Origin of the sequence: Streptomyces millisiae, from assembly GCF_031845425.1 — a bacterium.
GTDB classification, from domain to species: Bacteria; Actinomycetota; Actinomycetes; order Streptomycetales; family Streptomycetaceae; genus Streptomyces; species Streptomyces millisiae.
This window is the reverse complement of sequence record NZ_JAVREM010000019.1, coordinates 1-101918: the sequence shown is the minus strand read 5'-3', so window position 1 is coordinate 101918 and position 101918 is coordinate 1. Positions and strand designations below refer to the sequence as shown.

The 101918-nt window shown below is 73.1% G+C and carries 95 protein-coding genes and 5 pseudogenes; 51 read left to right on the top strand and 49 right to left on the bottom strand.

Annotation, left to right across the window (positions count from 1 at the left end; translation table 11 throughout):
- A pseudogene (locus RNC47_RS16855) lies at window positions 1–678 on the bottom strand (helix-turn-helix domain-containing protein); the annotation flags it as partial.
- 107 nt (window positions 679–785) lie between these two features.
- Window positions 786–1430 (bottom strand): TetR/AcrR family transcriptional regulator, encoded by a 645-nt coding sequence (locus RNC47_RS16850; protein WP_394814799.1) that lies wholly within the window; start codon window positions 1428–1430, stop codon window positions 786–788.
- A gap of 120 nt (window positions 1431–1550) precedes the next feature.
- Between RNC47_RS16850 and RNC47_RS16845 the strand changes: the two genes are divergently transcribed.
- The 3 genes from RNC47_RS16845 to RNC47_RS16835 all read left to right on the top strand — a co-directional run bounded on the left by RNC47_RS16845 (window position 1551) and on the right by RNC47_RS16835 (window position 4187).
- Window positions 1551–2570 carry an aldo/keto reductase gene (locus RNC47_RS16845; RefSeq protein WP_311599634.1) on the top strand — a complete coding sequence of 340 codons (1020 nt, stop codon included), beginning with the start codon at window positions 1551–1553 and terminating at the stop codon, window positions 2568–2570.
- A 44-nt stretch (window positions 2571–2614) separates the two neighbouring features.
- Complete coding sequence (locus RNC47_RS16840; protein ID WP_311599632.1) at window positions 2615–3391, top strand: hypothetical protein; 777 nt, start codon at window positions 2615–2617, stop codon at window positions 3389–3391.
- 364 nt (window positions 3392–3755) lie between these two features.
- Window positions 3756–4187 (top strand): FG-GAP-like repeat-containing protein, encoded by a 432-nt coding sequence (locus tag RNC47_RS16835; protein ID WP_311599630.1) that lies wholly within the window; start codon window positions 3756–3758, stop codon window positions 4185–4187.
- Window positions 4188–4456: 269 nt separating this feature from the next.
- Here the strand turns inward: RNC47_RS16835 and RNC47_RS16830 are convergent, their stop codons facing one another.
- The 3 genes from RNC47_RS16830 to RNC47_RS16820 all read right to left on the bottom strand — a co-directional run bounded on the left by RNC47_RS16830 (window position 4457) and on the right by RNC47_RS16820 (window position 6213).
- Window positions 4457–4861, bottom strand: a complete 405-nt coding sequence (locus RNC47_RS16830; RefSeq protein WP_311599628.1) for a PIN domain-containing protein — start codon at window positions 4859–4861, stop codon at window positions 4457–4459.
- On the bottom strand, window positions 4846–5100 hold the full coding sequence (locus RNC47_RS16825; protein ID WP_311599627.1) for a type II toxin-antitoxin system Phd/YefM family antitoxin: 255 nt from the start codon (window positions 5098–5100) through the stop codon (window positions 4846–4848). The genes RNC47_RS16830 and RNC47_RS16825 overlap by 16 nt, the downstream gene beginning before the upstream one ends.
- Window positions 5101–5781: 681 nt before the next feature.
- On the bottom strand, window positions 5782–6213 hold the full coding sequence (locus RNC47_RS16820; protein WP_311599626.1) for an Lrp/AsnC family transcriptional regulator: 432 nt from the start codon (window positions 6211–6213) through the stop codon (window positions 5782–5784).
- A 125-nt stretch (window positions 6214–6338) separates the two neighbouring features.
- Here RNC47_RS16820 and RNC47_RS16815 point away from each other — a divergent pair, with 125 nt between their 5' ends.
- Both RNC47_RS16815 and RNC47_RS16810 read left to right on the top strand, forming a co-directional pair.
- Window positions 6339–7253 carry an EamA family transporter gene (locus RNC47_RS16815; RefSeq protein WP_311599624.1) on the top strand — a complete coding sequence of 305 codons (915 nt, stop codon included), beginning with the start codon at window positions 6339–6341 and terminating at the stop codon, window positions 7251–7253.
- Window positions 7250–8248 (top strand): aldo/keto reductase, encoded by a 999-nt coding sequence (locus tag RNC47_RS16810; protein ID WP_311599623.1) that lies wholly within the window; start codon window positions 7250–7252, stop codon window positions 8246–8248. The genes RNC47_RS16815 and RNC47_RS16810 overlap by 4 nt, the downstream gene beginning before the upstream one ends.
- A 246-nt stretch (window positions 8249–8494) precedes the next feature.
- Here RNC47_RS16810 and RNC47_RS16805 read toward each other — a convergent pair.
- Window positions 8495–8623: pseudogene (locus RNC47_RS16805) on the bottom strand (IS5/IS1182 family transposase); the annotation flags it as partial.
- A 160-nt stretch (window positions 8624–8783) separates the two neighbouring features.
- On the opposite strand from RNC47_RS16805, the pseudogene RNC47_RS16800 reads away from it, so the two are divergent.
- From RNC47_RS16800 to RNC47_RS16790, 3 genes and pseudogenes are all read left to right on the top strand, one after another.
- A pseudogene (locus RNC47_RS16800) lies at window positions 8784–9142 on the top strand (dihydroxy-acid dehydratase); the annotation flags it as partial.
- 370 nt (window positions 9143–9512) lie between these two features.
- Window positions 9513–9974 carry an allene oxide cyclase barrel-like domain-containing protein gene (locus tag RNC47_RS16795; RefSeq protein WP_311599621.1) on the top strand — a complete coding sequence of 154 codons (462 nt, stop codon included), beginning with the start codon at window positions 9513–9515 and terminating at the stop codon, window positions 9972–9974.
- Between the two features lie 139 nt (window positions 9975–10113).
- On the top strand, window positions 10114–11112 hold the full coding sequence (locus RNC47_RS16790; RefSeq protein WP_311599619.1) for a LysR substrate-binding domain-containing protein: 999 nt from the start codon (window positions 10114–10116) through the stop codon (window positions 11110–11112).
- 176 nt (window positions 11113–11288) lie between these two features.
- Here the strand turns inward: RNC47_RS16790 and RNC47_RS16785 are convergent, their stop codons facing one another.
- From RNC47_RS16785 to RNC47_RS16775, 3 genes and pseudogenes are all read right to left on the bottom strand, one after another.
- Complete coding sequence (locus RNC47_RS16785; protein WP_311599617.1) at window positions 11289–11810, bottom strand: hypothetical protein; 522 nt, start codon at window positions 11808–11810, stop codon at window positions 11289–11291.
- 242 nt (window positions 11811–12052) lie between these two features.
- A pseudogene (locus RNC47_RS16780) lies at window positions 12053–13435 on the bottom strand (putative bifunctional diguanylate cyclase/phosphodiesterase); the annotation flags it as partial.
- Between the two features lie 296 nt (window positions 13436–13731).
- The gene (locus RNC47_RS16775; protein ID WP_311599616.1) at window positions 13732–14328 is read right to left on the bottom strand and encodes an SDR family NAD(P)-dependent oxidoreductase; all 597 of its coding nucleotides are present in this window, start codon (window positions 14326–14328) and stop codon (window positions 13732–13734) included.
- Between the two features lie 439 nt (window positions 14329–14767).
- On the opposite strand from RNC47_RS16775, the gene RNC47_RS16770 reads away from it, so the two are divergent.
- Window positions 14768–15790 carry an alcohol dehydrogenase catalytic domain-containing protein gene (locus RNC47_RS16770; protein ID WP_311599614.1) on the top strand — a complete coding sequence of 341 codons (1023 nt, stop codon included), beginning with the start codon at window positions 14768–14770 and terminating at the stop codon, window positions 15788–15790.
- 48 nt (window positions 15791–15838) lie between these two features.
- Here the strand turns inward: RNC47_RS16770 and RNC47_RS16765 are convergent.
- Window positions 15839–16787: pseudogene (locus tag RNC47_RS16765) on the bottom strand (helix-turn-helix domain-containing protein).
- A 124-nt stretch (window positions 16788–16911) separates the two neighbouring features.
- Between RNC47_RS16765 and RNC47_RS16760 the strand changes: the two are divergent.
- The 5 genes from RNC47_RS16760 to RNC47_RS16740 all read left to right on the top strand — a co-directional run bounded on the left by RNC47_RS16760 (window position 16912) and on the right by RNC47_RS16740 (window position 21364).
- Complete coding sequence (locus RNC47_RS16760) at window positions 16912–17307, top strand: MmcQ/YjbR family DNA-binding protein (RefSeq protein WP_311599612.1); 396 nt, start codon at window positions 16912–16914, stop codon at window positions 17305–17307.
- On the top strand, window positions 17304–17669 hold the full coding sequence (locus RNC47_RS16755) for an MmcQ/YjbR family DNA-binding protein (protein WP_311599611.1): 366 nt from the start codon (window positions 17304–17306) through the stop codon (window positions 17667–17669). The genes RNC47_RS16760 and RNC47_RS16755 overlap by 4 nt, the downstream gene beginning before the upstream one ends.
- A gap of 90 nt (window positions 17670–17759) precedes the next feature.
- Window positions 17760–19073, top strand: coding sequence for a replication-associated recombination protein A (locus RNC47_RS16750; RefSeq protein WP_311599610.1), 1314 nt, complete (start codon window positions 17760–17762; stop codon window positions 19071–19073).
- 426 nt (window positions 19074–19499) lie between these two features.
- Window positions 19500–20552, top strand: a complete 1053-nt coding sequence (locus RNC47_RS16745; RefSeq protein WP_311599609.1) for an alpha/beta hydrolase family protein — start codon at window positions 19500–19502, stop codon at window positions 20550–20552.
- 59 nt (window positions 20553–20611) lie between these two features.
- Entirely contained in the window at window positions 20612–21364 is a 753-nt protein-coding gene (locus tag RNC47_RS16740) for a sortase domain-containing protein (protein ID WP_311599608.1), read from the top strand.
- Window positions 21365–21447: 83 nt separating this feature from the next.
- Here RNC47_RS16740 and RNC47_RS16735 read toward each other — a convergent pair whose 3' ends face one another.
- Both RNC47_RS16735 and RNC47_RS16730 read right to left on the bottom strand, forming a co-directional pair.
- On the bottom strand, window positions 21448–22674 hold the full coding sequence (locus tag RNC47_RS16735) for a sensor histidine kinase (RefSeq protein ID WP_311599606.1): 1227 nt from the start codon (window positions 22672–22674) through the stop codon (window positions 21448–21450).
- Window positions 22665–23327, bottom strand: a complete 663-nt coding sequence (locus RNC47_RS16730; protein WP_311599604.1) for a response regulator transcription factor — start codon at window positions 23325–23327, stop codon at window positions 22665–22667. Before RNC47_RS16730 ends, RNC47_RS16735 begins: the two co-directional genes overlap by 10 nt.
- Before the next feature lie 120 nt (window positions 23328–23447).
- Between RNC47_RS16730 and RNC47_RS16725 the strand changes: the two genes are divergently transcribed.
- From RNC47_RS16725 to RNC47_RS16715, 3 genes are all read left to right on the top strand, one after another.
- Entirely contained in the window at window positions 23448–24683 is a 1236-nt protein-coding gene (locus tag RNC47_RS16725) for an ABC transporter permease (protein ID WP_311599602.1), read from the top strand.
- 105 nt (window positions 24684–24788) lie between these two features.
- The gene (locus RNC47_RS16720) at window positions 24789–26168 is read left to right on the top strand and encodes an ABC transporter permease (RefSeq protein WP_311599600.1); all 1380 of its coding nucleotides are present in this window, start codon (window positions 24789–24791) and stop codon (window positions 26166–26168) included.
- A 2-nt stretch (window positions 26169–26170) separates the two neighbouring features.
- Entirely contained in the window at window positions 26171–26911 is a 741-nt protein-coding gene (locus RNC47_RS16715) for an ABC transporter ATP-binding protein (RefSeq protein WP_311599598.1), read from the top strand.
- Window positions 26912–27082: 171 nt separating this feature from the next.
- Here RNC47_RS16715 and RNC47_RS16710 read toward each other — a convergent pair whose 3' ends face one another.
- The 3 genes from RNC47_RS16710 to RNC47_RS16700 form a co-directional block, all read right to left on the bottom strand.
- On the bottom strand, window positions 27083–27541 hold the full coding sequence (locus tag RNC47_RS16710; protein WP_311599596.1) for a type II toxin-antitoxin system VapC family toxin: 459 nt from the start codon (window positions 27539–27541) through the stop codon (window positions 27083–27085).
- Window positions 27531–27800 (bottom strand): type II toxin-antitoxin system Phd/YefM family antitoxin, encoded by a 270-nt coding sequence (locus RNC47_RS16705; protein ID WP_311599594.1) that lies wholly within the window; start codon window positions 27798–27800, stop codon window positions 27531–27533. The genes RNC47_RS16710 and RNC47_RS16705 overlap by 11 nt, the downstream gene beginning before the upstream one ends.
- 210 nt (window positions 27801–28010) lie before the next feature.
- Window positions 28011–28691, bottom strand: a complete 681-nt coding sequence (locus tag RNC47_RS16700; RefSeq protein WP_311599592.1) for a lytic polysaccharide monooxygenase auxiliary activity family 9 protein — start codon at window positions 28689–28691, stop codon at window positions 28011–28013.
- Window positions 28692–28805: 114 nt separating this feature from the next.
- On the opposite strand from RNC47_RS16700, the gene RNC47_RS16695 reads away from it, so the two are divergent.
- Window positions 28806–30587: an NAD(P)/FAD-dependent oxidoreductase gene (locus RNC47_RS16695; protein ID WP_311599590.1), complete on the top strand. Its 1782-nt coding sequence runs from the start codon at window positions 28806–28808 to the stop codon at window positions 30585–30587.
- Window positions 30588–30644: 57 nt separating this feature from the next.
- Here RNC47_RS16695 and RNC47_RS16690 read toward each other — a convergent pair whose 3' ends face one another.
- From RNC47_RS16690 to RNC47_RS16665, 6 genes are all read right to left on the bottom strand, one after another.
- Complete coding sequence (locus RNC47_RS16690; protein WP_311599588.1) at window positions 30645–31988, bottom strand: bifunctional folylpolyglutamate synthase/dihydrofolate synthase; 1344 nt, start codon at window positions 31986–31988, stop codon at window positions 30645–30647.
- A 100-nt stretch (window positions 31989–32088) separates the two neighbouring features.
- A complete protein-coding gene (locus RNC47_RS16685; protein ID WP_311599586.1) occupies window positions 32089–32532 on the bottom strand; it encodes a PIN domain-containing protein in 444 nt (147 codons plus the stop codon).
- Window positions 32529–32789, bottom strand: coding sequence for a ribbon-helix-helix domain-containing protein (locus RNC47_RS16680; RefSeq protein ID WP_311599585.1), 261 nt, complete (start codon window positions 32787–32789; stop codon window positions 32529–32531). The genes RNC47_RS16685 and RNC47_RS16680 overlap by 4 nt, the downstream gene beginning before the upstream one ends.
- 111 nt (window positions 32790–32900) lie before the next feature.
- Window positions 32901–34193: an MFS transporter gene (locus RNC47_RS16675; RefSeq protein WP_311599584.1), complete on the bottom strand. Its 1293-nt coding sequence runs from the start codon at window positions 34191–34193 to the stop codon at window positions 32901–32903.
- Window positions 34194–34423: 230 nt separating this feature from the next.
- On the bottom strand, window positions 34424–35236 hold the full coding sequence (locus RNC47_RS16670; protein WP_311599583.1) for a hypothetical protein: 813 nt from the start codon (window positions 35234–35236) through the stop codon (window positions 34424–34426).
- 105 nt (window positions 35237–35341) lie between these two features.
- Window positions 35342–36352 (bottom strand): zinc-dependent alcohol dehydrogenase, encoded by a 1011-nt coding sequence (locus tag RNC47_RS16665; protein WP_311599582.1) that lies wholly within the window; start codon window positions 36350–36352, stop codon window positions 35342–35344.
- Between the two features lie 204 nt (window positions 36353–36556).
- On the opposite strand from RNC47_RS16665, the gene RNC47_RS16660 reads away from it, so the two are divergent.
- Entirely contained in the window at window positions 36557–37141 is a 585-nt protein-coding gene (locus RNC47_RS16660) for a TetR/AcrR family transcriptional regulator (RefSeq protein WP_311599581.1), read from the top strand.
- Window positions 37142–37255: 114 nt separating this feature from the next.
- Here the strand turns inward: RNC47_RS16660 and RNC47_RS16655 are convergent, their stop codons facing one another.
- Window positions 37256–38233 (bottom strand): glycoside hydrolase family 6 protein, encoded by a 978-nt coding sequence (locus tag RNC47_RS16655; RefSeq protein ID WP_311599580.1) that lies wholly within the window; start codon window positions 38231–38233, stop codon window positions 37256–37258.
- Between the two features lie 321 nt (window positions 38234–38554).
- On the opposite strand from RNC47_RS16655, the gene RNC47_RS16650 reads away from it, so the two are divergent.
- From RNC47_RS16650 to RNC47_RS16625, 6 genes are all read left to right on the top strand, one after another.
- A complete protein-coding gene (locus RNC47_RS16650; RefSeq protein ID WP_311599579.1) occupies window positions 38555–39565 on the top strand; it encodes a LacI family DNA-binding transcriptional regulator in 1011 nt (336 codons plus the stop codon).
- Window positions 39566–39698: 133 nt separating this feature from the next.
- Window positions 39699–40670 (top strand): YihY/virulence factor BrkB family protein, encoded by a 972-nt coding sequence (locus RNC47_RS16645; RefSeq protein WP_311599578.1) that lies wholly within the window; start codon window positions 39699–39701, stop codon window positions 40668–40670.
- A gap of 40 nt (window positions 40671–40710) precedes the next feature.
- Window positions 40711–42054 carry a sensor histidine kinase gene (locus tag RNC47_RS16640; RefSeq protein WP_394814798.1) on the top strand — a complete coding sequence of 448 codons (1344 nt, stop codon included), beginning with the start codon at window positions 40711–40713 and terminating at the stop codon, window positions 42052–42054.
- The gene (locus tag RNC47_RS16635; RefSeq protein WP_311599575.1) at window positions 42051–42737 is read left to right on the top strand and encodes a response regulator transcription factor; all 687 of its coding nucleotides are present in this window, start codon (window positions 42051–42053) and stop codon (window positions 42735–42737) included. The genes RNC47_RS16640 and RNC47_RS16635 overlap by 4 nt, the downstream gene beginning before the upstream one ends.
- A 146-nt stretch (window positions 42738–42883) precedes the next feature.
- Window positions 42884–43972, top strand: coding sequence for an alpha/beta hydrolase (locus RNC47_RS16630; RefSeq protein ID WP_311599574.1), 1089 nt, complete (start codon window positions 42884–42886; stop codon window positions 43970–43972).
- The gene (locus RNC47_RS16625) at window positions 43956–45188 is read left to right on the top strand and encodes an acyltransferase family protein (RefSeq protein ID WP_311599572.1); all 1233 of its coding nucleotides are present in this window, start codon (window positions 43956–43958) and stop codon (window positions 45186–45188) included. Before RNC47_RS16630 ends, RNC47_RS16625 begins: the two co-directional genes overlap by 17 nt.
- A gap of 22 nt (window positions 45189–45210) precedes the next feature.
- Here RNC47_RS16625 and RNC47_RS16620 read toward each other — a convergent pair whose 3' ends face one another.
- From RNC47_RS16620 to RNC47_RS16610, 3 genes are all read right to left on the bottom strand, one after another.
- Window positions 45211–47046 (bottom strand): serine/threonine-protein kinase, encoded by a 1836-nt coding sequence (locus tag RNC47_RS16620; protein WP_311599569.1) that lies wholly within the window; start codon window positions 47044–47046, stop codon window positions 45211–45213.
- A 109-nt stretch (window positions 47047–47155) separates the two neighbouring features.
- Entirely contained in the window at window positions 47156–47674 is a 519-nt protein-coding gene (locus tag RNC47_RS16615; RefSeq protein ID WP_311599568.1) for a mycothiol transferase, read from the bottom strand.
- 49 nt (window positions 47675–47723) lie between these two features.
- Complete coding sequence (locus tag RNC47_RS16610; protein WP_311599567.1) at window positions 47724–48659, bottom strand: SDR family oxidoreductase; 936 nt, start codon at window positions 48657–48659, stop codon at window positions 47724–47726.
- Window positions 48660–48871: 212 nt separating this feature from the next.
- On the opposite strand from RNC47_RS16610, the gene RNC47_RS16605 reads away from it, so the two are divergent.
- The 7 genes from RNC47_RS16605 to RNC47_RS16575 all read left to right on the top strand — a co-directional run bounded on the left by RNC47_RS16605 (window position 48872) and on the right by RNC47_RS16575 (window position 57157).
- Complete coding sequence (locus RNC47_RS16605) at window positions 48872–49714, top strand: helix-turn-helix transcriptional regulator (protein WP_311599566.1); 843 nt, start codon at window positions 48872–48874, stop codon at window positions 49712–49714.
- Window positions 49715–49820: 106 nt separating this feature from the next.
- Entirely contained in the window at window positions 49821–50438 is a 618-nt protein-coding gene (locus RNC47_RS16600) for a (2Fe-2S)-binding protein (protein ID WP_311599564.1), read from the top strand.
- Window positions 50438–51415, top strand: a complete 978-nt coding sequence (locus RNC47_RS16595; protein WP_311599562.1) for an FAD binding domain-containing protein — start codon at window positions 50438–50440, stop codon at window positions 51413–51415. Before RNC47_RS16600 ends, RNC47_RS16595 begins: the two co-directional genes overlap by 1 nt.
- Before the next feature lie 36 nt (window positions 51416–51451).
- The gene (locus RNC47_RS16590; RefSeq protein WP_311599560.1) at window positions 51452–52624 is read left to right on the top strand and encodes an XdhC/CoxI family protein; all 1173 of its coding nucleotides are present in this window, start codon (window positions 51452–51454) and stop codon (window positions 52622–52624) included.
- Entirely contained in the window at window positions 52599–54851 is a 2253-nt protein-coding gene (locus RNC47_RS16585) for a xanthine dehydrogenase family protein molybdopterin-binding subunit (RefSeq protein WP_311599559.1), read from the top strand. Before RNC47_RS16590 ends, RNC47_RS16585 begins: the two co-directional genes overlap by 26 nt.
- 100 nt (window positions 54852–54951) lie before the next feature.
- The gene (locus RNC47_RS16580; RefSeq protein WP_311599557.1) at window positions 54952–56145 is read left to right on the top strand and encodes a cytochrome P450 family protein; all 1194 of its coding nucleotides are present in this window, start codon (window positions 54952–54954) and stop codon (window positions 56143–56145) included.
- 64 nt (window positions 56146–56209) lie between these two features.
- Window positions 56210–57157: a Rieske 2Fe-2S domain-containing protein gene (locus RNC47_RS16575; RefSeq protein WP_311599556.1), complete on the top strand. Its 948-nt coding sequence runs from the start codon at window positions 56210–56212 to the stop codon at window positions 57155–57157.
- A gap of 210 nt (window positions 57158–57367) precedes the next feature.
- Here RNC47_RS16575 and RNC47_RS16570 read toward each other — a convergent pair whose 3' ends face one another.
- The 4 genes from RNC47_RS16570 to RNC47_RS16555 all read right to left on the bottom strand — a co-directional run bounded on the left by RNC47_RS16570 (window position 57368) and on the right by RNC47_RS16555 (window position 61145).
- On the bottom strand, window positions 57368–58237 hold the full coding sequence (locus RNC47_RS16570; RefSeq protein ID WP_311599554.1) for a class I SAM-dependent methyltransferase: 870 nt from the start codon (window positions 58235–58237) through the stop codon (window positions 57368–57370).
- Between the two features lie 90 nt (window positions 58238–58327).
- Complete coding sequence (locus tag RNC47_RS16565; protein WP_311599552.1) at window positions 58328–58744, bottom strand: hypothetical protein; 417 nt, start codon at window positions 58742–58744, stop codon at window positions 58328–58330.
- A gap of 260 nt (window positions 58745–59004) precedes the next feature.
- Window positions 59005–60510: an MFS transporter gene (locus RNC47_RS16560; RefSeq protein WP_311599551.1), complete on the bottom strand. Its 1506-nt coding sequence runs from the start codon at window positions 60508–60510 to the stop codon at window positions 59005–59007.
- A 35-nt stretch (window positions 60511–60545) separates the two neighbouring features.
- Entirely contained in the window at window positions 60546–61145 is a 600-nt protein-coding gene (locus RNC47_RS16555; protein ID WP_311599549.1) for a TetR/AcrR family transcriptional regulator, read from the bottom strand.
- Between the two features lie 266 nt (window positions 61146–61411).
- Between RNC47_RS16555 and RNC47_RS16550 the strand changes: the two genes are divergently transcribed.
- A complete protein-coding gene (locus tag RNC47_RS16550; RefSeq protein ID WP_311599638.1) occupies window positions 61412–61837 on the top strand; it encodes a TIGR02611 family protein in 426 nt (141 codons plus the stop codon).
- On the opposite strand, the gene RNC47_RS16545 is transcribed toward RNC47_RS16550, so the two are convergent.
- Entirely contained in the window at window positions 61827–62744 is a 918-nt protein-coding gene (locus RNC47_RS16545) for a LysR family transcriptional regulator ArgP (RefSeq protein ID WP_311599547.1), read from the bottom strand. The two genes, RNC47_RS16550 and RNC47_RS16545, sit on opposite strands and share 11 nt — an antisense overlap.
- Before the next feature lie 70 nt (window positions 62745–62814).
- Between RNC47_RS16545 and RNC47_RS16540 the strand changes: the two genes are divergently transcribed.
- Together RNC47_RS16540 and RNC47_RS16535 are read left to right on the top strand one after the other, a co-directional pair.
- Entirely contained in the window at window positions 62815–63441 is a 627-nt protein-coding gene (locus RNC47_RS16540; RefSeq protein WP_311599546.1) for a LysE/ArgO family amino acid transporter, read from the top strand.
- Window positions 63442–63502: 61 nt separating this feature from the next.
- On the top strand, window positions 63503–64075 hold the full coding sequence (locus RNC47_RS16535) for a TetR/AcrR family transcriptional regulator (RefSeq protein WP_311599545.1): 573 nt from the start codon (window positions 63503–63505) through the stop codon (window positions 64073–64075).
- Here the strand turns inward: RNC47_RS16535 and RNC47_RS16530 are convergent.
- Genes RNC47_RS16530 through RNC47_RS16520 form a run of 3 tightly spaced genes read right to left on the bottom strand, consistent with a single transcriptional unit; the run spans window position 64072 to window position 66829 of the window.
- Window positions 64072–64659 (bottom strand): histidine phosphatase family protein, encoded by a 588-nt coding sequence (locus RNC47_RS16530; RefSeq protein ID WP_311599543.1) that lies wholly within the window; start codon window positions 64657–64659, stop codon window positions 64072–64074. The genes RNC47_RS16535 and RNC47_RS16530 overlap by 4 nt on opposite strands.
- Window positions 64660–64691: 32 nt before the next feature.
- On the bottom strand, window positions 64692–66206 hold the full coding sequence (locus RNC47_RS16525; protein ID WP_311599541.1) for a pyruvate, phosphate dikinase: 1515 nt from the start codon (window positions 66204–66206) through the stop codon (window positions 64692–64694).
- Window positions 66203–66829 carry a transcriptional regulator gene (locus RNC47_RS16520; RefSeq protein ID WP_311599540.1) on the bottom strand — a complete coding sequence of 209 codons (627 nt, stop codon included), beginning with the start codon at window positions 66827–66829 and terminating at the stop codon, window positions 66203–66205. Before RNC47_RS16520 ends, RNC47_RS16525 begins: the two co-directional genes overlap by 4 nt.
- A gap of 107 nt (window positions 66830–66936) precedes the next feature.
- Between RNC47_RS16520 and RNC47_RS16515 the strand changes: the two genes are divergently transcribed.
- A complete protein-coding gene (locus RNC47_RS16515) occupies window positions 66937–68049 on the top strand; it encodes a helix-turn-helix domain-containing protein (protein WP_311599538.1) in 1113 nt (370 codons plus the stop codon).
- Between the two features lie 7 nt (window positions 68050–68056).
- On the opposite strand, the gene RNC47_RS16510 is transcribed toward RNC47_RS16515, so the two are convergent.
- Together RNC47_RS16510 and RNC47_RS16505 are read right to left on the bottom strand one after the other, a co-directional pair.
- On the bottom strand, window positions 68057–69361 hold the full coding sequence (locus RNC47_RS16510) for an FAD-binding oxidoreductase (protein ID WP_311599537.1): 1305 nt from the start codon (window positions 69359–69361) through the stop codon (window positions 68057–68059).
- Window positions 69362–69401: 40 nt separating this feature from the next.
- Window positions 69402–70589, bottom strand: coding sequence for an MFS transporter (locus RNC47_RS16505; protein WP_311599536.1), 1188 nt, complete (start codon window positions 70587–70589; stop codon window positions 69402–69404).
- Between the two features lie 46 nt (window positions 70590–70635).
- On the opposite strand from RNC47_RS16505, the gene pdxR reads away from it, so the two are divergent.
- Window positions 70636–72084, top strand: a complete 1449-nt coding sequence (pdxR, locus tag RNC47_RS16500) for a MocR-like pyridoxine biosynthesis transcription factor PdxR (protein WP_311599534.1) — start codon at window positions 70636–70638, stop codon at window positions 72082–72084.
- Here the strand turns inward: pdxR and RNC47_RS16495 are convergent.
- From RNC47_RS16495 to RNC47_RS16475, 5 genes are all read right to left on the bottom strand, one after another.
- Window positions 72081–72623, bottom strand: a complete 543-nt coding sequence (locus RNC47_RS16495; protein WP_311599532.1) for a hypothetical protein — start codon at window positions 72621–72623, stop codon at window positions 72081–72083. The genes pdxR and RNC47_RS16495 overlap by 4 nt on opposite strands.
- Window positions 72624–72755: 132 nt before the next feature.
- The gene (locus tag RNC47_RS16490; protein WP_311599530.1) at window positions 72756–73796 is read right to left on the bottom strand and encodes a DUF418 domain-containing protein; all 1041 of its coding nucleotides are present in this window, start codon (window positions 73794–73796) and stop codon (window positions 72756–72758) included.
- A gap of 62 nt (window positions 73797–73858) precedes the next feature.
- A complete protein-coding gene (locus RNC47_RS16485; protein WP_311599528.1) occupies window positions 73859–74530 on the bottom strand; it encodes a response regulator transcription factor in 672 nt (223 codons plus the stop codon).
- Window positions 74527–75735, bottom strand: coding sequence for a sensor histidine kinase (locus RNC47_RS16480; RefSeq protein WP_311599527.1), 1209 nt, complete (start codon window positions 75733–75735; stop codon window positions 74527–74529). The genes RNC47_RS16485 and RNC47_RS16480 overlap by 4 nt, the downstream gene beginning before the upstream one ends.
- An 83-nt stretch (window positions 75736–75818) precedes the next feature.
- Window positions 75819–76178, bottom strand: coding sequence for an ArsR/SmtB family transcription factor (locus RNC47_RS16475; protein ID WP_394814797.1), 360 nt, complete (start codon window positions 76176–76178; stop codon window positions 75819–75821).
- A 104-nt stretch (window positions 76179–76282) separates the two neighbouring features.
- Between RNC47_RS16475 and RNC47_RS16470 the strand changes: the two genes are divergently transcribed.
- Entirely contained in the window at window positions 76283–77515 is a 1233-nt protein-coding gene (locus tag RNC47_RS16470) for a PP2C family protein-serine/threonine phosphatase (RefSeq protein ID WP_311599525.1), read from the top strand.
- 46 nt (window positions 77516–77561) lie between these two features.
- Here RNC47_RS16470 and RNC47_RS16465 read toward each other — a convergent pair whose 3' ends face one another.
- From RNC47_RS16465 to RNC47_RS16450, 4 genes are all read right to left on the bottom strand, one after another.
- Complete coding sequence (locus RNC47_RS16465; RefSeq protein WP_311599523.1) at window positions 77562–78437, bottom strand: hypothetical protein; 876 nt, start codon at window positions 78435–78437, stop codon at window positions 77562–77564.
- 91 nt (window positions 78438–78528) lie between these two features.
- Window positions 78529–79347: an ABC transporter permease gene (locus RNC47_RS16460; RefSeq protein ID WP_311599521.1), complete on the bottom strand. Its 819-nt coding sequence runs from the start codon at window positions 79345–79347 to the stop codon at window positions 78529–78531.
- Window positions 79348–79353: 6 nt separating this feature from the next.
- Complete coding sequence (locus RNC47_RS16455; protein ID WP_311599519.1) at window positions 79354–80184, bottom strand: ABC transporter permease; 831 nt, start codon at window positions 80182–80184, stop codon at window positions 79354–79356.
- Window positions 80181–81200, bottom strand: a complete 1020-nt coding sequence (locus RNC47_RS16450) for an ABC transporter ATP-binding protein (RefSeq protein WP_311599517.1) — start codon at window positions 81198–81200, stop codon at window positions 80181–80183. Before RNC47_RS16450 ends, RNC47_RS16455 begins: the two co-directional genes overlap by 4 nt.
- 163 nt (window positions 81201–81363) lie before the next feature.
- On the opposite strand from RNC47_RS16450, the gene RNC47_RS16445 reads away from it, so the two are divergent.
- Window positions 81364–82548, top strand: a complete 1185-nt coding sequence (locus RNC47_RS16445) for a M6 family metalloprotease domain-containing protein (RefSeq protein WP_311599515.1) — start codon at window positions 81364–81366, stop codon at window positions 82546–82548.
- A gap of 34 nt (window positions 82549–82582) precedes the next feature.
- The gene (locus tag RNC47_RS16440; RefSeq protein ID WP_311599513.1) at window positions 82583–84742 is read left to right on the top strand and encodes a glycoside hydrolase family 127 protein; all 2160 of its coding nucleotides are present in this window, start codon (window positions 82583–82585) and stop codon (window positions 84740–84742) included.
- Window positions 84743–84750: 8 nt separating this feature from the next.
- Here RNC47_RS16440 and RNC47_RS16435 read toward each other — a convergent pair whose 3' ends face one another.
- Window positions 84751–85707: a helix-turn-helix transcriptional regulator gene (locus RNC47_RS16435; RefSeq protein WP_311599511.1), complete on the bottom strand. Its 957-nt coding sequence runs from the start codon at window positions 85705–85707 to the stop codon at window positions 84751–84753.
- 121 nt (window positions 85708–85828) lie between these two features.
- Between RNC47_RS16435 and RNC47_RS16430 the strand changes: the two genes are divergently transcribed.
- From RNC47_RS16430 to RNC47_RS16420, 3 genes are all read left to right on the top strand, one after another.
- Window positions 85829–86515, top strand: a complete 687-nt coding sequence (locus RNC47_RS16430) for an alpha/beta fold hydrolase (protein WP_311599509.1) — start codon at window positions 85829–85831, stop codon at window positions 86513–86515.
- A 192-nt stretch (window positions 86516–86707) separates the two neighbouring features.
- Entirely contained in the window at window positions 86708–87148 is a 441-nt protein-coding gene (locus RNC47_RS16425; RefSeq protein ID WP_311599507.1) for a MarR family winged helix-turn-helix transcriptional regulator, read from the top strand.
- A gap of 305 nt (window positions 87149–87453) precedes the next feature.
- Window positions 87454–88695 carry an AMP-binding protein gene (locus RNC47_RS16420; RefSeq protein ID WP_311599505.1) on the top strand — a complete coding sequence of 414 codons (1242 nt, stop codon included), beginning with the start codon at window positions 87454–87456 and terminating at the stop codon, window positions 88693–88695.
- 112 nt (window positions 88696–88807) lie between these two features.
- Here the strand turns inward: RNC47_RS16420 and RNC47_RS16415 are convergent, their stop codons facing one another.
- Entirely contained in the window at window positions 88808–90475 is a 1668-nt protein-coding gene (locus RNC47_RS16415) for an FAD-dependent monooxygenase (RefSeq protein WP_311599503.1), read from the bottom strand.
- Window positions 90476–90787: 312 nt separating this feature from the next.
- Between RNC47_RS16415 and RNC47_RS16410 the strand changes: the two genes are divergently transcribed.
- From RNC47_RS16410 to RNC47_RS16390, 5 genes are all read left to right on the top strand, one after another.
- On the top strand, window positions 90788–91912 hold the full coding sequence (locus RNC47_RS16410; protein ID WP_311599501.1) for a ScbA/BarX family gamma-butyrolactone biosynthesis protein: 1125 nt from the start codon (window positions 90788–90790) through the stop codon (window positions 91910–91912).
- Window positions 91913–91953: 41 nt separating this feature from the next.
- Entirely contained in the window at window positions 91954–92640 is a 687-nt protein-coding gene (locus RNC47_RS16405; protein WP_311599499.1) for an HAD family hydrolase, read from the top strand.
- Window positions 92637–93677, top strand: coding sequence for a 3-oxoacyl-ACP synthase III family protein (locus RNC47_RS16400; protein ID WP_311599497.1), 1041 nt, complete (start codon window positions 92637–92639; stop codon window positions 93675–93677). The genes RNC47_RS16405 and RNC47_RS16400 overlap by 4 nt, the downstream gene beginning before the upstream one ends.
- Before the next feature lie 73 nt (window positions 93678–93750).
- The gene (locus tag RNC47_RS16395) at window positions 93751–95184 is read left to right on the top strand and encodes an MFS transporter (RefSeq protein WP_311599496.1); all 1434 of its coding nucleotides are present in this window, start codon (window positions 93751–93753) and stop codon (window positions 95182–95184) included.
- A gap of 29 nt (window positions 95185–95213) precedes the next feature.
- Window positions 95214–96203 carry a cyclase family protein gene (locus RNC47_RS16390; protein WP_311599495.1) on the top strand — a complete coding sequence of 330 codons (990 nt, stop codon included), beginning with the start codon at window positions 95214–95216 and terminating at the stop codon, window positions 96201–96203.
- Window positions 96204–96225: 22 nt separating this feature from the next.
- On the opposite strand, the gene RNC47_RS16385 is transcribed toward RNC47_RS16390, so the two are convergent.
- Window positions 96226–96657, bottom strand: a complete 432-nt coding sequence (locus RNC47_RS16385) for a MarR family winged helix-turn-helix transcriptional regulator (RefSeq protein WP_311599494.1) — start codon at window positions 96655–96657, stop codon at window positions 96226–96228.
- A gap of 162 nt (window positions 96658–96819) precedes the next feature.
- On the opposite strand from RNC47_RS16385, the gene RNC47_RS16380 reads away from it, so the two are divergent.
- The 3 genes from RNC47_RS16380 to RNC47_RS16370 are packed head-to-tail and all read left to right on the top strand — an operon-like array spanning window position 96820 to window position 99597.
- Window positions 96820–97527: a DUF2271 domain-containing protein gene (locus RNC47_RS16380; RefSeq protein ID WP_311599492.1), complete on the top strand. Its 708-nt coding sequence runs from the start codon at window positions 96820–96822 to the stop codon at window positions 97525–97527.
- A 10-nt stretch (window positions 97528–97537) separates the two neighbouring features.
- Window positions 97538–98422 carry an FAD:protein FMN transferase gene (locus RNC47_RS16375; RefSeq protein ID WP_311599490.1) on the top strand — a complete coding sequence of 295 codons (885 nt, stop codon included), beginning with the start codon at window positions 97538–97540 and terminating at the stop codon, window positions 98420–98422.
- Complete coding sequence (locus RNC47_RS16370) at window positions 98419–99597, top strand: ferric reductase-like transmembrane domain-containing protein (RefSeq protein ID WP_311599488.1); 1179 nt, start codon at window positions 98419–98421, stop codon at window positions 99595–99597. Before RNC47_RS16375 ends, RNC47_RS16370 begins: the two co-directional genes overlap by 4 nt.
- A 39-nt stretch (window positions 99598–99636) precedes the next feature.
- Here the strand turns inward: RNC47_RS16370 and RNC47_RS16365 are convergent, their stop codons facing one another.
- Window positions 99637–100473 carry a hypothetical protein gene (locus tag RNC47_RS16365; protein ID WP_311599486.1) on the bottom strand — a complete coding sequence of 279 codons (837 nt, stop codon included), beginning with the start codon at window positions 100471–100473 and terminating at the stop codon, window positions 99637–99639.
- An 89-nt stretch (window positions 100474–100562) separates the two neighbouring features.
- Window positions 100563–101756: a glycosyltransferase gene (locus RNC47_RS16360; RefSeq protein ID WP_311599485.1), complete on the bottom strand. Its 1194-nt coding sequence runs from the start codon at window positions 101754–101756 to the stop codon at window positions 100563–100565.
- Between the last annotated feature and the right edge of the window lie 162 nt (window positions 101757–101918).

The following is a 101918-nucleotide window of genomic DNA, read 5'->3' as shown; positions in this document are numbered from 1 at the left end:
GGCCAGGCGTTGTCGGTCAGGACCCGCTCGATGCGGTCGATGCCGTTGGCCGCGAAGAACGCAGCGGCTCTGCGGAGGAAGCTGGCGCAGGTGGTGGCCTTCTCGTCGGTGTGGATCTCGCTGTAGGACCAGTCTGGAGTAGTCGTCGACGGCGGAGTGGACGTAGTCGAAGCCGACACCGGTCTTCGCCGCGCGTCCCGCTTGCCGGCCCAGGACTTTGTGGCCGCCGCCGTCGGGGATCCGGCCGAGTTTCTTGACGTCCACGTGGACCAGTTCGCCGGGCCGTTCGCGTTCGTAGCGGCGGATGAGCGCTCCGGTGGGCCGGTCGAGGAAGGCGAGGCGGTTCAGGCCGTGGCGGACCAGGATGCGGTGGACGGTGGAGGCGGGCAGTCCCAGGATGGGGCCCAGGCGGGCGGGTCCGAGCTTGCGGGCCTGCCGCAGCTGGCAGACGCGGGCTTCCACTGCCGATGGCGTGCGGTGTGGTGTCGTTGTGGGGCGGCTGGAGCGGTCGTGCAGTCCTTGCTCGCCTTCCGTCTGCCAGCGGCGGACCCACTTGTGAGCCGTGGTCCGGGACACGCCCATTTCCGCCGCGACGTGAGCGACCGGACGGCCAGAGCGGACACGTTCGACCAACAGCCGCCTGCCATGAATGGTCAGCCGGGCATTACGGTGGGACACGAAGACCTCCGCGCGGTGAAGACTCGACACCTCCACCACACCGGAGGTCTTCGCCACGATCAAGACCGGCCAGTGTCAACAACGCTCGTGATCAATACACCTAGCACTCACGAACCTCCCGAGGAGGCGGCCGGGCGGCGTAGCCCGTCGACGAGGACGCCGACGACGCGCTGGTTGTGTTCGGGGCCGTGTCCGGGTACGGGCTGGCACAGCTGGATGAGGGTGTGCAGGAGCTCCTCGGCGCCGATGTCGTCGCGGACCGTGCTGTCGGCCACGGCGTCGTCGAGCAGCGCCGCGAGGGCGGGAACCAGCCGCCGCAGGAAGTAGTCGGGCAGTTCCGCGAAGGCCGGATCGCCCGAGTGCAGCGCCGAGGCGAGACCGCGTTTGGTGGCGAGCAGTTCGGTGAACCGCTGGATCCACCGGGTGAGGGCCTCCGCCGGTTCGTGCGCGGCGCTCAGCGCGGGGCCGGCGTCGGCGACGGCGTCGATCCCGCTCTCCACGACGGCCTTGACCAGGTCGGAGCGGTGCGGGAAGTGCCGGTACAGCGTGCCGACTCCTACGCCGGCCAGGTCGGTGATCTCCTTGGCCGGCGCGTCCACCCCGGAGGTGGCGAAGACGGTGTGCGCGGCCTCGATCAACGCGTCGACGTTGCGTCGCGCGTCGGCGCGGCGCCGGCGCGGCGCTGCTTCGCCGCCGCCCGGCTCCGCCGCGCCGGGCGACGTGGCGTCGGACCGCGTCCTGTGGTGGGGCACCACAACGCCTCCTCTTGCGTAACCGGAATGGTTTTCCGTATGGTCTTTCCGGAAGGGCTTTCCGTTTAATGGAGCCTACGGCATTCGGCTGGTCGCCGACCACCACAGGAAGAGAAACCCATGCAGTACCGGACTCTGGGCCGGACCGGCATCAAGGTCAGCCCCTACGGCCTGGGCACCCTGATGCTCGCCACCGCCATGGGCAACGCCCCCGAGGACTCGGCCCGCGTCATCCACAAGGCACTGGACGCCGGCATCAACCTCATCGACACCGCCGACGCCTACGGCGACTCCGAGGAGGTCGTCGGCCAGGCACTGAAAGGGCGCCGGGACGACGTCGTGCTCGCCACCAAGTTCGGCCGCCCGACCGGCCAGGATCCCAACCGGCGCGGTGGATCGCGACGCTGGATCGTCGCCGCCGTCGAGAACTCGCTGCGTCGGCTGCGGACCGACCACATCGACCTCTACCAGCTCCACTTCCCCGACCCCGACACCGAGGTCGAGGAGACCCTCTCCGCGCTGACCGACCTGCTCCGCAGCGGGAAGGTGCGCGCGATCGGCGCGTCGCACACCCCCACGGCCGACATCGTCGAGGCCCAGTGGGTCGCCGAGCGGCGCGGACTCGCGCGGTTCAGCACCGAGCAGCCGCACTACTCCCTCCTCAACCGCGGGATCGAGCGCGAACTCCTGCCCGTCACCCAGCGCTTCGGCATGGGCACCCTGGTCTGGGGCCCGCTCGGCCAGGGCCTGCTCACCGGCCGCGTACGCGCGGGCCAGGACAACACCCTGCTGCGCGCCGGCCTGATGGGACATCTCAACGACGAGCGCCGGCTTGAGACGGTCGAGAGGCTCATCGTCCTCGCCGGCGAGGCCGGCCTGCCCATCACCCACCTCGCTATGGCGTTCACCATCGCCCACCCCGGCGTCACCAGCGCACTGATCGGCGCCCGCACCATGGACCACCTCGACGGTCTGCTCAGCGGCCTGGACGTCACCCTGACCGACGATCTACTCGACCGCATCGACGAGATCGTTCCGCCTGGCAGCGATGTCGGCACCCTCGACCAGGCCTACCGGCCCCCGGCCATCGAGAACCCGAGTCTGCGCCGCCGCCCGCTGACCACGCGCGACGCGGCCTGACCGTGAAACTCCGGTACCAACCAGCGCACCAGAAGGGTTCCGCCATGAGTGACATCACCATCGACTGCACCATCGACGGGCAGGCCTACTCGACCGAGCAACTCGACCGCCTGCGGTACGTGCGCGATCTGCACGTGCTGCACCAGATGAGGCGGCTCGGTGCGACCATCGAGCACCACCACCGACCGCTGTCGGACGACGAGATCGACCACCTCAGCCCCGAGGACGCACACGCGGTGAACGTGGCCACGCGCCTGGCGCACGGTGCGGAAGGCCTTCGGAAGCTCTTCGCCGAGCAACTGCGGGCATCGGACCGGATGTGGAAGGACATGACCGCCGCGTCCGCCGGACTGCCACGGCAGAGAGCCTGCGCAGAACTCGTGGTGACCGGGGTGACCTGGGAGGACTTCCACACCCACGTGAGCGACTTCGGCGAACTCCAGAAGTTGGTCGTGCCGGCCAACCCCGATCACTTCTTCTTCGAACAGGAGGAGCCGGGGGTCGCCCGCGCCATGGAGACATTCGGCATGTACGGCACCCCGACCGAGGTGCTGGTCGCAGCCGACCCGACGCTCCCGGCCCCCTTCGACCTCGATGAGGGATACCGACTGCTCCTCGCCGGACACACGAGGCTGAGCAGCGACGGCAGCAGGGTCGACATCATCGCCTACCACCAGTTCAAGCCCATGCCCGGTGGCCTCGTCGTCAAACTCTGCGCGCTCTTCCCCGCGAAGGCGCCGAAGGAACTGGTCCACGGGCACAAACTGCACCTCGCGGTCGAGTTCGCCAAGACGCTCGAACTGATCGCCACCGCACGCTGATCCCGGCCAGCCGCCCCGGGGCGGCGTCGAGGCCCGGACCTGACCGAGACGCGCGACAGGGACGCGGCGGGCGGCTGGGCCATGGTGAACGGGCCGGCCCAGACAGCCGCCCGCCGCGCAGGGGCCGGAGATCCATGTCGCGCCGACCCGCCCCTCCGCAAGGTCCTGCCAGCTGACGGGGTTCACGATCCGCGGCTGCTCACCGCGGGAACTGCCCCCCACGGCCTACCGACGACCGGCTCGGCGACGAGCGCCGCCCCCCCTCGTGTCCACTCGGGCCGGCGTCGGCACGCCGTGCGCTGCTGGCGCACAACCTCTGTCCCCGCTCGACGGTCTTGATTGCCGCAGACGAACGGTCCGTGTGGTGGTGGCGATCGCCGCCGCGACGACCGCGGGCGGGTTGCTGCCCGCCCTTCCGGCCGCGCCCGCGCAGGCCGCGCCGGCCCGGTACGCCGACGACTTCAACGGCGACGGCTACCGCGACTACGCCGCGTACCACCCCGGCCTGTCGGCTGTGGGCGGAGTGCGGGTCACCTACGGAACCGCGCCCGGGCCGGGGTCGCGGCGACAGGTGATCGATCAGAACAGCGTGGGCGTGCCGGGCACGAACGAGACGGGCGACATGTTCGGTGAGTTCCGGACCTCCGCGGACTTCAACCGCGACGGCTACGCCGACCTCTTCGCCGACAGCTCCCTCCATCCGGCGGTGCGCCTGCCGGGAAGCGCGAGCGGCATCACGACCACCGGCCTGACCCAACTGGCGGACCAGTACGTCATCGACGGCATCCTCCAGTAGCGGCCCTCCCGTGCCGCACACACCCACTACGTTGATCGCCCCCGGCGATTCGGAGGCGAACCTTGTGCGTTCCACCACCCGGCCGCCTTCGCGGACGGACGCCACTGGCGGCCGTCCTCCGGGGGCGGCCGAGGGCTGGGGCGTCTGACCTGCGGAAGCGGGTCAGGGGCCCTTCTGCTGTTTCAACTCACGGAACGTTGAGGTAGCTGGCGTTGCCGTCGCTTGCCGTGCGTCGTCCCGCGCTTGGCCGGTTCGCGTTCCCAGGCGTTTCACGGGACGACCGTGGCATGTACGCCTGGTAGGCCGTCGAAGGCGGCTTCGTCGTCGGTGGTGAGCAGGGTACGGGCGGTTGCCGCGGCGGTCGCGGCGATGATGAGGTCGTGGGCGCCGCGCGGTTTGCCCTGGCGGCGGACGTGGGCGAGGAGGCGAGCGTGGATGACGGCGATGTCCGCGGTGTAGTCCTCGACGGGGATGAGGGCGCGTACTCCGTCGACAAACGATTGGCGGCGTTCTCGCCGGGTGCCGTCCGCCAGCTCTACTCCGAACTGCAGTTCCGCGAGGGTCACGGCCGCGATGGTGACGTCGTCCTCGTCGTCGAGCAGCCGGGTGAGCCCCGTGCCGCCGCGCTCGGCCCGGATGACGACGCCGGTGTCGAGGATCAGTCGTCGTGCCATGTCGCGCTCATCTCGTCGGTCACGTTCTCCCGGGCCGTGGTCACGTCGTCGGCGAAGTCCTCGTCGACGGGGTGAGTGGCCAGGAACTCCTTGATCGCGGCTCCGTTGCCGGCGGGCGCGGGGGAGAGGATCGCCAGACGGCGTCCGCCGCGAGTGATCACGATCGTCTCTCCGTGCTCGGCGCGGTCGAGCACGGAGGCGAAGTTGCGTGCGACCTCTGTCGCCGTCATCGTCCTCATGGAATCAGAGTATCTGATTCTATGAGGCCATGTGGGTTACGCTGCCCGCTCGACTCGCCGGTGGAGACCGAACAAGACGCTGAGTCGCGCCGTCCTGTTTCCCGATGTGCGCCAGGGCCAGGGCGCCGTAGATGGCCAGAGCAGCAGCCCGCCCGGCCGGTGGCGACGACGACGCGGGGGCGATGGGCGGTCGCGGCGGCGCGGGCGAGCGGCGAAATCTTCTGGCGGATGGTGGCCGTTTGCGTCTCGGCTCGCGACAGAGGGGCGATGGTTGAATGCGCACGCTAGGGAGCGGGATGTCTGAGGTACTTGATGAAGCGGGCCACGTGCGGGAGACCGGGCTGCTGACCGGTCTGGCGCATGGTCAGAGGCGTGTGGCGGGGAGACTGCAAATCGGCCGGCTCAGCCTACCCAGGTTCGAATTCTGGCGCCGCCACAGCGCAGAGGCGGCCCTCTGACCAGTGAAAACGCCGGGTCGAGGGGAAGGAGGGGGGATGCTGGAGGCTGCCGTGCCCCTACGGTTCCTTTGCCCTCGTGACGCGATTGATCGTTGCCCACCCGTTCGTGGCCGGTGGTCGGCCAGGCAGACGGGCTGTGTCATCGCCGTGCCATCCGGCGACGTGGTCGGGACGGCCGGCCCTTGAGGGGGGGCCGGCCCTCTTCAGGGCCACGGCCTTGGTGTCAGAGCCCTGGCGTACGCGGTGGTACGGGGGTGGACTGGATGATCGAGGTGGTGGTCTGCCCATGGAGGAGGAAGCGGTCGAGTACCTCCTCGAAGGTGTTGAGGTCGGTGGCATGGACCTTGATCAGGAAGCAGTCTTCGCCGGTGATGCGGTGGCACTCGCTGACCTGAGGCAGGCTCCGTGCCAGTTCGGCGATCTTCGGCAACTGCCCCGGGCCGGGGCGGACCCGGACGAAGGCGGCCACGGGGTAGCCCAGCGCTGCCGGATTCACGTCGAGGCGGTAGCCGCGGATCACGTCGTCCTCCCGGAGGCGCCGTACCCGGTCCCGTGCGGTGGGTACCGAGACCTCGACACGGCGGGCCAGCTCAGCCGTGGACAGCCGGGGGTCCGCGTCGAGCTCGATCAGTATGGCCCGATCCACAGCGTCCACTTCTTCACCTTTTTCGTTATCGCAAGGTCAACTGTGGTATTCCAGCGTCAACCGTAAAGCAAGTGGCCGATCAGCTTGCGCCTTCGGCATGGTCGTGGGCGTTGCCTGCTTGCGAACCTTTACCCGTGGTCAAGACGCTCGCACGCTTCCGCCCGAGCCCCGGTGGATCGGCGGCACGCATCGCCGCTGCCGCCGATCGCGTCCCGCCGCCGGCGTTCCTCGTCACGAGCGCCGTCTTCCACTACCTCGGACCCGCCTTCGCCGTCCTGCTCTTCGCCCACCTCGACGTCCTGGGCGTGGCCTGGCTGCGGATCGCCTCGGCTGCCGTGGTCTTCGCCGTCTGGCGACGCCCGTGGCACGTGTGGGGCGCCGCCACCTGGCGCCAGCGTCGGCTGCTGCTGGCCCTTGGCACCGTGCTCGGCCTGATGAACAGCGTGTTCTACCTCGCCCTGGACCGGCTGCCGCTCGGCACTGTCGGAGCCATCGAGTTCCTCGGCCCCGTTCTCCTCGCGGTCATCGGGGCCCGCACCGGCCGCACCGTGCTCGCGCTCGTGCTGGCGGTCACCGGGGTCTCTCTGCTCACCGACGTGCATCTCGTCGACGAACCGCTCGGCCTCGTCCTCGCCTTCGGCAACTGCGTGCTGTTCACGCTCTACGTGGTCCTCGGCCACCGCCTCGCCCAGGACGGCGGCACCTCGGGCATCGATCGCCTCGGCGCCTCGATGCTCGTCGCGATGATCGTGGTCGCACCCGTCGGAATCGCCGACGCCGCCGTCACCTTCGTCACCCCGACTCTCCTGGCGGCCGCCTTCGGCGTCGGGATCTGCTCGTCGGTCATCCCCTATGTCTGCGATCAGCTGGCCATGGCGCGCGTCTCCCGGGCGACCTTCGCTCTGATGTTGTCCCTGCTCCCCGCCACCGCGGCGATCACCGGCATCGTCGTCCTCGCCCAGATCCCCTCCTGGCGCGAGGCCGTCGGCATCGCCCTGGTCGTCGTCGCGGTCGCGGTCCACCAGGAACGGAATGAGGAAACCGCGTGAAATACGTCAGGTTGGGCGCTACGGGACTGAAGGTGTCCCGGATCTGCCTGGGCATGATGAGCTACGGCAATCCTCCGGATCCCGGCCACCCCTACTGGGAGGCCTGGCACCTCGATCAGGACGCGGCCGAGCCCGTCGTGCGCCGAGCCGTGGAAGCGGGGGTGACGTTCTTCGACACCGCCGACATGTACGCCCAGGGCGCCAGCGAGCGGACCACGGGAGCCCTACTGGCCAAGTTCTTCCCGCGCCGCGAGGACTACGTGCTGTCCACGAAGGTGTACTACCCCATGGGCCCAGGGCCCAACGACCGGGGTCTGTCGCGCCGTCACATCCTGGAAAGCATCGACGCCTCGCTCGAACGTCTGGGCACGGACTACGTCGACCTGTACCAGATCCACAGGTGGGACGACGAGACCCCGATCGAGGAGACCATGGAGGCGCTGCACGACGTGGTCCGAGCGGGTAAGGCCCGATACATCGGCGCGTCGAGCATGTACGCCTGGCAGTTCGCCAAGGCCCAGCACACGGCGCGGTCGGCCGGCTGGACCAGATTCGTGTCGATGCAGAACCACTACAACCTGCTCTACCGGGAAGAGGAGCGGGAGATGATCCCGCTCTGCCTGGACCAGGGCGTGGGAGTCCTGCCGTACAGCCCGCTGGCCCGCGGACTGCTCACCGGCAGCCGGGAGCGCGGCGGCCAAGGGAGCACAGTCCGTTCCGGCAACGACCCGCTCGCCGACACGAGGTACACCGACGCCGACTTCGACATCGTGGACGTCCTGCGCACGCTCGCCGCGGGACATGGCCGCCCCGCGGCGCAGATCGCGTTGGCCTGGCTCCTGTCGAAACCCGGCGTGAGCGCGCCCGTCCTCGGTGCGACCAAGCCGCACCACATCGACGACGCGATCGCCGCGCTCGACATCACCCTCGACGGGGAACAGATGACCTCGCTCGAGACGCCGTACCGCCCGCACCCGGTCATCGGACACGAATGAGTCCCCACATCGGAACGGCCTCGATGGGTGACCAAGGCGACCTGGAGCGCATCCAGCGGAACTGGGAGGACGCCCTACGGATCACCGGCTCGATCCGCACCGGCGCGGTGCGGGCCTACGACGTGATCGTGCTTCTCCCCTTGCCACAGACAACAGGGCCGCTTCACGAGGCGTTCGGAAGACGTCTCCGCAGGTCGCGCTCAGTGATACCGCAGATATGGAGAGGTGGCGCGGAAGGGGGTGCGGTCATGGTCGGCGGTTCGGGCGTTCGTCCCAACGGTGAGTCATCCATGCTCGCCGGATCAGGCTGCGCACGGTGATGACCGTGTCGGTGAGGTCGAAGAACGCGTCGACAACGGGGGCGCGCCGGCCGTATCTCTCCGTCATCACTCAAGGTGGGGACAGATCCAGTCGATTGATGGACCCGCTCCGATGGGCGTGCCGGTGCGGCCGTCCACAGCCTGTGTCTTAGGAGGCGGCGGCTCCAACACCGAACCGACAGTGAGTAGATCCGCCTCCCTGCCCTCCTGATGTCCGAATCGACGCCCCCGCACTCGACGTCACCGAGGACACCGTGCTCGTCCTGCGCAACGTCGGCCCCATCGGTGGCCCCGGCATGCCCGAGTGGGGGGCCAACTACCCATCCCCGAGAAGTTGTTGCGCCGCGGAGTCCCGGACATGGTGCGCATCAGCGACGCCCGGACGAGCGGCACCGCCTTCGGCACGGTCGTCCTTCACGTCGCCCCCGAGGCCAGGGCCGGCGGCCCGCCCGGCCTGCTCCGCACCGGCGATCCCGTCACGCTCGACACCGCCACCCGACGCCTGGACATCGACCTCCCGGCGGCCGAGCTGGCCCGGCGTCAGGCCACCGCCGCTTCGTGGCGGGCCCCACGACCCGTCTGACACCACCCTGCCGGCCGGGCTCCTCAGCGGCTGGCACGGCGGCGACTCTCTGGAGGCGGCCGACACAGGCGGCCAAGCCAGGACGCCAGAGGACTGCTCGCCACCCGCATGTGTCTTCAAGGCGCCGTGTCCGGCGCCACGTGAGCGCGTGCGGCTCGCTCATGTCCCGCGCGGTATAACGCCATAGCGATATTGATCTTAGACAGGATGACCGTGGGGTCATAGCGTCGAGGTGCTCGCACAAGGCGGCACCTGAGGAGGTTTCATCGTGGTCACCAGCGTTCCGGGGCCTGCGGCCGCTCGTCGGACGGGGCGGGGGAATCAGCGGGGGATCGGCACCACACGAGCCGGGGCGACGTTCATGAGGTTCGTCGCCGTCTCGCTGGTCGCCGCCGTGGTCGGCGTCTGCGCGGTGGGCAGCGCCGACGCCGACAGCCAGGGCAGGGGCGGAGTCGAGATCCTCGAACTCGAGGTTCAGAACGACCAGTACGTGGTTTCCGATCTCGGCCAGTCAGGGCCGAGCGTGGGGGACATGCACGTCTACTCCGGCACCGCCATCAAGGATGGTCGCAGCGTCGGACGTGGGGGCGGATCGTGTCAGGTCATTCACGTCGTGGGCGAGGACCTCACGATGCAGTGCCTGATCACGATCGAACTCGAGGGCGGCTCCCTCACGATGCAGTCGCTCTGGTCGGCCGGAACGAGTTCGCTCGACATGGCCATCACCGGCGGTACGGGCGTCTACGGCAACGTGGGGGGCACTGCTCGCTACTGGGACATCGCGACGCCGAACGAGAGGTTGCGCGCCGAAATCCTGCGCTGACCCGCGAAGTCGAGCTCCGCACCGGGTGTCACGGCCCCGACGGCAGCGGCGTGGTCCCGGCTGGAAGTATCGGCGGTGGTGCGGCGGCCGTGCGCGCTGACGAGGTCGCGCCGTGGGTAAGTGGTCTGGAGGGCATGACGTGGACCTGCACACACTCAAACAGTTCCTCGTGGTGGCGCGTCTCGAGCACCTGAGCCGGGCGGCGGACGAGCTCCGCGTCGCCCAGCCGTCGCTGAGTCGAAGCATCGGGCGGCTGGAGGGCGAACTCGGCACGCCGTTGTTCGACCGGGCCGGCCGGCTGCGGCTGAACGACGCGGGGAGGCTCTTCCGGGACCATGTCGAACGCGCCCTCGGCGAGCTCGACGCGGGGCGGCGGGCGGTGGCCGAGACCACCGGCGAGGGATTCGGCACCGTGCGCCTGGCCTCGGAGACCTTCCTGACCTTCACCGGGCCGCTCGCGGCGTACAAGCGAGCCCATCCGCACGTCGAGGTCGAACTCCACCAGATGCCGGCCAGCGAGATGGCCCGCCGCCTGCGGGCTCAGGACGTCGACCTCTGCGTCGCCTCACAGCCGATCCCCGCCGAGGACGTGGAGTCGATCCAACTGTTCGAAGAGCCGGTGGGAGTGGGCACGTCACTCGACCACCCGCTGGCAGGCCGCGGCTCGGTGACGGTCGACGAACTCGCCGACGAGTCGTTCGTCTCCGCGGGCAAGGGGCACTGGCAACGCCGCCTCCTCGAACGGCTCTTCGCCGGCCGGAACCTGACACCGAAGATCGTCTGCGAGGTCGACGAACTCAGCGCCATCGCCGAACTGATCAGCGCGGGCCTCGGTGTCGGCCTCGTCCCCGGCATCGCCCGGCGCACCACCGGTTCGTTCCCCGCAGCCTGGATCGCCGTCGACCACCCCGACTGCCGGCGTACGGTCACCTTGTCCTGGTGGAGTGGCGGCCATCTGTCGACCGCCGCCCGCCTGATGCGCACCACGATCGCCGACTGGGAGTGGAACGGAGACCGCGCGCGGCGTCGGACCGTGGGGAGTGAACCCGGCAGCCGTTCCGAGAGCCACCGCGAGCAGCCGCCGGGGCCACGGATCAGCTCGGCGACGTCTGGAGAACACGGTTCGGTCATGTCCTGATCGGTGCGGAGGAGCCTACCGCGCGGCCAGCTCCACCCGGACGACCCGGCCTGGCAGAACGCGGTGAGCGCCCTGGAAAACGGGGCACACCCGATCGCCAGGGTCGAAACCCGATAGTTCCGCGAGGCGGTGGGCGGTGGGCGGCGCGACGGCTGCCGCCGCCCACCCGTCGCCTGTCATGGGAGGGGCGGAGGCTGCGCCGCCTGGCCGGCGGCGCTGGTGGCGCTTCGGGCGCCCTGGGAGACCGCCCGCGTGTCTTCGGCGTCTCCCCGGCGGAGCACGTACAGCTTGCCCATGGCCACGAGGCTGGGGCCGCACAGCATGATCGCGAGCCACCACACGTCCCTGGCCACGTAGACGCCGGCGGCGAGCATGGCGACGCTGATCGCGGCGCCGACGTACAGGCCGGTCATCCAGAGCGCGTGCTGACGCTTCTCCCGAACCGCGCGAGCCGCACGTTCCGCGGCTGCCTCGGCCTTCTCGTCGGCGCGCGCGGCCGCTTCCCGCTGCATGTCCAACTGCCTGAGCCGGATCTGGTGTTCCCGTTTCAGCTGGGGTTCCAGCGCTTCGAAGGCGACCTTGAGCTGCTCGGGTCCGCCGAGGGCGGCGCCCCACTTCATGGCGATTTCGAGCCCCGCCGAGACGACGGGGTCATCTTGCGGGAGGGGCAGAGCACCGCTGTTTTCTTCCGTACTCACCGCCGGACGCCTCCGTCGCCGCTTCCTGCTGGAGTGTGTTCGAGTTCCGTCGGTTCCGGGGGCGGTCCGAGGCGTACGAAGAGTTGGGCGAGGGTGCGCTCGAACTCACCCGCCGCTCTGCCCACCGCGGCGGTCTCGTTGTCGTGGAGAGGTGGCGCGTGGTCGCGCAGCAGCTGGCCGGCGGCGAGCCCTTGCTCGGCGAACGCGGCGCGCGTGGGTGCGGCGCTCCGGGTGGCGCGGCTGGCGACGGTGGGTTCGGCCGGTGTGTGCGGTATCGGATAGCCGCCCGTGTTCAGCGCCCAGTGCAGCCGGTACGCGTCCAGCGGGCCGGAGAAGGCCAGGCCCTGCCCGTGGGTGCAGCCCAGGGCGCGCAGCGTGGTGACCTGTTCGGGCAGGTCCACGCCGTCGGCCACGGTCTGGAGCCCGAGGTCGGTGGCGAACCGCAGCAGATCACTGGTGAGGTTGCGTACCGCGGCTGACCGGACCATGCCCTCGACCACGCCGCGTTCGAGTGTGAGCATGTCGACGGGGAGCCGGCGCAGTGCGGTGACGGAGACGGATCCACGGCCGAGGCTGCCCAGGGCGACCCGGACGCCGAGTCCGCTCAGGGCGGTCAGGTGGCGTGCCAGATCGTCGAGGGTGACGCGCGGGTCGATGTCGGACAGCTCGACGATCAGCGATCCGGACGGCAGCCCGTGCCGGGTGAGCAGGACTTCGATCAGGCCGAGCGGGATCGAGCGATCCAGCGGCCGGCGCGCGCTCATGCGCACGGCGACGGGGATGACGTGCCCTGCCGTGGCACGCTGGGCGGCCAGCTCGACGGCTTTCTCCAGCACCCAGATACTCAGTTCGGTGCCCTCTTCGGCGCCTTCGAAGCTGTCCTCGAAGACCGCCGGCGCCCCGGCCGGCGTGTAGAGCACACCCCGCGAGGACCGCCAGCGCGCCTGGGCGGCCACCGATGTGATCCGCCCGCTCCGCAGAGCCACCACCGGTTGGTGGAGCAACACGAACTCGCCGTCCTGCCGCGCCACGGGCCGGCGTGTGTTCGGTGCAGCAACGCCCGCCACGTCCTGGCGCGGCTCCGGCGGGTAGAGCTCCACGCGGTCCTCGCCCCCGGCCTTGGCGCGGTACAGGGCTCGGTCGGCGCTGCGCAGCAGTTGGGCCGAGCCGAGGCCGGGCTCGGCGAGGGCCACGCCGATGGAGGCGGTGACGCGAATCTCGCCGCCGTCGATGAGATAGGGCCGTGCGAGCGAGGCCCTGAGACGGTCGGCGAACTCGAGGGTGTCGCGTTCGTGGGCGGCGCGGTCACGGGTGCCGTCGCCCGCGATCAGGACCGCGAACTCGTCACCGCCCAACCGGGCGACGGTGTCGCTGCGCCGGACCGCGTCCCTGAGCCTGCGGGCGACCTGGATGAGCAGCGCGTCACCCGCCGCGTGACCGACAGCGTCGTTGACGGCGCTGAAACGATCGAGATCGATGAGGAGCATGGCGGAACGGCTGTCGAGGGTCTGTCGGACGCGCTTGATGAGGAAGGCCCGGTTGGGCAGTTCCGTGAGTGGGTCGTGTTCGGCGTCGTGCCGCAACCGCGCCCGCTCGGTCATGTCCCGGCTGTTCAGGAGGAGGCCATCGTCCGGCGTGATGAGCACGCCCTCGGTCGGGTCCGTCGAGGCTGACCTGTTCGTCGCGCTGGCATCGCTGGCATCGCTGGGATCGGGCGCCTCCACGCCCACCTTGTCATCCGTCCGGGGGGCCGGGTCGCTGCGTGCACGCCCAGCCCTGAACAACGACCACACGAACTTGCGCATGCCCATCCCCCTTCGCGGCACGTGCACCGACCGTACCGAGGATTTGGCGGCGCCGTCACTGAGACAGGTCGACTGTCAGCGGCCCGGGCGACCGTGACGCGCCCTGAACGTTCGCGTCAGCTCTTCGCCCTGCGGGAGCGGGCCATGCGGGCGGTGAGGCGGCGGGGGGCGTACTGGACGGCGGTGGCGTAGAGCTTGAAGTGCCAGCCGGCGATGCTGCGTGGTTTATTGCGGCGCAGGTCTTTCATGGCCTGGTTGACGACCTGGTCGACGGTGAGCCAGATCCAGTCGGGGACGGTGTCGATGTGGGGGGCGCCGGTGTGGGTGAAGCCGGGGCAGACGGCGAGGACGCGGATGCCGTGGGGTTTGAGGTCGTGGCGGAGCGATTCGCTGAAGTTGATGAGCCAGGCACGGGCGGCGCCGTAGGTGCCGGTGGGGAGGAGGCCGGCGACGGAGGCGATGTTGAGGATGGTGCCGTGGCGGCGGGCGGTCATGCCGGGGATGGCGGCGTGGGTGAGGCGGAGCGGGGCGCGGACGAGGAGGTCGAGCATGCGTTCCTCCTCGGAGAGTGGGCTGCGGGGGTAGGGCTGGGGGAGGCTGTGGCCCGCGTTGTTGACCAGGACGTCGACGGCGGTGGACACGAGGTGCTTCTCGACGGTGGCGCAGCCCAGGCCGATGCCGGAGGTGCCTCCGGTGATCAGGGCGGTGGTCATGTTGCTACCCAAGCTCCTCCGGCTCGAGGCCGGCACCTTCTCCCCGGCTGATGCGCTATCCGGGGAAATCCCGGGTGTCTCCTGGTGACCATGAGCTGTCCGCCCGCAACGAGCCGATATGCCGTCATCGAGCTCATGATGGATGCGTGCCGCGGATCTCACCGCCCGTGACGGCGACGCGGCAGCCCCGACGCAACACCCACCCTGTGCCCGAAGGAGATGCCATGACCGCCACCGCACCTGCGGCCCCGACCGCACCGGCGAGCGGACGCGCCTGTGGCCCGCCGTCGTCGACCGGCCCACCTCGGGAAGCGTCGGCAACCTTCCCCTGGAAGCCACCGCCCACTACCAGGCCGTTCTCGACCGATTCGAGGGCATCGACCGCCCCTGACAGCCAGCGGGCAACGGGGGGGCGAACGCACCCGACAAGGAGCTTGGCATGAGCCACCCCACAGCAGCCGATGAGCCCGCACCGGCGACGATGCAGGCCGTCGTCGTCACCCGCCCGGGCGGCCTGGACGCCCTGGAGATCAGGGACGTGCCGGTGCCCGCACGCAAGCCCGGGCTGGTGCGGATCAGGGTGAAGGCGTTCGGCGTCAACGAGTCCGAGGTCACCACCCGTAAGGGAGAGTCGGACCCGGAGGTCACCTACCCGCGCGTGCCCGGTATCGAGGGCGTCGGCGTGGTCGACGAGGCCGACGAGGACAGCGGGCTGCACCCGGGGCAGCAGGTCGCGACCATGATGGGCGGCATGGGCCGCTCCTACGACGGCGCCTACGCCCAGTACGTGACCGTCCCCGCCGGCCAGGTCATCCCGTTCGAGACCAGCCTGCCGTGGGATGTGGTCGGCGCCCTGCCGGAGATGTTCCAGACCGCCTACGGCTCCCTCGTCACCGGTCTCGGTCTGCGGGCGGGACAGACGCTGCTGATCCGCGGCGGCACCTCCACGGTCGGGTTGAGCGCGGCCACGCTCGCGAAGGACCTCGGAGCCACCGTGCTGTCCACCACCCGCAGCCCGGAGCGGGCCGGGGATCTGCGGGCCGTGGGCGTCGACCACCCCCTGGTCGACGACGGCACCCTCGCCGACCAGGTGCGCGAACTGATGCCGGACGGCGTCGACGCCGCACTGGAACTGGTGGGCTGCTCGACCCTCGCCGACACCCTCCGCGCCGTCCGTCGCCACGGCACCGTCTGCTTCACCGGAGCCCTGGCGGGCCAGTGGACGATCCCCGACTTCACCCCGTTCGTGATCCCCAGCGGGGTGCGGCTGACCAGCTACGCGGGCGAGGCCGCCGACCTGCCGGCCGAGGTCTTCGCCCGCCAGCTCCAGGCCATCGTCGAAGGGCGCCTCAAGGTCCCGGTCGCCAAGGTCCACCGCGGTCTGGAACAGGTCCGTGACGCCCAGGCCGACGTCGAGTCGGGCACCACCCCGGGCAAGCACGTCGTCGTCCTGGCGGACTGAGAAGCGAGCACTCGGGGCGCCGCGCTCCGCTCACGAAACTCACGGAACTCACGAAAGACCGGTGGTGGCTTCGCGGGCCGCGAACGCGGCCGGAGTCAGACCGGCGGTCGCGGAAGAAGCGGCCGAAGTTGGCGGGATCGGTGAAGCCGAGATGGGCGGCCACGGCCCGGGCGTCCCAGCCGGCGACTCCCAGCAGGCGCCGGGCTTCGAGCAGCCGCCGCTCGTCGATCAGCTCACGCGCCCCCTTCCCCGTGGCGCGCCGGGCGGCGCGACTGAGGGTGCGGACCGAACAGCCCAGCAGCTCGGCGTAGTCCGCGGCCTGGTGCAGCTCGCGGAAGTGCAGCTCCAGGGCGTCCACGAAACGCCCGTAGGTGTCACCGCGGCCCTCGCCGGTCGCTGTCTCCGTCGCGGTGATGTCCGGTGAGTTGGCCAGGCGCAGCAACAGCGATTCCAGCAGGTTGCGCCGTAGCGCGTGGTGGACCTCGAGCCGACGGCGCCCCAACGCGCGGTGCTCGTCCAGGAGTTGGCGCGCCGTCTGCCGCAGCCAGGCCGCGTCGTCAGGGTGCGGGTTCAGCACGGCGGGGGCCTGGTGCGCGGTGAGCGGGGCCAGCAGGCGGGCCATGTCGGGGGTCAGCACGTCCGGCTCGAAGAGGATGAACGGGCCGCGGGCCGCGCCGGGCGGATGCCAGCACTGCGCGTGCCCGGGCCGTACCCACAGCCACTGGCCGGGCGAGACGGTCCGTGTGATGTGGTCGACGTCGTGCCGCAGCTCTCCCTCGGTGACCGCGATGAGGTAGTGGAAGGTGGCGCGGCCGGGACGGGGCGGATTCCACGGCCAGTCGTCGTGCTGGGCGAAGAAGTCCTCGACGGTGGTCACCTCAAGCCCGAACGGAGTACCGACCGGGGGCTGGAAGCTGTACAGCGGAACCGCGGCGGCGGCCGGTCGTGCCGGTCCGGACTGCCCGCCCTGCTCGTGGTGTCGCTTGTCGACTATCACGTGTCCGCAGCCTACCGCCCGTTTTGCCGGTTTCGGGGACAGGATGGGACCTGTCGCGGCACGCTTTCCGATGTCACAGTCTTCGGCGCCGCGGACCGTCGCTCTACCTGAGGAAGGCAGGCCCATGGACGGATCGACCCTGCACAAGACTGCGACCGCCTGCGCGGAGGAGCTTCCCGGGGCCCGGCTGGAGCACCCCTTCGGCCCCGACTGGGAGGTCTTCAAGGTGCGCGGCAAGGTGTTCCTGCTGCTGACCGAGGTCCCCGGGCGTCCCGTTGTCATCCTCAAGGCGGACCCCGGCGAGGCGCAGGCCCTGCGGCAGCAGAACAGTCATGTCACTCCCGGTTACCACATGAACAAGAAGCACTGGATCACGTTGGAGGGCGGGGACGGCATCGACGAGAGGCTCGTCGGGGAACTCGTCACCGACTCCTACCTGCTCGTCGTCGCCCGCCTGCCCAGGGCGGAGCAGCCGGTCGACCCGCACACCTACGGCATCGGCCCGGGGGTGGCGCGGTGAGCGCGGCCGGCGACCGGCTCCAGGACACCGCCCGCCAGGCGGCCCTCGCCCTCCCCGGGGTCAGCCACGGCCGGCCCTTCACCCCCGCACTCGACGTGTACAAGGTCGCGGGCAAGGTGTTCCTGATCGTCACCGACGACCCGGACGAACAGATCATCACGGTCAAGTGCGAGCCCGAGCACGCCCGCGCGCAAGAACGCGGTCACGCCACGATCACCCCGGGCCGCTATCTCGACAAACGGCACTGGATCTCACTCGGTCCTGGCCCCGGCATCACCAAGCGGCTGATCACGGACGCCGTCGAGCACTCCTACGACCTGGTCGTCGAGAGGCTGCCGCGAGGCGACCGCCCGGCGCGATGAGCGCCGGGAGCTTCCCCACGAGCGGCTGAGTCCGCGCTCGTCAACGCCGGGTGGACGTCCGAAGCGCGTCCGCCCCGACCCGAGAGACCGATGGAACCGACCGAACCGACCCTGCCGCTCTTCGACGAGGAGCCCGCCCGGCCCCTTGCCGACCGCCTGCGCCCCACTCGACTGGAAGACGTCGTCGGACAGGACCACCTCCTCGCCCCTGACGCCCCGTTGGGCCGCATGGTCGCCCAGCAGCGCCTCGGCTCCGCCGTCCTGTGGGGCCCTCCCGGAGTCGGGAAGACCACCATCGCCCGCCTCCTCGCGGGCGCCGGCAACCTGGCCTTCGAACCGGTGTCGGCCACCTTCTCCGGCGTGGCCGAACTGCGCAAGGTCTTCGCCGCCGCACGCGGCCGACGCGGCATCGGCCAGGGCACCCTGCTGTTCGTCGACGAGATCCACCGCTTCAACCGGGCCCAGCAGGACAGCTTCCTGCCCTACGTCGAGGACGGCACGATCACCCTGATCGGCGCCACCACGGAGAACCCGAGCTTCGAACTCAACGGCGCCCTCCTCTCCCGCACCCAGGTCCTCGTCCTCAAACGCCTCGACGAAACCGCCCTGTCCACGCTGCTCCACCGGGCCGAGAACCTCACCGGCCACCGCCTGCCCCTCGACGGCGACGCCCGCCGCTCCCTGATCGCCATGGCTGACGGCGACGGCCGCTACCTGCTCAACATGGCCGAGCAACTCCTCGCCCTCCCGGAGACCGGAACTCCCCTGGACACCGCCGGGCTCGCCCACCACGTCCAGCAGCGCGCCCCGCTGTACGACAAGGCGCAGGAGGGCCACTACAACCTGATCTCCGCGCTCCACAAGTCGATGCGCGGCTCCGACCCGGACGCTGCCCTGTACTGGCTCGCCCGCATGCTCGACGGCGGCGAGGATCCGCTGTTCGTGGCCCGCCGCCTGGTCCGCTTCGCAGTCGAGGACATCGGAATCGCCGACCCGCACGCCGTCCAGCAGGCCCTCGCCGCCTGGGACGTCTACGAACGACTCGGCTCTCCCGAGGGCGAGTTGGCGATCGCCCAGGCCGTCGTCTACCTCGCCACCGCCCCCAAGTCCATCGCCGTCTACCGCGGCTTCAACGCCGCGCACCGCGCCGCCCGCCGCACCGGCTCCCTCATGCCGCCCGCCCACATCCTCAACGCCCCGACCCGGCTGATGAAGAACCTCGGCTACGGCAAGGACTACCAGTACGACCCGGACACCGCCGACGGCTTCTCCGGCGCCGACTACGTCCCCGACGGCATGGACCGTGAGACGTACTACCAGCCCACCCGCAACGGCTACGAAGCCCAGATCACCGAGCGCCTGCGCCAGTGGGCCACGCTGCGCGCTCGCAGACAACGCGGCTGACACGACAGATGTCGTGCCGTCGAGCAGAGCGACAGGTGGCCGACGGCGCGGCCAGCCGAGGCGCGCGTCGGCTGCCCCCGTGCCACAGGCGGCCTGCGCGAACACGACCGACCTGGTGTCGCGGGCCGGCCGTGTCAACGGCCGTCGCCACGAGGGGTTTGTCGCGTCAGGTCGTCAGGTGGTTCTGGCAGGGCCTCCCAACGCCGGCGATCCGCGTCTACTGTGGGGCCATGGGGACGAAGGAGTACGAGGTACGGGAGTTCCTGTTCTCCCGCGCGGCGGATGTCGCACCGTACCGGCGTGTGCCGGGCGGCGCGGCGGCCGGGCGGTGCGGGTCTCGGTGTGGCGGGTGCTGGGCCGCATGAGCTTACCGGCGGTCGGGCACGACGCGAGGTGGGGCGTCTCGTCGAGGGTGGAGAGCACGACGTGAACCCACGACGACTCCTGGTTGCCGCGCTCCTGTGGGTCTGGGCGCTCACGGTCACCGGATGCTCGGCATCCGGGAGCGACACCGAGCGTGTCCAGCAGCCCGCGCCTTCGACGCCCGCCGAGGCCTCCGAGTCCGCGGCCGGCGACCAGCCGACCGAGGCGCCCACGACCCCGGCCGAGGAGGTGGCCCAACACCCGTCGCTCACGGACTACTTCGACGAGGTGCCCGATGCCTCGCCGATCGAGCTCGGAAGAGTCCGCGAGCAGACAGCGGCCTACACCTCCTACGACGTCAGCTACCGCAGTGACGGGCTCCGCATCACCGGCGTGCTCAACGTTCCCACCGGTAGCGGCCCGTTCCCCGCGGTCGTGCTCGCCCATGGGTGGATCGACCGCGACGCCTACGTCACCGGGCAGGGCATGACCCGCGAGCGTGGTCACCTGGCCGAGAACGGATACGTCGCGCTGCACGTCGACTACCGCGCACACGCCGGTTCGGACGACGATCCCGAGCTGTTGGGCCAGCTGTACCGCGGGTACGCCGTCGACGTGCTCGGCGGCGTCTCCGCGCTCCGGGCGTCCGAGCTGCCCGTCGACGACGAGCGGATCGGCCTGATGGGGCGTTCCCTGGGCGGCAGCGTGGTGCTCCAAGCGCTCGAGATGGCGCCCGGACTTGTCGACGCCGGCATCGTCTACTCGGCACAGTCCTCGCTCGAGGCGGACAACTACCGGCAATGGGGCGGGCGTCCGGTCGACGGCTATGGCGCGGAGTACGCGAGCCGCCACGGCACGCCCGACGAGAACCCGGCGGCCTGGCAAGACATGTCAACCCGCCCCTATGTCGACCGCATCACCGAGCCCGTCCTGATGATCCACGGCACCCGCGACGAGGACTGCCCGCCGGAGTGGGCTCGTGCGACCCACGACGCGCTCGCTCAGGCAGACGTCGACGTCCAGCTCAACTGGTACGACGACCAGCACGCCTTCGGACCTCAATTCGCCCAGTCCATGGAGGACACTGTCGCGTTCCTCCAACGTCACCTGACCTGAACCCGCCCTCCTGACAGGCCCGTCGTCTCGTGACGACCCGGACCCGAGGTGCCGACACCATGTGGACACGACACTTACGCCCCGCACCGCCGCCCGTCGCGACGCGTCCGCGCAACCGGACCGCACTCCTCATCGCCGGGCTGACCGCGCTCCTCGCCGTCACCGGATGCACGTCGAGCACCCCCCAGGCGCCGCCCGCGCCGGAAGACCGACAGGGGGCCAGCGAGGTCGCCGACCAGACGCCGGCTCCCAGCCAGGACCCGAGCCCCGAGCAGGAACCGCTCCTCACCAGCGACGGCCGCCCGCAGGTCGCCTACCTGACCATCCCGGAACTCGACATCCGGAACCTGCGCGTCGAGCCCTATCAGGGACAGACCGACGACGCCCCGGGAACGGAGATCCAGGACCGCGGCATCGCGGCCAGCCCACACGGCCCGTCCGGCGGAGTCGGCCCCGGAGGCATCGGGAACTACCAGGTGACAGCGCACCGCAACTCGGCGGGCGGCCCGTTCCTCACGATCCCCGACCTCCCGAACGGCGCGCGGATCGAAGTGGCCACCGACGAACGCATCTACGTCTACGAGGTGATCGAGACCAGGGAGACGTCGTTTCGTTCGGAGCGATCCCTGGCCGAGCAACGAGCCGCCGTGCCAGGACATCCGGGTCGCACCCCCAGCGAGGCCCTGATCACGCTCTCGACGTGCGCCACCCAGGAGGACCACGCCGCCGGGAACTACTGGGCCGACGAGCTGGGCAATCCAGAACACCGAATCGACAAGATCGGGAGACTGGTCAGCTCGCACCCGGCCTGACCTCGCCCCGACCGCCACAGCTCCAGCGGCGGTCGACGACGAGCGTTCGCCATGACGAAGCCGTCGTCGACACGGCTCGGAACCTACCGCCGGGGCGCCGGGAAGGTGACCGAGACGGTGAGCCCGCCGTCCGGTCCCGGGTGGGCGGTGACGAGGGCGGCATGCGCCTGGGCGATCGAGGCGACGATGGACAGGCCGAGGCCGTGCCCCGTGGCGCCGGTGCGGTCCTGGCCGAGCCGGCGGAACGGTTCGAAGAGGCCGTCCACCTGGTCCGGGTCGATCGGGGGTCCGGTGTTGACGACGGTGAGGGTGCGGCCGGTGAGCCGGATCGACACGGTGCCGCCCGGCCGGTTGTGGCGGATGGCGTTGTCCACCAGATTGGTCACCAGGTGGCGCAGCAGCACCGGCTCGCCGAGGACCGAGGGCGGGCGGTCGGCGGTCAGCGCGAGCGACACCCGCGACTCCTCGGCCAGCGGCCGCAGTTCCCGGACGGTCTGGCGGGCGAGGGCCCCGAGGTCGCACTCGTCGACGACATCGAGGCCGAGGTCGCTGCGGGCGAGCAGCAGCAGCGCGGCAATCAGTCGCTCCGCGTCCCGGTTGGTGGTGAGCAACTCCTCACGTATCTCCGTCAGTTCCGCCGGGAGTGGGTCGGCGAGCCCCACCTCGAGGCTGGTGCGCTGGGCGGCGAGGGGGGTGCGCAGCTCGTGCGCGGCGTTGGCGACGAAGCGGCGCTGGCTGTCGAAGGACCGCTCGAGACGGTCGAGCATGCCGTCGAACGTGTCGGCGAGCCGGTGCAGTTCGTCGTCGGGACCGGTGAGCGCGAGGCGTTCGTCCAGGTGCTGCTCGCTGATCCGGCGCGCGGTGTCGGTCATGGCGGCGACGGGCCGCAGGGCCCGGCCGGCGAGCCACCAGCCCATGGCGCCGGCGAGCAGGGCGAGCACCGCGAGCCCGATGCCGGACCAGAGCAGCATCTGGTGGAGGACGGTGTCCTGCACCACGCGCACGGTCTCCTCCACCAGCCGGAGGGCGATGCTGTCGCCCGGCCCGGCGGGTGGCGCGGGGGACGAAGGCGAGACGGGCTCGGCCGAGGTGGGGAACGCCCTGCCGAACTCCGCCTCCTGGGCGGCCGGTTCGTCATCGGGCGAGACCACCTCGAGTCCCTGGACCTGCCGGGCGGTCCCCTGCCTGGCCAACAGCACCACGAAGGCGAGCAGTACGACGCCGGCCAGCAGGAACAGGCCGGTGAACGCGGCGGTGAGCCGGACCCGGAAGGTGGGCCGGCGGAGTCGGCGCGGTCGGCTCAGCCGCACAGGCGGTAACCCTCGCCGGTGTCGGTGGAGATGACGTCCCCGCCGCCCAGCTTGGCGCGCAGCCGGCTGACGGTGGCGCGGACCGCGGTGGTGCGGGGGTCGAGGTGCTCGTCCCAGACGGCGCGGACCAGGTCCCGGTGCGGCACCGCCGCGCCGCCGGCCGCCAGCAGCATCCTCAGCACGGCGAACTCCTTGGGGGTGAGCTCCGTCGGCCTGCCGTCGACGGTGACCTGGTGCCGCGCGGGGTCGAGGACGATGCCGTCGTGCCGCAGCACGGCCGGCGCGGGCCGTGTCGCGCGGCGACTCAACGTCCGCACCCGGGCGACGAGTTCGGCGAAGTCGAAGGGCTTGGGCACGTAGTCGTCGGCGCCGAGCCGCTCCAGGCCGTAGACCCGGTCCCGGAGCTCGCCGGCCGCCGTCAACAGCAGCACCCGTGGCCGCTCCGGCTGCCGGCCGAGCCGCCGGCAGATCTCGTCGCCCGTCAGCACGGGCAGGTCCCGGTCGAGGACCACCACCTCGTACGCGGTGAGTTGACACATCCGCTCGGCCTCGTCCCCCGAGGTGGCGACGTCGACAGCCATGGACTGCCGGCGCAGACCGGTCGCGATGTTCCGTGCCAGTACCGGGTGATCCTCGGCGACCAGGACTCTCATGGCTCCGATGGCAGCAGACCGCCGGTTACGACGGCATAAGCACCCGGCGGGAGGGGTCCGCTCATGCCGGTGTGACGGGCCTTACGCCGCCGCAAACGGCGACCTGCTTCGCTCCGGCCCGTGAACTTCGTGAAACGCGCGGCTCTGAGCCTGCTGGCCAGGAAGGGCAAGACGATCCTGCTGCTGGGGATCCTCCTGGTGATCTGTGCCCTGCTCCTCGGCGGCCTCCTGTTGCGGGGCGCGACCGCGCGGCAGGAGGCGGAGGCGCAGCGCCGGATCGGCGTGGACGTCACGGTGCGCGGCGACGAGCTGACGACGGACGCGGCCGACCTGCTGGGCGCGGCGCCGCCGGTGGTGGCGTACAACCCGGTCCTGCGGGGCGTGACCGCGTCGCCCGGCCTCACCCCCGTCACCTCGGAGCTGCCCGAGCCACCGGAGGCGGCGGCGGATCCGGAGCGCAACGGGCTCGCGCTGGCCGGGGTCCGGGACTCCGGGCTGCTGCTCGCCTTCGCCAGCGGCCGTTCCCAGGTGGTCTCGGGGCGGGCCCTCACCGAGCGGGACGCGGGGCACCGGGTGGTCATGGTGGAGGAGCGGCTGGCCGAGCTGAACGGGCTCGCGGTCGGCGACACCGTCGACCTGGCCACCCGCGACGGCGAGGACACCGTCCCGTTCGAGATTGTCGGTGTCCACCGGAGCCCGCAGGGGATCCCCGGGCAGTGGACGGCGCCCCGCGACCTGGCCGCGAACCAGCTGTACGCGCCGGTCGCGCCGGTGGTCGAACTCGGCTTCGGCGACCGGCTCAGTGAGGCGGTGTTCCGGGTCGAGTCCCCCGAGGCGGCGCGGCCGTTGCGGGAGGAGGTGGCGCGGGTGCTCGGCCCCGACGGTCTCCGGTTCGACGTCAACGACAAGGCGTATCTGGACCGGGTGCGGCCGATCCAGCGGGTCGGGGCCTTCGCCGGTGCCCTGGTCTGGCTGATCTCGCTGGCCGGCGCCGTGACGCTCGGCCTGATCGTGGCGCTGACCATCAGGGAGCGGCGCCACGAGACGGGGATGCTGCTGTCGCTCGGCGAGCGGAGGTGGAAGCTCGTCGCCCAGCACGCGGTGGAGGTCACGGCCGTCGCGCTGGTCGCGCTCGCCGTGGTGGCCCCGCTCGGCCTGCTCCTGGCGCCCACGGTCGGCGAACGACTCCTGCCGTCCGACGACGACGGCGTGGGGTCCGCCGAGGTGCGGATGGCGGCGGCCGACCTCGGCCGGGTCGCCGGCATCGGGCTCGGCATCTCGCTGGTGTCCACCGTCTTCCCCGGCCTCGGGATCCTGCGCCTCCACCCCCGTTCCATCCTCACCGACAGCGAATGACCGGAGCGACACGCACCGGAGCGACACGCACCGGAGCGACACGAGCGGAGCCGACATGAGCAGTGCCGACATGACCGGAACGATCACGACCAGGGGCGACCAGCCATGAACTTCGTCAAGCGCGCGGCACTGAGTCTGCGGTCCCGCGCCGCCAGGACCCTGCTCACCTTCGGGACCTTCGCGGTGATCTCCGCCATGGTCCTCGGCGGTGTCCTGATCACCTCCGCCACCGCCGACGCGGGCGAGGCGGCGCGTCGCGGGGTCGGCGCCGAGGCCGAGTTGGGGCTCGACCCGGAGGCCCTGGTCTCCGGCGGCTCGTTCCAGGCGCCCGCCATCGGCGTGGCGACCCTGGACCGGATCGGCGCGTCCCCGCTGGTGGAGCGGTACAACTACACCTCCTTCAACGGCACTCGGCTGCTCGGTGGCGCCGGCCTCGTCAGCGAGGCTCCGCTCTACCCCGACGCGCCCGACACCTACACGCTGGTCCACGGCGTCCTCGACTCCGCGCTGCTGCCCGGATTCAGCGACGGCAGCTGGCGGCTGCTCTCCGGCCGGCCGATCACCGCGGCCGACGGGGACCGTGACGTGGTGCTGGTCGAGGAGCGGCTGGCGGAGCTGAACGGGCTCGCGGTCGGCGACGCCCTCACGCTGACCGAGAACGACCCCGCGGGCGACCACCAGGCGGAGTTCACCGTCGCGGGGATCTACCGGGACCCGTCCGACGAGCCGGACCCCGAGTTCCAGCAGCTGCCGGCCGACCGGCTGATCATCCCGGCCACGGCGCTGGCCCGCCTCAACCCGGGCGACGGGCCGGCGACCGTCCGGGCCGCCACCTTCCAGCTCCAGGGCCCGGAGGTGTTCGAGGAGTTCGAGGCGTTCGCCCGGGACACCGCGGGCGCCCAACTCGACGGCTTCGCGCTCGACCTCAACGACCAGGCCGTGGAGCAGATGACGGGCCCGCTGGAGTCCATCGCCCGGGCCGCGACGGTGGCGATGTGGCTGGTCGGCGTCGCCGGCGCCGCCGTCCTCGGCCTGCTCGCCGTTCTCGCCGTCCGCCAGCGCCGCCGCGAGTTCGGCGTGCTGCTCGCGATGGGCGAGCGGAAGGGGAAGCTGGTCGCCCAGCAGGCCGTCGAGGTCCTCGTGGTCGCGGCCCTGGCCGTCGTCGCGGTCTCGGCCGTCGCCGAGAGCCTGACGCAGCGGGCGGGTACCGCGCTGCTCCGGGACGAGGCGGCCGCGGCCCAGCGGGAGATCGACGCGTGGCAGCCGCCGTCTCCCGGCTCCACCGGGCTCGGCGAGGGCATCGACCCCGACGACGCGCCGGTCGAGAACGCGGACCCGATCGACGAGATCACCGTGCGGCTCGATCCCGCGGCCCTCTCCACCGTCGTCGGCGTCGGGCTCGGCGTCGGCCTGCTCGCCACCGCGATCCCCGCGGCCGCCGTGCTGCGGCTCAGCCCCCGCGCCATCCTCACGAAGGGCAACTGACCATGACCGCCTCGGCCGAAGAGCGGGGCACCGCCCCCTCGACCCCGCCCGTGCTCACGCTCTCCGGCGTCAGCCACACCTACCAGGGCCGGCGCCGTGGAACGCCCGTCCTCCGACACGTCGACCTCGACTTCGAACGCGGCGTCTTCCACACCATCCTCGGCCCCTCGGGCAGCGGCAAGACCACCCTGCTCAGCCTGGCCAGCGGCCTGGACCGCCCCACCGAGGGCACCATCCGCTTCGAGGGGCGCGACCTCGGCGAACTGGGCCTCGGCCGCTACCGCAACCGGCACGCCGCGACGATCTTCCAGCAGTACAACCTGCTCACGTACATGACGGCGGTGCAGAACGTCACCACCGCCATGGAGATCACCGGGGCCAAGCCCGCCGGGGGCGGCCGCCGGTCGCGGCACGCCCTCGAACTGCTGGAGCGGGTCGGCATCGACCGCGACACGGCCCGCCGGGGGGTGCTCCGGCTCTCCGGCGGCCAGCAGCAGCGCGTCGCCATCGCGCGGGCCCTCGCCTGCGACGTGGACATCCTCTTCGCCGACGAGCCGACCGGCAGCCTCGACGAGGAGACCGCGGCCGGCATCGTCACCATCTTCAAGGAGCTCGCCCACGAGCAGAACCGCTGCGTCGTGGTCGTCACGCACAACCAGGCGCTGGCCGCGGAGTCCGACCGGGTGCTGACCCTACGACGCGGTCGGGTCACGGTGACGAGGGGGCGCCCCGGCGCCGCCTGACGACACCCCCTGGTGCCGCAGGTCGAAGGGTCAGCGGTCGGGCGAGCCGGAGCCGGCGCCCGGTCCGGCCGAGGGTCTGCTCGTGGCGGCGGCGCTGGTGTGGTTCCGGACGGGGGCGGCCTCGGCGGTGTGTCCCGGTCGCGAGCGACGCGTCGGGTTCTGGTGAGGCTGTCAGGAGCCGTGGGTCGTCGGGGGGCGGGTGACGGGGACGATGGTGAGGAGGTCGTCGAGGCCCTTGAAGTCGTCGGGGTTGGTGGTGAAGAGGGGGAGTTCTTCGGCGATGGCGGTCGCGGCGATCATCAGGTCGGCCACCCTGCGCCGTGGTGTGCGGCCGGCGCCGATGACCGCCGCGCAGACCCTGCCGTAGATGCGAGCGGCGTCCGCGTCGAACGGGATCGGGTCGAACTCGTTCTCGGCGCGCTGGAGGATGTCCGTGCGTCGGGCGCGCTCGGCGTGTTCCTCGTAGTCGTCCTGTTCCGCGTTGCTCCGGACCTGGTGGGGGCCTGCGGAGAGTTCGGCCAGGGTGATAGCGCTGATGGCCATCTCGGCCGGCAGCTCCTCGGGGTCCACCCACCTGCGCAGGATCATGATGGTGGTGTCGATGAGGCCCTGCTGGTGCTCAACGGGCATAGGGGTCGTCCAGGTCCTGGTCGGCGGTGGTGTCCTGGTCGGCGCGGAAGGCGTCCAGCGAGATGTCCGGAGCCGTGCGGGACATGGCCGCGAACTCGCCCCGGGGGACGAAGCGCCGGCGTCGCCGCAGGGGGATCAGCTCGCCGATGCGGTGTCCGTCCCGGGTGACGGTGAAGGACTGGCCGCCCTGGACGGCGTCCATGATCTCTTTGGATTTCGTGCGTAGGTCACGCTGGGTGATCTCGGGTTGGGCGGTCATGATGCGATGATAGCGAGGGTGTGCTACCTGGTGCTACGGCGTGCGTCGGCCTGTCGTCGTGCGGTGTCGAAGGCGTGAGGCGGCTCTGCCGGAGACCGACCACGGCGGGATCGTCGAGGATCGGCCGGCCACACACGGGCGGCCCGCCGACGACGTCGGCGGGCCGCCCGCGGTCGAGGCCCGGGGTGGCGGACCGTCAGGCTCCGGGTGTCAGGAGGTGAAGTTGACGTCGGAGCAGATGAAGTACGTCTGGTCCAGGTGCGAGGCCTGCCAGATCGTGTAGACCACGTGGTGTCCGGTGCGTCCCGGGGCGTTGACGTTGTTGACCACGTAGTGCTGCTGGTTGGGGTATCTGCCGGTCTGCGTCACCAGTTCCAGGTCGTCCCAGCCCAGCGGCTCGCGGGTGGGGTCGTATCCCTGCCTGGTCACGTAGACCTGGATGTAGTCGGCGCCGTGGCTGGCCTGGTCGTACAGGTCGATGGTGAAGGTGTTGCGGATGCTCGTCGTCCGCCAGGCGCCGACCTCGTCGAGCGAGCTGGCCAGGCCGCCCTGGGCGTCACCGGCGCTGCACAGGTTCCCGTTGGAGATGTTCTGCTGGAACTGGCCCCGGAGGTTCTCCCGGAACAGGCTCATCCAGTTCCACATGGTGTTCGGGTTCCGCTGGAACGCCTGCCAGCACATGGGGTCCTGCTGCTGCATGGCCGGGTTCAGGTGGTCGTTGCCCCAGCGCTCCCAGCAGCCGTAGCTGCGGGACGCCGGTGAGATGACCGAGCCGTGCGCCTGGGCGGTGTTGGCCCACGGGAAGAGCAACAGGCCGAGCATCGCCGCGAGGAGCGGCGCCAGGACGCGCAGCGTCCAGCCGCGGGGCGTGGTGAGTGTGCGTGTCTGCATGTGTGCCTACTCCGTCTTCCGGAAGGTGGGTGGGGTGGTGCATCCGGAGTGGGAGCGCTCCCAATTTTGCTGGCACGTTACCCGGTGACACGGCGGCGAAACATTCCGTTCCGCGTGGCCACGGCGTTGACTCGGTATCGGCGCATCGAGTCCATGAAAGTGGTGAGGATGTGGCGGATCCGCGACGAGAGTGGAGGCGCTCGGGCGGGCTCGCTTCGGTCACCGAGGCGGTTCATCGGTCCGAAACCACCGGCGCCGCTCGGCGGTTCGGCGGGCGACCACCCGAGCGAAAGGCGGGGGCGGCTGAAACGATCAAGGATCCGTTGGGAGCTGCGGCAAAACGTTCCCGCCCGATGGGAACCGACATACCCGGCTGCCGAAAAACGGGCGCTGTTCTCCGCATGCTTGGCAAACCCGAGCAGGAACCGCATTCGTCCACCAGGAGCGCACCGCATGACCGACCCCACGAAGAGGACCGACGTCAAGGCAGTTCTTCGGGCCAAGGCCCTGGAAGGGGACGCGTTCTCGACCTGGCGCTTCCTGACGCTGAATTTCGTGGACACCACGTTCAAGGAAGACCCTACGGTCGCCGACGTCGAGGTCGACCTGGCGTTCACCCCGGGCACCCCGGTGACGGTCACGGGCTACAACCTGCCCAAGCTGTCCAAGGAGTTGGGGCTGAGCACCACGACGAAGAAGGACTCCTACGACCTGGTCGTGGTGGGCGGTGGCCCCGCCGGCCTCTCCGCGGCACTGAACGCGGGAACCCTGTTCGGCTGGAGCACACTCGTCGTCGAGGACCGGGCCCCCGGCGGAACGGCCAGCACCGCGATCAACAGGATCGAGAACTACCTGGGGTTCCCCGACGGGATCGACTCGGACGCGCTGTGCTTCAGGTGGTACCAGCAGATCCAACACAAGCCGACGCAGTTCGAGTACCTCTCCTACTACAAGGCCACCGCGCTGACGGCGGTAACCCAGTCCGACGTGGAGAAGACTAAGGACTCGCACCTCATCCCGAAGTACAAGGTCAAGGTCGAGCGGCCGCATGACGAAAAGGACGACAGCCCGCTCGAGATCGTCGCGGGGATGGTGCTGATCGCCACCGGCGTCTCGGCGAACAAGCTTGACGTCGACGGCCTGGACGCCTACCTGACGAAGGGCGCCTACCTCACGGCACTTCCGTCCGACGCCAAGACGGTGAAGAAGGACGACTCCGTCGTCATCGTCGGCGGCGGCGACACCGCCGCGGTGGCCGCCCTGATGTTCGCCAACGAGGGCGCCAAAGTCACCATGATCATCCGGGGGAAGTTCGATCACTACCAGGACATGGTCAACGCTCATGTGGATCAGATCAAGGCGCAGAAGAACATCACGGTAGTGGCCGAGGAGGAGGTCCACTACTTCGAAGCGACCAACAACGAGCTGACCAAGGTGTTTCACGGAAGAGCCCGCTCACAGAAGAATCCGAGTCGCCCGGAGCAGAAGGACTGCACGGCCCTCCCCGTGAAGGCCCTCTACATCCTGATCGGCGGTAAGGCCAACACCGAATGGCTGAAGGACAACAAGGACCTGAAGCTTCTCGAGAAGAAGGTCACGGGCTGGCCGAACCAGATTCTCGGTACGGTGCTCACCGGGCCGGCCTCCGGCAGCGCCTGGCCCGGCCCCAAGGACAGCAAGTGGACCAGTACCGGGAGCATCACGGCGACGAGCCTCGTCGGGGTGTTCGCCGCGGGGGACACCCGGGACGGGACGGTCCGGCGCATCTCGGAGGCCGTGGGAGAGGGCGGCGCCACCACGATCGACATGAACGGATACGTGAAGACCAACCACGACACGATCATCAGGGAGGGCAAGACCCTTGAACTCTTCTACGCCACCGGCGACTCGGAGTAGACGCGAACCGGGCCGGCCGGCGTTCGACTGACGGCCGACGTGCGTCCCGAGCCGTCCTCACTCGGGCCGCAGGCCGAGCACGGTGCGGGTTTCGCCCACGAGGCGCAGCGAGCCGAGGACGACGAGCAGGCCACCGGGGCCGGCGAGTTCGGCGGCCCGGTGCAGCGCCGACCGGGGGTCTTCGGCCGTCACGCAGGGTCCCCGGCGGCCGGGGGCGAGCCGGCCGTGCAGGGTGGCGGTGTCCGCGGCCTGGTGCGAGCCGGTGCGGGTGAGGACCAGGGGCCAGTGGGAGGGGAGTGGGGCGAGCATGCCGGAGACGTCCTTGTCGTCCATCGCGGCGAAGACCAGCACGGGCGGGCGCGGGTGGCCGTCGGCGCGGGCGTGCCGCAGGATCTCCGGGGCGACGGTCGCGGTGCCCTGCGGATTGGTGGCGCCCTCCAGGAGGACCCGGCCCGTCCAGTCGTCCAGGTGGGCGTCGGGGACCAGTTCGAGGCGGCCGGGCCAGCGGGTCGCCGCCAGCCGGGCGCGGAGTCGTTCGCCGTCGGGCGCGCGGATGTGGCCGCGTTCGGCCATCGCGTCCACCGCGGCGATGGCGACCGCGAGGTTGTGGTGTTGGTGTGCGCCGGTCAGTGGGCAGGGCAGATCGCGGTGCACGGCGCGGGGGGTGGTGACGTCGACCAGCGTCCCCGGGCCGCGGTCGCCGGCGGCACGGGCGGTGTAGCGGATCTCGTGGTCGACGCGCCACACGGAAAGGCCCGTGCGCTCCCTGAGGACCTGCTCCGCGGCGGTGGTCGCCTCGGGGGCCAGCCGGCCGAGGACGACGTGGTCCCCGTCCCGGACGGCCGCGATCTTGGCTCGGGCGATCCGGGTCAGGGAGTCGCCGAGCAGCCGGGTGTGGTCGAGTCCGACGCCGGTGACGACCTTCACGTCCAGGTCGAGTTCCGCGGCCGCGGCCCTGCTCCCGCCGATGCTCGCCTCGGCCACCACCAGGCCCACGCCGGCCCGTCGGAAGTGCGCGGCCGCGGTCGTCGCGAAGACGCCCTGGGGCAGGACGGGCAGGCCGTGCCGTTCGATGGTCCGCCAGACCTCGGCGAACGCCGCGGCGTACTCGGCGCGCGTGATGGGGACCCCGTCGATCCGGATCCGCTCCCTGGGCTCCTGCAGGTGCGGGCTGGGCATGCTGCCGACCCGTGCGCCGGTCGCGGCCACCGCCGACACCGCGAACGCGCAGGTCGACCCCTTGCCGTTGGTCCCGACCACCAGCATCCCGCGCAGTTCCCGCTCAGGGTGGCCCAGCGCCTTGAGCAGCCTGGGGACGTTCGCCTGACGCGCCCCCCGAGGCAGCCCGTGGGAGTTCTCGTGCAGCTTCGCGAGGAGGTCCACGCAGTGCGAGTAGTCCACACACCGGATCATGCCACCCGGCGCGACCGTTCAGACGTGGAGCGTGACGGCCCCGCCGCGAGGTGACGCGGATCCGGTCGGGGCTCCGTCCGTATTCGCGTCAGAGCGGGAGGTCGTCGGGGAGGACGCGGAAGGCCTTGTGTCGGCCGAGGGGGCGGACGGCGCGGAAGTCGCGTCGGTCGAGGGTGAGGATCGCGTCGGTGTCGTAGTCGGCGGCCAGGGCCACGTTCACGGCGTCGGCGAGGTCCAGGTCGAGGGCGTGGTAGCGGCGGCGCAGCGACTGGGCGGCGGCGAGGTGGTCGTCGGTGATCTCCGGGGCGACGACGCGGCCGCGGCGCATCCAGCGGCGGATGTCGTCGATGGCGCTGAGTGCGGCTTCGCGGCCGAGTTCGCGGGTGGCGACGTGGTCGAGTTCGGCGAGCAGGAGCGGCGACATGACCAGGAGGCCCGCGGTGGTGATCGCCTCGTTGGCCGCGCCGTGTTCCGGATGGGTCGCGTCGAGGGCGGCCAGTAGTCCCGAGGTGTCGGCGACGACGATGATCACGCGGCGTTTCCGGTGTCCGTCTCGCGGTGGACGGCGTCGGCGACCGTGTCCCGAACCTCTGTCCTGGACGGGGTGCGGCCCGGTCCTTCGAAGGTGCGCGAGAACAGCGGCTCGTCCCAGACGCGGTTGGCCATGGCGGCGAGGTGGATGCCCTGGCGGATGATCTCGGCCTCGCTGATGCCCCGGCGCTTGGCCGCTTCCTTGATGATGGCCAGGTCCTCGGGGTCGGCGTAGACGTTCGTGCGCTTCATGGACATGTACCAAGCGTAGTCCATGTGCTGGTCTGGTGTATGCGGGGATGAGAAGGCGCGCGACATGCCGATCACCGACCACCAGCGCCCCGGGGCGCTGGTGGTCGGTGATCGGTGTCAGGCCGCCAGAGTGCGCTGGGTGGTGTCGGATCCGGTGGACGGGTTCGGGTGGAGCACGGCCTGGACGGGCGTGACCGGTCCGGTCGGGGGCCGGCGTCCTTCGTGGCGTGGCCACAGCCGGAGGGCGCCGGCGGCGCCGGCCGCCGCGAGGATCGCGAGGACGGACCAGGCGAGGGTGAGGCCGGCGATCGTGCCGAGCCACCCCGCGACGGGGTAGGTGATCAGCCAGGCGAGATGCGACAGCGAGAACTGGGCGGCGAAGGCTTCGGGGACGCGGTTCGCCACCACGGAGCCCCGAATGACCTTGCCCGTCGGCGTGACGATCAGCGCCATGCCGACGCCGATCACGACCCAGACGATCGCGGTGCCCGTCCATGTGGTGCGGCCGGAGGCGATGAGGGCCGTGGCGGCGGCCGTGCCACCGACGAGGACCCCGCCGCCGGTCATCATGACGGTGCGCTCGGCGATCCGGTCGAGCAGCCGGGGGAGTGCGAGGGCGGCCAGGAGCGTTCCGGCGCCGGAGGCGGCGAGCATCCACGCCACGTCCGACTGCGAGCCGCCGAGCCCGTCGCGTACGTGGTTGACGGTGTTGACGACGACGATCGAACCAGCCGCCGCGACCACGAGGTTCAGCGCCATGACGCCGCGCAGCCGCGGGGTCGTGAGGAACGTCCTGATCCCTGCCGCCGCTCTGTCCCACGCCCTGGTGTGGGCGCTGGGGCGGGCGTCGGGGACGCGGGTCGACAGGATGAGCAGGGTGGAGAGGAGGAATCCCGCGGAGGTGCCGAGGAACAGCCAGTTGAAGCTCATGAACGCCAGGGCGACCGCCGCCAGCACGGGGCTGAGCAGGCTCTCCATGGTGTAGGCGACCTGGGAGGCGGACAGGGCGCGGGTGTAGTCGGACTCGTCGATGACGATGTCGGGGATGACGGCCTGGAACGTCGGGGTGAACGCCGCGGAGGCGGCCTGGAGCAGGCCGATCAGGACGTGGATGTGCCAGACCTCGGTGACGAGCGGGAGGGCCAGGACCACGGCGGCGCGCACCACGTCGAGGAGGACCAGCAGGGTTCTTCTGGGGAGCCGGTCGACGTAGGCGGCGGCGAGTGGGGCTATGACCACATACATGACCATCTTGACGGTCAGGGCGGTGGCGAGGACCGTTCCGGCGCGCGGGCCGGCGAGGTCGTAGGCGAGCAGTCCGAGGGCCACGGTGGTCAGTCCGGTGCCGAACAGGGCGATGACCTGGGCGCTGAACAGGTGGCGGTAGTCGCGGTTGGCGAAGAGACGCATGACGGGTTTCCTCCATGTCCATGCGGCGGGGCACGGTCCCGGGGTGGTGGCCGTGTCCCACGGGTGCGGGCGGGGGTGTCGCTACACACCGGCGGTGTCCCGCGGTGTGGGGCCGGCGACCAGGTCGGCGACCTGGCCGGCGAGGAGGTCGCGGCAGGCGCGGAGCGCGGTGTCGGGCGTGGGTCGGGTGAGGCGGGGCATGGCGTTCCTCAGGGCGTGGCGGGTGTTGGTCAGTGGTGGCGGTGGCCGCCGTGGTGCCCCTCGCCCGCGGTCACGGAGGTCCGCACCGTGAACTCGGCCGTCCGGACGACGCCGTCGTGCTGGAAGTCCAGGTACAGGCGGTAGGTGCCGCGCGAAGGCGCGGCGGCCAGGAAGGCGATCTCGGGCCCGGGCTCGGTGCTGCCGTCACCGGGCTCGCCGTTCGGGTGGACGTGGAGGTAGCCCAGGTCGCCGACCCGCAGGGCCACCAGGTGCCCGTACGCGGCCAGGTAGGGCTGCAGGTCGGTGACGGGCCGGCCGTCGCGGCTGACGGTGAGCCTCAGGTCGCTCGTCTCGCCGGGCAGGAGTTCGCCGTCGAGGGTGACGGTGTACTCGCCGACCCGTGCGGTCCTGGTGACCTCGGGAAGCGGCCGCGGGTCGTAATACCCGGCGACCGAGACGTCGATCCCCAGCGTCATGGCCCCGTGGTGGCCGGCCGGGTGGATGTCCGTGAAGACCCTCCAGGCCCCCGGTTCCAGGTCCAGTTCGACGCTCCAGGTGCCCTTCTCGTCCCTCACCGGGTGCACGTGCTGGAACCCGGTCGTGTCCCGGCGGACGGCGATCAGGTGCAGCTCCTTCTCGTGCTCCGGTATGAACGCGGTCACCGGCTGCCCGTCGGGCCCGATCACCCGGAAGGTGACCGACTGCGGCCCGCTGGAGCGGATCGTCGAGTCGAAGTCGAGGGTGTACCCGTCCTCCGAGACCGACAGCCCACCGGCCTTGGCTTCCCCGTGGGCGGCGTGGGCTCCGTGGCCGGTCATGGCGTGGCCGGAACTGTTCGTCATCGTGTCTCCAACTGCGTGAACGAGCCTTCTGGCGGCGTCCGATGTCCCGGACGCCGGGCATAACCATATACCCCCCGGGGGTATTTCGACACCCCGGCCGGGCGCTCAGTCGACGGCCCGGGTGAAGACGGGCTTGAGGTGGTTCTCCGGCAGCGCGGACGGCAGGTCGTCCCAGTCGAGGACGTGGGAGACGACCTTCTCGGGGGCGACCGCGCCGGAGGCGGCGAGGTCGAGGGCGTGGGGGAGGTGGGCGCGGACGTTGTCGCGGGCGACGCGCAGGGTGACGCCGGTGAGGTACATGTCGAGCAGGGGCAGTTCGCCGGGGCGGAAGTGGTTGCCGGCGCTCTCGCAGATCCCCTCCGGTGTCAGGCTCCGGACGGCCAGGGCGAGTTGCTCGACCCGGCCGGTGGCCTCGACGGCGATGTCGAAGCCGTGTGGTGTCGGTTCGAGCGTCTCGGCCGTGGTGGCCCCGAACCCGTTCGCGAGCGCGCGGTGCTCGGCGTCCGGGTCGACGTAGTGCACGGCCGACGCCCCGAGGGCGCGCGCGATGTCGCACACGTACAGCCCGACGCTGCCGCGCGCGACGACCAACACCCGGGCCCCGGGGCGGGCCTTGAGGTGGGGGGCGACCAGCCGCCAGGCCAGGGGCCAGTTGTCGCTGGCCGACGCCATGGCGACCGGGTCGAGACCGGCCGGCAACGGGACCAGCATGGCGTCGGCGTGGGGCACGCGCGCCAGGTCGGAGAAGAGCCCGCCCCAGTCGCCGCCGAGCGGCGCGCCGTACATCGCCATGTGCGGCACGGCGGCGCAGTGCGCCGTCAGGCCGGCCCGGCAGCGGTCGCAGCCGCCGCAGTTGATGGACCAGGGCACCACGACCAGGTCGCCGGGGGCGACGGAGGTGACGGCGTCGCCGGTCTCGACGACCCGGGCGACGCACTCGTGGCCCAGGGCGAAGGGCGGGTCGATGAAGCCGTGCCCGGCCAGGATGGCGGAGTCCACGTCGCAGGGGGTGGCGGCGACCGGCGCGACGATCGCCTCCCCGTCGGACCTGAGCCTCGGTTCCGGCACCTCGCGCCACTCGACGGTGCGCCGGGCGACATAGGTCAGTTCACGCATCGGCCCGCCGCCCCTTCGCCACCGCCGCGCCGCTTCGGCGCCGCTCGGCCGGGGCGCTGGCCGGGGCCGTGAGTCGGGTGGTCGGCATGGCACACCTCGCTTCCTCCCGCTTCCACGAACCGCGGGATTATGACAGTCGTCATAGGCGGCGCCCACGCTAGGCTATGACGACTGTCATAGCCAGGGGGTGGAAGGGGTTTCCAGGTGACCAGGTCAAGCCCGTCGGCGCGGGAGCGGATCGTGGCCGGCGCGGCCGACATGATCAGCCGGCGCGGCCTGAACGCGACGAGCATCCGCGAGACGGCCAAGCACGCCAGGGCGCCGCTCGGTTCGACGTACCACTACTTCCCCGGGGGCAAGCAGCAGTTGGCGACGGAAGCCGTCCGCCACACGGGGGAGTGGGCCGCGCGCGTCCTGCGGAGGGAGCTGGCGGCGGGGCCGGTCGCCGGCCTCGCGGCCTTCCTCGCCCTGTGGCGCGAGATCGTCGTCGACAGCGACTTCCGGGCGGGCTGCCCGGTCCTCGCCGTCTCCGTCGAGGAACCCCCCACCGACGAGGTGCCCGCCGCCCTCGCGGCCGCCGGCGACACCTTCGCCACCTGGGAGAGCCTGCTCGCCGGCTCGCTGCGCGAACACGGCGCCGAGCCCGAGCGGGCGGCCCAGCTCGCGACCCTGGTCGTCGCGGCCGTCGAGGGCGCCGTGGCCATGTGCCGCGCCCAGCGGAACACCCGCCCCCTCGACCACACCGCCGAGCAACTGCGGTCGCTGATCCTCGCCACGATCGAGGGCTGACCCGGCGTCCGACGGGCGCCCGAGGTCGAGAAAGACCGCGCGGTGCGGAACGGCACACCGAAACGCCTCGGCGCCGGCGGGGTGTGCCGGCGCCGAGGCGGCTGTCGTGAGGGGTCAGTAGCCGTAGACCATCCGGTAGGCGACCTCCGGCAGGAACTGGCCCGCGGTGGAGCCCGATCCGACGCCGCAGTTGCCGTCGGACTCACCCGGCGTCTTGAGCCACAGGAGCATCTCGGCCCCGCTGCCTCCCTGTTGGGTGGGCGTGCCGATCCTGCGACCGGCCGGGTTGCACCACTCGCCGTTGGAGCCGTTGCCGTTGCGGCTGGTGTCCACGACGAACGGCCTGGTGTAGCCGTGACGTTGGCGCAGCGCCTGGTTGACGCTGTTGGCGTAGGACGCGTTCTCGTCGGTGCGGAAGTAGTTCGAGACGTTGAGGGAGAAGCCCCTGGCCAGGCTGAGGCCGGACGCGTTGAGCCGGTCGGCCATGGTCGAGGCGTCGATCCAGCCGGGGTTGCCCCCGTCGAGGTAGACCCAGGCGTTCGGCGCGGCCGACCGGAACTGGGAGAGGGCGTTGATGAGCATGTTCTGCCGCTCGACGATCTGCGCCTGGGACATGCAGCTGTAGTCGCCGAGGGCGTCGGGTTCCAGCACGACGACGGCCGGACGGCTGCCGATGCCGCCGGCGAAGGCGGTGATCCAGCTGGCGTACGCGGACGGGGACGCGGCTCCGCCGCCCGAGTGCCCGCCGCAGGCGTCGCGGCCGTACATGTTGTAGGCGACGAGGAGCGGCAGCTTGTCGGCGGACTGGGCCGCGCCGACGTAGGAGTTGACGGCGGACCGGATGTCGCCGCTCCACGAGCCGAACCAGCGGGCCATGGGGGTGTTGGCGATGGAGTTGCGGATCGCGGCGGCCCGTCCGTCGCCGGGGTTGGCGGCCGCCCAGACGGCGGGGCTGGAGTTGGGGTCGACGTAGAAGCCGCTGGTCATGGCGAGCGGGTTGGCCGCCGGTGCCGCCTGCGCGGACGGCGAGGACGTCAGCAGGAGCGGCAGGGCGAGGAGGGCTGCCACCGCCCCGCTTAAGAGCTTGCGCACGGGTGTACCTCACTTCGTGGCGGGCTGGAAGCGCGACGCGGCTCTCGTCCTGAGCCCGTGTCGGCGCCGGGCTGCGGCATCCGTGGCCCGAGTGGCGCGTCGGGACGTGCCGCTGATGATTGGGAGCGCTCCCAGTTTCGCTGAGCGCCCCGAGGTGGCTCCCTCGGTATGGTGTGTGCGCTGCTGAACACTGTCAAGGGCTGCTGCAGGGCTACTCGTGGCAGGCGGCCGGTGGGAGACTTGGGGTCCACAAACTGGAAGCGCTCCCAGTTTCCCGGGTCGAGGGGACGTCTCGGGGGCGGCGAGGAAGGGCCGCGAACCATGACAGACGCGCCGCGCCGGAGGCCCACACTCGACGAGGTCGCCGAGCGTGCCGGCGTCTCCCGTTCGGCGGCCTCCCGGGTGCTCAACAACGCGCCGCACGTCAGGCGCGACAAGCGCGAGGCCGTCCAACGCGCCATCAGGGAACTCGACTACGTGCCGGACACGACCGCGCGGGCGCTGGCGACCCGCCAGCGGGGCGCGGCCGCCCTGGTGATCTCGGGCGAGTCTCCCTCGATCTTCGCGGATCCGTTCTTCGCCAGGGTGATCGTCGGCGCGTCCGCCGCCCTGGAGGAGGCCGACCTGCACCTGATGCTCTGTCTCGCGGCCAGCGATCGCAGTCGACGGCGGCTGGCGGAGCTGCTCCGTGCCCGGGGCGTCGACGGCGTCATGCTGATGGCGGTCCGGGAGAACGACCCGGTGCTGCGCGTCGCCGCGGAGACGGAGCTCCCCGTGGTCTTCGGCGGGCGCCCGGTGGGCGCCGAGCCACCGTGGTACGTCGACGTCGACAACGTCGGCGGTGCGCGGCAGGCCACCGAGCACCTGATCGCCCGCGGGCGGCGGCGGGTGGTCATGATCTGCGGGCCGCTGGACACCCAGGTGAGCCGGGCGCGGCACCGCGGCTACCGGGAGGCCATGATCCTCGCCGGTCTGGAGCCGCTTCCGCCGGAGTGCGGCAACTTCACCCAGCTCAGCGGCGCCGTCGCCATGGCCGAACTGCTGGAGCGCCACCCGGATCTCGACGGGGTCTTCGCCGCGAACGACAACATGGCGGCCGACGCCCTGCGGACGCTGCGCGGCGCGGGCCGGGCGGTGCCCGGCGACGTGGCGGTGGTGGGCTTCGACGACCTGGACGTCGCGGAGCTCACCGAACCGTCGCTGACCACGGTCCGCCAGCCCATCCAGGACCTGGGCCGCGAGATGGCACGCCTGCTCGGCCGGCTCATCGCCGGCGAGGAGCCCAGTTCCCTGATCCTGCCCACCCACCTGGTCACGCGCTCCAGCACCTGACCGACGCGGGTCGGCCGGGAGGCCGACGCGCGACAGCCTGGCGTCCGCTTGACTCGCACCTGGTTTCGGGTCCTCGTCTGCGGTTACTCGCCGTCGGGTGTGAGTTGGCCAGGCCGAGCCCGAGGGCGCGGACGTGATCACGGAGGAGGCGAACGTGGCGCCCGAGCACCGGGCCGAGCCCTCGCCCAGGGGGCCGACGGATCTTCCGAAGGGCTCCTGGTGGGCCGCGCTCAAACGCACCGTCCGGGAGTTCAGGGCGGACAACCTGTCCGACTGGGCCGCGGGCCTCACGTACTACGGCGTGCTCGCCCTGGCCCCGGCCCTGCTGGCCCTCGTCTCGATCATCGGCCTGATCGGCCCCTCGGCCATCGACCCGATGATCGACAACGTGGCCACGCTGGCCCCGGGCGCGGTGCAGGACGTGCTCGACACCGTGCTGCGCGACCTGGGCCACCGCCGGGGTCAGGCCACGGTGGCCCTGGTCGTCGGCGTCGCGCTGGCCCTGTGGTCTGCCTCCGGCTACATCGCGGCCTTCATGCGCGCCTCCAACGCCGTCTACGACATCGGCGAGGGCCGGCCGATCTGGAAGACCCTCCCGGTCCGGCTGGCCGTCACCGTCACCCTGGTGGTGCTGCTCGCCCTGGTCGCGGTGGGCGTCGTGTTCACCGGTGCCCTGGCGCGCCGGGCCGGCGACGTGCTGGGTCTCGGCGGCACCGCGGTCACCGTGTGGAACTTCGCCAAGTGGCCGGTGCTGGTGATCCTGGTCGCCCTGATCACCGCCGTCCTGTACTGGGCGGCGCCCAACGTGAAGCACGGCTTCCGGTGGATCACGCCCGGCAGCCTGCTGGCCGTGCTGGTCTGGCTCGCCGCCTCCGCGTTGTTCGCCTGGTACGTCGCCGCCCTCGGCAGCTACGGCAGCACGTACGGCAGCCTGGCGACGATCATCGTGTTCCTCGTCTGGCTGTGGATCTCCAACCTGGCGTTGCTGCTCGGCCTCGAGTTCGACGCCGAACTCGAACGCGCCCGTGCCATCGAGACCGGACACCCGCCTGGCGAGGAGCCCTACGCCGAACCGCGGGACACCCGCAAGCTCGACGACGACTGAACGCCGCTCGCGAACCGGCCGGCCGCCGCACGCCGTAGGCTTGCGAACCGTGTTCCCCGGTTCCGAAACGCGCGCCGGCCGGCTGCTCGTCAGGGCCCGGCGGCAGGGCGTGCTGCTGTCGCGGGCCTTCGGCGGCCCCGAGCCCGGCGAGGCGCTGTTCGCCCGGGCCCCGAAGCCATGGATGCGGCTGCTGCCCCACTTCCTCGCCCTCGCGGCGAGCGCCTCACTGCTGCCCACCACCGTCGTGGTCCTGCTCGGCGACTACGGCCTCCCCGGCGTGCTCGCCGGGCTGCTCGGCGTCGGCCAGGCCGCGCCCCTGCTGCTGGCCGGGGCCCGGCCGCTGTCGGCCTGGTACGTGGTCTTCTCCACCGACGTCCTGACCGCCCTGGCGCTGCTGCTGTGGGGCGGCCCGCTCGACGGCGCGGCCTGGCCGTGGCCGGCCCCCACGATCGTCGGCTATCTGCTGCTCTGCCTGCCGCTCTCCCTCCACCTGGCCCGCCGCACGCTGGTCGCGGTCTGGCTGTCCACCGCGGCCGCCGCCGTGCTGGTCGGTCTGCTGCGGCCCGGGCACTCGCCCGGCTCCAGCGTGCTGCTCGTGGTGCTGTCCGGCGTGGTGCTGCTGCTCGGCGGTGCCCTCCGGGAGCGGTCCGAGGCGCAGCGCCGGCTGGCCGAGCAGGAGACCATCAGCGAGGCCGAACGCTCGCACCGCAGGCTTCTGGAGGAGCGGGCCAGGATCGCCCGCGAGCTGCACGACGTCGTCGCCCACCACATGTCGGTGATCAGCGTGCAGGCCGACAGCGCCCCGTACCGCGTCCAGGGCGTCCCGGAGGCGGCCCGCGCCGAGTTCACCAGCATCGCCGACACCGCCCGCCAGTCGCTGGCGGAGATGCGGCGGCTGCTCGGCGTGCTGCGCAGCGAGGGCACCGAGGCCGAGGGCGGCGGGGCCGGCCCCGAACTGGCGCCGCAGCCGGGGCTCGGCGAGCTCGGCACGCTGGTGGAGTCGGCGGTGCGGGCCGGGGTGGCGGCACGGCTGACGGTCACCGGCGAGCCGGCCGGGCTGCCGCGGGCGGTCACGCTCAACGCCTACCGCATCGTGCAGGAGGCGCTCGCCAACGTCGTACGGCACGCGCCCGGCGCCGAGGCCGCGGTGACCGTGGCCCTCTCAGCGGACGGCTCAGCCCTGCGCGTCGAGGTCGTCAACGGGCCGCCCGCCACCCCCGCGCGCCCCCTGGAGTGGCATGGCACAGGCCATGGCCTGATAGGCATGCGGGAGCGAACCCGCCTGCTCGGCGGCACACTTGACACCGGCCCGACGGCCGAGGGCGGCTTCCGGGTGGCGGCCGTGCTGCCGCGGAACGAACCGGCACCGGGGGAGAACGCATGACCAAGGCCATCACCGTGGCGATCGTCGACGACCAGGCGATGGTGCGGGCCGGGTTCGCGGCGCTGCTCGCCGCGCAGAGCGACATCGACGTGGTGGGCGAGGCCGTCAACGGCGCCGAGGGCGTGGAGCTGAGCCGCCGCCACCACCCCGACGTGGTGCTGATGGACATCCGGATGCCGGTGATGGACGGTCTCGAGGCGACGCGGCGGCTGCTCGACCCGCCGCGCGGGGTGACGCACCGGCCCCGGGTGCTGATGCTGACCACCTTCGACGTGGACGACTACGTCTACGAGGCGCTGCGCGCCGGGGCCAGCGGCTTCCTGCTGAAGGACGCGCCGCCCGCCGACCTGATCGCGGCGGTGCGGGTGGTGGCCGTCGGGGACGCGCTGCTCGCGCCGTCGGTGACCCGCCGGCTGATCGCCGAGTTCGCCGCCCGACCCGCGGCGCGGCGCCGCGGGGACCCGGCGCTGCGACTCAAGGGGCTGACGGCGCGCGAGTCCGAGGTGCTGGAGCTGGTGGCCAGGGGCCAGTCCAACCAGGAGATCGCCGCCACCCTGATCGTGGCCGAGCAGACGGTGAAGACCCACGTCAGCCGGATCCTCAACAAGCTCGGCCTGCGCGACCGCGCCCAGGCGGTGGTCTTCGCGTACGAGTCGGGGCTCGTCACCCCCGGCGAGCAGTAGCCCTCACTCTCCCGCGCCGCCACCCCCTACCCCGGTATGACGCCGGGAATGGCTCCGTGGTGTGACGCGGGTACCCCAGTCCGCGCCGCACTCTCCCTCCCGAACGGCCGCCGGTCCCCTCGGCGGCCCAGGGAGGGAGAACCGTCATGCCGCGCCGTCGTCCCAAGCGGGTGCTCGCCACCGTGGCGCTCGCGCTGACCACCGCCACCGCCACCGGGGGGTGGACGTTCGGGCCGCACACCACGATCGTCAGCGGGCCGCCGCCCGGGGCCGCGGCGTGGCTGGCCGACGACAGCCTGGGCGTCGCCCTCCCCGATCCGGGGGACGCCTCGCCCGCCGAGGTGGCCGCGTTCTTCGCCGGGCTCGGCCCGGCACAGCGACGGGAGCTCGCCGCCCGGCACCCGCTCACCGTCGGCAACCTCGACGGTGCCCCCGTCGAGCTGCGGTACGAGGCGAACGCCCGCGCCTGGGAGGACTTCTTCGGCACCGCGCCCGAGCGGGGCCGCCAGCTGCTGGCCTTCGACCCGCGCGGCCGGGGCACCTTCGTCGAGGTATTCGGCGACCTGCCGGCCGCCGAACGCACCGCCGTCGTCGTGCCGGGCATGAGCAACGACCTCGACACCAACGGCACGCCCGTCGGCTGGGCCCGCGACCTGCACCGCGAACTCACCCGCGACGCCCCCGGGGTCCCCACCGCCACCATCGCCTGGGTCGGCTACACCACGCCCGACGGCGTCGGCCCCGACGTCGTCACCGACCGGCTCGCCCGGGCCGGCGCCCCGCGACTCGAACGCTTTCTCGCCGGCCTCGCCCTCACCGCCCCCCGCACCGCGCCGCCCACCGTGCTGTGCCACAGCTACGGCTCGGTCGTCTGCGGCCTGGCCGCCTCCGAACTCGCCGCCGGCGACCTGGTCTTCCTCGGCAGCCCGGGCACCAGGGCCGGCAGCGTCGACGCGCTGGACACCGACGCCCGGGTGTGGGCCACCCGGAGCCCGACCGACTGGATCAGCGCCATCCCCAACGTGTCGGTGCTCGGCCTGGGCCACGGCACCGACCCCACGGAACCCGCGTACGGCGCCCGCGTCGTCACCTCCGCCGACGTCGAGAGCCACGGTGGCTACGCCGCGCCCGGCACCGACTCGCTGCGCAACCTCTCCGCCATCACCCTGGGCGCGTCCGAGCTGATCAGCTGCGCCCCGACCTCCCCGGAGTGCCTCGATGCCACTCGCCGCTGATCTGCGCAGCCTCGTCACCGCCGTCGAGTCCCGCACCCCCGCCCACCGGGACCGCGCCGTCGACGGGCTGCGGGCGCTGGCCCTGCTGTCCGTGCCGGCCGGGCACTGGCTGGTGGGCGGATTCACCCTGGACGACGCCGGAGCCCTGCACAACGCCAGCCCGCTCGCCGCCCTCGGCGCGCTCGCCCCGGCCAGCTGGGTCTTCCAACTGCTCGGCATCTTCTTCCTGGTCGGCGGCTACTCCGCGGCCCTCTCGCTGCGCCGGGCCACCGAGCGCGGCACCGCCGCCCGCACCTGGCTGCGCGGCCGGCTGGTGCGCCTTGGCCGGCCGGTGCTCGGCGTGACGGCCGGGTGGGCGGCGCTGCTGCCGCTGCTGTCGGTGGCCGGGGTACCGGCGGCCACCCTCCGCACGGCGTCGGTCCTCGTCGTGCAGCCGCTGTGGTTCGTCGGCGTCTACGCGGTGATCACCGCGCTCACCCCGCACGCGCTGCGGGCCGCCGAACGCGCCGGGCTGTGGTCGGCGCTGCCGCTGCTGCTGTCGGTGGCGGTGGTGGACGCCCTGCGGTACGGCCCGTACGCGGACGCGATGCCGTCCTGGCTGCCGCTGCTGAACCTGCTCCCTGGCTGGCTGTTCGGCTACCAGCTGGGCCTGGTGTGGGGCGTGGGGCGGCTGGGGCGCCGCGCGGCGGCCTGGCTGCTGCTCGGCGGCGGCCTCGCCCTCTTCGTCACCCTGCTGACCGTCTTCGGCTATCCCGCCTCCATGGTCGGCGTGCCCGGCGAGGCCCGGACCAACTCGCACCCCCCGTCCCTGCTGGTGCTGGCGCTGGCCGCCGCGCAGTCGGGGGTGGCGGTGCTGGCCAGGGAGCGGCTGGCGGCGCTGCTGGCCCGGCCCGCGCTGTGGGCGCCGGTGGTGGTGATCAACCTCAGCGCCATGACGATCCTGTGCTGGCACCAGAGCGCGATGCTGGCCGCCGCGATCCCGGCCGCCGCGCTGCACGGCGACGCCGCCGTCGCCGGCCTGACGGCGGACCCGACCTCCTTCGGCTGGGTGGCGGCGCGGCTCGCGTGGCTGCCGCTCTTCGCGGTGCTGCTCATCGGCATCGGCGCGCTGACCCGGCGCTTCGAGCAGCCGTGGACGGGAGCCTCGACGGGCGGCCGGATCCTGGCCGGGGCGCTGGCGGGAGCGTTCTCGCTGTACGCCTTCGCCGTGGTGTGACGTGCCGCCCGCGGGCCCGTCGTCAGGCCCGGTACATCGTCGCGCTCATCGAGCTGCCGGTGCCGTCGAACGCGTTCATGCCGGCGGTGTCCGCGCCCTCCAGCCAGAGGTTGACGTCGATGTCCCCCGCGCAGCCGCTCGTGCCGAAGAGGTGCACCGAGCGTCCGCCGTCACCGACGCTCTCCAACTGGAAGGTGTAGAAGCAGCCGAGGACGTCTCCCGTGAAGCGGCTGCCGTCATAGGTGATGTAGTCGGAGCTCGACTCCCAGGTGCCCACCATCTCCCGGCTGACCTGCCCGTTCAGACCGTCGTCCGGCGGCGGCTCGTCGCCGCCTCCTCCGCTGCCTCCTTCGCTGCCGCTGGAGGAGCCGTCCGAGGAGCCGCCGGAGGAACCGCCCGAGGAGCTGCCGCCGGAGGAGCCGCCGTCCGAGGAGCCGCCGGAAGAATCGTCGGAGGAGCCGCCGTCCGAGGAGCCGCCGCCCGAAGAAGCGTCGGCGGAGGACTCTCCGGACGTGTCGGCCTGGTCGTCGTCCGAAGTGTCGTCGTCCGAGGAACCGTCGTCCGTCGACTCGTCGGTGGGGTCGTCGGAGGGGGTGTCGGACGGGTCCTTGGACGCGTCCTGGTCGGAGCCGTCGTCCGACTGTCCCGGCGAGTCGTCGCCGGCGCCGTTCTCGGCGCTGCCCTGGGAGTCCGAGGCGTCGGCGTCGGCCTTGGTGTCCCGGCCGTCGCCGGCGCCCGGCAGGCCGAGCGTCAGTGCGAGCACCGTCGCCACCACCGCGACCGCCGCGATCGCCGCGACGACGGCGTAGGGGAGGCGGCGCCGTCGCGCGGGCGGCGCGACGACGCGCAGTTGCATGGTGTCGTCCGCGGTGGCGGCTGGTGGGGCGTCCGGCGCGGTGGGGGTGGGGGTGGGCGTAGGGGGAGGGGTGGACGGCGCCGGCGGTGGGGTGTCGGCCGCCGGGGCCCGCGCGGGCTCCTCGATGGACAGCAGTTGCACCGTGTCCCGGAGCAGTTGGTCGATCAGGTTGGCGGGGAGCCAGGGGCCGCTGGTGCGGTGGGCGGCTGCCGCCGCGGCGATCTCGTGGGGCGTCGGGCGTTCCCCCGGGTTCTTGGCCAGGCAGGCGGTCACCAGTTCCCGGAGCGGGCCGGCGAGTTGACCGAGGTTGGGCGGCTCGTTGATGACCCGGTACATGAGCGCGTGGGCCGCGCCGTCCTCGGTGTCGTAGGGGCCGGCGCCGGTGGCGGCGTGGGTCAGCGTCGCGCCCAGGCTGAAGACGTCGCTGGCGGGGCCCAGCGTGTCGCCTCTGACCTGCTCGGGGGACATGTAGCCGGGCGAGCCGATCACCGTTCCGGTCCTGGTGAGGACGCTGCCGCCGACGGCGCGGGCGATGCCGAAGTCGATGACGCGGGGGCCGTCCACCGTGGCCAGCACGTTCGACGGCTTGAGGTCGCGGTGCACCAGGCCGCTGTCGTGAATGGCCGTCAGCGCCAGGGCCAGTCCCTCGGCCAGCCGCCACAGCGTGCGCTCCGGCAGCACGCCGAACTGGGTCACGATGTCGTGCAGCGCCGGGCCCGCGATGTATCCCGTGGCGACCCACGGGATCTCCCCCTCGGTGTCGAAGTCGAGCACGGGCGCGGTCCACTCGCCGCCCACCCGCCGCGCGGCGGCGATCTCCCGCTGGAAGCGGCTCCTGAAGTCCGGGTCCAGGGCGAGCTGCGGGTGGATGAGCTTCACCGCGACGGTCCGGCCCTGGGCCGAACGCCCCAGGAAGACCTTCCCCATGCCACCGGCGCCCAGCGTCCGCAACAGCCGGTACTGACCCAGTGTCTGCGGATCGCCCGGCTCCAGTGGTTTCAACGTGTCCCCGGCCCTCGTCGTCGTCCGTCCGATGTTTCCTCGGTTTTACCGATCAGTATCACGGGACGTGCGCGGGGACTTGACCGGTTCCACCGGACGGGCCGGGAGATCAGTCGCGGCGTCGTAGCAGCACGCCGCGGACGAAGGCGGCCTGCCCCACGTGCTGGGTGGCGTCGTTGACGACGCTGACCAGTCGGACCCCGAGGGTGACGTGCGGCGTCCACGAGGTGTCCACGACGCGCGCGAAGTCGGCGTCCGCCAGGCCGGAGAGGTACGCGGCGCTGCGCTCGTGCACGGCGTCGTGGTAGCCGCGCAGCGCGTCGGCGTCGAGGCCGCGCACCGCCGCCACCTCCTCGGGGCCGTGCCCGTACCCCGTGACGCCGGGCCCGAAGGGCAGGCCGAACGCCTCGTGCCAGCCCGCCGCCGTCCACACCTGCTCGGTGCCGGCGACGTCGGCGACGTGGTCGTCCTCGACCCGGGCCAGGTGCCAGACGAGCCAGGCGATGGAGTTGGCGCCCTCGTCGAGGCGGGTGGCGAGCTCCTCGGGGCTGAGGCCGTCCACCACGTCGTCGACGAGGTCCCGGACTCGGCCGTACGCGTCGAGGAGGAGGTCGGTGCTTGCGGTCACGGTGCGCTCCTTCGGGTGCGGCGGTCGGTCGGGAACCAGCTTCCCCGGATCAGGCGGGGAACGCGGCGCCGACCAGCCGTTCGGAGGTTTCCCAGACCTTGTGGGCCTCGGCCATGTCGCGCAGCGGGGCCCAGAGTCGCTGCTCGGCGGGGGCGCCGCCAACGTTTCCGAGTCCCTTGGGCCCGAAGAACTGGTCGCCCCGCGAGTCGGGGCCGGTCGCGGCCAGCAGCGCGGGCAGGGCGGCGGTGCTGGGGGTGCCGGCGACACCGATGCGGGAGAGCACGCGGATCAGGCGGACCTCCCGGGTGTCCGTGGGCCGCCCCATCCCGGGCTGCGCGGAGAGGAGGTTGGTGGGCGAGACCCCGGGGTGGGAGAGGTTGCTGGTGATGCCCCAACCCGCCGCGGCGCTGCGGGCGTCGAGCTCGCGGGCGAACAGTCCGACGGCGATCTTCGACTGACGGTACGCCTTCATCACGTCGTAGTCGCGGTCCCAGTTGAGGTCGTCCCAGTTGATCGCCCCGCTGCGGGCGGCGACGCTCGTCTGGTGGGTGACCCTGGCCCTGCCCGCGCTGAGCAGCGGCAGCAGCCCCTGGGTGAGGGCGAAGTGGCCGAGGTGGTTGGTGCCGAACTGCAGCTCGAACCCGTCCTTCGTGGTCTGGTGGCTGGGCGGGGTCATCACGCCGGCGTTGTTGATGAGGATGTGGATGGGGCGGCCCTCGCCCACCAGCTGGTTGGTGAGGGCGGTCACGGAGTCGAGTGAGGCCAGGTCGAGGGGCCGGGTGGTGATCCTCGCGCCCGGGACGAGGCCACGGACGCGGTCGGCGGCCTGCTCGCCCTTGGCGGGGTTGCGGGCCGGGATGATCACCTCCGCGCCGGCTCCGGCGAGGCGGGTGGCGATGACGAACCCGATCCCGTCGCTCGCGCCGGTGACGACGGCGAGCTTCCCCGACAGGTCGGGGATGGTGATGTCGATGGTCCGAGCCATGAGCGGTCTCCTTCGTTCCGGCGGCGAATCCGCCGCGGATCGGCGTCTGAGTCCATGCTCGAACCTCCCCGGCCGCGGATTAAGGGCCGCGTTATCCACGGCTCGCCGATCCCCCCTTCGGCGGCGGGGTCGGGAAAGGGGGGATCGGCGAGCCGTGGCTCCGCGGAGACCGGGGCGGTAGGAAGGACAGCAGTGCCGAGGGAGGAAAACGAATGATGATCGATCGGACCGGCCTGGCGGAGTTCCTCCGGCGCCGCCGGGAGTCCCTGCAACCCGAGGACGTCGGTCTCCCGCGTGGCCAACGCCGCAGGACCGGAGGGCTGCGGCGGGAGGAGGTGGCGGCGCTCTGCCACATGTCGACCGACTACTACGCGCGCCTCGAAAGGGAGCGCGGGCCCAGGCCGTCCGAGCAGATGATCGCCGCGATCGCGCAGGGACTCCACCTCTCGCTCGACGAGCGCGACCACCTGTTCCGGCTGGCCGGGCACAACCCGCCCGCCCGGGGCGGAGCCGGTGAACACATCACCCCCGGCATGCTGCGCATCCTCGACCGGCTGGACGACACGCCGGCGGAGATCGTCACCGAACTCGGCGAGACGCTGCGGCAGACCCCGCTCGGCGTGGCGCTCACCGGCGACCTGACCAGCTACACGGGCCCGGCCCGCAGCATCGGCTACCGGTGGTTCACCGACCCCGCCATGCGGGACCGCTACGCGCCCGAGGACCATCCGTTCCTCACCCGCATGTGGGCCTCGGGTCTGCGCCAGGTCCTCACCCTGCGGGGCCCAGGATCCCGGGCGGCCTACCTCGCCGACCTGCTCCTCGCCCGGAGCGAGGAGTTCCGGCAGGTGTGGAACGACCACGAGGTCGGCGTTCGACCCAACGAGGTGAAGCGCTTCATCCACCCCGAGGTCGGCAGACTCGAGCTGAACTGCCAGCAGCTGGTCGATCCGGCCCAGGGCCACTCGCTGCTCGTCTACACCGCCGTTCCCGGCAGCGAGAGCCACGAGAAGCTGCAGCTGCTGTCCGTCCTCGGTCCGCAGCCGCTGCGCTGACGCCCCCGAAGGGACCGGGGCGCCCAGCCTCGGATCGGCGGGTCCTGGCTGCCGTCGGGCTGGTTGGTCAGCCTGGGAGTGAAGCGAACCGATCCCAGGAGATGCGATGAATCCACAGGATGACGCGGCCCCCGGCCGGTCGGGCGTGTCCCGGCGAGGGTTTCTGGGCGGCGGTGCCGTCGCCGCCGCCGCGACGGCCCCGCTGCTGGCGACCGTGGCGGACGCCACGCCGGCCGCCGCCGCCGAGGGCGACGGGCTCGTGGCGGTCCGGGTCGCGGTCAACGGCGAACCGGTCACGGTGCGGGTCGACCCGCGGGCCACCCTCCTCGACACGCTCCGCGAGCGGCTGGAGGATCTCACCGGCACGAAGAAGGGCTGCGACCGCGGCCAGTGCGGGGCGTGCACCGTGCACGTCGACGGCCGACGCGTGCTGTCGTGCCTGACGCTGATGGCCACCACCGACGGCCGAGAGGTCACCACGATCGAGGGGCTCGCCGACGGGGACCGGCTACACCCGATGCAGCGGGCCTTCGTCGAACACGACGCCTTCCAGTGCGGCTTCTGCACCTCCGGGCAGATCATGTCGGCCGTCGCCCTGGTCGAAGAGGGCCGTGCGAACTCCGACGACGAGATCCGCGAGGGCATGTCGGGCAACATCTGCCGGTGCAGCGCCTACCCGTTCATCGTCGACGCGATCCGGGACGCGCGGGAGGCGATGCGCTGATGCGGGCCTACACCTTCACCCGGGCCCGCTCGGTCCGCGACGCCCACGCGCGCGCCGGGGCGGACACCGCCTTCCTGGCCGGCGGGACCACCCTGGTCGACCTGATGAAGCTCGACGTGATGACCCCGGCCCACGTGGTGGACATCAACGGGCTCCCGCTGCGCGGTATCACCCTCGACCGCCAGGGGCTGCACGTCGGAGCGCTGGAGCGGATGAGCGACGTCGCCGCCGACCCCACCGTGCGGCGGCACTATCCGGTGATCGCCGAGGCGCTGGAGCTGAGCGCCTCGGCGCAGCTGCGCAACATGGCGAGCATCGGGGGGAACCTGCTGCAGCGCACCCGGTGCGGCTACTTCCGGGACGTCACGACGCCCTGCAACAAGCGGGAGCCCGGCAGCGGCTGCTCGGCGCTGACCGGGGTGAACCGCACCCACGCGATCCTCGGCACCAGCGAGCACTGCGTGGCGACGCACCCCAGCGACCTGGCCGTCGCCCTGGTGGCGCTCGGCACCGAGGTGCACCTGGCCTCGGCGCGCGGCAGCCGGACCGTGCCGCTCGACGGGTTCTACGCCCTTCCCCGCGCCACACCCCACGTCGAGACCGTGCTGCGCCCCGGCGAACTCGTCACCGGCATCACCGTCCCCCGCTCGGCGTGGGCCGCGCACTCGGTCTACCTGAAGATCCGCGACCGGCAGTCCTACGAGTTCGCCCTCGCCTCGGCGGCCGTCGCGCTCGAGATGCGCGGCGACACCATCGCGAAGGCCAGGATCGCCGTGGGCGGGGTGGGCACCAGGCCATGGCGCCTGCCCGCCGTCGAACGGGCCCTGGCCGGCCGCCGCGCCACCGAGGCCACCTACGAGGCGGCGGTCCGCGGCGCCGCGGACGGCTCCAGCACGCTGGAGCACAACGCGTACAAGCGCGCGCTGCTGCGGCGCACGCTGGTCCGCGCCCTCACCGTCCTGGGGGAGCGGCGATGACCGACCGGCACCCCACCGTCCGCGAGGGCGGCGGTCATGCTTGAACTCGCCGCCGAGCTCCTCGAACGGGTCCGCGCCCGGACCCCGTTCGTGGCCGCCACGGTCACGGACGTGGCCGGCAGCGCTCCCCGCCAGCCCGGTTCGTCACTCGTCGTCGACGCGGGCGGCGCCGTGCTGGGCAACGTGTCCGGAGGCTGCGTCGACGCCGCCGTCCACGAGGCGTGCCAGGAGATGCTGGCCGGGGACCGCCGGCCCAGGACGGTGCGGTTCGGCTACACCGACGCCGACGCGCTCGGCGTCGGCCTCACCTGCGGCGGCACGATCGAGCTCCTGCTGCGCCACCACGACCCCGGCGCCGAGCCGCACCTCGGGCAGGCGTTCACCGACGCGGCGCAGGACAGGCCGGTCGCCGTGGCCACGATCGTCCGTGGGCCGGACGCCCACCTCGGGAGGGCGATCGTCGTGCGCCCCGACCGGCCCCACGAGGGGACCCTCGGCGACGAACGACTCGACCGGGTGGCCGCCGCCCACGCCACCGCCGCCCTGCACGCCGGGCGGACCGGCACCGTCGAGCTCGGCGTGGCCGACAGCCACTGCCGGGAGCCGATGGCCCTGCTGGTGGAGAGCAACGCCCCCGCACCGCGGATGCTCGTCTTCGGCGCCATCGACCACGCGGCGGCGCTGGCCCGACTCGGCACCTTCCTGGGCTACCGGGTGACCGTCTGCGACGCGCGGGCCACGTTCGCCACCCCCGACAGGTTCCCGCACGCCGACGAGGTCGTCGTCGACTGGCCGCACCGCTATCTGGAGTCGCAGCGGCTCGACGGCCGGACGGTCGTCTGCGTGCTCACCCACGACCCGAAGTTCGACGTGCCGCTGCTCACCGCCGCGCTGCGACTGCCGGTGGCCTACGTCGGGGCCATGGGGTCGCGCCGCACCCACCAGGAGCGTCTGGCGCGGCTGCGCGCGGCCGGCCTCACCGACCACGAACTCGGCCGGCTGCACTCGCCGATCGGCCTCGACCTCGGCGCCCGCACCCCGCAGGAGACCGCGCTGTCGATCGCGGCCGAGATCGTCGCCCACCGGCACGGCGGCACCGGGGCGCCGCTGCGCACCGGGGCGCTGCCCATCCACCGCCCCGGCGTCCGCTGGCGGGCGCCGTTCCCAGCAGTCAGGAGTCAGGATGACCGTCTCTCCAGTCGGGCGTGAAGTCGCCCGCGTCGACGGCCGATTGAAGGTCACCGGAGCCGCACGGTACTCCGGTGACTACCCGGCCACCCACCTGTCCTACGCCCACGTCGTCACCAGCACGGTCGCGAGGGGCACGATCCGCTCCTTCGACACCGCCGCCGCGCTGGCCGCTCCCGGAGTCCTGCGCGTGTACGTCGCGGGGGACGGGCGCCTGAGGCTGTACCCGCTCGCACCCGAGTTCAGTTTCTTCGGCGAGAACTACCTCCCCCTGCAGGACACGACCGTTCATTACTACGGCCAGATCATCGCCGTGGTCGTTGCCGAGAGTGTCGAGCAGGCGCGCGACGCCGCGGCGCTGATCACCGTCACCTACGACGCGCGGCCACCGCGCTCCTCCCTCGCGGACGGACCCCGCGAGCCGTCCGGCCCCACGTCGAGCGGGGAGCCGAGCAGCGTCACGATCCTCGCCCCCGGCGTCGAGTCGATCGACGAGGCGCTCGCCGCCAGCGAAGTCGTCGTGGAGGCCGACTTCGAGCAGCCGGTGCAGCACCACGTCGCGATGGAACCCCACACCGTCCTCGCCGAGTGGGACGGCGACCGGGTGACCGTCCACGCCGGCGCGCAGATGCCAACGCCGTTCACGATCCTGCTGAGCCAGCGGCTCGGCGTCCTCCCACAGCAGGTCCGGCTGATCGGGAGGTACGTCGGCGGCGGCTTCGGGTCCCGGGTCATCGTGTGGAGCGAGGCCCCGGTCGCCGCCGCGGCGGCCCGGGAGCTTGGCCGTCCCGTCAAGCTCGCCCTCACCAGGGAGCAGGTGTTCACCCTGGTCGGCCACCGCCCGCACCTCACCCAGACGGTCAGGCTGGGTGCCTCCCGCAACGGAGTCCTCAACGCCATCAGCCACGAGAGCGTCGCCGAGATGCCGGCCGCCGGTGGCTGGAACCTGATCCCGGGCCACTCCACCTCGGACACGCTCTACAACACGCCCAACCTGCGCATCAACCCGCAGCGGGTCATCCTCGACATGCCGAGCAGCTGGGCGATGCGGGCGCCCAACGAGGCCCCCGGGGCGTTCGCCCTGGAGACGGCGATGGACGAACTGGCCGTCGCCACCGGTGTCGACCCCGTCGAGCTGCGACTGCGCAACTACGCCACCGTCAGCCCCTCCACGGGCGAGCCGTGGTCGAGCAAGCACCTCGACGAGTGCTACCGCGACGGCGCACGACGCTTCGGCTGGTCGGCCCGCAGCGCCACGCCCCGGGCGCGCGTCGACGGGGAGTGGCTGTTCGGCACCGGCATGGCCAGCGCGGCGTACCCGGCGACCCGCCAGGCCGCGAGCGTCAGGATCCGGCTGCTCGACGACGACACCGCGGTGGTGTCGACCGGGACCTCGGACCTGGGCACCGGTGGGTGGACGATGGTGGCGGTCGCCGGCGCCGACGCCCTGGGGCTCCCGCTTGAGCGGGTGGCCCCCGAGATCGGTGACTCGGCGCTGCCCCCGGGCGCACCCGCCGTGGGCTCCGGCGCCACGCACAGCACGGTCCCGGCGGTCGTGGCGGCCGCCCGCGACACGATCGACGCGCTCAAGCAGCTCGCGGTGACCCGTTCCGGCTCGCCGTGGCATGGGGCGAACGCCGAGGACCTGTGCTACGAGCAGGGCCGACTGCACGGGAACGATCGCTCGATGACCTTCGGCGAGCTGCTCAGGGCCCTCGGATCGCGGGGCGTCGACGCCACCGCCTCCGAGCCCGAGGGTAATCCCCCCGGGTACACCTGCCACACCTTCGGCGCCCACTTCTGCGAGGTGCGGGTCAACCGGTTCACCCGCGAGATCCGCGTCACCCGGTTCACCACCGTCGTGGACGCCGGGCGCACCATCAACGCCCGGGCCGCCCGGAGTCAGATCGTCGGCGGTGTCATCTTCGGCATCTCGGGCGCCCTGCTGGAGGACAACCCCCTCGAACCCGACACCGGGCGGCTGGCCGCCAGCACGCTCGCCGACTACCTGGTGCCCGTGAACGCCGACATCCCCGACATCGACGTGCACCTCCTCGACCGGCCCGACCCGCACCTCACCGGGCCCCTCGGCGAGGACGGCGGGGAGGTAGGGACCAGGAGCCTCGGCGCCCGCGGCCTCGGCGAGATCGGCACCGTCGGCTCGGCCGCCGCCGTCGGCAACGCCGTCTTCAACGCCACCGGCATCCGGATACGCAAGCTCCCCATCACCCTCGACAAGCTGCTGTAGCGGGGACCGAGGTGGGTGCTGCCGCGAATGGTCACCGGGCCTCGGTCGGTGCGGCTACCCTTCCGGGGGAAAACGGACATCTCGCAACCAGGGAGCGCATGTGACGGAGCCACGGACGGTCGAGGTCGTCGATCTGGCGGCGGAGGGCGACGACTTCTCCCGCGACCCCCATCCGTACTTCGCCACGCTGCGCGAACGCGGCCCGGTGCACTACGCCCGGCTGCCCGGCGGCTTCCACGGCTGGCTCGTCGTCGGCCACCGGGAGGCGCGCGCCGCGCTCACCGATCCGCGGCTCGTCAAGGTCCTCACCGAAGGCCCGGGCGAGGCCGGACCGGAACGGGCGGGCGCGCACCTGCTGAACTCCGATCCGCCCGTGCACACCCGGCTGCGCGCCCTGGTCGCGCGCGAGTTCACCCCGGGCCGGATCGCGGCCCTGGCACCGCGCGTCCAGGAGATCACCGACGCGCTGCTCGACACCATGCTGGCCGCCCCCGACCGGCGCGCCGACCTGGTCACCGCCTTCTCCTTCCCACTGCCGATCACCGTGATCTGCGAACTCCTCGGCGTCCCGCACCTGGACCACGGGCGCTTCCGCCACTGGTCCCGCGCCCTGACGGCTGGCGGCCTGGCGGAGATGCCGAAGACGCGGGCCGTGATGACCGAGTACCTGGCCGGGCTGGTGGCCGCCAAGCGCGAGGAGCCGGGCGAGGACCTGCTGAGCGCCCTGCTGCACACGGCCGACAGCGACGGCGACCAGCTGTCGGAGGAGGAACTCCTCGCCATGTGCTTCCTGTTGCTGATCGCCGGCCACGAGACCACCGTGGGCCTGATCAGCAACGGCGTGCTCGCCCTGCTGCGCCACCCCGACCAGCTCGCGGCGCTGCGCGCCGACCGGGCCCTGCTGGACGACGCGGTCGAGGAGATCCTGCGCTACGACGGCCCGGTCCTGACCGCCACCGCCCGGTTCGCCGCCGAGGACGTCGAGATCGCCGGCACCGTCATCCCGCACCGCGACCTCGTCCTCCCCGTCATCGCCGACGCCGGCCGCGACCCGGGCCGCTTCCCCGACCCCACCCGCTTCGACATCCACCGCGACGCCCGTGGCCACCTCGCGTTCGGCCACGGCGTCCACTACTGCCTCGGCGCCCCGCTGGCCCGCCTCGAAGCCCGCGTCGCGCTGCGCTCCCTCCTGGAGCGCGCCCCCGGCCTCGCCCTCGACACCCACCCGGACGCCGTCCCCTGGCACCCCGGCGTCGTCGTCCGCGGCCCCCACGAGCTCCCCGTCCGCTGGTGACGCCGGCCGCGCCCGGTCCGGGCCGGCGGCGTTTGGGATCCGGGCCGGGGGGAACTCGGCGGCAATGGCCGTTTCCCGAGGTTCACTGTTCAGTGGTTCGCAGGTGTTCAGCGGGCTGCTCCGCGACCTGGTGGCCAGCCCGGAGCGCCCGGGCCCGGTGCTGTCCGCGATGGACCGGGTCGAGGGCTCGCGCCGTGCCGACCCGCTCATCCCCCCGCTGCGTGGCGCGGTGCGCGCCATGCCGGCCGGGTTCCGGGACGCCCTGCACGGCACCTGGCTCGGTCACCCCGCGCATCCCGCGATGGTCCAGATCCCGATCGGCACCTGGATGTCGGCGGCGGTCCTGGACCTGCTGCCGGGCCGCCGGCGCGCCGCGGGCCTGCTGGTCGCGGCGGGGCTGACCGCGGCGGCCCCGGCCGCGCTCGCCGGCCTGGCCGACTGGGCGGAGCTGCGCAAGCCGCAGATGCGCGTCGGCCTGGTGCACGCCGCGACCAACGTCGCCGCCGTCGCCATGTACACCGCTTCGCTGTCGGCCCGGCTGCGGGGCCGCCGCATGGCGGGCCGTGGCTGGGGCTACGCCGGTCTGGCCACCGTCAGCCTGGGCGGCGCCCTCGGTGGGCACCTCGCCTACCGCCAGGCCGCCGGCGCCAACCACGCCGACCAGGTCGCCGCCGCGCTGGAGCCCGGCTGGCACCCGCTCGGCGCCCTCGACGACTTCCCGATCGGCACCCCGGCCACCGCCACCGTGCTCGACGTCCCGGTCCTGGTCTTCCGGGAGACGGCCGACACCCTGCGGGTGCTCGCCGACCGGTGCAACCACATGGGTGGCCCGCTGTCCGAGGGCGAGGTCGCCGAGGGGTGCGTGCGGTGCCCGTGGCACGGCAGCACCTTCCGGCTGACCGACGGCTGGAACGTCACCGGGCCGGCGACGGCCCCTCAGCCGGCGTTCGAGGCCCGGGTCGTGGACGGGCGGGTCGAGGTCAGGCTGCCCGCGGAGGACAAGGAGACCTGACGGCGCCTCAACGCAGGCCGCTGACGCGGCCGCGGCGCCGGCGCCGCGGAGCGGGTGCCCGGCACGGCGGAGCCGACCGTCGCCGACTCGACGGGAGCCCGGGCCGAGGACCCGGACGCGCCGGTCGACGGCGGTTCCCACCGGCTGGCCGAACGGCTCGGCATCTCGCTCGGCACCCCGAAGTCGCGCCCGCACCAGGCCGTCGGGAGATCAGGCCCCGGCTCGCCGCCAGGCGGCGGTGGCGTAGAGCAGCGGGATCCGCGGCTGGCCGTCCGGCCTGCGCCACCAGCCGGGGGCCACTTCCGTCATGCCCTCCCAGCGCGGCAGCACGTCCCAGTCCGTCTCCCACGTCCGCTCGACGTCCACGGCCAGGCCGGCCCCGCCCAGCGCGACGATCACGTCGACGACGGTGTGCGCCCACTCGTGGCTGACGGTGGCGCCCTCCACCAGCGCGCCGCGCCGCGAGGGCGCGTACGTCCGGCGGGAGTCGAACGTGATCGGCGGCCCGCCCGACAGGTAGTCGTGGCGCAGCACCAGCGGGTCGTCCAGGCGGCGGACGCCGGGGCGGCCGAGGGAGTTCAGCACCGGGTGGAACTCCATCACGTAGGCCAGTCCGCCGGGGGCCACCAGCCCGGCCACCACCTCGGCCCAGGCCCGCAGGTCGGGCAGGAACATCAACGAGCCGCGGCCGGTGTACACCAGGTCGAACGTCCGCCCGCCGAGCGCCGCCCCGGCGTCGTACACGTCGGCCTCGACGAACTCGACGGCGACCCCGGCGGCTTCGGCGTTACGCCGGGCCACGTCCAGGCTGGCCCCGGAGAAGTCGAGGCCGGTGACCCGCGCCGCGCCCCGCTGCGCGAAGGCGAGGGTCTCCACGCCGTTGTGGCACTGGAGGTGCAGCACGGAACGCCCTTCGAGGGGCCCGAGGTCCGCCCACTCCCGGGGGTGGAACCGCGCGGCGGCGGGGCGGTCGCGCAGGCTGTAGAAGTCGCTCTCCGCGTGCACGGGCGCCCGCGCGTCCCAGTTCTCCCGGTTCTCCTGGATGCGGCGCCTGGCGTCCGAATCGAGGTTTTCGCCCATGCCTGTCAAGTTAACCAGAGGGCGAGGAGCCCTGGCCATGGCCGCCCCGTGGGGCGGAAGGGGGCGGGGCGGCCACGGCGGGGGGAAGGGTCAGGCCTTCCAGGTGGCGTAGTCGTGGTACTGGTTCAGGCCGCCGCTGTGCACCAGGGAGACCGTGAACCTGTAGTAGCGGCCCTCGACCAGGTTGTGGCCGTCGTCCACGTCGTGGTCGACGCAGTTGCCGTTGCCGCCGACGCTGAACACATCGACGTCGTAGCCGTGGACGGTGTCGTAGACCTCGACCTCGACGGCCCAGCCGTCGGCCTCGATGTCGCAGATCTGGACGATGTCGCCGAGGGCCTCGAACCGCAGGCGGCCGCCCGGGTCCGCGTCGTCGGTGTGCATCGTGTGGTCCCAGTCGATGGCCTGGGCGCTGGGGGAGGCCAGGACGGGCAGGGCGACGGCCGCGACGAGGACGGCGCCGGCGCGCAGCACGGTCCTCTTCGCGGGCCTGCGGAGCTTGAGCATGGAGGTGCTCCCCTGTTCTGCCACGGCCCGGAGCGGGCGTCGGCGGGCGGTACGAGCTGCCGACGCGTCAGCGGGCGCGTGGTGCGACGAATTTGTGGCGCGAGGTTAGCGAGCGGCGTTCTCGGCTGTGAATGGTCTCCGTCGCTTCTTGAGCGTTTCCTGAGGTAACGCGCCCGCCGTACATGTGCTTTCGCGACCAACCGGGCGCCGCCGCCCGCCCGCCGGGCGGGCGAGCGGGCGGGCGGAGCGGCGCCCGGGTGTCACATGTGGATGACCGGCGCGGCGTCGGGGTCCTCGGCGACCCGGCCGCGGCGGTAGAGCAGGGCGCTGACGACGAGCCCGGCGGCGAAGAAGGCGGCGGACCACCAGTAGGAGGTGGCGTAGCTCTCCAGTTGGGCCTGGGCCATGACGGCCGGGTCGCGGGGGTCCTTGCCGGCCAGGTAGTCGGTGGCGGCGCTGGCGGCCAGCGTGTTGAGGAGGGCGGTGCCGATGGAGCCGCCGATCTGCTGCATGGTGTTGACCGTGGCGGAGGCGACGCCGGCGTCCTCGGCGGCCACCCCGCTGGTGGCCAGGCTCATCGCCGGGGCCATGACCAGGCCCATGCCGAGGCCCGTGATGACCAGCGGCGGCATGACGTGGACGGCGTAGCCGCTTCCCAGGTCGAGGCCGGTCATCCACACCAGGCCCGCGGCGGCGACGCCCATGCCGAGCGGGACGACCGGCCGGGGGCCGAAGCGGGGGACCAGGACGCCGGTGGAGAGGGTGGCGGTGATCATCAGCCCGGCGACCATGGGCAGGAAGGCGAGGCCGGTCTCGATGGGCGTGTAGAACAGGCTCGCCTGGAGGTAGTAGGTGAGGAAGAGGAAGACGCCGAACATGCCGGCGCCGCTGATCAGCACCGCGAGGAAGGACGCGCCGCGGTTGCGGTCGAGCAGGACGCGCAGCGGCAGCAGCGGGTGGGCGGCCCTGGTCTGCCACCAGGTGAAGGCGGCGAGCAGCCCGGCGCCGACCAGCAGGCAGCCCCAGGTGGCCACGTGACCCCAGTCGTGGGACTCGGCGTTGGAGAAGCCGTAGACGACGGCGAACAGGCCGGTGGAGACCAGCAGGGTGCCGGGGACGTCCAGGGTCGCCGAGCGGTCCCTGGCGGTGCGCTGGAGCAGGATCGCCCCGCCGACGAAGGCGGCGACGGCGAAGACCAGGTTGACGTAGAGGGTCCAGCGCCAGTCCAGGGTCTCGGTGAGCACCCCGCCGAGCAGCAGGCCGATCGCGCCGCCGGCGCCGGCGATCGCGCCGTAGACGCCGAACGCCCTGGCCCGCTCCCTGGCGTCGGTGAACGTGGTGGTGAGCAGGGAGAGCGCGGCGGGCGCGAGGAGCGCGCCGAAGACGCCCTGGAGGGCGCGGGCGGCGATGAGGACCTCGAAGCTGCCGGCCGCGCCGCCGAGGGCGGAGGCGGCGGCGAAGCCGACGAGCCCGGTCAGGAAGGTGATCCGGCGGCCGAACAGGTCGGCGATGCGCCCGCCGAGGAGCAGCAGGCTGCCGAAGGCGAGGGCGTAGGCGGTGACCACCCACTGGCGGTCGCCGTCGGTGAACCCGAGGTCCTGCTGGGCCGAGGGCAGCGCGATGTTCACGATGGTGGCGTCGAGGACCACCATGAGCTGGGCGATCCCGATGACGACCAGGATCCACCAGCGGCGCCGGGAAGCGGGCGCTTCGGCGGGGGCGACCGGGACGGGGCCGACGGGGGCGTCGGCTGCGGTGCGAGACATGACGGAGGGCTCCAACAGGGGGTGGGGGGTACGGGTCAGCTGTTCCGCAGGGCGGGCAGGACGGCGCCGTCTATGAAGCCGACGAGGTAGTCGGCGTCCGCGTAGGCGTCCTCGAACAGCCGGCGGGTGAACAGCGCGGCGAAGAGCAGCTGCGGCAGGAAGGCCATGGCGGCCGGGGTGCCGGCCAGCTCGCCGCGCTCGACGGCGCGGCGCACGAAGGACAGCACGTGCTCGTGTTCCGGCTCGATCAGCGACTCCCTGAGCGCCAGGGCCAGGGCCGGTTCGGTGAGCGTCGCGTGGCCGAGCCCGGCGATGAGGGCCGTGTCCTGCTCCGCCTGGGCGGCGAGCGTGGTGACGAAGGCCAGGAGGTCGCCGCGCAGCGTGCCGGTGTCGATCGCGCTCGCGTCCACCGGGCGGGTGGCGTACAGCGCGGCGGCCACCAGTTGCGGCTTGCCCGGCCACTGGCGGTACAGCGTCGCCTTGCTGCAGCGGGCGCGGGTCGCCACGGCGTCCATCGTCAGGGCCTCGTAGCCGACCTCGCGCAGCACGTCGATGGTGGTGGTCAGGAGCTCCAGCTCCCGCTCCGGCGTCATGCGTGGCCGGCGGACCCGGGACGCCGGCGGCTCGTCGGGCATCGCGCCTCCTTTTTGGTACGGAACGGTTCCGTACTAAAAGTAGAGCGCGAGCCCGGGGAAACGCAAACGTTCCCTCCCTGAGGGGTGGCCGGGGCGGCCGTTTAGCCTGGACGGAGGGCGCTACCACTTGCCCCCGCTGTCACTCGGCGAGATTCTCAGGGGGACAGCGCCAGCGTCATCGAGGGGGGTCGACCTTGGAAATGAGCCACATGGATGTACGGGAACCCGACGGGATCGCCGGACCGGCCTCCCCCGGCCAGGGGGAGATGGGCCCGGGCGAGATCAGTCCCGGCGAGGCCGCCCGGCTCATGAAGGACGAGAAGCCGCTGGGCTCCCGCGCCCCCAGGTTCGTGAAGAGCTCCCGCGCCCTCCACCTGGGCTGGCAGGTCGGCGTGTTCCTGCTCGGCCTGGTGGTCGTGGTGATCGGCGTGATCATGCTGCCGCTGCCCGGCCCCGGCTGGCTGGTGATCTTCGCCGGGATGGCGATCTGGGGCACCGAGTTCGTCTGGGCCCAGCTGGTGCTGCGGTGGACCAAGCGCAAGGTCACGGAGGCCGCGCAGCGCGCCCTCGACCCCCGGGTGCGGCGCCGCAACATCATCCTGACCTCGATCGGCGTCGCCATCTGCGCCGTGCTGCTCTCGGTGTACGTGTGGCAGTTCGGCCTCGCCATGCCCTGGACCATCAGCGACTGAGCGGCGGCTGGGGGTACAGGAACTCGGCCGCCGCCGTGGCGACGGTCTCCGCGACGAGCGCGAGGGCCGGCACGTCCAGCTTCCACTGCTGCCAGTACAGCGGCACGTCCATCCACCGGCCGGGCGCCAGCTCCGTGAGGGCGCCGGAGCGCAGCAGCGGCTCCGCCTGCGGCTCGGGGACCAGGCCCCAACCGAGCCCGGCGGCCACCGCGTCGCGGAAGCCCTCCGAGGTGGGCACGTGGTGCCGGAGCCGGCTGGCGCCCCGGCCGCCGGGCACGAGGGCCCGGAGGAACCGGTCCTGCAGCTCGTCCCGCCGGTCGAAGACGATCACCGGCGCCTCGGCCAGCCGGCGCTCCGGCGGCCCGGACGACACGTGGCGGGCCGCGAACTCCGGGCTCGCCACCGGCAGGTACCGCGCCAGGCCGAGGGACCGCACCGTGCAGCCCGCGACCGGCTCGACCGACGAGGTCACCGCGGCCATCACCTGCCCCTCGCGCAGCAGCGTCGCGGTGTGCGCCTCGTCCTCCCGGTGCAGCTCGAAGTAGACCGGCGGGTCCCGCGGCACCCGCGTCAGGGCCGGCAGGAACCAGGTGGCGAGGGAGTCCGCGTTCACGGCGATCGGCAGCCTGGCCGGCTCCGACTCGGCCGCGATCCCCAGCTCGGTCCGCGCGTCCCGCTCCAGCACGGCCAGCTGGCGCGCGAACCGCACCAGCACCTGCCCGGACTCCGTCGGCCTGACCGGCTTGGTGCGGGTCACCAGCACCCGCCCGACCCGCTGCTCCAGCGTCTTGACCCGCTGGCTGACCGCGGAGGGGGTCACGTGCAGCGCCGCCGCCGCGGCGTCGAAGGTGCCCTCGTCGACGACGGCGAGCAGCGTGCGCACCTGGTCGTGGGGGAGATCGGCCATCACGAACGCTTATGATAGGTAAGAAACCTTAGCTGTACTGATGACGCGGCGGTCCCTAGCGTCGGACCCCATGAGCAGTGCTTTCGTCCCGGCGGCCACCGCCGGATTCGCCACCGGCCTGTCCCTCATCGTCGCCATCGGCGCGCAGAACGCGTTCGTGCTGCGCCAGGGCGCGCGCGGGCAGGCGGTCCTGCCGGTGGTCGCCATCTGCGCCGCCTCCGACGCGGTCCTGATCGCGCTCGGGGTGGCCGGTCTCGGCGCCGTGGTCACCGCCTGGCCCCCCGCGCTGACCGTGGTCGGCCTGGCCGGCGGCGGCTTCCTGATCTGCTACGGACTGCTGGCCGCCCGCCGGGCCCTGCGGCCCGCCGCCGGGCAGGCGCTGACCACGGAGGGCACCGCGGCGGGTTCCGTCCGCGGCGCGGTGCTCACCTGTCTGGCCCTGACCTGGCTCAACCCGCACGTCTACCTGGACACCGTGCTGCTGCTCGGCTCGGTCGCCGCCGACCGCGGCTCGCTGCGCTGGGTCTTCGGGTTCGGCGCGATGCTGGCCAGCCTGGCGTGGTTCGCCGGCCTCGGCTACGGCGCCCGGCTCCTCGGCGGCCTGCTGTCCCGCCCCGCCGCGTGGCGGGTGCTGGACGTGCTGGTCGCGGCCACCATGCTCGCGCTGGGCGCCATGCTGTTGCTCCGCGCCCGCTGAGCGCGCGGGTTACTGTGTGCGACGGTGAGCGGATCACCATCGGCGTCGATCCAGGACGGGCATGACTCACACACCCGGCGGCAGCGGGCGTCGCGATCCCGAGCGGCGGGAGCGGATCATCTCCGCCTGCCTCGACGTGATCGCCGAGTCCGGGGTGGCCGGCACCTCGCACCGCAGGGTGGCCGCCGCGGCGGGCGTGCCGCTCGGGTCGATGACGTACCACTTCTCCGGCATGGACGAGCTGCTGCGCGAGGCGTTCGCCCGCTTCTCCCGGTCGGTCAGCGACCGGTTCGAGCGGCGGATGGCCGAGGCCGAGGACGCCGAGGCGGCCCGGCGGGCGATCGTCGCGATCATCACCGAGGACGTGTTCGGCACCCGGCGCGACCTGGTCCTGACCCACGAGCTGTACACGCTCGCCGCCCGCGAACCGGCGTTCCGCACGCTGACCAACGCGTGGATGGCCCGCAGCCGCGCCGCCCTGGAACGCCACTTCGACCCGGCCACCGCCCGGCTGCTGGACGCCCTCGTCGAGGGCCTGACCATCCACCGCGCCCTCGACACCGAGCCCCGGGAGCAGGACCCGGCGCTCGTCGTCGCCGCCGTCGAGCGACTCACCCGGCCCCAGGGCCCTTAGGGTCTGGCGCCGGGCCCGAAGCCCGTCCACCGCAGCTCGGCCGGCAGGTGGCCCATGTCGTTGTAGAGCAGCACGGTGGGCGGCAGCCCGTCGCGGTACTCGATCGCCGTCAGCGCCGCGTTCCCGCAGCTCAGCCCGAGCCAGCGGGCCGGTGGCGCGTCCAGGGCGTGCCTCAGCAGCCAGGCCACCGGGTAGGCGTGGGTGACCAGCACCTCGTGGGTCTCGGTCTCGGCGGGGCGCGCGAACCTGGCGACGAGGGCGGCGGCCAGGCGTTCCCCGGCCGCGGCCTCCTCGGCCTCGTACCCGTCGAAGAACGCCGCCCACGCCGGGCCCGGGTCGGCCGGCACGTGCGGCACGTGGTCGACCAGTTCGGCCGCCTCCCGCACGGTGGCGCCCGGCAGGCACCCGCCGATGATCCGCGCGGACCGCGCCGCCCTGGGCAGCGGGGAGTGCCACACGGCGTCGACCGGCAGCGCGGCCAGCCGCCGGCCGACCAGTTCGGACTGCCGTCGCCCGACCTCGGTCAGTTCGCCGAACGCGTCCGCCGCGCCGTGTCGTACCAGGTGGAGGTGTCGAGTCGGCATCGCCGAGCTCCCTTCGGGTTCCGGTTCACGTTTCAGCTCTCGGCACGGGACGCCAGCGCGGCGTGGGCCGCGGCGAGGCGCCGGGCCTCGTCGCGCTCGGAGTGGTCGCCCGAGACCTCGTCGGCCCAGGCGAGCAGCCGACGCAGGTGGTCGCCGGCCGGTTGGGTGACGACGCGGGGGCGGCCGAGGGCGATCTCGCCGCCGGTCCCGTCGACGGTGACGAGGTCGCCGTCGCCGAGGGTGCGGCCGCCGGCCGTCACGGTGCCGGCTTGGGCGTCGACGGCGAGTCCGGCGACGCCCACGACCGCGGGCCTGCCCAGGGCGCGGGCCACGACCGCGGCGTGGCTGGCCGGCCCGCCGCGGGCGGTGACGACGCCGGCGGCGACGGTGAGCCCCGGCAGGTCGTCCGGGGAGGTCTCCGGCCGCACCAGGACGACCGGGGTCTCCCCGGCCATGCGCACCGCCAGGGCCGCCGTGGTCGCCACCCGGCCGACCGCGACGCCCGGGCAGGCGCCGAGCCCCCTGGCGAAGACATCGGCCTCGCCGGGCGACGCGAGGCGCGGCGTGCGGACGTGGCCCAGCTGCCCGGGCGCGACCCTGCGCAGCGCCTCCTCCCGCCCGATCAGCCGCTCGTCGACCAGCTCGGTGGCGAGCCTGACCCCGGCGGCGCCGCCGAACCGTCCCGGCCTGACCTGGAGGAACCACAGCTCGCCCGACTGGTGGGTGAACTCGACGTAACAGGCGTCGCGGTAGTGCCGCTCGATCCGGCCCAGCGCGTCCAGCAGCTCGGCCCAGACCGCCGGCTCGCGCGCGGCGAGCTCGCGCAGCGGCCGGGTCGCCGACCGGCCGGAGACCACGTCGTCCCCCTGCCGCCCGAACAGCACGTCGCCGAACGGGACGCGCTCGCCGGTGGTGGGGTCGCGGCTGAACGCGACCCCGGTGCCGCTGTGGTCGTCACGGTTGCCGAACACCATCGCCTGGACGACGGCGGCCGTGCCCAGCTCGTGCGGGATGTCGTGCACGGCGCGGTAGGTGCGGGCGCGCGGCGCGTCCCAGGAGGCGAACACGGCGCGCAGCGCCAGCTCCAGCTGGCGGCGCGCGTCGTCCGGGGCCGGCGCGTCACTGGTCGCGGCGAAGCTCGCGAGGAACCGCCGCCGCGAGTCCCGGGCGAACCGCCGGTCGCCCGTCTCGGCGGCCAGGCCGGCGGTGGCCCCGGTCGTGAGGCCGAGGCCGAGGACCGTGGACATCATGCCGGGCATGGACACGCCGGCCCCGGAGCGTACCGAGACCGCCAGCGGCCGCCGTGGCCCGCCGAAGACGCGGCCGGTGGCGCGTTCGAGGTCGGCGACGGCGGTGCCGAGCTCGTCGTCGAGCCCGGCCGGCAGCCGCCCGTCCCGCAGGAAGGCGCGGCACGCCTCCGCGGTGACGACGAACCCGGCCGGCACCCGCAGCCCGAGGCGGTGCAGCAGGGCGAGGCCGAGCGCCTTGCCGCCCACCGTCTCCGGCCGCTCCCGGAGCCCGGCGGAGATCGGCCGGATCCACCTCATCGCCGCAGCCCCAGGGTGGCGAGCAGGTCCTCGTGCCACTCGGCCCACACCGTGTGGTACGAGGCGAGGTCGTCGGTCAGGTACGCCGTTTCGCCGGCGGCGACGCGGTCCAGGGCGCCGGCGAGCCGGTCCTCGTAGCGGGCGAAACGGGGCAGCGCCGCGGCTAGTTCGGCGCGGACCGGGACGGCGCGCCGGTCGAGGTCGCGGAAGCCGGCGAGGACCCGGGCGTCGTAGGCCGGGTCGCGGTGGTCGTTGGCGGTCACGACGCCGTCGACGGTGCGGAGCTGCCAGGCCGCGCAGAGGTCGAGCAGTTCCGGGTTGAGCACCAGGAACCGGTCGAACGCCGCCGTCACGGCCGCGCGGGCGCCGGCCGCGTCGAGCTCGTGCGCGATCAGCTCGGCGTGCGCGGCGCGGCCGGCCGCCGTGAGCGACCAGCCGGGCATCGGGCCCGGGTAGCGGGAGACGAGTCCCTCGATCCCGAGGGCGATGAGCTCGGACTCGACGTCGGACTCGTCGAGGCCGGTGACCGCGCGGAGCCGCTCGGGTCCTGCGGTGCCGACGCAGCGCAGGGCGTGCAGGAGCAGCAGGGAGCCGTCCGGCGTCGGGTTGTCGGGTGGGTTCATGGCGGGTGGTCCCTCGGGGTGCGATTTGCGATGCTCACGTTTTTCAGATGACGTCGCCATCCGGATGTTGGTTGTATCATGACACGGCGCGAGCGGAAGGGGACACGATGGCGAGGTTGACCCGGGCCCAGCAGCAGGAGCGGACGCGTGCGGCGGTGCTGGCCGCGGCGCGGGAGGAGTTCGCCGAGCGCGGCTACGCGGCGGCCAAGGTCGACCGGATCGCCGAGCGGGCCGAGCTGACCAGGGGCGCGGTCTACTCCAACTTCGCCGGCAAGCGCGCGCTCTACCTGGCGGTGCTCGCCGAGGACGCCGAGCGGGCCGCGGCCGCGGCCGAACCGCCGGCTCGCCCGCCGGACTCGGCCGGGCGGGCGCTCGGCGCCTTCGCGCGGGTCTGGCTCGAACGCCTGCCGCTCGCCGGCGACCCCCCGGCGAGCGGGCACCTCAGGCTGCGTTCGCTCTCCGGTGTGCTCGACACCGGTCCCGCCAGGGCCGCGCTGGCCGAACTCCTCCGCTTCGAGGCCCTGTTGCTGGCCCTGGCGCTCGAACCGCGCTCCCCGGCGCCCACCCGGATGACGCGCCGCGCCGAGCTGGCCCTGACCCTGCTGCACGGCGCGGCCGGCCGCGCGGAGAGCGCCCCCGGCGTCGGCGACCCCTTCGACCTGGCCGCCGCCGCCGAGCACCTGGCCGACACCGCCCTCACGGAGGACGCGGAGCCGCCGCACCTGCCCTTCGTCGCCCCGGCCCGGCCGGCCTCCGACCGGTGGGCGGCGCCGCGCGGCGCGCGCGACGAGATCACCGGGCGTCAGGTCGACCTCGGCGCCGACGGGGTGCTCGTCGTGCTGGGGGTGGCGCGGCTCTCGGCGGCCGAGGAGGCGGTCCGCTCGGCACGGCCGGGCGACGCGCTGACGATCGTCGTCGTGACGGGCGACCCGGCCGAGACCGGGCGGCTGGCCCGACTGCGGATCACCGACCTCGTCGGTTGCCTGCGGCGGGTGTTCCCGGCCGGTGAACTGCCCGGGCCGCGCGTCGTGTTGGACGAGGCCGGCGCGGTGCCCGCGGCCCTGGGGCTCGGCCCGGTCGACGACGGCGCCGAGTTCGCGGTCCGGGTGGCCGGCGGACGTGTCGTGGCCCGCGCGGAGGGGCGCGGCGCGGGGCACGCGGCGGCCGGCCACGGCGCCACGCGGGACCGTGGCCGGCGGCAGGGGCCGGCGCCCGGCTGAGGGCCGGTCAGTGGGGGACGGGGAAGTTGCCGCGGAAGGTGCCCCGTGGGTCGTGGCGGCGCTTGACCTCGCGCAGCCGGTCGAGCGTCGCCGGGGCGAAGGCGTCGGCGAGCGTCTCGCCGGCGCCGAGGAAGGTGACGGGCTTGCGGCCGGTCACCGGGAGCGCCTCGGCCAGGGCATGCTGCCTGGCGGTGACCGCCTCGGCCGTGGCGGGATCGGTGGGGATGCCGAACAGGTAGAGCGCGTAGGGCTCGGTCAGCGGGCCGTGCGGGCTGTCGGACGGGCGGGTGAACGCGCCGCCGAGGTGCCGGAGCTGGACGCTGAGCAGGGGCGCGATCGGCTCGGCGAGCAGCGCCTTGGCCGCGGCGTCGTCCAGCTCGGTGAGGAGTTCGGCGCGCGAGACGCCGGGGCCGGGGTCCGTGGGCTCGGCGGTGATGGAGCCGAGTTCGGCGACCGACATGACCTGCCGGGAGTCGGCCAGGGGGCGGGGGAGGCGGTCGAGCGGGGCCAGCAGCGCGGTGGCCTCCTCCGCCGCGCCGAGGTGGGTGACGTCGACGGCGATCATCGGCTCGCCGCCCGGGAAGTGCAGGAGGTCGAGCCAGAGGGTCAGCTCCTCGGGGGCGTCGGCGGTGATGTGCCGGAAGGCGTCGAGCACGGCCGGGGCGTGCTCGGCGGTCCACAGCACCCGGCCGCCGAACAGCCGCGGCGCGGGGTGCAGGGCCAGTTCGAGGGCGGTGACGACGGCGAAGTCGCCGCCCCCGCCGCGCAGCGCCCAGAACAGGTCGGGGTCGGTGCCGGCGGTGACGTGCCGGGGTCGGCCCTGGGCGTCGACGATGTCGAAGGCGGTGACGCCGTCGGAGACCCAACCGTGTCGGCGGCCGAACCAGCTCAGCCCGCCGCCCAGCGCGACGCCGGTGACGCTGACGACGGGTGAGCTGCCGGGCAGGCCCGTCAGGCCGTGCGCCGCGGCGGCGGCCTGCAGGCGGCCGGACGGCACCCCGGCGCCGACCCGGGCGCGGGCCGCCAACGGGTCGATCTGCACGGAGTCGAGTCGTCCGGTGCGCAGCAGGATCGTGCCCTCCGTGCGGCCGGTGGCACCGTGCCCGTTCGGCTGGGTGGCGACCGCGCGGCCGGCGGCGCGCGCGAACCGGACCAGGGCCGCGACGTCGTCGGCGTCGGCGGCCTCGACCACGGCGGCCACGGGCTGTTCGACCGCCAGGTTCCAGGGGCGGCGGGCGGCGTCGAAGCCGGGGTCGCCGGGCAGCAGGACCCGGCCGCGGACGGCGGAGCGGAGGGTGGTCAGGGCGTTCACGGGGACTCCTTCGGTGACGAGAGGTTCAGTGACTGGAGGTTCAGTGACCGCGGCGGGCCAGGACGGCCACCGGCGGCGTGAGGGCGGCGAGTGCGGCGCCGATCCACAGGACGCTCGTGGTGGCGACCGACTCGACGGCGAGACCGCCGAGGAACGCGCCGAGCGCGATGGACAGGTTGAAGGTGGAGACGAACAGCGAGGACGCGGCCTCGCCGGCGTCCGGGGCGGCGCCGAGGATCCAGGTCTGGAAGGTGACCGGCACCGCGCCGTAGCCCAGGCCCCACAGGACGAGGGCGACGCCCGCGGCGGTCCCGGAACCGCCGACCAGCGCCAGCAGCACCATGGCCAGCGTGAGGAGCACGGCGACGCCCGCCACGGTCCGCCGCGGCCGCTTCGCGACGAGCGCGCCGGCGACGAAGTTGCCGCAGAGCCCCGCGACGCCGAAGACCAGCAGGAGCACCCCGATCACCCGGTCGTCGACCCCGTCGGCCTGGAGGATCGGCCGGACGAACGTGTAGGCCAGGAAGTGCCCGGTGATGACGAGGAAGGTGATGGCGAGCCCGGCCCGCACGCCCGCGTTGCCCCGGAGGACCCGCGGCAGGTCGGCGAGCGTGAGGGTCCGCACCGGCGGCACCCTCGGCATCAGCAGCACCATGAGGGTCAGGGAGACCAGCCCGAGCACGCCCACCGCGGCGAACGCGGTGCGCCAGCCGCCCAGGTCGCCGAGGAACGTCCCCGCCGGAACCCCGAGGACGGACGCGGTCTCGACGCCGCCGAAGACCACGGCGGTGGCCCGCGGCACCTGCCGCTCCGGCACCAGGCGCAGCGCTATGCCGCCGGCGACGGACCAGAAGCCGCCGACGCTGATCCCGATCAGCAAGCGGGCGGCCAGCACCACCGGGAAGCTGGTCGCGAGGGCGGAGGCCAGGTTCGCGGCCCCCATCAGGCCGATCAGGACCGCCAGCACCAGGCGGCGGTCGACGTGCCCGGTGGCCACGGTCACCAGGGGCGCCGTGCCGGCGGCCACCAGGCCCGGCACGGTCACCATCAGGCCGGCGGTGCCCTCGGACACGTCGAGCGCGGAGCCGACCGGCGTGAGCAGCCCCACGGGCAGCAGCTCCGAGGTCATCAGGGAGAAGATGCCGAGCGTCACCGCGAGGACGGCGAGCCAACCCCGCGCGGTCGCGCGGTCGCCGGCGGCGGCCGGCCGGGTGTCGACGATGGTCATGCCACGACGCTATGGGCGAAAACGGCCCACGATAGGGTGCATTCCCGTGGCAGATCCATGGGCCAATTCCCCGACGGAGGAGACCCCGGGCACCGACCTCCACCTGGAGCTCAGCGGCCGGGGCGGCCTGCGCGCCCAGCTCATGGCCGCCCTCCGGGAGGCCATCCGCTCCGGCCGGCTCGCCCCCGGCACCCGCCTGCCGCCCTACCGCGGCCTCGCCCACGACCTGGGCATCGCCCGCAACACCGTCGCCGGCGCCTACGCCGAACTCGTCGCGGAGGGCTGGCTCACCGCCCGCCAGGGCTCCGGCACCCGGGTCGCCCGGCGCACCGCGCCGCTCCCCGCCGACCACGCCGCACGACCCCGGCACCAGGACCGCCGGCGCGTCGTCCACGACCTGATGCCGAGCACGCCCGACGCGGCGACCTTCCCGCGCGCCGCCTGGCTCACCTCGGCCCGCCGGGCCCTGGCCGCGGCCCCCAACTCGGCCTTCGGCGTGGGCGATCCCCGGGGCAGGACCGAACTGCGCGGTGCCCTGGCGGAGTACCTGGCCCGCGCCAGGGGCGTGCGCGCCGAGCCCGACCGGATCGTGATCTGCTCCGGCTTCGCCCACGCCCTGCGGCTGCTCGGCCGGGTGCTGGACGGCCCGGTCGCGGTCGAGTCCTACGGACTCGACTTCCACCGGAGCCTGCTCGGGGAGGCCGGCCTGCGCACCGTCCCGCTGCCGGTCGACACGCACGGCGCCCGCGTCGACGAACTGCCGGCCGGCGGCGCGCGGTCCGTGCTGCTCACCCCCGCCCACCAGTTCCCCACCGGCGGGCCGCTCCACCCCGAACGCCGCGCCGCGGTCGTCGACTGGGCCCGCGCCCACGGCGGGCTGCTCGTGGAGGACGACTACGACGGCGAGTTCCGCTACGACCGACAGCCGGTCGGCGCCGTGCAGGGGCTCGACCCGGACCGCGTCGTCTACGTCGGCTCCACCAGCAAGAGCCTGTCACCCGCGCTGCGGCTCGGCTGGCTGGTGCTGCCCGGCCGGCTCGTCGACGAGGTCCTCGCCGTCAAGGGCCCACGGGAGCTGTGGTCGGGCGTCGTCGACCAGCTCACCCTCGCCGACTTCGTCGCCCGCGGCGCCTACGACCGGCACCTGCGCCGCATGCGGCAGCACTACCGGCGCCGCCGCGACCAACTGGTCGGCACCCTCGCCGACCGCGCCCCGCACATCAGGGTCAGCGGCATCGCGGCCGGACTGCACGCCGTGCTCGAACTGCCGGCCGGGACCGAGGACACCGCCCTGCGCGCGGCCCGCCGGCAGGGCCTCGCCATCGAGGGTCTGCGCGCCTTCCGCCACCCCGCCAGCCCGATGCCGCCCCGCGACGGCCTCGTCATCGGCTACGCCACCCCTCCCGACCACGCCTACGGCGCGGCCCTCGACGCGCTCTGCCACGCCCTCCCGGGCCCACCGGCCGGTGCCGGCGGGCCCGATCCGGTCGGTTAGCCGTCCCTGCCGGGGCAGCTGATGTTCGGGTTGATGTGCTCGAACACGCCGTTGGGGTTCTCCTCCCAGACCCACGCGTGCAGCGTGTAGTAGGGGAGGGTGGCCGGCGGGGTGAACTCCTCGCCGAAGAGGCTGGCCTCGCGCTTGGAGACGTAGCCCACGGCGGCCAGCTTCAGGCTGCCGTCCTCCTGCGGCACGTACACCATCGAGTTGGGCTCGGTGATCGCCAACTCCTCCTGGCTCTCGGCCACCTCCCGGACGAAGTGGTAGCCGAGGCCCGTGATGCAGGACTCGCCGAGCGTGTAGCCGTCGGCCTCCGCCAGCCGCACGTTCTGGTAGCGGGCCGTGGCCCTTCTGACCCGCTCCAGCTGCGCGTCGAGGTCGGCGGCCTCCTCGGTGCCGGTGTCGTCGCCGTCCCCGGCCTCGTCGTGGTGGGTGCCGGTGGGGGTCTCCTCGGCCAGCGCGAGGCTCGCCGGGGTGAGGGCGAGCGCGGTGGCCAGGCCGAGGGCTCCGACGGCCCTGAGTGAGCTTCCGTTCATCTCCAACTCCTTCTCGTCTCACGGGGGGTATGGGGTGAATGTCCGTGAGACGAGTCTTGGTGGGTTTTCCACCGGTCGCCATCGAGGACGGGCCGAACGTGTGGCGGGGCCGCCGCGAGGCCGTGGCGTGCCTCAGCGGCGCAGCCGGGCCGGGGTCCACCAGGTCAGCGAGCGCAGGCACCACTCCAGCGGCCCGTGGCGGAAGCGGGCCAGCCACCAGTGGCTGACCGCGGCCTGGGCGGCCAGCACGGCGACGGCCAGGGCCATGGCGGTGCCCCAGCGGGCGGAGTCCCACAGGCCGAGCGGTCCCGCGGCGAGGACCACGGCGACGGTGGCGGAGAGGTAGTTGGTCAGCGCCATCCGGCCCAGCGGTTCGAGCACCGCGGACAGCCGGCGACCGAGGCCGGTGCGCAGGACGAGCAGCAGCGCCGTGCCGTACGCCAGGGCGCCGAGCATTCCGGCGGCCGCCGCGATCCGGGTGGCGTAGGGGCCGGCCGGCGGGTACGTGTGCTGCCACCAGCCGGCGGCCAGCGCGGCCGGGGCCGCGAGGGCCAGCAGGACCGCGAGCCGACCGGTGTGACGGTCGAGGGCTTCGGCGACGCCGAGGCGGGCCGCGGCGAGGCCGAGCAGGAACAGCGGCGGGATGCTCGCCGTCCCGCCCGAGACCAGGGTGACCGAGGCGACCAGGCCGAGCAGCCCCACCGGCAGCACCACCCGGGTCGGCAGCCACGAGGCGGGCAGCAGGATCAGCAGCCCCACGACCGCGTACGGCAGCAGCGCCTCGCCGGGGTGGGCGAGTTGGTGGACGAGGCCGAGCAGACCGAGGGCGAGGAGGCGGCGCAGGAGCGCGGTCCTGGGACGCTCCGTCCGTCGTTCGGCGCCGGACAGGAGGAGCGCGAAGCCCACCCCGAACAGGAAGCAGAAGATCGGGAAGAACCGCTGGTGGACGAGGAGATCGAGGAAGGTGGCGACGGGGTACGCGTCGAAGTCCTCGTCCACCCGCCGCATCCGGGTGATCTGGAAGGGGATGTTGACCAGCAGGATGCCGCAGAGCGCGAAGCCGCGCAGTGCGTCGAGCGCGCCGACGCGGGGCGCTGGTGGGGGCGGCGCGGGGGCCGGGACGGTCGGGGCCTCGGCCGTCGGGAGCGGGGTCGTCGCTGTCGTGGTGCGCATGGCGACCACGGTGCCGCCGGGCGGTCGCGGGCCGCTTCGGCCGGGTGGCCGGAGCGCATCGGTCAATCGGCCGAGACGGCCCCCACGGCCCACGCCCAGGCGGCGATCTCCACCCGGTTGCGGACCCCCAGCTTCGCCTGGGTGTTGGCCAGGTGCGTCTTGACGGTGCCGAGCGACAGGTACAGCTCGGCGCAGATCTCCTGGTTGGTGCGGCCGACGGCGACCAGCCGTGCCACGTCCAGCTCGCGCTCCGTCAGCACCGACCTGGCCGGGCGCCGCCCGCCGCCGGACGGCTCACGTGTCTCCTCGAGCTGGCGCAGCAACCGCACCGTGACCGCGGGGGAGATCAGCGCGTCGCCGCGTCGCGCGGCCCGCACCGCCTCGATCAGCAGGCCGGGGCTGGCGTCCTTCAGCAGGAAGCCGCAGGCGCCGTGACGCAGCGCCCGGTGCACGTAGTCGTCCTGGTCGAAGGTGGTCACCACGACCACCCGCAGCGGCTCGACCGCCTCGGGCCCGGCCAGCAGCCGGGTGACCTCCAGGCCGTCGAGTTCGGGCATCCTGACGTCGACCAGGCACACGTCGGGACGCAGCCGCCTGGCCAGCGCCACGCACTCGGCCCCGTCGGCCGCCTCGCCCACCACGGTGAGGTCCGGCTGGGCGTCCAGGATCAGCCGGAAGCCGGTGCGCACCAGTTCCTGGTCGTCCGCGACGAGCACGCGTATGTCGTTGCTCACCCGGCCGATCCTGCCATGGCCAGCACGGGGAACCCGCCGACCACCCGCCAGCCGCCGTCCGGGGTGCCGCCCACCTCCAGGGTGCCGTCCACCGCGGCCACCCGCTCCCGCAGCCCCACCATCCCGAAGCCGCCCCGGCCACCGACGGGGGCGCCGGGCCGCGCGGCCGGCCGCGGGTTGCGCACCTCGACCCGCAGTCGACCGTCCGTGAGGCCGAGCCGTACGGCCACGGGCGCTCCGGGCGCGTGCCGGCGCGCGTTGGTCAGCGACTCCTGCACCAGCCGGTGCACGGAGGTCTCCACCTCGGGCGCGAGGCGCGCGGCGCGGGCCCGTGCCGCCACCGCCAGCGTCGCGTTCCGCTCCTCACCGTCGCAGAAGTCCGAGACGAGGGCCGCGAGTTCGCCGATGAGCTCGCCCGGCTGCCAGGCCCGTCCCTCGGCCTGCCGCAGCACCCGGACCAGCCGGCGCATCGAGTCAAGCGTCTCCATGCCGGCCCGCTGGATGTTCTCCAGGATCGGTTCGAGCTGCTCGGGCGAGGTCTCGCGGACGGCCCGTGCCGCGTTCACCTGTACGACGATGCCGGTGACGTGGTGGGCGACGAAGTCGTGCAGGTCACGGGCGAGGGCCAGCCGCTCGCCCTCCCGCACGGCGGCCACGGCGCGGGCCCGACGGCCGTCCAGGATCCGCAGGTAGGAGCCGAGCGCGACCGCCGCGCCGACCGCGAAGGTGAGGGCGAAGGCGAACGACAGCGAGGACGGGCTGAACATCCGCGCCGGCCCGGCGATCACGGCGGCGCCGAGCACCACGGCGGGCAGCGGGTTCGCGGCCCGCCGACAGGTCCTGGCGAGCAGGACCAGCAGGCAGACGGTTTCGAGCATGCCCCAGCTGCCGCCGACGTCCGGCCCGAACAGCAGCAGGCCGGTCGTCAGGACGAGCGAGCCGCCCGCCGCCGCCCAGGCTCGCCGCGCCACGGACAGCCAGTGGTCGGGCAGGAAGAGGAGCGCCGCGGCCGCGGGGCCCGAGAGCAGCGGCGGGATCCAGTCGAGGCCGGCCGAGCGCAGCCCCTGGCTGGACTCCAGGTCGAGCAGCCAGACCAGGGCGAGCAGCGCGTAGAGCGCGGCGGTCAGCAGCCGCCGCAGGCTCGGCGGCAGCGGGTTGTACTCGGGCGCGAGGTCCGCGCCCCGCTGGTCGTGCGCGTTCTCCACCCGGCGAGGCTATGCCACGGGTCCCGCCGCGCGGGTCGGCCGAACGGCCGATCGGACGCGCCGCTCGGCCGAGGCCCCGGCGGTCAGTCGTGTGGGGGGAGGGAGCGGAGCTGGTGGTCCGCGACGTTCAGTGCCTCGTCGACCAGGCGGCGCAGGTGCCCGTCGCGCAGGGAGTAGACGACCCGGCGGCCGTCCTTGTGGGTGGCGACCAGGCCGGCCAGGCGGAGCTTCGCCAGGTGCTGGCTGACGGCGGGCCTGGCCGCACCGATGTGTTCGGTGAGGGTGGTCACGTCCGCCTCGCCCCGGCCGAGCCGCTCCAGCAGCGCCAGCCGGGTGCGGTCGGCGAGCAGTGCCAGGACGGCGGTGGCGGCCTCCAGGCGGGCGACGTCCTCGGGCTGCCGCGGGTGCGGCGCGTCCGCGGTCTCGCTGTCCGTGCTGCTCACCCGCCCATCCTAGAACCGCGTCGCGCGCCGCCGGGGCCGCGCCGACGCGCCGTGCTTCGGCGTAATGCGCCGCCCGGGCGGGCGCTTCGGGCGACCTTGCAGCCATGGGTGCCTTGGACGAGGAGAGCGTGGACCGGTCGGAGAGCTTCGGCGAGCGGCTGCTCGGCCGGCTGCTCGACCGGGCCCGGTTGATGCCGCCGCAGCTGGTGGCTCCGCTGGTCGCGGAGGAGGTGGCCACGATCGGCGGCCGGGACGTCTCCATCCTGCTCCAGGACTACGCCCAGGAGCTGCTGGTCCCGCTGCCGGGCAGGAACCTGCGGGTGCCCCAGCCGGAGCCGGTGGACGGCTCGGCGGCCGGCCGGGCCTTCCTGCGCGCGGAGGTCATCGAGGTGGCGCAGGCGGACGGCGTCCGGATGTACCTGCCGCTGCTGGACGGCAGCGACGAGGTGGGGGTCATGGTCCTCACGCTGGACACCGTCGCCGACGACCACCGGCGTCTGCTGCGCAGGCTCGCCGGCCTGGTCGCCGACATGCTGGTCACCAAGGGCGCCTATACGGACCAGTTCTTCCTGGCCAGGCGCCGGGAGCCGATGAGCGTGTCGGCCGAGATCCAGTGGGGGCTGCTGCCGCCGTTGACCATGTCCGTGCGGCAGGTCGAGGTGGCCGGCATCCTGGAGCCCGCCTACCGCGCCGCCGGGGACAGCTTCGACTACGCCCTCAACGACAACATCCTGCACATAGCGGTGATCGACGCGATGGGCCACGACCTGGACGCCGCCGCCATGGCGACCATCGCGATCGGCGCCTACCGCCACGCGCGCCGGGTGTTCATCAGCCTGGCCGAGAAGTACGCGTTCATGGACGACGCCATCTCGCGGCAGTTCGGGCCGGACCACTTCGTCACGGCGCAGCTGATGCACCTGAACCTCGCCACCGGCGCGATGGAGCTGGTCAACGCCGGCCACCCGGCGCCGCTGCTGATCCGCGACGGCCGGGTCGTGGCGCAGCTGGAGAGCGCGACGACGCTGCCGGTCGGCTTCGGCGGCGAGATCCCGAAGGTCAGGGAGCACCTGCTGGAACCCGGTGACCGGGTGCTGTGCTACACCGACGGCATCATCGAGGAACGCCTCTGCGACGGCCAGCCGTTCGGCGAGGAGCGGCTCATGCGCTGCGTCGACCGCCTCGGTGTGGAGCCGATGGAGGGGGCGCGGGCGTACCTGCGTCGGCTCTCCCACGTGTTGCGGAGCGAGCGGGGCGGGCACACCAGCGACGACGCCACCCTCTTCATGGTCCAGTGGCGCGGCGGCGGCCCCGACCGGCTCGCGGCTCTCGACTGACCTGTGTCCGGCGGCGGGTTGTGGTCTCCTACGCTCAACCGTGCCGTCAGCTCGCCGTGAGGCGGTAGGTCATGCTGTCCGTCAGCACGCAGAAGCCGGGCGACATGACGATGACGCGCAGGGTGCCGGTGCGGCGGTCGTAGTCGACGCCCTGTGCCTCGAAGGCGCCGGAGCAACCGCTGCGGAGCGGGAGTTGGCGCAGCGCCGTGACGTGGCCCGACACGTCGGCCGCGTCGCTCGGCGGCCCGGAGAGGTCGATCCGGAGCAGCGGCTTGGTGACGCCGAACAGGCTGCCCTCCGGGTCGTCGGAGGAGCACAGCAGCGTGGTCGGCCCCGAGAAGTCGCAGCCCTGGACGTCGCGCACGGCGTGGTCGAGGCGGACGGTGGAGACCAGCGGGAGGTCGGCCGACGGCGAGGTGCCCGGGTTGACGCCCGGGGTCGGCAAGACCAGCAGCCGGCTCATGGTGCCGTACTCGCCGGACAGCATCCACCGGCCGTCGGGCGAGACGGCGACCCACGAGTTGTTCAGGGCCTCGCCGGGGGCGAGCCGGTGGACGTACTCGGACCAGCCGCCGTCGGGCGCCTGGACCCGGAACATCTTGGTGTCGCCCGAGTCCCGTTGGTAGGGCTCGATGTAGTGGCCGTCGTAGGACGCGTCGGGGTCGCCGACGTGGTTCCAGCCGCGGGCGCGGACGTCGACGGGGATGGTGCCGATGCCGGTGTAGCGGTTGGCGCTGCCGGCCGGCACCTCGACGGAGGTCAGTCCCTGGCTCTCGGTCAGTGGATCGGCGCGGTCCGAGCCGACCTCGGTCCAGGTGTCCGCGGCCGTGGCCGGCGGGGCGGTGGCCACGGCGGCGGCGGTGACGAGGGCGAGCAGGCCGGTCAGGGCGGCGTGCCGGCGGTGCCTGGGGCGCGGGGACATGGGGTCCGCTCCTCGGTGGGGTGGGGGACGCGTCGGGGCGGACAGTACGACGCCCAGGTGGCCATGTACAGACCAAGGGGGCCGGCGGGCGTCAGGTGCCGGAGCTCGCGTAGTGCCGGAGTTGGCCGCGCCACAGCAGGTAGGCGGCGGCGTAGAGGACCGGGCCCGCGAGCGGGGCGGCGTAGGCGAGCCACGGGGCGACGTGCAGTCCCTCGGTGCGGTCGAGCAGGACGCCGGCCGGCAGGTAGGCGACGAAGGCGACGGGCACCAGGTAGGTCAGGGCGAGCCGCGCGGTGTCGGGGAAGGCCTTCAGCGGGTAGCCGCCGAAGGTGTTCATGATGTCGTCGACCAGGCCGCGCAGCGCCAGGTTGGACAGCATGCGGAAGGAGAAGGAGGCCAGGGCGAGTTGGCAGGCGCCCTCGACCAGGGCCCCGCCGACCAGCGCCAGGCTCAGGTGGAGCAGGGCGGTGGGCGTGGGCTCGAAGCCCACCTGGCGGGCGGCGACGGTCAGCACGACCAGGCCGGTGGCCAGGTCGCCGAGGGTGGGCAGGTGGACCTGGCGGCACAGCAGCTGCGTGAGCGCCCCGGCCGGGCGCACCAGGTAGCGGTCGAACTCGCCGGTGCGGATGGTCAGGTCGAGGCTGTGGAGCTGGCTGGTGGGGACCATCAGCAGGCCGTGCGCGGTGACCCGCATCCCGTAGAGGAACGCGATCTCGGCCAGCGACCAGCCGCCGAGCTCCCCGAAGCGGCTGGTGACGGCCCACAGGAAGGCCAGGCCGACGCCCTGGTAGGCGACGCCGCCGGCGAGCGTGAGCAGGAGGTTGCCCCGGTACTGGAGTTGGGAGCGGTACGCGGCTCCGGCCAGGATCAGGTAGGCGCGGTGGCGGGGGACGGGGTTGGCCGCTGGCATGCCGGGTCAGCCTCCCTGGACGACGACGCGGTGCAGCGCGCGGGACCAGACCAGGCGCATGAGCAGCCACAGGGCCACGGTCCAGCCGCAGGAGACGGCCAGCGCGGCCAGCACGGGACCGGCGCCCTCGACCTGGCCGAGGTAGAGCGCCACGGGCGTGTAGGTGGTGGTCTGGAACGGCAGGAGCCGGGTCAGCTCGGCCAGCCAGGAGGGCATGAACCACAGCGGGACCAGGGCCCCGGCGAGGAACTGGCCCACCACGCGGAAGATGATGAAGACACCGACGACCTCCAGAGTCCAGAAGCAGACCATGCTGACGACGACCGCCAGCAGCAGCGCGTTCAGCACCGCCGGGACCATGCTCAGCAGGTAGGCGAGGGCGGCACCGGCGGAGGCCGGCGCCCGGGCGCCGCCGGCGAGGACGGCGAACGGCAGCGCGAGCAGGGCGAACGGTGCCCCGGCGAGCACGGCGCCGGCCTGTGCGGACAGCATCTGGGTGGGGAAGGCGACCGGACGCGCCAGGTCGATGGCGACGCTGCCCTCGCGTACCCGCTGGGGGATCGGCGTCGGGTCCATGCCCGCCGGGTTGAGCAGCCAGTTCTGCACCGAGGCGTAGGTGACGTAGGCGAGTTGGGTCGCCAGGGCGACCTGCTGGCCGCCGTGCGCCGCCGCGCTGCCGGAGTCGGGGTAGACCGCGCGCCACACCAGCGCCAGCAGGTAGACCTGGAGCAGCAGCCCGAGCACCCGGAAGAGGAAGTCGCCCCGGTAGGCGAGCCGCGCGCGGAGGTGGAGACGGGCGATCCCCAGGTGGGCGCCGAGCCGCTGACGAGGCGTCACGCCGGCGCCTCGCGGGCCGCGTAGATGCCGTGCACGACGCCCTCGAGACCCGGCTCGATCAGGGACAGGTCGGTGACCGCGTGCCGGGCCAGGACCGCCGCGACGACCTCCGCCACCTGGACGCGGGCCGGGTCGAAGCGCAGTGTGACCGCCCTTGCCTCCGCTCCCCTGTCGGGGTCCGGGTCGCGCTCGACGCCCGGCACGTCGAGACCGCGCCAGTCGCCGCCGTCGGCCAGCTGGACGACGAGCCGGCGGTGCGGGGCGTAGCGCTCCTTGAGCCGGGCGACGTCGCCGTCGTACAGGACGCGCCCCTCGTCGATGAGCACGATGCGGCGGCACAGGCGTTCCACGTCGTCCAGATCGTGCGTGGTCAGCACGATCGTCGTGCCGTCCTGGCGGTTGCGGGTGGCGATGAACTCGCGGATCCGCTCCCTGGCCACCACGTCGAGGCCGATGGTGGGCTCGTCGAGGAAGAGGATGCGCGGCTCGGGCAGCATGGCCGCGGCCAGGTCGCCGCGCATCCGCTGGCCGAGCGAGAGCTGCCGCACGGGCGTGTCCAGGAACGGGCCGAGCCCCAGCAGCTCGGTGAGGTGGGCCGAGTTGGCCCGGTGCCTGGCCCGTTCGACGCCGTAGAGCCGGCCGACGAGCTCCAGCGAGTCCCGCAGCGGCAGGTCCCACCACAGCTGGGTGCGCTGGCCGAACACGACGCCGATGTTCCTGGCGTGCCGCTCCCGCTCCCGCCACGGCACCAGGCCCGCGACCCGCACCCGGCCGGACGTGGGGCGCAGGATGCCGGTCAGCGTCTTGATCGTGGTGGACTTCCCGGCGCCGTTCGGCCCCAGGTAGCCGACGAGTTCGCCCGCACCGAGGGAGAACGAGACGCCGTCCACCGCCCGCCTGGTCACGTGCCGCCGGGTCAGCAGGGTCCGCAGCCCGCCGAGGGGGCCCTCGATCCGCAGCGGCCCGCGGTACTCCTTGACCAGCTCCTCGACCTCGATGACCGGAGCGATCGCCACCGGACTGCCTCCCTCTCCTCGGCCCCTCTGTGTAGCCGATCGGACAACCGCCGCGCGAACGGTTTACAGCCTCCGAGTCGCTGTGCAATATCACACGTGACACCCGCTCAATCCGCACGGTCCCCGTCCTCACGTCGCGTCACGCAGAACAGAGGAGAGAACGTTGCAGGAACGACGAACGGCCGCGCCGGCGATACTGGCGATCACCGCCCTCCTCGTCACCGGCCTCGCCGCGGCGCCCGCCACCTCGGCCGCCGAACCGAACGCCGCGCGGTGCCGGCTGCCGGCCGCGACCGACGACCTGGGCTCCGGCTTCCCCGTCGACGAGCAGGCCCTGCCCGCCGTCGGGACGCTCAGGGCGGCGATGGTCTTCGTGGACTTCGAGGACCACCCCGCCCCCCGCGGCTCGCTACTCAAGGCGGAGGCGAACCTGCGCTCCGGGGTCGAGTACCTGGAGGACCTCTCGGGCGGCGAGCTCGACATCGAGGTCACCGGCTCGGACGGCTGGGTGCGGATGCCCGAGCCGTCGACGTCCTACCCCTTCGACCGGGGCCTGAGCTACGAGGACCACGTCCGGTACCTCGGGGACGCGGTGCGGGCCGCCGACGACGGGTTCGACTTCTCGAACACCGACGTGGTCTGGGTGGTCGCCACCGAGGAGGCGGAGAACATCAGCTTCTCGCCCACCACCAACCACCTCGACGTGACGGCCGACGGCAACCACCTCACGCACGCCGTCACCTTCGGGTACGACCAGTGGCGTTGGGGCGGCCTGGTGCTTGCCCACGAGACCGGGCACACCCTCGGTCTCCCCGACCTCTACCTGTTCGAGGCGCCGCCCGACGACCCCACCAACTGGCATGCCGCCGTGGGTGGTTGGGACCTGATGGGGCTGATCTCAGGACAGGCGCCCGAGTACTTCGCCTGGCAGCGCTGGCAACTCGGCTGGCTGGCGGACCGGCAGGTGGTCTGCGCGCCGGCGCGCGGCTCGACGACCGCGACGCTCGTGCCGGTGGCGGAGTCCACCACCACCGCCCGCCCCTCCGCCGACGCGACGCTGGTCCTGCCGCTCTCCGCGACCAGGGCCGTGGTGGTCGAGAACCGCCAGGCCATCGGGTACGACCGGGAGATCCTCACCCCGGGCGCCCTCGTCTACACCGTCGACACGAGCGTGCGCACCGGACGGGGACCGATCCGGGTGGTGGACGCCACGCCCGGCTCGCCCGACGGCCTCGACGACGCCGCGTTCCGGCCCGGCACGTCCTGGACCGAGCCGTCCACCGGCGCGGTCCTCTCGTTCGAGCGGGCGCGCGGCGACGACCTCCGGGTCACGGTCGACCCGTCCTGAACCCGAAGCACACCAGCCGAAAGGTGGGACCCCCATGACCAGACCGCCGTCACGCCGCACGGTGCTCGGCCTCGCCGCGGCCGGCGCCGCCGCGCTGCCGCAGCTCACCCCCTGGACCGCCACCGCCACCGCCACCACCGCCGCCCCCGCCGCCGCCAACGCCAGCGTCAGCGCCAGTCCCCTCCCGATCCCGGACAGTTGGCGCGTCCACCCGTTCCGGCTCGACCAGGTGTCGCTGGACGAAGGCGTCTTCCGGGCCAAGCGCGACCTGATGCTCGACTACGCCCGCGCCTACCCCGCCGACCGGATCCTCGCCGTCTTCCGCGCCAACGCCGGACTCGACACCAAGGGCGCCACCCCGCCCGGCGGTTGGGAGACCGCCGACGGCAACCTCAGGGGCCACTACGCGGGCCACTTCCTCACCCTCGTCGCCCAGGCGTACGCCGACACCCGCGAGCCGGCGCTCCACGAGAAGCTCCGCTACCTCGTCTCCGCGCTCGGCGAGTGTCAGGCCGCGCTCGCCGCCTCCGACGACCCCCCGAGCCACCCCGGCTACCTCGCGGCCTACCCGGAGACCCAGTTCGTCCTGCTGGAGAGCTACACCACCTACCCCACCATCTGGGCGCCCTACTACACCTGCCACAAGATCATGCGCGGGCTGCTCGACGCGCACGTCCTCGGCGGCGACGAGGAGGCGCTGGCGATCGTCTCCGGCATGGCCGACTGGGCGCACAGCAGGCTGAGCCGGCTGCCGCGCGAGCAGCTGGAGCGGATGTGGGGCATCTACATAGCCGGCGAGTACGGCGGGATGAACGAGGTGCTGACCGACCTGTACACGCTCACCGGCCGGCCGGAACACCTCGCCACCGCCCGGCTCTTCGACAACACCGCGCTGCTCACGGCCTGCGTCGAGAACCGCGACACCCTCGACGGCAAGCACGCCAACCAGCACATCCCCCAGTTCTCCGGCTACGTCCGGCTGTACGACGAGACCGGCGACGCCGACTACCTGACGGCCGCGCGGAACTTCTGGGGCATGGTCGTCGGCCCCCGCACCTACGCGCTCGGCGGCACCGGACAGGGCGAGATGTTCCGCGCCAGGAACGCCGTCGCCGCCACCCTCGACGCCGACAACGCCGAGACGTGCGCCGCGTACAACATGCTGAAGCTCAGCCGGTACCTGTTCCTCCACGACGCGGACCCGGCGTACCTGGACTACTACGAGCGGGCGCTGACCAACCAGATCCTCGCCTCCCGCCTGGACCGTCCCTCCACCCGCGACCCGCAGGTGACCTACTTCGTCGGCATGGGCCCCGGCGTCCGCCGCGGCTTCGGCAACACCGGCACCTGCTGCGGCGGCACCGGCATGGAGAACCACACCAAGTACCAGGAGACGGTCTTCCTGCGCTCGGCCGACGGGGAGGCGCTGTACGTCAACCTGTACGTGGCCGCCACCCTGGACTGGGCCGAGAAGGGGCTCCTCCTCGCGATGGAGAGCGACTTCCCCCACGAGGGCGACCGCGTGCTGACGGTGCGCGAGGGCGGCGGCCGGCTCGACCTGCGGCTGCGCGTCCCGCACTGGGCCACCCGTGGCTGCACCGTCACCGTCAACGGGGTGCGGCAGCGCCTCGACGCCCGGCCCGGGACGTATGTGAGCCTGCGCAGGACCTGGCGGCGCGGGGACGTGGTGCGTGTCCGGACGCCGTACCCGCTGCGCGTCGAGGCGACGCCCGACGACCCCACGGTGCAGGCGCTGTTCCACGGCCCGGTGCTGCTGGTGGCGCGGGACGCGGCGACCGAGCTGGTCGAGCACTCGCTCTACCCGCGGCTCGCCCTGGACGGCGACCTGGCGGCGGTGGTCCGGCCGGCCGGCGCGCCGGGGCACTTCACCCTGGACGGCCGCACCCTCGCCCCCTTCCACATCGGCGACGAGGCCCCGTACCACGCCTACTTCCGCCGCTCCGAGCCGGTCATCGCCTTCCGCGCCGCCGACTCCGGGGTGCCGAACCGCGCCGCCCCGGACGGGACGACGTACCTGGACCGGCTCTGGTCCCGGGCCCCGTTCCGCGACCGGCCGGCGTTCCTGCGGGCGGCGCGCGCGGTCGCGGACGAGTGGCGGGCGGCGGGCCGCCTCGACACCGCCGAACGGGCCGCCGTGCTGGCGGCGGCCGAACGCGCCGACCTGGCGGCGTAGCCGTCGCGCTAGTCGCCGAGCGAGGCGGTCAGGCGCGCGGCGAGGGCCGCGACCGCGGCGCGCAGTTCGGGTCCGCCCGCGACGCGGAAGTCGAGCGGCACGTTCGCCAGCCACTCCTGCGCGTACATCGTCGGGTTGCCGGTGCTGCCCACGAGCACGCAGCCGGTGCCCGACGGTTCGAGGCGCCCCATGGGCGGCCGGATCCAGGGCGCCACCCGCTCGGGCGGGTCGGCGAACACCACGCGGGTGGGGAACTCCCAGCCGGTGCCCAGGTGTTCCTCCAGGACCGCCACCGGGTCCAGGTCGGCGGGCGGCTCGAACGCGTGCGTGGTCCGCGTGACGGCGCGGACCCGGTCGACGCGGTAGGTGCGGACCGCGTCCGCGCGGTGGGAGTGGCACAGCAGGTACCAGCGCCCGTGGCGGACCACGACCGCCCAGGGGTCCACCTCCGCCGTCCACTCGTCGCCCGACTCGGCGCGGTAGCCGACCAGCACCCGGCGGCGGGCGGCGACGGCGGCGACGAGGGCGCTGGTGGTGGCGGGGTCCGGGCGGGCCGCGTGCCGGTCGGGCGTGGCCGAGGCGCCGGCGCGCAGCGCGGCCGCCTGCCGTCCGACGGTCTCGGGCAGGGCCTGGACGACCTTGTCCAGGGCGGCGCCGACCGGGTCGCCGCCGTCGACGGCGGCCGGCTGCCCGTCGAGCACGGCCATGACCAGACCCAGCGCCTCGGCCTGTGTGAAGACGATCGGGGGCAGCCTGGTGCCGCGCCCGAGCCGGTACCCGCCGTGCGGTCCCCGGCTCGACTGGACCGGTATGCCGGCCTCCCGCAGGATCCCGACGTACCGCCGCGCGGCGCGCTCACTGACGCCCAGGCGCCGGGCGAGTTGGTCCGCGGTGGTACCGGGACGGGTCTGGAGCAGCTCCAGGACGCGCAGGGCCCGGGCGGTGGGGCTGGTCTCGATCGGCACGGGGGCAAACCTAGGCGGTTCCGTCGCATACCGGAAGTGGATCGTCCGGAATCGGTCCTAGGGTGACGTGCGCGATCGCGTTCGGCGGCCGGCCGACCGCGCGGGAGAACGGAGAAGGATCATGGACATCCTGCTGATCGGAGGACTGTGGCTGGACGGGTCCGCCTGGGACGAGGTCGCCGCCGAGTCGCGGGCGCTCGGGCACCGGCCCGTGCCGCTCACCCTCCCCGGGCAGGGGGACGGCGCCCCGTCCGCCACGCTGGACGACCAGCTGGCGGCGGTGCTGGCCGCGGTGGACGCCGCGGCCGAACGGCCCGTCGTGGTGGGGCACTCCGCCGCCTGCACGCTGGCCTGGCTGGCCGCCGACGCGCGCCCGGAGCGGATCGCCCGCGTGGTCCTGGTCGGCGGCTTCCCGGCCGCCGACGGGCGGCCCTACGCCGACTTCTTCGAGATCCGGGACGGCGCCATGCCCTTCCCCGGCTGGGCGCCCTTCGAGGGGCCCGACGCCGCCGACCTGGACGAGGCGGCCAGGCGGCGCTTCGCGTCCCGCGCGATCCCCGTCCCCGCGGGGGTGGCCACCGGGGTGGTGCGGCTGACGGACGAGCGCCGGTTCGGGGTGCCGGTGACGCTCGTCTGCCCCGAGTACACGCCCGCCCAGGCCAGGGGGTGGATCGACGCCGGCGAGATCCCGGAGCTGACCCGGGTCGAGCGCCTGGAGATGGTCGACCTCGACTCCGGCCACTGGCCCATGTTCAGCAGGCCGCGCGAGTTCGCCCGGCTGCTCGCGGAGGTGGCCGACGCGGCCTGACGGGCCGTCGGCCGCGCGAGGGGGAGCGCCGTCCGTCCGTGGGCGTCCGCCCAGGGCGGGCGGCATTGCCGTTGATACTCTTTGCCTTATCCTTACCTGAAGCCCCATCCCACATGCACCCATTCCCTGGCATCCGGCACCGGTCGCACGCGGTCTTGTCCGACGGGAAACCATCTACATAGCGTGGTTGATATGCCCCCTACTGTTAACGAGCGCATCGGCCACCGCATCAAGAGGGTCGAGCAGGAGCTGGTCTCGGCGAAGCACTCGGCGCTGCGGCCGTTCAAGGTCAGCGTGCCGCAGTACAACGTGCTGCTCGCGCTGGGCCAGGAGGCCGGGCTCTCCGGTGCGGCGCTCGCTCGCCGGTGCATGGTCACGCCGCAGACCATGTCCTCGGTCCTCGCCACGCTGGAGAGCCGGGGTCTGGTGGAGCGCAAGCCCCATCCCGTGCACCAGCACGTCCTGGAGAGCCGGCTCACCCGGGCCGGGCGCACGCTGCTCAACCGCGCCGACGCGGCGGTCACCGAAGTCGAACAGAAACTGACCAATGCCTTCACGGCGCCGGAGGCGGAGCTTTTCCTCACGCAATTGGACCGATGTCTGGAAGCACTCGGTGACGGGTCGGCCGGCTAGCCGCCCCCGTGTGACCAGGCGGGCTTCCGCCGCGCGGCGTGAACGGGCCCGTGAAGTGGTACGGACCTAAACCGTCGGGTATCGAGGCCATGACGGAATTCCAACGGCCTCACCCGGGGGAAACCGGACGGTAGATCTCCGTTTTGCAACATGGCGCTGGATGTTTCCTCGCGCGATTCGCCAGCCGCGCACAAGATGCACCTATCGGAAACCAAATCCAGCCACCCGAGGGGTATCTTCTCCATAGCTGTGAGGGGCCGTTGCTGCCGGTCCGCCCGTTCGTCAGTGGTGGAGGTCTTAAGAGAATGTCGTCCACGAAGCACCCACCCAGGGAATCCCAGGCGGAGATATCGACCACCCACCTACGGTTGATCCTTCGTGGGGCGCGGCGTATCCCCTCGCTCCACCGCAAGTACCTCGACAACCTCGACCCGCAGCAGCCGTTGTCCCTCGAAAACCTGCCGGTGCTGACGCCGCACGAGTTGTCGGTCGCGACCGGTGAACTGCTACGCGACCGGGGCCCGGACGACGGCTCGGTCATCTACGTGGGCGGCGGCACCCTGGCGAGACCCAGCATGAGCCTGTTGCCCCAGGGCATGTTCGTGGAGGAGATCCACGGTTCCTGGGGCGCCCTGAACCCCGGCGACGTGCTGGCCAACTTCTTCCCGGCCGGGCGGACGTTCCCCACCCACTGCTTCTACAACCGGCTCGCCACCCACGCCGGCGCCTCCGCGCTCTCCGTCGGCGACGTCCAGGAGGGCCAGTTCGACCGCTGGCTCGGCTTCTGCGCCGAGTACGGGGTGAACGTGATCGCCGCCCCGCCCGACATCCTCGGCCGGCTGTTGCGGCACGTCGCGGCCGGCCATCCGCTGCCGTGGCTGCGGAAGCTGCTGATCGGCGGCGCGTTCCACGACCCCACGCCGCAGCGGGAGATCGCCGAGCGGCTGCCGGACGTCGAGGTCTGGCAGCTCTACGGCTCGACCGAGGCCTGGATGGTCGGCCATCGCGGCCCCGGCTGCGCCGAGGGGGTCTTCCACCTGCTGCCGCACCAGTACGCCGAGATCGACGGTGGCCGGATCCTGGTCACCACGACCGGGGTGCACCGGGCGCCGCCGCTGATCCGTTATCTCATCGGCGACCGCGGGGAGTCGGCGGACTGCGGGTGCGGGCGTCCCGGGCGGGCGATCCGGGTGCTCGGCCGGATCGCCCCCGCCGTCGCCTACCAGGGCCGGCCGATCCGGGCCCGGGAGCTGGTGGATCTCGCCCTGGAGACCGGCGAGGTGACCGCCGCCCAGGTGGCGGTCGTCACCGCCGAGGGCGGCGACGAGACCACGGGGACCCTGGAGTTAAGAGTCGTCCTCGCGGACGGGGTGCCGGACGACCACTACACGCGCGAGTGGATCAGGTTCCAGGCGCTGAGCGGCCACCTGGCCCTGGACCCCAGGGCCGCCGAGCACGCCGAGGGGTTCCAGGTGGTCGCGGTGGACAGGTTGGCCGACGACGGCTCGGGCGAGCCGCCGGCGCTGGTGGTCGAAGAAGCAGGGTGACGCCGACACGTCGGCGTGCGTACGGGGGTACGCGGCTCACGGTCGTGCCGGTTCGGCGCGGTGAGCCGCCTCTCGCTGTCGCGGGAGGGCGGCCGGTGGACACCGGCCCGGTTCAGGCCGTCAACGGCCGGGCCGTGACGCGGCCGTGGGCCGCGGCCCCGGACAGCGTCTTCCGCGAGGCGTCCGGCTCCCCGAGCAGGACGGTCAGTTCGGTCCGCAGCCGGTCCACGTCTCCCGAGTGCCCGTGCGCCGCGATATGACCGTCGGGGCGGACCAGGTAGTACCCCTGCTTCCCGCAGCCGGTGACCCGACGCGCCGTGTGGGCCGGCAGTTCGACCAGGCCGAGCCGCTTCCGCTCCGACACCACCGCGTCGAGCCGCGCGTGCCAGGCGGCCGCGCCGGCCTCGGCGACCGCGACCAGGCTCCAGCCCATCGGGTCCGCGTCGGGCCCCGCGATGCCGAGCGACACCGCCAGCTCCCGGGGGAAGACGGCGCCGATCCGCACCCGTCCCGGGAGCCGGCCGAGCAGGCGGCAGGACGACTGGCGGCCGCCGGGGCGCTGGGTGTCGCGCACCGGCGGGTAGGCGATGCGGCGGCCGGCCATCACCGGCGCGTAGAAGCGGGACATCGCCCCGGTGCGGTCCCCGATCCGGAACGCGGCGTCGCGGACGACCACCTCGGAGCGCCGCTTCACCATCCAGGCCCGCGTCTGGATGTCGGTGTCCCTGACCACCTGCCGCGCCACGGCCGCGCGTTCCGGGCCGTAGCTGCGCAGCAGCTCGGCGGGCGCCTCGCCGTGGATGACCGCGGCCAGCTTCCAGGCCAGGTTGTGGGCGTCCTGCATGCCGGTGTTGAGGCCCTGACCGCCGGCCGGGCTGTGGATGTGCGCGGCGTCGCCGGCGATGAACACCCGGCCCAGCTGGAAGTCGTTGGCGTGCCGCGCGTGCACCCGGAAGACGCTCTCCCAGACCGGGTCCGTGATTCGCACGCCCCGCGGGCCGCGTTCGTCCACGATGCGCTGCATGCTCGCCACGCTCACCGGCTCGCCCGGGGTCAGGCTGCTGAAGAAGCGGAAGACGCCGTCCGGGAGCGCCACGATGACCAGCGCGCCGGCCGGCGACTGGTAGTAGAGGGCCTGGTCCTCGGGGAGCGAGCCCTCGATGTGCGCGTCGACGAGCGCGAAGGCCGACTCGTAGGTGGAGCCGGTGAATCCGGTGCCGATGAGGCTGCGGACCGTGCTGCCGGCGCCGTCGGCCCCGATCACGAACGGGGCCCTGGTGCGCTCGATCCGGCCGTCGGCGTGCTCGAGGATGGCGGTGGGGCCCGACACGCCGTCGATCCGGCCGGAGAAGTCGAGGCCGTCGAAGTTGAGCAGCCGCACCCCGCGCTCCACGGTGCCGCCCAGGCGTTCCAGGGCGCCGCGCAGGATCCGCTCGGTCTCGTTCTGCGGCAGGCACACCGGGACCAGCGGTGCGGGGAAGTCGAAGGTCGCCAGGCGCTGACGGTCCGAGAAGTAGCTGAAGGCGTTGATCGCGAGGCCGGCCGCGCGCAGCTCGTCCAGCGCCTCCAGGTCCTCGAAGAGGTCGAGGCTGCGCGGCCACATCAGCAGCGCCTTGGGGAAGGGCGAGGGCTCGGGCGCGCGGTCGATGACCCGCACCCGGACGTCGCGGCGCAGCAGTTCGCAGGCGGCCATCATGCCGACCGGCCCGCCGCCGACGATCAGGACGTCGTACTCCTTCTCCGGTGTGTCGCCGTGCGGTGTCTCATCAGCGCTTGACATGCCCCGTGACTCCTATCCGATTGACGACGACCATCAGATCTCTTATGGTCGTACGCGATCATATGACGTATCGACCCCTGAGGCTAGGGAGCGCTTCGACGTCCGACCAACGTCGAGGCAGGGGGCCTGATCGTCGGCCCGGTCGACGCGGACCGGGCGGAAAACGGGGAACAGCGGCGCAGCGAACGGCTCGACCAGCCGGGGCCACGCGCTGCCTCGGCGCCTTGACGTCGCCCCGGGATCACCCTGCTCAAACCAAGTACGGCCAGTACCAGTGGTGAAGGACTACCCCGGACAGAAAGGTCGCACGTCATGAGCACCACCTCGTTCACCCGCCGGCAACCGTCGGCGGCGACCCCGCCGGACGACCTCGATCTCGACTTCAGCCGCACGGTGGACCGACTCCTGGTCCACCGGGACGCGTTGGGCGAGGTCTTCCTCACCGACCTCCGGCGGATCGACGACGAGAGCTACGCGGCGGCAGCCCAACTGCCGCGGTCGCACGCCTACTACGGGGACCACCAGCTGCGCCCCAGCTTCCACGACCCGCTGCTGCTCCTGGAGGCCTGCCGGCAGGCCAACCTCGCCGGCGCGCACCGCTTCTACGGCGTCGCCGAGGACGACAAGTTCATCCTGACCCACCTGCGGCTGACCCTGACGCACCTGCCCTCGCTGGTGGTCGGCCCGGCGCCGCTCCCGCTGGTGATGCGGGTCCGGGTGGTCAACCGCAAGGAGCGGGACGGCCGGGTCACCGGGCTGGACTACGCGATCGAGCTGTGGGTCGACGACACGGTCGTCGGCACCTCGGAGATGGGCCTCCGCTTCAAGACGCCCACCGACTACCTGACGCTCCGGCTGAACAACCGCGGCGGCCGCGCCCTGCCGTCGTCCGCCACCCTCCCGCACGTCACCCCCGGCACCCCCGTGCCGCCGCACCTGGTGGGACGGCACGCGGCGCAGAACGTCGTCCTGGTCGACGCGGCCACCACGGGCGCGACCGGCCACGCGGGGCTGCGCACCCCGGCCGACCACCCCAGCATGTTCGACCACCCGCAGGACCACCTGCCGGGGATGGTGATCACCGAGGGCGCCCGCCAGCTCGCGCTCTTCACCGCCCTCGACGTGTGCGGGATGTCCGCCGCGAAGGTCTTCCCGACGGACATCGACGTCCACTTCACCCGCTTCGGCGAGCTGGAGGACGAGACGGTCCTGACGGCGGAGGCGAACGAGCGGGTGCGGATCCCCTCCGAGCCGACCGACCCGGGGGTCTACTACACGCAGGGCGGCCTGCTCGAACTCCCGGAGTCCGGCGAGGAGTCGCTCTGGAACGGCGGGGGCGCCGCGCTGGAGCAGCTGCCGGTGCGGGTGGAGGCGCGGCAGCGGGACGAGCTGCTGTGCGCCGTCAACCTCACCCTCACCCGGGTCTCGCTCGGCTGACGACCAACCAACGAGGCAGAAGCGCGGAAGGGGAGAAGCAGATGCCGAATTCGATGGTGTTCTCGGACGTCGACGAGACCGTGATCCGGATCAAGAGCATGTTCCGGTTCCTGGAGTTCTACCTGTCACGCCGTGGCGAACCGGCCGGCACGTACGACCGGTTGCTCGGCGAGATACGGCGCGGGGCCGACAGCGGCGTGCCGCGCCAGGAGATCAACCGCAGGTACTACCGCTTCTACGCGGGCGAGGAGGCCGACCGGCTGGCGGCCGTCGGCAAGGACTGGTTCGCGCACGAGTCGGAGCGGGGGCTCTTCGTCCCCGAGACGCGGCACGCCCTCGACGCGCACGCCGCGGCGGGCGAGCCGCTCGTGCTGATCTCCGGTTCCTTCTTTGCCTGCCTCGACCCGATCGCGGAGGCGACCGGGGCCGAGTGGGCGATCGGCACTCGGCCCGTGATCCGCCGGGGGCGCCTCACCGGGGAGGTGCTCGTGCCGATGATCGGCGCCGCCAAGGGGCGGGCCGTGCGCGTCGCGGCCGCCGTGCGGGGCGTGGACCTCGCCGACTGCACCGCGTACGGGGACCACATCAGCGATCTCGACCTCCTGGGCGCAGTGGGGCACCCGGTGGTCGTGGGCGCCGATCCCGCGCTGAACGCCCATGCGCGGGAAGCGGGTTGGCGACGCCTTCCCGTGGACGACGTGCCGTTCGGAGAACTGGAGACCGCATGAGCGCCATAGGAATCCTGGGCACCGGATCGATGCTGCCCAGCGTGGTCGTGACCAACGAGGAGATCGGCAACGGCGCCGGCGTCACCGACGAGTGGATCATCCGGAAGACCGGGATCCGCGAGCGGCGCAGGGCCCAGGACCACCAGGCCACCTCCGACCTGGCCGCGGCGGCGGCCGAACGGGCGCTGCGGCAGGCCGGGGTGCTGCCGCACGAGGTGGCGTACATCGTCCTGGCCACCTCCACGCCCGACCAGCCGCAGCCGCCGACGGCCAGCTTCGTCCAGCACCTGATCGGCGCCGTCAACGCGGTGGCGTTCGACGTCAACGCCGTGTGCAGCGGCTTCGTCTACGCGCTGTCCCTGGTGGAGCGGGTGCTGCGCACCGAGCCGGCGACCGAGGCCAGGTACGGCCTGGTGATCGGCGCCGACATCTACTCCCGCATTCTCGACTACTCGGACCGCAGGACGGCCATCCTCTTCGGGGACGGCGCCGGCGCCGTGGTGCTCGGCCGGACCACGGAGGGCGACGGCAGCGGCATCCTGGCGACCAGCCTGGTCAGCCGCGGCGACCAGCACCGGCTCATCGGGGTGCCGGCCGGCGGCAGCCGGATGCCGGCCACCGCCGACACCGTCGAACAGGGCGCGCACTTCTTCCAGATGGACGGCCGCGGGGTGCGGAGCTTCGTGCAGGAGAACCTGCCCAAGGCGGTGCACAAGCTGCTGGCGGACGCCGGGATCGGCGCCGACGCGGTGCGGCACTTCGTCCCGCACCAGGCGAACGGCGTGATGCTGCGCGAGGTGTGGCCCGAGCTGAAACTCATCAACGCCGAACTCCAGCTCACCGTCGAGCTGCACGGCAACACCGGCGCGGCCTCCGTGCCCATCGCCCTGGACGCCGTGCACCGGGGCGGCGAACTCGCCGAGGGGGACGTGGTGTTGCTCTCCGCGTTCGGCGGCGGGATGGCGATCGGCTCCGCCCTGGTCAGCTGGGGCAGGACCCGGCACGCGCGGCCGGTACGCGAACTGCAGAGCACGTGACGCGGGTCCGCACGAACACAAGGTGTCTCATGTCCGTAAGAAGTCTTATGCCCGCCCGTGAGGGGTTGACCTCATGACGTCCGAATCCGCCCGTGAGCCATGGCCGGTGGCGGCCGTGGTGTGCCTGGCCGCCGCGCTGCTGCCCATCTCGCTGACCGGCGGCGCGCTGGCCGCGCCGGAGGTCGGCTCCGAGTTCGGCAGCGGCGTCGCGGCGACCCAGTGGGTGGCCAACGCCTACATGCTGACCTTCGCCGCGTTCATGGCCGTCACCGGTTCGCTGGCCGACCGGATCGGCCGGCGCCGGGTCTTCCTCGCCGGCCTCACCACCTTCGCGGCGGCGCTCTTCCTGGCCGCGGCCGGCCCCTCGGTGGCCGTGGTGGACCTGGCCAGGGCGCTCGCCGGCGCCGGCGCGGCCAGCGTCATGACCTCGGGCAGCGCGATCCTCGCCGACGCCTACACCGGACCCCGGCGGGCCCGGGTCTTCGCCATGCTGGGCACCGGCATCGGCCTGGGACTCGCGCTCGGCCCGCTGATCGGCGGCGGGCTGATCGCCCTGGGCGGCTGGCGGACGCTGTTCGCCGTGATCGCGGCGGTGGCGACCGTGGTGCTGCTGGTCAGCCCCATGGTGGTGCGGGAGTCCCGCGGCCCGGACGGCGACGTCGACTGGGCCGGCGGCATCACCTTCACCGCCGGCCTCTCCGCGCTGATCTTCGCCCTGGTCGAGGTCCAGCAACGGGGCTGGACCGACCCCCTGGTGCTGGCCGCCGTGGCCGCCGCGGTCGGGCTGCTCGGGGCGTTCGGCGCCGTCGAACGGCGCCGCCCCGAGCCGCTGTTCGACGTCTCGCTGCTCGCCGTGCCCAGGTTCGCGGCCGTCTGTGTGGTGCCGACCGTGCTGGCCTTCGGCTTCGTCGCCCTGCTCGTGGTGCTGCCGCCGTACCTGGAGTCGGTGGAGGGCGCCGACTCGGGCCAGATCGGCCTGTCGCTGGCGATCATGACCATCCCCGCCCTGGTGGTGCCCATGTTCGCCGGGCTCATCGCCGCCCGGCTCGCGCCCCGCACCATCCTCATGCTCTCCCTGGTGGCGCAGGGCCTGGGCGCCGCCTGGCTCACCACCGGCTTCAACCCCGCCGCCGTCGCCCTGGTGGGCGCCGGCTTCGGCTTCTCGCTCGCCGTCCTGGACGGCACCGCCGTCTCGGTGGTCGACCCGGGACGGAGCGGCATGGCGGCCGGTCTGTTCAACACGGTCCGGCTCACCAGCGAGGCGGTCGGCATCGCCGCCGTGGGCGCCGCGCTGTCGACGTTCCTGCACGGCAGGGTCGGCGAGGAGTCGGCGGCCGCCCTGCTGCGTGGCGAGGCCGTCGAGGGGCTCGCCGCCGACTACACCGGAGCCCTCGCCGTCGTCCTGTGGGCGGTGGCCGGGCTCTCCGCCGCCGGAGCCGCCGTCGTGTGGCGGCTGCTGTCCCAACCCACCGCCGAGCCGGTCCCCGAGCCGGCCCTCCAGTCGTAGCCCGCACCCGTCACAGCGAAGGAAAGCCCATGTGCAGTCCAGCCCTGATGCGTCAGGTCCACATGCCCGCGCACGTCACGCCGCCGCACGTCCACGGCGCGGTGGTGGCGGAGCGCGCCCACCCCGAGCCGCCCGAGGAGCACGAGGAGCACGGGCCCGAGGAGGGCGGCGCGGAGCTCGTCGCCGCCGCCCCCGGGCGGCGGGTCGGGCGGCGCGCGCTGTTCCGGATGTCCGCGATCGGCGGCGCCGGCATCGCCGCCACCACGGCGCTCGGCGGCGTCGCCAGCGCGGCGACCGCGACGGGCCGGGGCGCCGGCCCGAGCGGGCGCTCGCCGCGGGTCGTCGACCTGACGCACGAGCTGGGGGAGGACTTCCCCGTCGTCTACAAGCTCGTCGAGCAGCCCGAGATCGAGCAGATCAAGTTCCTCGACGTCGACGGTTTCAACGCCAACCAGCTCACGGTCAACGAGCACTCCGGCACGCACATCGACGTCCCCGGGCACTTCAGCCCCGGCGCGCCCACGCTCGAACAGCTCTCCGCCGAGCTGCTCGTGGTCCCGCTCGTGGTGATCCGGATCGCCGACCGCGCCTCTCGGGACCACGACGCCCGCCTCACGGTGAACGACATCCGGAAGTGGGAGAGCCGGTACGGGCGGCTGCCGGCCCGGTCGTTCGTCGCGGTGGACTCCGGCTGGTGGCGCCGGGTCGACACCCCGGGCGCCTTCCTCAACGAGGACTCCAGCGGGGTCTTCCACTTCCCCGGCATCAGCCCGGAGGCGGCCGCGTTCCTGGTCCAGGAGCGGAACGTGGTCGGCGCGGGCACCGACACCAGCAGCCTCGACGGCGGCGCGGCGGCCGTTCCGCTGACCCACCAGACGCTGCTGCCCGCGGGCAAGTACGGGATCGAGAACCTGGCGGCGCTCGACTCGGCGCCCGACAACGGCGCCACGCTGATCGTCGGCGCCCCCAAGCACCGCGGCGGCTTCGGCGGCCAGATCAGGGCGCTCGCGCTCGTCTGACCGCCTGGCGGCCGCGGGGGAGTCAGTTCTCCAACGCCGCGGAGCAGCGGCCGAGATACTCCAGGAACGACTCGCGTTCCTCCGGGGTGAACAGCTTGCTCAGCCGCTGCTCCACGGCGACCGCCGCCCTGTCCGCCTTGCGGAGCCGGCCCTTCCCCAGCGGGGTGAGCCGGGTCTCCAGCACGTGCTGGTGGGTCGGGTGGGGCAGTCGCTCGACCAGGCCCACCCGCTCCATGGTGTTCAGCACGGCGGACATGGTCTGCGGCGTCACCAGGCAGCGGCGGGCCAGGCCAGCCCCGGTGAGCCCGGGCTCGGTCGACAGCACCAGCAGCACGGTGTACTGGGAGACTGTCAGGCCGAACTCCTGTACGGCGGAGTGCTTGGCGGCGATGAGGTGCTGCTCCGCGCGCTTGACGTGATGGCCGATGCGTTCATCGACCGGGAGATCGGTCACGATGATTCCTGCGTCAGGGGACCTTGCATGGCCGTCAGTATGTGCCCGTGCGGGCCCATGGGTGGTGCTGCGCATGGTAAATGCTCTGAAAAGACGTACTGATATACGTATTCCTGCGACCATAAGATAGCGAACAGTCAGCAGGACGTTGAGGGAGGGCCCATGCCGGACCGCACGAGTCGGGTGATCGTGCCGATCGTGGTCATCACCGGCGTCGCGGCCACCGCGACCGGCACCTACCTCCACCAACTGCCCGACCCGCCGGCCGCCGTCGCGGCCGGGGAGGCCGGGGAGCGGCCGGCCCCGGCGACCACGGCGCTGCTGCCGGAGACCGCCGAGAGCCTCGGCCTGGTCCGCGTCTCCTACCGGCTCCACCGCATACCGACCCACGCCAGCAACCAGATCGCGGTCTGGATCGAGGACGCGGACGGCGCCTACGTCCGCACCCTCTTCGCGACCAGCTTCACCGCGAACGGCGGCTACGACCGCCGCCCCGAGTCCCTGCCCCGCTGGCGGCAGACCGCCGGCTGGGCGGACGCCTCGACCGAGGAGATCGAGTCGGCCAGCCGCCCCGCCCAGGACGACGGCGAGCACACCCTCTACTGGGACGGCACCGACCGCGACGGCGTCCCGGTCCGCCCCGGCCGCTACACCTACCGCGTCGAGGGCAACGTGCTGTGGGAGCGACGCGTGCTCCACACCGGCACGATCGAGCTCGGCACCGTCGCCAGCACCTCCCGCGCCGAGGTCGAGTACCTGCCGGAGGAGACCCGCGAGGAGCCCGTCCTGGTCGAGGACGTCCGGGCCAGCTTCACCCCGGGCGAGCCGCTCGACCCGGGGACCGTCACGACCTTCACCCGCGGTTCCTGACGTGCGCGCGGTGCGCGAGCGCGTGATGGGCACCGAACTGCTCACCGTCCTCCCGCCGGGCGAGACGGCGGCCGTGCTCGGCTGGCTCCGCCAGGTCGAGGCGGTCTTCAGCAGGTTCAGGACCGACAGCGACGTCTCCCGCGCCAACGCCGGCGGCCGGGTCGCCGTCTCGGACCTGTTCCTGCTCGTCCTGGCCGAGGCGTGCGCCCACCAGGAACGCACCGGCGGCCTCTTCAGCCCCTTCCTCGGCGCCGAGTTGGCCCGCCTCGGATACGCGGTCGACTTCGACTCCGTCGGCGTGGCGGACCCGGCACCCCGCCCCGCCGCGACCGACTCCACCGCACGGCCCCGGGTCCACCTCGACCACGAGCACGGCACCGTCCGGCTGCCCGCCGGGGTGGCGGTCGACCTCGGCGGGTTCGTCAAGGGCTGGAGCGTGCAGGCGGCCGCCGACGCCCTGCGCTGCGGGCGCGGACTCATCGACGCCGGCGGCGACCTGGTGGCCTGGCGCGGCCCGGCCGACCCGCCCTGGCGGGTCGGCGTCGAGCACCCGCTGCGCCGGGAACCCGTCGGCGTGCTGGAACTGCCCCGCTCCGCCGCCGTCGCGACCAGCAGCGTGGTGCGCCGCAGCTGGCCCAGCGCCACCGGCGGCCGGCTGCACCACGTCATCGACCCGCGCACCGGCGAGCCGGCCGACTCGGACTGCCTCCAGGCCACCGTGCTGGCCCGGAACCTGGCCACGGCCGAGGTCCACGCCACCTGCCTCGTCATCCTCGGCACCGCCGAGGGCCCCGGCTGGCTGGCGGAGCGGGACCCGACCGCCGGCTGGCTCACCGTGGACCGCGAAGGAGCCGTCCGCCACTCGCCGGAACTCCCCCTGGAGCGAGCCGCGTGACCCGACTGACCGCCGTCATGCTCCTGACGGCCCTGCCCTTCCTCGCCCTGCTCGGCCGCACCGACGACGTCGGGGACGCCGCCAACCTCGTCGGCCTCGGCGGCGCGCTCGCCCTGTGGTGGCAGGTGGTGCTCGGCACCCGGCAGATCTCCGAACGCCTCTGCCGCGACCGGCTGCGCGTCGTCGCGCTGCACCGCTGGCTCGGCGGCTGCGGCGCGTTCCTGGTGCTGCTGCACCCGCTGCTGGAGACCATCGCCAACCGCCAGGACCCGACCTACCTGGTGCTGCTCGACTTCTCCTGGGTCGAGTCCAGCTACACCTCCTACGGCCGCGTCGCCCTGCTGCTCTTCCTGGCGCTGTGGCTCACCAGCACCCTGCTGCGGGGCGCGGTCCGGCACCGCCTCTGGCGGCACGTCCACTACGTGTCCTATCCGCTGACCGGCCTGGTGTTCCTGCACGCCCACGGCATCGGCACGTTCCTGGCCGAGCTGCCCTGGCTGCGCGCCTACTGGCTGGCGCTGGCCGGCTGCCTCGCGCTGCTGGTCGCCTGGCGCCTCGCGGTGCCGCTGTGGTCGCACCGCTACCGCCTCGTCGCGCGGGACCGGCTCTCGCCCACCGTCACCCAGTACACGCTCGCCCCGCTCGGGAACCGCCGCGCCCGCCACCCGGCGCCGGGACAGTTCTGCTACCTCCGCCTGGGACCGCTGTCCCGGGCGCACCCGTTCAGCGTCGTGGGCCACGGCGAGGACGGCACGCTGACCTTCGCCGTCAAGCGCGCCGGCCCGTTCACCGCCCGGCTCGACGGCCTCGAACCGGGCGCGGTGCTGCGCCTCGACGGCCCCTACGGCAGGTTCACCCGGCAGGCCAGGCTCGACGACCGGCCCGCCGTCCTCATCGCCGGCGGCATCGGGATCACCCCGTTCGTCGACCTGGTCCGCCGGCACGCCGGCCCGCACATGTCCCTGCTGCACGTCGTCTCCTCCCCGGCGGAGGCCGTCTTCCGCGACGAGCTGCGCGACCGCCTCGGCCCCCGCTACACGGAGGAGCGCCCCTTGGTGCCGCGCGCCCGCTACTTCGTCTGCGGCAGCCCGGGCTTCGTGGAGTCCACGGTCGGCGGCCTGCGGGCCGAGGGGGTCGGGCGCGACCAGCTCTTCACGGAGCACTTCGACTGCTGAACGCCGTGGGGGCGGCCGGCCGCCCCCACGGTCCCCCGCTCAGGCGCGCCCGCGGCGCCGGGCCAGCAGGACGCCGCCGCCCGCGGCGACGGCGAGCGCGCCCACGGCGCCGACGGCCGGGAGCGCGCCCCCGGAGCCGGTCTCGGCCAACTGCGGGCTGTCGTCCGGCGTGGCCGACGGCCGGGTCGGCGTCGGCTCGCTCGGCGTCGGCTCCGGCGCCGGCTCGGTGGGCGTGGGCTCGGGCTCGGTCGGCGCCGGCTCGGTCGGCGTCGGCTCGGGCTCCGGCTCGGCCACGTCGTAGGTGATGGTGGCGGTCTCCTCGGACCTGGAGCACAGCCCCCCGGAGGTGACGGTCGTCGCGCGCAGCGTGCTGATCATCGAGCCCTCGGCCCGCTCGTCGAGCCGGATCCGCACCCGGGGCTCGAGCCAGTCGCCCGGCTCCAGCGTCTCCACGCCGGCGAAGTGCCCCGCCCAGCCGTCGGACTCGAACGGGATCTCGCTCCAACCGGTGGGCGCGTACCACTGGAACGAGTAGCCCCAGCGGTCCTCCGGTGGCGTGTGCTCGGGGTACTCCGCCCGCCACAGGTCGGCGTAGACCAGCAGGTCGGTCAGCGGCTCGGCGCCCTCGTTGACCGCGCGGAAGGAGAACTCGGCCCACTCGCCCGGCACCAGCACCTCCGGCGCGTCCAGCACCTCCCAACCGATCCGCGGGCGCTCGCCGTTGGACCCGACGCACTCGCCGTCGAAGCCCTCGGCCACCTCGCTCGGAAAGCGCGCCGGCACCTCGGCCGCCTGGGCTGCTCCGGCCAGCGGAAACAGCGACGCCACGCCGGCCACCCCCGCGGCCACGCCCCACCGTCCGATACGTCCTCGCATGAACGATCCCCCTCATGAAGATGACATCTGAGTGAATGCTCCTGTCACCCGTATGACGACCCGGGGGGTCGTTTTGTTGTACCGCCGGCTCAACCCGTCACGATCTTCACCAGATCCGCGACCGCGTTCTCGACCGGTGGCAGCGTCAGCATCGCGAGCCGCGCCCGCCGCGCCCGGGCCGCGATCCGCCGGTCCGCCAGCACGGCGCGGCAGTCGGCGGCGACCCCCTCCGGGGTGCGCGTGGTCACGCACCGGCCGAGGCCCAACTCCTCGACCCGCCTGGCGTTCGGGTACTGGTCGGCGAACTGCGGCAGCACCACCATCGGCGTCGCGGTCCGCAGCGACTCCCGGACGCTGTTGAAGCCGCCGTGCGTGAGGAAGACGTCCACCGCCTCCAACAGCAGCGGCTGCGGGATCCGTTCGACGACGTGGACATGCGGCGGCGGCTCTCCCGGCCCCGCGTCGACGCCCCCGGTCGCCAGCACCACGACGCAGTCGTCGAGCCGCGCGACGGCCTCGGCCATGGTGCGCAGCGTCTCCCGCGCGTCCGGGAACAGGACGGGCGGCGCGGGGGAGGAGGCCCGCTCGCACGTCGCCGGCAGCACGGTGCCGAGGGCCGCGAAGACCAGCGGGCGGTCGCTCCCCAACTCCGCGACCCACGCCGGGAGCGCGGCGCCGCGCGCCACGTCCACGGTCTGCCGGTAGGCGAGCGGCGACGGCTCCAGGTACCGGGCGAAGGACAGCGCCGGCGGCACGTGGTCGATCCGCCCGTACGGCAGGAGCGACAGCGGGTCGTCCCTGACGGGCAGCCCGACCTCCTCCCGGGTGGCGTTGAGCGGACCGAGGATCTTGGCGGGGTTGAGGACGTTGGTGGTCCCGGACGGGGTGGGCAGTTGGGGCACGCCGAGCCGCTCACCGACCAGACAGGCGCCGAGGTCCATGCCGTCCCGCAGGATCAGGTCGGGCCGGAACTCCTCGGCGACCGGCAGCACGGCCGCGTAGGAGTCGGCCGCGCCCTCGCGCGTCATGCCGCGGAACAGGGCCGGCATCAGGCCGCGTTGGAACACCTCGGGATCACCGTCCGGCGGCTGGCCCCCGCCGCCCCGGTACCGCTCGACCCACCCGCCGGGATCGAGGGCCGGCATGCGCGTCACCACCCGGACGTCGTCCTCCCGGAACACCGGGGCCAACACCTCGTCGGTGACCACCAGCACCTCGTGCCCGGCGGCGGCCAGGGCGCGCAGCAGCGGAAGCTGGGCCCGCCCGTGGGAGGGGCTGCCCATCGTCGTACACATGACCCGCATCGGTGATCGGCCTCCGTATCGCTCTCCGGCAACGGCGATACGAACCTGGCCCGGCGACGCCCGGAAGATCCCCCTCCCACCCCAGGACAATCCGATCGGGCGACGCGGTCCGGCGTGTCCCGGCACGCCGCGAAGCGCTCA

What these genes read in the sequence shown, in the direction of transcription:
- RNC47_RS16845 (WP_311599634.1), top strand. Translation starts at nt 1,551, where the DNA reads ATGCAGTACCGGACTCTGGGCCGGACCGGCATCAAGGTCAGCCCCTAC.
- RNC47_RS16840 (WP_311599632.1), top strand. Translation starts at nt 2,615, where the DNA reads ATGAGTGACATCACCATCGACTGCACCATCGACGGGCAGGCCTACTCG.
- RNC47_RS16830 (WP_311599628.1), bottom strand. Translation starts at nt 4,861, where the DNA reads ATGGCACGACGACTGATCCTCGACACCGGCGTCGTCATCCGGGCCGAG.
- RNC47_RS16825 (WP_311599627.1), bottom strand. Translation starts at nt 5,100, where the DNA reads ATGAGGACGATGACGGCGACAGAGGTCGCACGCAACTTCGCCTCCGTG.
- RNC47_RS16795 (WP_311599621.1), top strand. Translation starts at nt 9,513, where the DNA reads ATGAGGTTCGTCGCCGTCTCGCTGGTCGCCGCCGTGGTCGGCGTCTGC.
- RNC47_RS16775 (WP_311599616.1), bottom strand. Translation starts at nt 14,328, where the DNA reads ATGACCACCGCCCTGATCACCGGAGGCACCTCCGGCATCGGCCTGGGC.
- RNC47_RS16770 (WP_311599614.1), top strand. Translation starts at nt 14,768, where the DNA reads ATGAGCCACCCCACAGCAGCCGATGAGCCCGCACCGGCGACGATGCAG.
- RNC47_RS16760 (WP_311599612.1), top strand. Translation starts at nt 16,912, where the DNA reads ATGGACGGATCGACCCTGCACAAGACTGCGACCGCCTGCGCGGAGGAG.
- RNC47_RS16750 (WP_311599610.1), top strand. Translation starts at nt 17,760, where the DNA reads ATGGAACCGACCGAACCGACCCTGCCGCTCTTCGACGAGGAGCCCGCC.
- RNC47_RS16740 (WP_311599608.1), top strand. Translation starts at nt 20,612, where the DNA reads ATGTGGACACGACACTTACGCCCCGCACCGCCGCCCGTCGCGACGCGT.
- RNC47_RS16730 (WP_311599604.1), bottom strand. Translation starts at nt 23,327, where the DNA reads ATGAGAGTCCTGGTCGCCGAGGATCACCCGGTACTGGCACGGAACATC.
- RNC47_RS16720 (WP_311599600.1), top strand. Translation starts at nt 24,789, where the DNA reads ATGAACTTCGTCAAGCGCGCGGCACTGAGTCTGCGGTCCCGCGCCGCC.
- RNC47_RS16715 (WP_311599598.1), top strand. Translation starts at nt 26,171, where the DNA reads ATGACCGCCTCGGCCGAAGAGCGGGGCACCGCCCCCTCGACCCCGCCC.
- RNC47_RS16710 (WP_311599596.1), bottom strand. Translation starts at nt 27,541, where the DNA reads ATGCCCGTTGAGCACCAGCAGGGCCTCATCGACACCACCATCATGATC.
- RNC47_RS16705 (WP_311599594.1), bottom strand. Translation starts at nt 27,800, where the DNA reads ATGACCGCCCAACCCGAGATCACCCAGCGTGACCTACGCACGAAATCC.
- RNC47_RS16700 (WP_311599592.1), bottom strand. Translation starts at nt 28,691, where the DNA reads ATGCAGACACGCACACTCACCACGCCCCGCGGCTGGACGCTGCGCGTC.
- RNC47_RS16680 (WP_311599585.1), bottom strand. Translation starts at nt 32,789, where the DNA reads ATGTCCATGAAGCGCACGAACGTCTACGCCGACCCCGAGGACCTGGCC.
- RNC47_RS16675 (WP_311599584.1), bottom strand. Translation starts at nt 34,193, where the DNA reads ATGCGTCTCTTCGCCAACCGCGACTACCGCCACCTGTTCAGCGCCCAG.
- RNC47_RS16670 (WP_311599583.1), bottom strand. Translation starts at nt 35,236, where the DNA reads ATGACGAACAGTTCCGGCCACGCCATGACCGGCCACGGAGCCCACGCC.
- RNC47_RS16665 (WP_311599582.1), bottom strand. Translation starts at nt 36,352, where the DNA reads ATGCGTGAACTGACCTATGTCGCCCGGCGCACCGTCGAGTGGCGCGAG.
- RNC47_RS16650 (WP_311599579.1), top strand. Translation starts at nt 38,555, where the DNA reads ATGACAGACGCGCCGCGCCGGAGGCCCACACTCGACGAGGTCGCCGAG.
- RNC47_RS16635 (WP_311599575.1), top strand. Translation starts at nt 42,051, where the DNA reads ATGACCAAGGCCATCACCGTGGCGATCGTCGACGACCAGGCGATGGTG.
- RNC47_RS16630 (WP_311599574.1), top strand. Translation starts at nt 42,884, where the DNA reads ATGCCGCGCCGTCGTCCCAAGCGGGTGCTCGCCACCGTGGCGCTCGCG.
- RNC47_RS16625 (WP_311599572.1), top strand. Translation starts at nt 43,956, where the DNA reads ATGCCACTCGCCGCTGATCTGCGCAGCCTCGTCACCGCCGTCGAGTCC.
- RNC47_RS16610 (WP_311599567.1), bottom strand. Translation starts at nt 48,659, where the DNA reads ATGGCTCGGACCATCGACATCACCATCCCCGACCTGTCGGGGAAGCTC.
- RNC47_RS16605 (WP_311599566.1), top strand. Translation starts at nt 48,872, where the DNA reads ATGATGATCGATCGGACCGGCCTGGCGGAGTTCCTCCGGCGCCGCCGG.
- RNC47_RS16600 (WP_311599564.1), top strand. Translation starts at nt 49,821, where the DNA reads ATGAATCCACAGGATGACGCGGCCCCCGGCCGGTCGGGCGTGTCCCGG.
- RNC47_RS16595 (WP_311599562.1), top strand. Translation starts at nt 50,438, where the DNA reads ATGCGGGCCTACACCTTCACCCGGGCCCGCTCGGTCCGCGACGCCCAC.
- RNC47_RS16590 (WP_311599560.1), top strand. Translation starts at nt 51,452, where the DNA reads ATGCTTGAACTCGCCGCCGAGCTCCTCGAACGGGTCCGCGCCCGGACC.
- RNC47_RS16585 (WP_311599559.1), top strand. Translation starts at nt 52,599, where the DNA reads ATGACCGTCTCTCCAGTCGGGCGTGAAGTCGCCCGCGTCGACGGCCGA.
- RNC47_RS16575 (WP_311599556.1), top strand. Translation starts at nt 56,210, where the DNA reads ATGGCCGTTTCCCGAGGTTCACTGTTCAGTGGTTCGCAGGTGTTCAGC.
- RNC47_RS16570 (WP_311599554.1), bottom strand. Translation starts at nt 58,237, where the DNA reads ATGGGCGAAAACCTCGATTCGGACGCCAGGCGCCGCATCCAGGAGAAC.
- RNC47_RS16565 (WP_311599552.1), bottom strand. Translation starts at nt 58,744, where the DNA reads ATGCTCAAGCTCCGCAGGCCCGCGAAGAGGACCGTGCTGCGCGCCGGC.
- RNC47_RS16560 (WP_311599551.1), bottom strand. Translation starts at nt 60,510, where the DNA reads ATGTCTCGCACCGCAGCCGACGCCCCCGTCGGCCCCGTCCCGGTCGCC.
- RNC47_RS16555 (WP_311599549.1), bottom strand. Translation starts at nt 61,145, where the DNA reads ATGCCCGACGAGCCGCCGGCGTCCCGGGTCCGCCGGCCACGCATGACG.
- RNC47_RS16550 (WP_311599638.1), top strand. Translation starts at nt 61,412, where the DNA reads ATGGGCCCGGGCGAGATCAGTCCCGGCGAGGCCGCCCGGCTCATGAAG.
- RNC47_RS16545 (WP_311599547.1), bottom strand. Translation starts at nt 62,744, where the DNA reads ATGGCCGATCTCCCCCACGACCAGGTGCGCACGCTGCTCGCCGTCGTC.
- RNC47_RS16540 (WP_311599546.1), top strand. Translation starts at nt 62,815, where the DNA reads ATGAGCAGTGCTTTCGTCCCGGCGGCCACCGCCGGATTCGCCACCGGC.
- RNC47_RS16535 (WP_311599545.1), top strand. Translation starts at nt 63,503, where the DNA reads ATGACTCACACACCCGGCGGCAGCGGGCGTCGCGATCCCGAGCGGCGG.
- RNC47_RS16530 (WP_311599543.1), bottom strand. Translation starts at nt 64,659, where the DNA reads ATGCCGACTCGACACCTCCACCTGGTACGACACGGCGCGGCGGACGCG.
- RNC47_RS16525 (WP_311599541.1), bottom strand. Translation starts at nt 66,206, where the DNA reads ATGAGGTGGATCCGGCCGATCTCCGCCGGGCTCCGGGAGCGGCCGGAG.
- RNC47_RS16520 (WP_311599540.1), bottom strand. Translation starts at nt 66,829, where the DNA reads ATGAACCCACCCGACAACCCGACGCCGGACGGCTCCCTGCTGCTCCTG.
- RNC47_RS16515 (WP_311599538.1), top strand. Translation starts at nt 66,937, where the DNA reads ATGGCGAGGTTGACCCGGGCCCAGCAGCAGGAGCGGACGCGTGCGGCG.
- RNC47_RS16505 (WP_311599536.1), bottom strand. Translation starts at nt 70,589, where the DNA reads ATGACCATCGTCGACACCCGGCCGGCCGCCGCCGGCGACCGCGCGACC.
- RNC47_RS16495 (WP_311599532.1), bottom strand. Translation starts at nt 72,623, where the DNA reads ATGAACGGAAGCTCACTCAGGGCCGTCGGAGCCCTCGGCCTGGCCACC.
- RNC47_RS16490 (WP_311599530.1), bottom strand. Translation starts at nt 73,796, where the DNA reads ATGCGCACCACGACAGCGACGACCCCGCTCCCGACGGCCGAGGCCCCG.
- RNC47_RS16470 (WP_311599525.1), top strand. Translation starts at nt 76,283, where the DNA reads ATGGGTGCCTTGGACGAGGAGAGCGTGGACCGGTCGGAGAGCTTCGGC.
- RNC47_RS16465 (WP_311599523.1), bottom strand. Translation starts at nt 78,437, where the DNA reads ATGTCCCCGCGCCCCAGGCACCGCCGGCACGCCGCCCTGACCGGCCTG.
- RNC47_RS16460 (WP_311599521.1), bottom strand. Translation starts at nt 79,347, where the DNA reads ATGCCAGCGGCCAACCCCGTCCCCCGCCACCGCGCCTACCTGATCCTG.
- RNC47_RS16440 (WP_311599513.1), top strand. Translation starts at nt 82,583, where the DNA reads ATGACCAGACCGCCGTCACGCCGCACGGTGCTCGGCCTCGCCGCGGCC.
- RNC47_RS16430 (WP_311599509.1), top strand. Translation starts at nt 85,829, where the DNA reads ATGGACATCCTGCTGATCGGAGGACTGTGGCTGGACGGGTCCGCCTGG.
- RNC47_RS16425 (WP_311599507.1), top strand. Translation starts at nt 86,708, where the DNA reads ATGCCCCCTACTGTTAACGAGCGCATCGGCCACCGCATCAAGAGGGTC.
- RNC47_RS16420 (WP_311599505.1), top strand. Translation starts at nt 87,454, where the DNA reads ATGTCGTCCACGAAGCACCCACCCAGGGAATCCCAGGCGGAGATATCG.
- RNC47_RS16415 (WP_311599503.1), bottom strand. Translation starts at nt 90,475, where the DNA reads ATGTCAAGCGCTGATGAGACACCGCACGGCGACACACCGGAGAAGGAG.
- RNC47_RS16410 (WP_311599501.1), top strand. Translation starts at nt 90,788, where the DNA reads ATGAGCACCACCTCGTTCACCCGCCGGCAACCGTCGGCGGCGACCCCG.
- RNC47_RS16405 (WP_311599499.1), top strand. Translation starts at nt 91,954, where the DNA reads ATGCCGAATTCGATGGTGTTCTCGGACGTCGACGAGACCGTGATCCGG.
- RNC47_RS16400 (WP_311599497.1), top strand. Translation starts at nt 92,637, where the DNA reads ATGAGCGCCATAGGAATCCTGGGCACCGGATCGATGCTGCCCAGCGTG.
- RNC47_RS16395 (WP_311599496.1), top strand. Translation starts at nt 93,751, where the DNA reads ATGACGTCCGAATCCGCCCGTGAGCCATGGCCGGTGGCGGCCGTGGTG.
- RNC47_RS16390 (WP_311599495.1), top strand. Translation starts at nt 95,214, where the DNA reads ATGTGCAGTCCAGCCCTGATGCGTCAGGTCCACATGCCCGCGCACGTC.
- RNC47_RS16380 (WP_311599492.1), top strand. Translation starts at nt 96,820, where the DNA reads ATGCCGGACCGCACGAGTCGGGTGATCGTGCCGATCGTGGTCATCACC.
- RNC47_RS16365 (WP_311599486.1), bottom strand. Translation starts at nt 100,473, where the DNA reads ATGCGAGGACGTATCGGACGGTGGGGCGTGGCCGCGGGGGTGGCCGGC.
- RNC47_RS16360 (WP_311599485.1), bottom strand. Translation starts at nt 101,756, where the DNA reads ATGGGCAGCCCCTCCCACGGGCGGGCCCAGCTTCCGCTGCTGCGCGCC.